Origin of the sequence: Niallia sp. FSL R7-0271 (assembly GCF_038005785.1) — a bacterium.
In the GTDB taxonomy this organism is placed as follows: Bacteria; Bacillota; Bacilli; order Bacillales; family Cytobacillaceae; genus Niallia.
Window position 1 is genome coordinate 230,687 of record NZ_JBBOTZ010000003.1, and the last position, 110,068, is coordinate 340,754.

Genomic DNA, 110,068 nt, shown 5'->3' on the forward strand with positions numbered 1-110,068 from the left:
TCAAATCATTCATATTCTGCCCATGGCTCTCAAAACAATTGTTGAGGAAATACCAGGAGTAATGCGTTTTCAACTGATTCAAACGGCACCGGATAAATTAACAGTACGTTTAGAAGTAGACGAGGGTAATCCTAGAGATCAGATTTGGGAAAATGTTAGAGAAGCCCTTTTAGATTACTTTGCTACCCAGGGACTAACTAACCTTTCAATAGAAAAATCGGAAGAATTGCCACAAAGGCACCTTAAAAGTGGAAAGTACCAGCATGTTTTGATTGATTATCTTAAATAAAACAAATATTAAATAACATTGACGTATATTCTGTACGCTAAGAGATTTCAAATTTGCTTAAAGTATTAAATTCACGTTTTTGCTCTGGACATATAAAGATAAGGCTAATTCACCTTAGTGTTGGAGAAATCAGTCTTATCTTTTCTATTTATTGTATTAGATCCCAAATAGTACATAAAATAAATATCATAAACATTATTACTTTTAATAATAAGCTTTTTTTGTACTACACGTAACAAAAACGAACATTTTTGTTACGTGTAGTGATGATCAACTTTTAGTCTAGCTAAATCGTTTAATGAGCGTAACAAAAATATGTAACAATATTATTCGTAACAATATTTATCACGAATGGATTTTGGTACAATATTTGATAGAGGAGAGGATGAACATGAAGTTTGGCTATATGCGTGTTTCTACATTTGATCAAAATTTGGATCGCCAAAAGAAACAACTTGAAGAATTTGGGTGTGATCGCATTTTCTTTGAAAAAATAACCGGTACGAAACGAGAGCGACCGGAGTTGAATCGTATGTTGGAATTTTTGCGAATGAACGATACGGTTGTTGTGACGGATCTGACTCGTCTATCCCGTTCTACGAAAGACCTTATTGAAATTACAGAACTCATCTCACAAAAGGGAGCGCATTTAAAAAGTTTAAAGGAATCCTGGCTTGATACAACAACAGCACATGGGAAAATGTTGTTTACTATCTTTGCAGGTATTGCTCAATTTGAGAGAGATTTAACTTCTGAACGGACAAAAGAAGGGATTCTGGCTGCAAGGAAACGAGGAAAATATCCTGGGAGACCGAAAACCGATGAGGAAAAGGTTAAGTATGCCTTGTATCTTATGGACCAAGGGTTGAGTCGTACTGATGCTGCCGAGAAGGCTGGTATTTCTCGCATGACTTTGTATCGTAAGATGCAAAATAACAATAAAATCGAGTAGCAACCATCGGACAAAGGAATTCTGTCGATCATTTCTCAGATTTACTTTGCCCCTGGTTGCACGAACGCTGGTACTGCCCCTAATAATAAAATACATTAAATTTTTCAAACTATATTTTTCCACTTAGCAAACCACTTTACAAATTAAATCATATATTATACAATTCAACTATTCAATCAATAAGTTGAATAGATTAGAGGTGATTATATGGAACCTAGAGAATTTAAAGATCTTGTTTACAGTCAATTTGCTCGAATTAGTAAAGCTCTATCTAGTCCTAAGCGCTTTGAGTTATTAGATTATTTATCTCAAGGACCAAAAACAGTGGAGAGGTTATCCAAAGAAGCAAAGATGTCTGTAGCAAATACATCAAAACACCTTCAGGCACTACTAGAGGCTAGATTAGTTAAATTTAGTAAGGATAAAAACTTTGTATTCTACTCTTTAACAGATGATAACGTAATTGAACTCCTGCATTCGATTAAAAATTTAGCCGAAATGCAGTTTAGTGATATTACACACGTAAGAAAAGGTTATATAGGAAGAGATGAAAGGATTAAAATGGTTCATCTTAAAGATATGTTGAAAGAGATACAAAATGGTGAGGCTGTTCTAATTGATGTTAGACCAGAAGATGAATATAAAAATCAACATATTACGGGAGCTCTATCGATACCTGTTGAAGATCTAGAGGAGCATATTTCTTCTCTTCCAAAAGATAAAAAAATAATTGCTTATTGTCGTGGACCTTATTGTGCTTTTGCAACACAAGCAGTAGAAACATTAAACTCCCTTGGATACGAAGCTTATCGCATGGAAGAAGGGGTTCATGAGTGGAAACAATCTGATTATATTCATTAATTTTAAGGAGGAATTAAAAATGTTATTTCGTCAATATTTACACACTAATCCAGTAGCAGCATCATATTTTTTTGGGTGTGGAAGTCAATCACAAGGAGTGGTGGTAGACCCACTAGAAGATCAAGTTGATTTTTATGTAGAAGAAGCTGAAAAGTTAGGCATGAATATTGTTTATGTAATTGATACACATCTTCATGCTGACCATGTATCAGGTGCAAGAAAATTAGCTGAGAAAACAGGTGCAAAATATGTCCTTCATTCTTCAGCAGAAACAAGCTTTAACTTTACTCCAGTAGAAGACGGGGATGAATTATTAGCTGGAAATACACTATTAAAGTTCTTGCATACCCCAGGTCATACACCAGAGCACATTTCTATCGTGGTTTCTGATAAACGTCGAGCTGATGAACCTTGGTTTGTCTTAACAGGTCATACGTTAATGGTTGGAGATGCAGGTAGAACTGAATTGGCTGTATCTATTGAAGAAGGGGCAAAAGATTTGTATCAAAGCTTAAAAAAGATCACTCAATTAGAAGACCATGTTGAAATTTATCCTGGAGCGTTTTCAGGATCAGTTTGTGGACGTGGTTTAAGTGGGAAACCTTCTTCAACCATTGGATTTGAAAAACGTCACAATGAAGCAATGAGATTTGATAACGAGAAGGAATTTGTTGATTTTATGACAACGAACGTATCACCACAACCAGAAGGTTTTAAAGAGATGAGAAAAACAAATCAAGGAAAATAATAAAGTGGAGAACCTCTATTTGGTTCTCCCTTTTTGGAGGTGAATGGTTTGAGTAAAGTACAAATTGGAATTAAAGAAAATTTAATAAATTTCATACTTCTAGTTGTTACGAACTTCTTTGTTGGTTCAATGGTTGGTTTAGAAAGAACCATTCTCCCGATTATTGGTGAAGAAGATTTTGGTTTGGCATCGGCTAGTGCGGCATTATCTTTTATTATTAGTTTTGGATTTTCAAAGGCTATTGTGAATTATTTTGCAGGTGCTATCGCAGACCGATTAGGAAGAAAGAAAGTCCTTCTTATCGGTTGGAGTATCGGCTTATTAGTTCCTTTGCTGGTTATATTTGCGACCTCATGGTGGATGATTGTAGTTGCAAATATTTTCTTAGGTATCAACCAAGGATTATCTTGGTCCATGACCGTAAATATGAAAATTGATTTATCGAAACCTACTCAAAGAGGTTTTGCTGTAGGGTTAAATGAATTTGCAGGGTATATAGGAGTAGCTGTAATGGCTGGTGTCTCTGGTTTTGTTGCAACAAATTTTTCTAACCGCCCCGAACCATTTTATTTAGGTATTATTATTGTGGTAATCGGTTTTATCTTATCATTACTTGTAAGAGATACAGAAGAACATATAAAGCTTCAAACAAAATCATCCAATAATGGTCCGACTTTATCTGCAAAAGAAGTGTTCAAAATAACTACGTTTAAGAATAAAAGTTTATCTAGCATCACTTTTGCAGGATTAAGCACAAACCTTAAAGATGGTATGGCTTGGGGACTCTTCCCATTATTCTTTACAGGTGTTGGCTTAACCGTATCAGAAATTGGAGTGTTAGTTGCGATTTATCCAGCTTCATGGGGATTTTTCCAACTGTTTACCGGAGCGTTAAGTGATAAGATCGGACGAAAGTGGTTCATTGTTGGTGGAATGTGGCTTCAAGCTCTTTCTCTGTGGATGATTTTATTTGTAAACGAATATAGCCTATGGTTCATAGCAGCTATTCTTCTAGGACTAGGAACCGCAATGGTATATCCAACCTTACAAGCTTCAATTAGTGATATAGCACAACCAGAATGGAGAGCCTCATCAATGGGAGTTTATCGTTTTTGGAGAGATAGTGGATATGCATTTGGAGCATTATTTGCAGGATTTATTGCAGATATGCTTAATATTAGTTGGGCAATTGGTTTAGTTGCTCTATTACCTCTAATTGCAGGAATCATAACAGCAGTTCGAATGAATGAAACATTAATAAGGTAGGAACAGAGTATTGAATCAATATAAAAGATTTATTGAAAAATCCTACTCAATGTACGACAAAGACCAAACTTAAGGCTTGTAGTATCTTATTACTCATTTTATAATTAATATATACCATTACGGGTATACGTATATAATGGAAGGGGGGATGATTCTGTCTCATCGAACTGATCCAAATAGAGCATATAGGCTCTTTGATCCAAAGAGAAAAAAGCTTATAACACCCAATAAGGCATTGGAATTATTAGAACTTGAAGAGTTTGAAAATGTCGCTGATCTAGGTGCGGGTAACGGCTATTTTACACTTTCACTAACGAAAAAATCTAAGATGGTTTATGCTGTAGATATTGAACCCAGGATGTTGAAATTATTAATGGAACGTGCAGAAAAGGAGAACATAAGTAATATCAGGTATGTTGAAAGTAATCTTGAGGATATAAAATTGGAAAAGAATATTGTAGATAGATAAAGCGTTAATAGCTTTTGTCATACATGAAGTGCCTGATATAAAAGCTGCACTCGGAGAAATTCGTAGGATTATAAAGCCAGGTGGAATGTTTGTATTGTTAGAATGGGAAGCGGTGGAATCAGAGATAGGACCTTCAATAGAACAGAAAGTACCGTCTATAACCATGAAAAAGTTATTAGAACAAAACGGCTTTCATCCAAAACTTGTGCATTTAAATCAATCAATTTATGCAATAATTGCTAAAAACATTAAATTTTAAGGAGGATAAAAAATGTTTGACTATACCGTTGAAACAAAAAAGAGTATTAATGAAGCAGTAACAAGTTTAGAAACTAATTTGAAAGAAGAGAAGTTTGGCGTTTTGTGGATGTTTGATATCAAAGACAAACTTCAAGAGAAGGGACTAGATTTTAATCAGGAATATAAGGTCTTAGAAGTCTGTAATCCACATGAAGCTCAGAGAGTTTTAAATGAAAACTTATTAGTGGGGTATTTTTTACCATGTAAAATTGTTGTTTACAGTGACAATGGGCAAACTAAGATAGGGATGCCTAGACCAACAGCACTTATTAAGCTTGTGAATAATGATGAAATCATAAAGCTTGCAAAAGATATTGAGGATCGTTTAATTAATTGTATTAATAAAAGTATATAGAAACTGTGAATTTGCCAGTCAAGAAATAAATATTTTATAACTACTTTGAAAAAAACGGGCGACGATAAAAAACTATCGCCGTCCTTTTTTTTATTTTTCGTTTACTATTTTATTTATCGTATCTATCATTTCAGGACTTTGAAATATTTCTATCATGCCATCTTGCATTTCCGGTACTGCCATCATGTCCAGCATACATATTTGGGCTTATGCCACCAGAGTACATCATATGATCGATGCCACCATATCCGGCAAGAAGGAGTAAGGCTAAAACGGCAACGACACGTTGATTTGTTTTTATTTTCATTTGTTTTCCTCCTTGTTTAGACATTCACTTTTACTGCTTTCCCGAATAAATGTCTTTTATAGCCCTAAGGTTAATCCACCTAATATTTCAAACAAAATTAAACTCCACCTAAAACTCCACCTACTATTATTATTTTTTTATTCATTTTAATCACTCCAGTTCAACTTTATACCCCTGTTAGTATTGTGATATTAACATTACTAAAATCAATTAGTGTGATAAAAGTTACAATTAGAAGCTTATTTTGGATTTATATGGACGTGGCAAATAAACATATTTAACCGATAAAAGAGAATTCTAAGTATGACTTGTATTACTTCAACATAAGGAGTGACGAAATGAATACTAAGTCAAAAGTTGCTGAGATTTTACCAAAAGAAGTATCTGAAAAAGTAAGGCAAGGAAAAGCACAAAGTATTATCGATGTTCGTGAACATGAAGAAGTTGCACAAGGGAGAATCCCAGGTGCTTACCATATTCCTTTAGGAGAGCTTGAAAATCGATTACATGAAATTGACAAAGACAAGGAGCATTTTATGGTATGCCAATCGGGGAATCGGAGTGGAATGGCTGCTGAATTTTTGCAAGATAAGGGGTATAAAGTGAAAAATATGGTTGGTGGAATGCTTAATTGGGAAGATGAAGTCGAAAAACCGTAACCCAAGAAGGAGGAATCTCAATGGAAGTTACAGTTAATAGGGTGTTAGATGCAAAGGGACTGGCTTGCCCGATGCCAATTGTAAAAACAAAAAAAGAAATGAACACCCTTGAACCAGGTGAAGTGATGGAAATTCAAGCTACCGATAAAGGTTCAACAGCTGATTTAAAGGCTTGGGCTTCTAGTACCGGTCATCAGTATTTAGGAACTGTAGAAGAGGGAGAGACCTTAAAACATTATCTTCGAAAAGTTCGTTCAGAAGAAGAAAAACCTGAAGCAAAACATCCGGATGTGGTTCATTTAGATGAATTATTAAAGAAATTAGATGGAAATGAAAAAATAACTGTTTTAGATGTGAGAGAACCGGCTGAATATGCATTCGGTCATGTACCGGGTGCTATTAATATCCCACTTGGTGAATTAGAAAATCGGTTTGAGGAACTTAACAATGTAGACAATCTACATGTCATTTGTAGAACGGGTAGTCGTAGTGATTTTGCTGCACAAAAGTTAACCGAAAAAGGCTTTAACAACGTTAAAAATGTAGTTCCTGGAATGAAAGACTGGACAGGACCTATCGATAAAAATCATTAAACAAGGAGGAATAATAATGAAAGTAGCTATCATTGCCTCAAACGGTGGGATGTTTGATGCCTATAAAGTATTCAATATTGCAACGGCTGCAGCTGCTACTGATGCTGAAGTGGGAATCTTTTTTACATTTGAAGGCTTAAATCTCATTCATAAAGAAGGTCATAAAAATTTGCCAATGCCTACAGGAACAGAACATTATCAAGAAGGATTTAAAAAAGCGAATGTTCCACCAGTTGAAGAGCTTGTTGCAATGGCGAGTGAGATGGGTGTGAAAATGATTGCGTGCCAAATGACAATGGATGTTATGAGTTTAGAAAAAGAGCATTTTGTAGAAGGGATTGATGTTGGCGGTGCAGTTACCTTTTTAGCGTTTGCTAAAGATGCTGACGTAACGCTAACGTTCTAAAGGAGTGAAGAATGATGAATAAGAATGTTACTGTCTATACCACAAACACTTGTCCCTATTGTGTAATGGTAAAAAACTTTTTAAATGAGCAAGGTGTCGCATTTAAAGAAGTAAATGTGCAAGAAGATCCTGCAGCAGGAGATAAATTGGTTGAAACAACAGGTCAGATGGGAGTCCCTCAAATTGAAATTAGTGGTGAGTGGGTTTTAGGGTATGATCCGGAAACGATTACTCAACTTTTAGAAAAGTAAAAGGAGGAGACACATGGGAACAACAACAGCTCTGAAAACAATATCTGTTAAAGATTTAGCCCAGAAAGTCATTAATCATGAAGACCTTTTCATCCTTGATACCCGTAATACCAGCGATTTTGACGATTGGAAAATAGAAGGGCGCAATATAGAGGTAATCAATTCTCCTTACGTTGAATTATTAGAAGGAGTCGATTCAATATTAGATAAACTACCAAAGAGCAAAGAAATTTATGTCATTTGTGCTAAAGGTGGTGCATCAGAATTTGTCGCCGAACAAATAATGGAACAGGGGTTTACAGATGTTTACTCAGTAGAAGGCGGAATGAAGGCTTGGAGTGAACACCTTGAGCCAATAAAGATTGGTGATTTGAAAAATGGAGGAAGCATCTTTCAATTTGTACGGATTGGAAAAGGCTGCCTTTCCTATTTAATTGAGTCTGACGGAAAAGGGGCAATAATTGATACTAACAGAATGTTGTCTCCATATGAAGAGATGATAAAGGAACATAATATTACGTTAACACACGTTTTAGATACTCATTTGCATGCTGACCATATTTCTGGTGGTAGAGAACTTGCTGAAAAACATGGTGCAACCTATTATTTACCACCAAAGGATGCTAAAGAAGTCACATTTAACTACTCACAAATTAATGACGGCGATGAATACAAGGTTGGACAGACAACCATAAAAGCCATTTACTCTCCTGGGCATACCATTGGTAGTACATCTTTTGTCGTTGATGATCAATATTTGTTAACAGGTGACATTTTATTTATTGATTCCATTGGTCGCCCTGATCTAGCTGGTAAAGCTGAAGACTGGGTAGGAGATTTAAGAAATACCCTTTATCAACGTTACAAAGAGCTAGCTGATAATCTTCTAGTCTTACCTGCCCATTACATGGGAATTAACGAAATGAATGATGATGGAAGTATTTCAGAAAAACTTGGTGTACTTTATCAACAAAATCATGGATTAAATATTAATGATGAAGCTGAATTCAGAAAAACGGTGACAGAAAATCTTCCGCCACAGCCGAATTCATACCAAGAAATTCGTGAGACAAATATGGGTAAAATCAAACCAGAAGAAGAACAACAAAGGGAAATGGAAATTGGACCAAATCGCTGTGCAGTGAGATAGGAGGAAAAGAGATGGAAGCAACAAAAGTATTAGATGCAAAAGGGCTAGCTTGTCCAATGCCAATTGTAAAAACAAAAAAGGAAATGGATTCATTAAGTTCAGGAGAGATCCTTGAGATTCATGCAACAGATAAAGGGGCAAAAAATGACTTGACTGCATGGGCACAATCGGGTGGACACGAATTGCTAAAAGATGAAGAAGAAAATGGTGTTTATAAGTTCTGGTTAAAAAAAGGATAGAATTTAGGGGAAGGTACCTTTAAACGGTTACCCTCCCCCTTTGATTGGAGGAAAAAGAAAGTGGATATTGGATTTATCGTGGTTATATTCCTTATCGGTTTTATTGGATCCTTCATATCCGGAATGGTAGGAATTGGTGGATCGATTATTAAATATCCCATGCTTTTATACATTCCACCACTGTTTGGATTAGCTGCATTTAGTGCACATGAGGTATCTGGAATTAGCGCCGTACAAGTTTTTTTCGCCACAATAGGGGGAGTATGGGCTTATAGAAAAGGAGGGTACTTGAATAAAACGTTAATTATATACATGGGTGTTGCCATATTAATTGGTAGTTTTATTGGTGGATATGGCTCAAAGCTCATGACCGAAAGTGGAATTAACATTGTATATGGAATTCTAGCTTTAATCGCCGTTGTGATGATGTTCTTACCTAAAAAAGGAATCGATGAGATCCCACATGATCAGGTGAAGTTTAATAAATGGCTCGCAGCTGTTCTTGCATTAATTGTTGGGGTGGGTGCGGGAATTGTTGGTGCTGCTGGTGCGTTCATTTTAGTTCCTATCATGCTCGTAGTGCTGAAAATTCCAACTAGAATGACGATAGCGACCTCTTTAGCTATTACGTTTATCTCGTCTATTGGTGCAACTGTTGGGAAAATTACAACAGGTCAAGTCGAATATTATCCAGCGTTAATCATGGTTGTAGCAAGCCTAATCGCTTCGCCACTTGGTGCTAATTTTGGTAAAAAAATAAATACCAAAATCCTACAATGGATTTTGGCATTACTCATATTAGCTACTTCAATTAAAATTTGGTCTGATATTTTATTTTAAGAGACCTTATTACTTTCAACGTATGTCTCAAGTGCAGGATGATATTCCTTTTGAAAATGATTATCTGGACATGATTTGATTACAATTGAGAGTAATGAGTTCGTTTTATCGCTGACTAAATTTTTATTACAAGTAGGGCATTTTTCATTGAAAAAAGATTTGAAAAAACGTTTCATATTAGGTTCCTCCTATACCCATTAATTCCTATTGTTATACTAGGTATTGTAGAAGATTTATTTAAAAAACTCAATGGGTTTATATACCAATCAACGAGAGGATGGGAATGTATGAGAGATCTATTTCCACCAACTACGACTAAAGTAAAGTTAAACACAGATGATAGAATCAATAATGATATAGAACGAAAAACTGCACATAATATCAACAATTACTACGGGAAAACTGAAAAAGAAATAGATAAACGTATTAAAGAATTAAATTATGAATGGGATACCGAAAGAGTTTTAGAACTTAACTTTGCATCAATTGTATTGATATCATCTTTACTTGGATTATTAAGCAATAAAAAATGGATGGCATTGTCAGGAATAACAAGTGTATTTATGATCCAACATTCTTTACAGGGGTGGTGTCCTCCATTACCACTGATAAGGAGACTTGGCGTTAGGACTGCAACAGAAATATTTGAAGAGAAGGAAGCATTAAAGAAGATACTAAATAAAAGCTGATATTGGGTTATTTTTTATAGAACACTCGTGACTTTATGAGTGTTCTTTTATTATGAAAACAGAATCAAAATCCTTCTTCATCACCTATTGTTTAAAAGTAATGGTTGAATGGACAAAATAATTAAATATGAACATATAGGAGGGAAATGGATGAATATTATTAAAAACTCAAAACAAAAGTTTATTTTTGCGAATCGCAATTTATTTGGTGGCTTTTTATTTGGGCTTGGTCTTGTAGCTTTTATTGATGAAACGGTTTTTCATCAACTACTACACTGGCATCACTTCTATGATAAATCAACAACTGATATTGGACTAGTTTCGGATGGTCTGTTTCATGCTTTTAGTTGGTTTGCGACCATCTTTTCAGCTTTTATGTTTGCAGACCTTCGCCGCAGAAATGCTTTTTGGCTTGCAAGATGGTGGGGAGGAATATTGCTTGGGGCTGGAGGCTTTAATTTGTATGATGGTATCATCCAACACAAGTTCATGAGAATACATCAGATTCGTTACAATGTAGAAATACTTCCTTACGACTTAGTGTGGAATTTAGTTGCTGTAGCACTCATTATTGTTGGGGTGATTCTCGTATTTCGCACAAGAAAGCAATTATCCCAAGGGGAGGAAATTCTTAGTGGATCACAATCACATTGATAGTTCCGGTTATAGTTATTTAGATTATTTCTTCATTTTGGTATTTGTGTTAATGATTATTCTTTATATAATGGGAGTTGTTTTATCCAATCGAAAGCATAAAAAATGGTCGCCATACCGAACGTTATCTTGGCTTTTAGGGGTTCTGTTTGTAGCACTTGCTGTAGTGGGACCGGTAGCTGAACAAGCCCATATGGATCTTAAAATACACATGCTAGGTCATTTATTTCTTGGGATGTTAGGACCTCTACTTATTGCGCTTTCTGCACCGATGACGCTTTTTTTAAGAACTCTGTCTGTGAAATTAGCACGACGGTTTACACAGATATTAAAAAGTTACCCGGTCCGCATTGTAAGTGATCCTTTTATCGCATCGCTTCTAAATATTGGAGGACTATGGGTACTCTATACAACGGACTTATACGCACAAATGCACGGGAATTTATATCTTTATGTCTTTATACACGTTCATGTATTCATAGCAGGATACCTTTTTACAGTATCCATGATCTATATTGATCCAGTTGCCCATAGAACAAGTTTCCTCTATCGTTCTATTGTTTTAATAATCGCCTCAGGCATCCACGGTATTCTATCAAAGTATATTTATGCCCATCCCCCAAAGAGTGTACCAATTTCCCAAGCCGAGATGGGTGGAGTGCTAATGTATTATGGTGGAGATGTGATCGATATATTTCTAATCTTCATTTTTTGTTATCAATGGTATATATCCACAAATAAAAGAAGGGTATCTGATACATCAAAATTATTCTTACAAAGTTAAAAAGAAATAAATTTAAAGGTATTGACAATATACCCTAATGGGTATAATATAAACGTTGTAAGACATTCCTTTTTTTATTAGTAAAGGAGACAGCATATGATAGTTGCTATAATAATGAGTGCCATTATTGTTGCTCTTTTTAAAAGACATTTTCCCGTTTTTAGGGTTGAAAATATAACTAATCACGTTGATATGGGAACATCAATAGTCGTAGATGTAAGAGATTATATTGAGTCTCATAACAGCCCAATAGAAAGAGCCATCAATGTTCCAGTGGCATACCTTAATAGGTTTTATTCAGAAATCCCAAAAAGTGACTTGATTGTAGTGGCATCAAACCGCCTTGAAAGGAATCTAGCGATTCGTTTCTTACGCAAAAGAGATTTTAAGGTCGTTGGCTATTTAATTACAAATCAAACACAAACAGTATTAAAGGAAAATCAATTAAATAAAGAAAGTTATTGTTAAGGGGGAAAACAGATGGAATACAACGACCAAATGAAAAACAGAGTAAAGCGCATTGAAGGACAACTTAGAGGAATTTTGAGAATGATGGAAGAAAATAAAGACTGCAAAGATGTTATTACTCAGTTGTCTGCAGCAAGAACAGCGATTGATCGGACGATTGGAGTTGTCGTCAGTTCAAATTTAGTGGAATGTGTTCGTAACGCCGAAGAAATTGGTGAGAAAAATACAGAAGAACTATTAAAAGAAGCTGTCAATCTGCTTGTAAGAAGTAGATAGAAATAAAGGGGTTGACACTCTCTTTTATTTTTAATAATATTATACCCATAGGGGTAAAGGTAAAAGGAAAATTTTTTATACAGAAAAATACCCTAATGGGTAAACAACAAGAGGAGGAACAAACATGACAGAAACAAAAAAAACAACAATCGTATTATTTAGTGGTGATTATGATAAAGCAATGGCTGCTTATATTATTGCAAACGGGGCAGCTGCCTATGATCATGAAGTAACTATTTTCCACACATTTTGGGGATTAAATGCTCTACGTAAGGATGAAGATATTGAAGTGAAAAAAGGTTTCATGGAAAAGATGTTTGGCAAAATGATGCCAAGAGGTGCTGAAAAAATGGGTCTGTCAAAAATGCACTTTGCAGGTTTCGGTCCTAAAATGATTAAAGATGTAATGAAAAAGCATAATGCAATGCCACTTTCAGACTTAATTGAAATGGCAAAAGAACAAGATGTTAAGCTCGTTGCTTGTACGATGACAATGGATTTATTAGGACTTCAAAAAGAAGAACTTTTAGATAATATCGAGTATGCAGGTGTAGCTGCATATTTAGCTGATGCAGAAGATGGAAATGTAAACCTATTTATCTAAACACGTTAGGGGGATTATCCCCTACATAAAAGGAGGGAGTAAGTTTGGAATATCTAAATTATTTAATCATTGGACTCTTTCTGTTATTTATCATTAAACGAATCATCCCGGCTAAAGGTGTTAGACAGATTTCAACAACAGATTTAAAGAATGAATTAAAAGATAGGAATAAACAATTTGTTGATGTACGTACTCCTGGGGAGTTTAAGGGAAGAAACATTAAAGGATTTAAAAATCTCCCACTCCAACAACTTGCGCAAAAAGCGGAGAAGGAACTATCAAAAGACAAAGAAGTAGTTGTTATTTGTCAAAGTGGAATGAGAAGTCAAAATGCTACTAAAATATTAAAAAAATTAGGATTTACGAACGTGACAAATGTAAAAGGTGGTATGAGTGCCTGGAGATAAAAAGGAGGAGAGAAAATGAAACAACTAACAGCAAAAGAAGTGGAAACATCGTTAGTAGAAGGTCAACCATTAAACTTGATTGATGTTCGTGAAGTGGATGAAGTTGAAACTGGGAAAATCCCAGGAGCGATCCACATTCCACTAGGGTTATTAGAATTCCGTATGCATGAATTAGATAAGTCTCAAGACTATATCATGGTTTGTCGTTCTGGTGCACGTAGTGGTCGCGCCTGTCAATTTCTTGAAAGTCATGGGTTTAAGGTAACCAACATGACAGGCGGAATGCTTGCGTGGGAAGGCGAAACAAAATAAGGTGATTTTTTTTAGAAGTCAATATACTCGTAAGGGTAATAAACAGGAGGTTTTTATATTATGAATTCATTAAAAACAGATCTTTTATTAGATGCAAAGGGCCTAGCTTGCCCAATGCCTATCGTCAAAACAAAAAAGGCAATGAATGAGTTACAATCTGGTCAAGTCTTAGAGGTTCAAGCAACAGATAAAGGGTCAAAAGCTGACCTTGAAGCATGGGCAAAAAGCGCTGGACATCAGTATCTAGGCACAATTGAACAAGGAGATGTGTTAAAGCATTACCTTAGAAAATCTTCCAATGATGGAACAATTGAAAGAAAACATCCTAACATCACAAGCAATGAAGAGTTGGAGAAAAAACTAGATGTTAACGAGAATATTGTTGTTCTCGATGTTAGAGAAGCAGCGGAGTACGCATTCAACCATATTCCAAACGCCATCTCTATTCCGTTAGGAGAGTTAGAGGATCGTCTTTCAGAGCTTAATACAGCTGATGAGATTTATGTGGTGTGTCGAACTGGAAACCGTAGTGATCTCGCAGCTCAAAAATTAGCTGAAAAAGGTTTTGCAAATGTGATTAATGTTGTGCCAGGGATGAGTGCTTGGTCAGGCAAAACCAATAGTTTAAATAAATAAGGAGGGGAAATTTGATATGAGCACAGTAACGGTATACACAACCACACGCTGTCCGTATTGTGTTATGCTAAAGAACTTTTTGGCAGATCAAACTATACCTTTTAAAGAGGTAAATGTTGAAGAAAACCCAGAGATTATGAACCAACTAGTCGCAAAGACCGGACAACTGGGTGTGCCTCAAACAGAGGTAAATGGCAAGTGGGTTGTTGGTTATGATCCAAATAATATAATGCTAGCATTAAGAAACTAGGAGGAATTAAGAATGAGTAAAGTAGCAATTATAGCAAGTAATGGTGGATTATTTGATGCATATAAAGTTTTTAATATCGCAACAGCTGCAGCAGCATCTGATCAGGAAGTTGCCATATTCTTTACATTTGAAGGATTAAACTTAATTCATAAAGAGGCATACACACAACTACCAATGCCAGAGGGGAAAGAGCATTTTGCTGAAGGGTTTGCAAAAGCAAACGTACCAGCTATACCTGAGTTAGTGGCAATGGCACAAGAAATGGGTGTCAAATTCATTGGTTGCCAAATGACAATGGATGTGATGGGATTAGAAAAGGAAGCATTTGTGGATGGAATTGAAGTGGGTGGAGCTGTAACCTTTTTAGAATTTGCAAAAGATGCAGATGTAACTCTTACGTTTTAATAAAAATTAATTATTTTTTTGAATTTAAATATACCATAGGGGGTAAAATGATATGACTGTAAAGGCTATGACTTCAAAAGAAGTAACAAAAAAAGTATTTAATAAAGAACCATTATTTATTCTAGACGTTCGTAATGAAAGTGACTTTCAAGATTGGAAAATTGAAGGAGAAAACTTCGACTATTATAATATTCCGTATTTCGAGTTACTGGATGGAGTGGAAGGAATCTTAGATAAAATCCCGGCTAATCAAGAAGTTTTAGTCGTTTGTGCAAAAGAAGGATCTTCATTAATGGTGGCAGAGATGTTATCAGAACAAGGATTAACGGCTTCTTACCTGCAAGGTGGGATGAAAGCGTGGAGTGAGTACTTAGAGCCTGTGAAGGTCGGGGACTTAAACGATGGAGGTGAAGTGTATCAGTTCGTTCGTATCGGTAAGGGCTGCCTATCTTACATGGTCGTCTCAAATGGGGAAGCAGCTATCATCGATGCAACTCGTATGACTGATATTTATCTTGATTTTGCAAAAGAAATTGGTGCAAAAATTACGCATGTATTTGATACGCATCTTCATGCTGACCACATTTCTGGTGGAAGAGTCATTGCTGAGAGAACAGGTGCTACGTATTGGTTACCACCAAAGGATGCAACAGAAGTCACATTTGAGTATAAGCCTTTAGAAGATGGAAATGTGGTAACAATCGGAAATACTGCCATCGATATTCATGCCCTGTATTCTCCAGGTCACACAATTGGTTCTACATCGTTTGTTGTGGATTCTCAGTTCTTATTATCAGGTGATATCCTATTCATCGATTCAATCGGCAGACCAGACTTAGCTGGGATGGCAGAAGACTGGGTAGCAGATTTAAGAGAAAGTTTGTACATCCGTTACAGAGAGCTTTCAGAAGAACTAGTTGTTCTACCAGCGCACTTTATGATCATTGATGAATTGAATGACGATGGTAGTGTATCAGAAAAATTAGGGACACTATTTGCAAAAAATCATGGTCTAAACATCGAGGACGAAAATGAATTCAGAAAATTAGTAACAGAAAACCTACCACCACAACCAAATGCGTATCAAGAAATTCGTGAAACTAACATGGGGAAAATTAACCCAGATGATGAAAAACAACGTGAAATGGAAATTGGACCAAACCGTTGTGCGGTTCGATAAAAACTTATTTTAGGAGGAATAACGAAATGGAAGCAACTAAAGTATTAGACGCAAAAGGATTAGCATGTCCAATGCCAATTGTAAAAACAAAAAAGGCAATCAATGAATTAGCATCAGGTGAAATTCTAGAAATTCATGCTACTGATAAAGGTGCTAAAAACGACCTAACAGCTTGGGCAAAATCTGGTGGTCATGAACTAATTAAGCATGAAGAAGAAAATGATGTATTTAAATTTTGGATTAAAAAAGGTTAAAAAATAAGGGGAGCCTATGTAGGGTTCCCTTTTTTCAAAAGGAGGTAACACCATGGATTTTGGATTCATCATTACGATTTTCTTAATAGGATTTATTGGATCATATGTTTCAGGAATGTTAGGAATCGGCGGGTCTATTATTAAATACCCAATGTTATTATATATTCCACCGTTATTTGGCTTAGCAGCATTTACTGCACATGAAGTTTCAGGCATAAGTGCGATTCAAGTATTCTTTGCAACTATTGGTGGAGTTTGGGCTTACCGAAAAGGTGGATATTTAAATAAAACGTTAATTATGTATATGGGTGCTAGTATTTTAGTGGGTAGTTTTGTTGGAGGATTTGGATCAAAGTTAATGTCTGAAGGAGGCATTAATTTAATTTATGGGATATTAGCCTTAATTGCAGCAGTGATGATGTTTATTCCGAAAAAGGGAATAGACGACATTCCATTAGATCAGGTGAAATTTAACAAATGGCTTGCAGCACTATTAGCCCTTATTGTAGGGGTGGGGGCTGGGATCGTTGGAGCAGCAGGAGCCTTTTTATTAGTGCCAATCATGTTAGTGGTATTAAAAATTCCAACAAGAATGACGATCGCTTCTTCTCTAGCGATTACGTTTATTTCATCAATCGGAGCGACAGTAGGTAAAATTACGACCGGACAAATTGACTACTTCCCAGCTTTTATTATGATCGTTGCAAGTTTAATTGCTTCCCCATTGGGTGCAATGGCTGGAAAAAAAGTAAATACCAAAGTGTTGCAAGTCATTTTAGCGTTATTAATTGGAGCTACTGCCGTTAAGATTTGGTTAGATATTTTGTAAAAACAGGGGAAAATAAAGTGTATTCATAGTAGGTTTGAAAGAAGGGGTTATAATGACGAACAAGAAATTTGTTTATTTTGTATCGTTAAGCTCAAATGTTCCCTATGTGTTGAAGAAATCAATCGAAATGGTTGAACAAAAAAATGAAGTCGCCATATTTTTTGATCTTGATGGAGCGCGTGTTTTAGATAAACGTTATTTAAAAAGAATGACGAGAACACATGGAGTAGATCTATCCTTACTTTTTAACTTGGCTTTAAATGCGGGAATTAAATTGTATGGTTGTCAAATGAATGTGTTAATTGCTGATGGTTTGGAATTAATAGAAGGGGCAGAACTCGCGGGCGTTGTTACCTTTTTAGAAACAGCCTACCAAGCTGATGCTGTTTTAAGTTTTTAAGAGGGGGACTAAACATGAATACGAAAAAAGTTGTCGTTTTAGCACTTCATGATGAATTAGAGTCTGCTTACCCACCTTTAAATGTTGCTGTTGGAGCTGCTTCATCCGGGGCTGATGTGATCTTAGCCTTCTCACGAAAAGGAGTAAACATTTTAGATCAAAAATACATTCCTATTCCATCGGATGGAATTGAATACTTGTCTAATGCTCTAGCTGATTTTAACGCACCTTCAATTAACGATTTACTTGAGATAGCTGTTGAATCTGGCGTTAAATTTTATGTGGTGGACTTAGATATAAAGGACCATACGCAATTTAAGTACCCAGCTGAGCAAGTCCCCATTAAATGGGTTTTAAATGAGGCAGTTTCAGCGGATTTGTTTGTACATTTTTAAATATTGAGGAGGAATAACGTTGATTAAAATTACAGATGCTGCGATATCAAAAATAAAACAAGAAGTTAAAGATGTAAAAAAACCATTTATTCGTCTTGCAATGGGCATTGGTTGAGGGGGACCTCAGCTTCGTCTGGCTCTGGAAGAGTCAGCTTTAGAAAATGATGAGATTATTGAACAAGATGGCATAAGTTTTTTAGTACATGAAACAAGTAAACCATATTTTAATAATGTCAAAATTGATTATACCAAGACCATATTGGGTGGCGGGCAATTTATTGTCCTTACACTATAAGTACATCTGAAAGCAGGAGTTTCCTTGAAGATTAAAACAATAGCATTATATCTACCCCTTGTCATTTTAGTATTATATTTTGGCTATACCCAGTTTGAAAATAATAGCATTAAAACAATTTCAATTAATGAGTTGGAGCAAAAATTACAGGATCCCAAATCAAGTAACATAATCTTTGTTGATGTGCGTGAACCCCATGAATATGAAGCAGGTCATATTAAAGGGATGAAAAACATTCCACTAAGCACATTAAAATCCGATTATAAAGGTCTTTCTAAAGATGCGGAAATCGTTCTATTGTGCAGAAGTGGGAAACGAAGTCTTCAAGCTGCAAACATTTTAAAAGACTATGGTTATGGTAATGTTGTAAGTGTAAGTGGCGGTATTCAAGAATGGCAGGGAGAAATTATAAAATAAGTAATGGAGTAGGCTGATAATATGAATAAAGATCATAACAACTGTGGCAAAGGTAGTTGAGGAATTCCTAACAAAAAATCACGGTCATTTTTCCCACCCATATGACCAGGGATTTTAGTCTGGCTCCTGGTAGGAGTCATCGTCTTGTTTCAAAGAATCTTTTAAGAAGAGGGGCTAAACAGCCCCTTTTTGTGTAAACATCAAGCAATTTTTTTGGAGGTACCCATGGATATCATTCAAATCGGTTCATTTACGATTCTCCTTAAATGGTTTCTTCTTGGAGTGGCAATTCTATTTGGAATAGTTTTTATAAAAGTATTGCTCCTACGCTTACCGAATAGGGAACATAATAAGGCAGTATTTGACTTATTAACTAATAGCGTGTTTTTAGGCTTTTTTATTTGGAAAGGTAGCTTACTTCTTACGGAACCTTCATTAGTAATAAAAAGTCCTTTGTCGTTGTTGTATTTTACAGGAGGAAGAAGTGGCTTAATTTTAGCTATTATTTTTTCAATCTACTACTTTATTTATAAAGCAAGGAAATTAGATATTTCAATGCTAGTTACTTTGAAATACGGCTTACTATTTAGTTTTTCAGTGCTGTCTGTCTATCACTTTTTATCCGCCACCTTTGTAGAGGATAATTTCATTTATCATGTTCTTTTTGGCATTTATTCGTTGACTAATTTGATACTCATTCTAGTTCAAAAAATTCTATCCTCATATAAATCATTTTTTTCTGTCATCGTCTTATTTTCATTCTACAAAATAATACTCTCATTGGTTCTAATCAATGAAAATACGATTTTTATTTTCTCGATGGAGCAGTGGTTTTTTGTAGGATTAATAATCTTGTCTCTTTACCTTTGGGATAGAAAACTACAGTAGAAAGATAGGTGGGTAAGAATTGGAAAATATCACAATATTTTTTGCATTAACTGCAGGGGTACTTTCATTTTTTTCACCTTGTGTGTTTCCATTAATTCCTGCATATGTTGCTCATTTAACCGATGGTTCAGTAAAAGATGGAAAAGTAAATACCCAGAAGAGTGTCCTGTTTTCTCGTTCAATAAGTTTTATCTTTGGATTTAGTATTGTATTTGTGTTACTAGGAGCTTCAGCAAGTGTTGTAGGACAAATATTTTTAGATAATAAGAAATTAATTCAAATGATAGGGGGATTCCTCATCATTATTTTTGGGTTACAGATGCTTGGTGTGTTTAAAATAAAGTTTTTAATGACTGAAAAACGGTTTGATTATAATAGGAAGTCCAAAGCTAGTTCTCTAAAATCATTTATCCTTGGTTTAGCATTTGGATCAGGATGGACACCTTGTGTAGGACTTGCTTTATCGTCCATTTTATTACTGGCTAGTTCAACTGAAACGATTTATTCTGGCATGTTTTTATTATGGATATACGCCTTAGGTCTAGGCATTCCTTTTCTCATGTTATCTTTTCTTGTGACATACTCTTTAAATGTGATTAAAAGAATCAATAAGGTTTTACCAAAGCTTTCGTTAGTTAATGGAGTAATCCTTATCATAATGGGATTGTTATTATTCACTGGTCAAATGGAAAAGATCAGTGCTTATCTCTCTACATTCACGATTTTTGAAGGAGTGGGATTATGAACAAACAAATACTCGTCTTAGTAGGTTTGATTGGTCTTTTAGGTTGGGGAGTATATGACTATGCATTTTCAGAAAAAGACAATATGGATGAAACCTCCCTTAACAATCGAATAGAAAATAATGATTTAATTAGTGGAATAAAAGAAGGAAATTTGGCACCTGAATTTCAACTCCAGACTTTAGAAGGAAGAGAAGTAAAACTGTCTGACTATAAAGGAAAGAAAGTCATTTTAAATTTTTGGGCTACTTGGTGTCCTCCTTGTAAAGCTGAAATGCCTCATATGCAAGAATTTTATCTAGATCAACAAAATGAAAATGTAGAAATTTTAGCAGTTAATTTAACTACTGCAGAAAAGAACACAAATGATATTGGAAAATTTGTAAAAGATTATGGATTAACTTTTCCAATACTGCTTGATACTAAAGGCGATACAGGAGAAACATATCAAGCTTTTACGATCCCAACAAGTTATATAATTGATTCGCAGGGGATTGTTCGAAAGAAAATTGTCGGACCGATGGATAAGGAAATGATGGAGCAATTAATAAAAAGTATTGACTAAAAAATTAAATCAAAGGAGAACAAGCTATGAATTCCTGGAATGATCGATTTAAAAATGAGAATTATGTTTATGGAACTAATCCAAACGTATTTCTTGCGGATGTCCATAAAAAATTAAACCTATCAGGAGATGCATTGGCTATTGCTGAAGGAGAAGGTAGAAATGCAGTCTACTTGGCGCAACAAGGAATGAATGTAACTGCATGGGATTATGCGCAATCCGGACTGGCTAAAACAGAAAAGCTTGCCAAGGATAGAAATGTAACAGTTCAAACAAAGCTTGTAGACTTAAATGAAGCTAACTGGGATAAAGAGCAGTGGGATGAATTGATTTGTATTTTTGGTCACTTTCCAGAGGCATTACGTACAAAAACACTTGAAGGTGTTAAAGATGCAGTTAAACCAGGTGGTTATTTTATTTCAGAGGTGTATTCGGTTTATCAGCTACCATACAAAAGTGGAGGACCACAAAACGTAGAACTACTTTATAAACCAGAAGAGTTTTTAAGCGTTTTTTTTGATTGGCGGATTGTTCACTTTTTTATGGGCGAGGTTGTAAGGAATGAAGGAGAACTTCATAATGGTTTGTCACATGTTATTCAGTTTGTGGCGCAAAAAAGAGAATAAAATAACTTTGGAGTTGCCTTCAGCAACTCTTTTGGTGGTGAATACAAGTGGAAAATACAATGGAGAATATAATGTTTTATGGTATGGGTGGATTAATTATGACCATTTTTTGGGTAGTTATTTTTGTTGGTGGAGGCTATTTTGTATACACATTCATGAAAAATAAAGAAAACGGACATGAAGATAACACAAAATAGTCGTGAAATGAGTGAATTGATAATGAAAAATCCTATTTTTATTGTTTTATTTATGAATACCGTCTTCTCAGGTGTGTTAGCTTTTTCAAACTTATATATAAACATTTTTTTATGGAATCAAGGAGCAAGTCTTTCTACTATAGGAGTATACAATGCCTCGGTTTTTGTATCTGTGTTCATAGGAACAATGATAGGGGCATATACGATGAGGTGGATGAATAGTCGAATGACGTTTGTTTTATCTTCTTCCTTTCTACTAGCGGTGTTCGGATTACTCATAAGTAAAGAAGAGAATGTAATAGGATATATTATCATTTTAGGTACTTTATATGGTACAGCTGTAGGATTGTATTATTCTGGATTTAATCTTTATTCAATATTATTAACCAACCCTGAAAATAGGCAACTTTTTATGGGGATGGAGCAAGGTATGAACCGGATCACCGCAGTCTTAACACCATTAATATTTTCTTATTTAATTCTTTATTATGATTATAATGAAACATTTCGATTAATATTTGTTATGTTGATTATTCAAGTGATTATAAGTTTATTTACACCAAAATATAAAAGCAACTTCAATATTTCATCCTTACGGTATAAAGATATATGGAAGGAGTATAAAGCTGTTCTCGTTTCTATAGTGGCTTTTGGTTTCTTTCAAAGTATAATTCAACTCGCATCCAGCATTCTCTTATTTCAATATGTTCAGAAGGAAACGATTGTTGGATGGTTAAACACATTATTTGCAATTACAGGAATCTTAACACTTGTTTTCATAAGCCGTCCACGACTTGTAAAAAGTAGAATGAAGGTAACGTATGTAGGTGCTATATTAGCGACCGTCATGACTATTTTTTTATTTTTCCCGAGTTTTTCAACATTGATTATTTTTAATGTATTGGCAGCAATTGCTTTACCTCTAATATGGATCCCGGTTAGTGTTATTCATTATACAAAGATTAAGGAGCTAGCTTGCGAGTCAGAGGTGGATTGTGATATTGGATTAACGGCTCACTATCTGTTAATTAGGGAGTTTATGCTCAATGTGGGGCGTACTTCCTTTTATTTATTCCTTATTATGGGGCTAGATTTTACACAGGGATATCATTACATACCAATCTTTTTATTTTCTTTGGTTATTCCACTAGTAATATATATATGTAATAAAGGTCTGTTTAGAGAACTAGGTTAATTGTTATGGAATTGCTAGTGTAGTAACTCTTCCTACCTTTTAGTTTTATTTTACTCCTTGGGTAAATAAAGAAAAGATGGGATAAGATAATCGTAAAATATTAAAATCAGTGGAGGATATAATCGTGGAAAAAGTCGTTATTTTAGGAACGGGTCCTGCAGGTTTAACAGCTGCTATTTATTTAGCAAGAGCAAATATGAAACCAATTGTTATAGAAGGAGATCAACCAGGCGGCCAATTAACACTAACAACTGAAGTTGAAAACTTTCCTGGTTTTATTAATGGCATTATGGGACCAGAACTCATGGATAATATGAGAAAACAAGCAGAACGTTTTGGAGCTGAGTTTAAAAGAGGATGGGTAACTAACGTTGATTTTTCGAAAAAACCGTATACCTTACAAGTAAACGGAAAAGCAGAAATTGTAACAGAGTCTCTCATCCTTTCAACAGGTGCTTCAGCTAAACTTTTAAATATTCCTGGAGAGAAGGAAAACATCGGGCGAGGAGTGAGTACCTGTGCAACCTGCGATGGATTCTTCTTTAGAGGAAAAAAGGTAATTATTGTAGGCGGTGGGGACTCTGCGATGGAGGAAGCAAGTTTTTTAACTAAATTTGCAAATGAAGTCATTATCGTGCATAGAAGGACTGAACTCCGAGCCTCAAAAATTATGCAGGACCGCGCAAGAGAAAATACAAAGATTACTTGGGAATTAAATAAAACACCTATCGAAGTTTTGGCAGGAGGGAATGGCGTTACAGGTTTAAAAGTGAAGAATAATGAGTCTGGAGAAGATGAAGTGATACAAACAGATGGGATATTTGTAGCGATTGGACATACACCTAATACCGGTTTTTTAAATGGTCAAATTGAAACCGATGAAACGGGTTATATCAATGTTAAGTCTGGAACAACAGAAACGAATATTCCTGGAGTTTTTGCATGTGGGGATGTTCAAGATAAAAAATACCGGCAAGCCATTACAGCCGCAGGTACAGGTTGTATGGCAGAATCTAGATGCAGAAAGGTACGTAGAAGGTAGTGCTGTTCACGACTGGAGTAAAACATTTAGTTGAGTGGATAGTAAAAAACATTACAAAAAGTAGAAAAAACGAGATTGAATCTCGTTTTTTTAATTAGAAGTTCGTTAAATTATGTTAAGTCCAATTTCTATTTCCTTAATCTCCATAAACATCTACTTTTTCTACACTAGTTTGTAGTAATGGTTCAGCGCCTTGGGGTGGAATTGAATCAATAGTATCCCTAATGTTTTGAATCGACTTCTCAGGTTTTTGCTTCTGTATTAACATCGGCAATAATTTTTTCCATTCAGTCCTTTCCTTTTCTTCGTTAAGGTCTTCTATTTCGATTAATCCAGCAGTATATGCTTCTTTTTATGGGCGAAGTTTTACTCCAAGAGGGGGAGCTTCATAATGGATTGTTTCACGTCATTAAATTCGTAGGGCAAAAAAGAGTATCGGTAAAAAAGAATGTATTATTGATCGAGACAAATGCAGATTAGAGACAAGCAATTTTTTCCCATGATATGGTGAATATAGTATAAAGAGGGAAAGCTCTAAATAAAAAAAGTAAAGAAAGGTCCTTTAATTATACATAGAATTTCTTTACTGCACAGTACAAAAATACTGTTCAACAAGAAAATTATATTCTACAATCAGGCGCTTTAATTGAGAAATGAAAAAAGCCTAGTTTCTTCACAGTTAATTGAGAAATTAGGCTTTTTGATATTGAAATTTCCTTAACGTTGTAAATCCGCATTTTCCTGACGCTACCCCTTTAATAACGTAACTAATGTTGAACCTGGAATGATTCAATGGAATGGAAAAACAAGTAGTATAAATAACTAAAACATGATTTAACCTTTTAAATCAATATAAATTATAAATTAAATAATACAAAAGGGGGTATCTGGGTGACTGTTAATGTATTGACTCCTAAAGATATAACAAAAAAGGTTGTTAATAGAGAGGAGTTATTTATTCTAGATGTTCGCAATGAAAGTGATTTTAATGATTGGAAGATTGAAGGAGAAAACTTTGAATATTTAAATGTTCCTTATTTTGAATTACTAGATGGTGTAGAAGAGATTACAGGGGAAATCCCCACTAACAAAGTTGTCTTAGTTGTTTGTGCAAAGGAAGGCTCATCCGTAATGGTAGCAGAAATGCTTTCTGAGGCCGGTTTAAATGTATCCTATCTTAAGGGTGGAATGAAAGCATGGAGTGAATATTTAGAACCAGTTAAAATAGGTGATCTAAATGATGGTGGTGAAATTTATCAATTTGTTCGCATTGGGAAAGGCTGTCTTTCATACATGGTGTTATCTGAAGGAGAAGCAGCAGTAATCGATTCAACACGTATAACGGATATCTATATTGATTTTGCTAAGAGTAAAGGTACAAAAATTACTCACGTATTTGATACACATCTCCACGCTGACCATATTTCCGGCGGACGCACAATTGCTGAGAAAACTGGAGCTACTTACTGGTTACCACCAAAGGATGCAACTGAAGTGACTTTTGTTTACCAACCATTGGAACACGGTAATGATGTAGCAATCGGTAACACAACTATAAATTTTGCAACATTGTACTCACCTGGTCATACGATTGGTTCTAGTTCATTTATAGTGGACAGGAAATACTTGCTTTCAGGAGATATTTTGTTCATTAATTCTATAGGAAGACCAGACCTTGCAGGTAAGGCAGAAGACTGGGTTGCTGATTTAAGGACAACTTTGTATAAACGCTATAGGGAATTGTCAGAAGACCTGATTGTCCTGCCAGCACATTTTATGATGATAGACGAGATGAATGAGGATGGTAGTGTGGCAGAAAAACTAGGGGGATTGTTTGCAAAAAACCATGGTCTCAATATCAATGATGAAAACGAGTTTAGAAAATTAGTAACAAAAAACTTGCCACCTCAACCAAATGCATATCAAGAAATACGTGAAACAAACATGGGGAAAATTAATCCGAATTTAGAGAAACAACGTGAAATGGAAATTGGACCGAATCGCTGTGCAGTTCGTTAATTGTAAAATTAAAATTGGAGGAAGAAAAATGAATTCAATAAAGGTATTAGATGCTAAGGGCTTGGCATGCCCCATGCCGATTGTAAGGACAAAAAAAGCAATGGAAGAAATCGAAATAGGTCAAATATTAGAAGTCCATACAACGGATAAAGGAGCAAAAAATGACTTAACAGCCTGGTCTAAATCAGGAGGACATGAATTATTAAAACAGGAAGACGAAAACGGAGTATTAAAATTTTGGATAAAGAAAGGTTGAAAATAAAGGGGACCAGTTAGGTTCCCTTTTTCTAAAGAGGTGAAACAGCATGGATATTACTTTTATAGTTATCGTTTTCGTCATTGGATTTGTTGGTTCCCTTATTTCTGGAATGTTAGGAATAGGTGGTGCTATAATCAATTACCCAATGTTGCTATATATACCAGTAATGTTGGGGGTAGGGCATTTTACAGCACATGAAGTTTCAGGAATTACAGCAATTCAAGTGTCTTTTGCGACATTTGGTGGCGTTATAGCATACCGTAAAGGTGGTTTTTTAAATAAATGGTTAATCATATACATGGGTATTAGCATCTTAACTGGCAGTTTTATTGGTGGATTTGGTTCTACTCACATGTCGGAAAATGGAGTAAACATCGTTTATGGTGTTTTAGCTTTAATTGCAGTTATTATAATGTTTGTTCCTAAAAAAGGGATTGACGATATGTCTTTTCAGCAAGTCAAGTTTAACAAATGGCTTGCCTCATTATTAGCTTTTATTGTAGGTATTGGAGCTGGTATTGTAGGTGCGGGAGGAGCATTCCTGTTAGTTCCTATCATGCTTGTAATTTTAAAAATACCAACAAGAATGACAATAGCATCTTCATTGGCCATTACACTTATTTCTTCAATTGGGGCAGTGTCCGGAAAGATTACAACAGGACAATTACCACTCCTTCCTGCATTTATTATGGTTGTAGCGAGTTTGATTGCTTCACCTATCGGAGTCCACATAGGTAAAAGAGCGAACATAAAAGTATTGCAGAGTACAATGGTGGTTTTAATATTAGCAACTGCATTGAAGACTTGGATGTCAATTTTATAATCTAAAAGAAGGTATATAAAAGGAGAATTATACCCTCCCTTTAAATATATAAGGCTTGCTTCTTCGTTAAACTAACGAAGACTTTTTTTAGATTCTGCAGCACACTGAAAAAGTAATTATTATTATTTGAATTATTGTAGGCCTCTCTTAACCCATTCTGCAACAGTGACAGTAGGTTTAGCCTGATGTTTAACTCCTACTTCTGCTTGAGAGGTATCGAGGTTAGTGCAATAAGGAATTCGAAAAATTTAAGTATTAAGTATTCAAAAGATATAGTCTAGAGATATAATAAACCCATTGCAAGCCAAAAAAAAATTACTCAATTAGGATGAAAGAAAATAATGACGTTACCAGATCTATATTCAAAGTTAGTCATAGCACCTTTATATATACTTGTATTAATAATGTCTATTCTTTATCTGTTATTAAATTTCAAAGACAAAGGTTTTTTTGCATTTATGTTTAAAATTTATGCAGTATTTATTATTGGTAATTATGTAATAGCACTTTACTATCGTTTCTTGCATAAATAAATAGTTTCACTGACCACCAAGTTGGTGGTTTTTTTATGGTGAAAACCTGGCAGCGTTCCTGTATAAATTAGATATAGATATTTGATCCTTCATTTAAGCTAAATAGGAGTTTACTAAATAAAAGGGTGCTCTTTTATTATGTCGCTAAAGTGGCAGCATTCCTGTAATAAAGGAAAATAACCACTCTTATGTCACAATCAGGGCGGGATAGTTTAAGTGTAATTGTTCACAAAATTTAATATGGTTTTATGTCTAACTTGTTGAAAAAATATCTATGTTTAATGGAAAATCAGAAGTATATCAAGGTAGCTTGCTCTTTACATTTATTGTAAGTGTATTTGATGGCTTAAAAGCTACAGGTATGCAGGTGGATTCACTAAGTAATATATTCACTCGGTTCTTACCTTTGTACGATATTGGGTTATGTTGGTTGTTTCCAGCTATCATAGGAGGAATATGTGATTATATTTTTGGACTAATTAGGGAAGCACGACTCGGAATGCTCAAAATGCAGAAAGCTATTTTAATCAACATTTAAAAGAAAAACTCTGTTTTCACTCTGGTTTCCAAGGAAGATCGACAAGCTTATCAGAATGATTTACAAAAATAAGAACAGTTAACTCAAGCTATTCAGACCATTGTTATGAAGATCGGGAACATTTGGAACAACATAAAATGGGAGGAGAAGAAAAAGTGTTTCAGTACTTGAAAAGGTTCAACAAGAAAATTTAAGCTTAAGCCAAAACAATGATTTGCTGTCAGCCATCCTACAAGGTGTAAAAGAAGCCCAAAATCAAGAGCAAAGACAAAATAAATATTAAAGAAAGACAAAAACAACGCATGAGAGGGCAAAAGATTGAGCTAGAACAAGAACTATAATTGGCTGTATTAAAAAAATTTAAAAAGCGTAGTAATGAATTGTTATTCATTACTACGTTTTTTTGTATGTTGAAAAATTATTAATCACAACTCACAGATAATTTTTCGCGAATTTAATACAAATTATTGTAATTATGGAAGAGTTTTTACAACAAATGGTAGAATTTATTATTTTAAAAGGATTAAAAGGGGAGTGCACAGATGAAAAAAAGCGTTATCTCAGGAGTTTTAGCTTTTGGAATTTTAAGCTTAGGATTATTTTTAATATCTCCAACTTCGGCTTCAGCTGCAGGAGCATGCTTAAGTGATAAAACTGGTTTAACAGAATTCAGCGGTCTGAGTAATACTGATTTACTAGCACGCCTAATCTATTCAGAAGCAGGAGGAGAATCTTTGAATGGAAAACGGGGTGTTACATATGTTGTAAAAAATAGGATAGCTAAAAACAGCTCAACTTTTGGTGGAAATACTTATTCAGGGGTAATATTAAAAAAGGGTGAATTTGCCGGCATGACAGAGTCAGGAGCACGTTGCCCTTCGACTAGTACAACTGCTTGGAAAGATAGTCTAAGTATAGCGACTAGTCCAGGTACTAACCCTGTAGGAAAAACTCTCTGGTTCAATGCGAATAGTACATACAATGCTAGGTCTTTCCCTTTTCCAGGTTATGAAGGATACTCTTTTGATGGTGGTTCTTCCTATATTAAAGTAGTTGAAAAATATGTAATTGGTGGTCATACATTCTTCCGTGTACAGGGATATTAATAATAAGAAAAGCGTCCTATCACTTAGTTAGGACGCTTTTCTTATTATTTATTAGGGATAAATTCAATCTTTTCAACTTGATACATCTTGTCCTTAAAAGTATATGTGATATGGAAATCACCTAAATATCCACCTGCTGGAGAAACACTTGCTCCCATATTAGCAGTCAATTTATTATCCAATATTTCAAATTCAGTTATATTTCCAATAGCTATGTCTGGAAATAAGTGTTTCGGATCAACTCCTAATTCATCTATTTTAATAACAGTTTTTTTATTTCCTAAAGTGATAATTGCTTCTGATTTTGTTAAATTTGTTTTTACATTTTTTAAAATAATAGCCATCGGGTTATCTACGAGTGTTTCTTCATATGCGTTACCAAGATCGGTTTTAATCTCATGAAATACATGAACATTTTGTTTTACAGTATCATTTCCATACCCTGTTGTTAAAACAAAAATTAATTCTTTTTTTCCATCTTGATTAATGTCTTTATAAAAAAGACTTGGCCAATAAGACCTATTCGATACATTGAACCAAAATGGTAGATACTTGTCACCACTGGATAAGTGTAATCTGAAATTTTCTAGCAAACCTGTCCTTTCAGTAGCATACAACTTAACATTTGCTTCTGGTAGACTTCCAACCAGTATTTCTTCTTTTGTATTTTCGTTTGTAACTATTTTATAAAATCCCTTTTCAGCTGCGTAGGTTTCTAATGGTATTAATATTAACATTAATAATATTGAAAAGAACAATGTGAACTTTGTGAACAATCTCATAATTTCCCCTCACTTTTTTTAAATATTATTCAAAAAAACATCATATTTTATTCAAATTAATTTTGTTCAAAATTTGGTAAATCTACGCTGTAATCGTGCAATATAAAAAAAGATACAGATATGACAGCATCTGTATCTAGGCTACTCTTTTAAGAATTAGCTCTATATTTTATAGATCAGTGAAGTGTTCTCCAAACATACATTGCCAAGCCGTAGGGTGGGCATTTTAGGAAGTTTGTGAATTTTTTATATACAGCACAATATTCTATAAAAAAGTTAAAATTGTGAAAAATTCACTAAAACAAACGGGGGCTTTGATCGAATAAGGAACAATGCCCTTTTGTTAAACTTTTTATGGCACTATAGTGGCAGCATTCCTGTAATAACTGAAAATGCGATTTGAAAGAAAAAAGACCTCTTGATAAGATAAATGTGTCCTTAGCCAGCCAGCTAAAAGGGACAAAATATCTACTCGGAGGTCTCATCATGAATTATAACCAAAATCATAAAATAGCTCAAATTAGTGATTGGAATTGATATTGCCAAACATCATCACGTAGCTAGAGCACAGGATTATCGTGGAATAGAGCTAGGTTCTACTTGTTTTTTTGATAATACTCATGAAGGATTTAGGACTTTTTTTTAATTGGATTAATCAAATAAAAGAGTCACACGAAATGGAGTCTGTCATTACTGGAATGGAGCCAACAGGCCATTATTGGCTTAATTTAGCTCATATTTTAAAGGAGGAACAGATTAAATTCGTAACAGTCAACCCTTTATACGTCAAGCACAGTAAGGAGCTAGACGATAACTCTCCAACTAAAAATGATATTAAAGATGCAAAAGTCATTGCACAACTAGTGAAAGACGGTAGATACGCCGAACCAACTATACTACAAGGGGTTTTCGCGGAACTGCGTGTGGCTAAGAAATTACGCGATCTATTAAATGTAGACTTACAAATTGTGCAGGGGCAAGTACACAACTGGATTGATCGATATTTTCCAGAGTTTTTTACCGTCTTTAAAAGTTGGGAAGGAAAGGCAGCTATTCATTTATTAAAGCTTCAAGCATTACCAGAAGAACTGGTGAGATATACAGAAGAGGAATTACTAGAATACCTAAGGCAAGCAGTGAAACGTAGTATAGGGATTAAGAAGATTCAAGCTTTAAAAGAAGCCGCCAATCGCTCGATTGGCATCCGTCAGGGTGCCATGATGGCTAAAATGGAATTAAGAACGTTAATCCAAAAGTATGAACTCATTCAAGCCAAGTTCGAAGAGCTTGAACAAACTCTGGATACACTGCTTCAAGATATTCCAGGCGTTGATCAAATGTTAGAAATAACGGGAATTGGACGCGATACAGTGGCGGGTTTTTTCGCTGAAGTAGGCGATTTTAGTGAATACAATCATCCTCGTCAGATAACCAAACTGGCAGGTCTTAGCTTAAAAGAAAATACATCAGGAAAGCATAAAGGGAGAACCAGGATTACGAAACGTGGTCGAAAGAAATTAAGGGCACTACTGTTTCGGGCATCTATGATTCTAGTAGCCAAGAATAAAGCCTTTAAAGCCCTGCATCAATATTACACAACGAGACCTGATAATCCGTTGAAAAAGATGCAGTCTTTAATTGCTTTGTGTAATAAGCTCATCCGTATACTCTTCTCTATTGGTAAGAAACAGTTTGTGTTTAAAGAGGAGAAGATGTTGAAGGACATCCCCCATATGCATGCATTTATCCAAGAACCAATAGCAGCTTAATCACTATAAAACTAAACTTTTAACAAATAGATTTTAGAAGATGAACAGACAAAATCAGCATGGGATTAGTCGGCAACGCAACTAACGTAAGGACTTAGATCCTGTGGGGCAGCATGACCGACATCCACCTTATGGAAAGGTTGAACGAAGGAATGTAGGAGCGTAGACTCTGTGAGACTTGGGAGGGTAGACCCCCGTAAGAGATGTGGACATCCATTGGTGCGTACATACCTATTTATCCAACTTTTTGAAATGAACCGAAGGTTGGCTAGTTTCTTGCGCTCATTTTCTTCGTAAACAGCTTGATTGTGTTCTTTTCTCTCTAATCAAATCTGTGAAGTAAAATAAGTTAGATTTGCAATATGGAGAAAAGCTGCATATTTAAGAGATAATTGTTTGTTTATTGACGGAGTTTAGTTTAATAAGAAAAAATATTTGACATTATCAATTAATGACGTTAACATTTAATTTGAGGCGATGATATATGAAAACACAAGATAAAATTCAAATACGTGAATTGTTACAACAGTTAGTAAGGGACTTTGGACTTCTGCAAAAAGATGGTTCTGACTGTTGTGGAATTACAGTATCACAAAGTCACATTGTCTATGAGTTAAGTAAAAGTCCGAATATATCTCTACAGACATTGGCAGAAAAATTAATGATGGATACAGGACTTTTAAGTCGTCAAGTGAATAAATTGGTTGAGCTTCACTTCATCTCAAGAGTTCCAGATCCTAATGATAGAAGATATGTCCTTCTGTCACTAACAGATGAAGGGGAATCGAAGGCAGATGAAATTTCCAATCAAATGGTGGAGTATCTCGGTAATATTTTCGAACATATACAGGAAGATAAGCATCAACAGGTTTTGGAAAGTCTAAGTTTGCTATTGGTTGCAATGAATAAAAATAATGGATTAGGTAGTTGTGCCACCAAATAAGGTGGCTTTCATTAAATATTATATTTGATAAAGTCAATTAATGAACAAGTCAATTGAGGAGGTAGAAGAAGTGATTAGGAAAGTGGAGGAAAGGGACTTATTAGAAATATTAGAGATTTATAATCAAGGCATTGAAGATGGATTAGCCACATTCGAAGAAGATTTAAAAGATGAAAATTATATAAACAATTGGTTTAGTCTTCATAGTGGAAGACATTGCGCTTTTGTTGCAACAAATGAACGAGGAGAAATTATGGGTTGGGCTTCCATAAACCCATATAATAGTAGGGCTGCTTATTATGGCGTAGGAGAACTATCCATATATATACTTAGGGGATTTAGGGGACAAGGAATAGGACAGCAACTATTACATGTCTTAGAAGAAGAAGCAAAATCACAGGATTTCTACAAACTTGTGCTCTCTACATTTCCTATAAATACTTTAGGCCAAGGTTTATACCGAAAGCTAAACTATAGGGAGGTTGGATTATTTAAAAATCAAGGAAGATTAAGAGGCAAATTTGTAGATGTAATGATAATGGAAAAGCTGCTTTTTGATCAAAATTACTATTTGTTGAATACAAAGGAGAGTAATTAATATGTCTGAATTTAATATCTTATCATCTTGCTGTCAGCCATCTGATGAAACTCAAGAAAATACGACTATCGATAAAGAACTACCTATTGCTATTGTTGGGGCAGGTCCCGTTGGTTTAGCTGCTGCAGCTCATTTGATTCAATATAAGCAAAAAGTTATTCTACTAGAAGCTGGAACCGAAGTGGGAGCAAACATTCTAACATGGAAACATATAAGGTTATTCTCACAGTGGAAATATAACATTGATAAAGCAGCATCTTCGTTATTAAAGAAATATAAATGGGAAAAGCCGAATTTAGAAGAAATACCTACTGGTAAAGAACTAGTAGAAAATTATTTAATCCCATTTTCAAAGATTCCAGAAATACAAGAAGTAATAACCTTAAATACAAAAGTCATTTCTATTGCTAAAAAAAATATCGATAAAATGAAGACTGCTAACCGAGAGAATGTTCCATTTGTTATTTATACAGAGCATGAAGGTACTATCCAAGCTATTGAAGCAAGAGCTATTATTGATGCTACTGGTACCTGGGGAAATCCTAACCCAGCAAACTCTAGTGGAGTTTGGTTAGAATCAGAAAAACACCTCAAGGAAAACATCGTTTATGGTTTACCAGATATCTTGGGAGAAAGTATAAGCCGTTACAAAAATAAGAAAGTAGCAGTTATAGGAAGTGGGCACTCTGCCATTAATGCTTTGTTAGAATTAGGGATATTAAAGGAAAAGAACCCTGCAACAGAAATTTTATGGGTTATTCGAAAAGAGCATGTAGAAGATGCATATGGTGGAGAAGAGAAGGATGCATTGAAAGCAAGAGGATTATTAGGGACCAAAATCCATGAAATGGTCGATAAAGGGATAATACAAGTGTACACTTCTTTTAAAATAGAGCAACTAAAAAAGAATAATACCTCAACCATAACCATTATTGGCGAAATAAAAGGTGTAAAATCAGAGATTGAGCCAATTGAAGAAGTAATAGTCAATACAGGGAATCGACCTAACTATTCTTTCTTGAGCGAATTACGTACAAAAGTAGATTTTGCAACGGAAAGTGTGGAGGAACTATCTTCTTTAATTGATCCTAATCTACACAGCTGTGGAACAGTTCGACCGCATGGAGAAAAGGTATTGAGACAACCGGAGAAGAACCTATATGTAGTTGGTTCTAAAAGCTATGGGAGGGCGCCAACCTTTCTAATGGCTACTGGATATGAACAGGTACGTTCGATTGCTGCATATATTGCAGGGGATATTGAAGCAGCAGAAAAAGTAGAGCTAGATTTACCTGAAACTGGGGTTTGCAGTGTGAATTTCTCAAATATTAAAAGTGATAGAAGTTGTGAAACGGATTCTTGTTGCTCATAAAATTAATAATGAGGGAGTATTATGGTTATAAATAATGGAGGTAATCTAAGTAAAGAGTACTTTAAAGCCTACTTGACACTTATCATGACAAGTATGGGAGGGTCCGTTGAAATGGCAAGAGAGAAGACCTTTACGAGGTTATTTAAGAATCAAGCAAAAACGCTTGGAAACATATCGTATAACAATTTCATCCAAGCTTATAATGAATTAGAGAAAGAATTAGCTAATTAATTAGCATTGATGCAAGGAAATAGGTGTTCAGGTAACTCCTATTTACTTGCATACTATGGTACTCAACTATATGATAAAGTTAATTCAACGGAAGTGGATGATTAATATGTCTTCAGAACAATTAGAAACTACAGCGAATATTTTAAAACTTTTAGGTGATAAGACAAGATTATCCATAATGGGAATGCTTATGATAAACGATTGCTGTGTATGTGAGTTTGTCGATGTTTTTCAAATGTCGCAACCAGCTATAAGTCAACATCTAAGAAAATTAAAGGATTCCGGTTTGGTTAAAGAACAAAGAAAAGGGCAATGGGTTATCTATTCTCTAGATCAACAAAATCAATACTTTTTTATGATAAAAGATATCTTAAAGTACGTACCGAGCCAAAAAGAAAAATTTATTTGGCTTGAAGAAAATGGATTGCGAATTTCATGTGATTAAATAAGTTAAGGGGTTAATGTTTAACGTGATTGACATTAACTTTTTTTTAAATTAATATATAAGCATATAATTATATATGCAAAGTGCTTGTTTACTACATGACTCAATAAAGGCTATTTTTTTGACTTTATATAAGTAAATAATAATATGTTTATATAAATTGTTATTAGTCTGTTAAGGGAGGTGGATAAAAATGATAAAAGAAGATAAATCTTTAAAGGTAATAGATGTAAAGGATACAGCCAATATTTTAAAACTCTTAGGAGACAAAACAAGATTATCCATGGTAAGTATGTTGGCTGAACAAGAATGCTGTGTCTGCGAATTTGTTGAAATTTTTCAGATGTCACAGCCATCTATTAGCCAGCACCTACGGAAAATGAAAGACCTTGGAATTGTTAAGGAACAAAGAAAAGGACAATGGGTGGTTTATTCTTTAAATACAACGAGTGAATACTACCTATTAGTAAGAGAATTATTAAAACATGTTCCTAGCCAACGAGAGAAGTTTGATTGGTTAGAGGAAAAAGGTTTAAGAATTACATGTTATTAATGGAGGTTAACAGCTTTGCTACAAACAATACTAGCAATAATTATCTTTTTATTAACTTTAACTTTAGTTATTTGGCAGCCGAAAAACCTATCAATCGGTTGGTCTGCATGCGGCGGTGCAATCTTAGCACTTCTTGTAGGCGTAGTTGATTTCAATGATGTAGTCGATGTAACAGGAATTGTTTGGAATGCTACATTGGCTTTCGTAGCAATCATAATCATTTCATTAATCTTAGATGAAATTGGTTTCTTTGAATGGGCAGCTCTACATATGGCAAGGGTTGCTGGTGGTAACGGTCTAAAGATGTTTGTTTATGTTTCTATATTAGGAGCAATTGTTGCTGCGTTATTTGCAAACGATGGGGCAGCCCTAATTTTAACGCCAATCGTTCTAGCGATGGTTAGAGCGTTGAAGTTAGAAGAGAAGATGGTTTTTCCCTTTATCATAGCAAGTGGTTTTATTGCTGATACTACATCTTTACCTTTAGTTGTGAGTAATTTGGTAAACATTGTTTCTGCTGATTTCTTTGATATCGGATTTGTAGAATATGCTTCCCGAATGATCGTACCGAATATATTCTCTTTAGTGGCAAGTATCCTCGTGTTGTATTTATATTTCCGTAAGAGGATTCCAAAGGTTTATGATTTAAATCAATTAAAAGTACCACAAGATGCAATCAAAGACCTGAAAATGTTTCGTTTATCTTGGGTGATATTGGCTGTATTACTTACTGGCTATTTCGTAAGCGAATTTCTTTCTATTCCAGTCTCAATCATCGCTGGTGTAATCGCAATTATTTTCCTAGTTTTTGCAAGAAGAAGCTCTGCTGTATCTATTAAGAAAGTAATTAAAGGTGCTCCATGGGCAATTGTATTCTTCTCCATTGGAATGTATGTGGTTATTTATGGACTACGTAATGTTGGTTTGACAGACTTACTTTCAAATGTTATTCAAGCAACTGCAGACCAGGGATTATTCGTTGCAACTATTGGAATGGGATTCATTGCGGCTATTATATCGTCCATTATGAATAATATGCCAACCGTACTTATTGATGCCTTAGCAATTGCAGATACAAATACTACTGGAATAATCAGAGAAGGATTGATTTATGCCAATGTTATTGGTTCTGATTTAGGTCCTAAGATAACACCAATAGGTTCATTAGCTACTTTATTATGGCTACATGTGCTATCTCAGAAGGGTGTAAAAATATCATGGGGTACGTATTTTAAAACAGGAATTATCTTAACTATTCCAACCTTATTAATTACACTGATAGGTTTATATCTGTGGCTTTCCATCCTTTCATAAGAACAAATAAAGGGGAGTTAATAATGACAAAAGTACAAATATTCGATCCGGCAATGTGCTGTTCAACAGGAGTTTGTGGCCCTTCAGTTGATCCTGAACTAACGAGAATAGCATCAGCAATTTTTCAGTTAGGTAAAAAGGGGTTTACTATCGAAAGGTATAATCTTGCTAACGATCCAGGGGCTTTTGTTGAAAATAACAAAGTAAATAAGTTGTTGCATGAAAAAGGAACAGATTGTTTACCGGTTGTTATATTAAATGGAGAAATAGTAAAGGAAGCCAGCTATCCTACTACTGAGGAATTAGCAAAATGGTATTCATTAGAGGAAACAGAATTAGTGGAAAAGAAACCTTTAACTCCATTGCAGTTCATCCAAATAGACAACAAATAAGGAGGAAAACTGGCACATGGAAAAATTTAATCCACTTGCTCTCGAAGGTACCCCATTTTTATTTTTCACTGGAAAAGGTGGGGTAGGAAAAACTTCTACCGCATCTGCCACTGCTATAGCGTTAGCTGATGGAAATAAAAAAGTCCTTCTTGTAAGCACTGATCCGGCTTCCAATCTCCAAGACGTATTCGAAATGGAGTTATCCAATGAACCTACTGAAGTTAAAGGAGTGAAAGGTCTATCAATTTGTAACATAGATCCAGAACAGGCTGCAGTAAGTTATAAAAATAATGTTATTGGTCCTTATCGTGATAAGTTACCAGAAATAGTTATAGCCCAAATGGAAGAACAATTATCGGGTGCTTGCACAGTAGAAATAGCAGCCTTTGATGAATTTACGAACTTATTATCCAATCCAAAAATTGTATCAAACTTTGACCACATTATTTTTGATACGGCGCCAACTGGTCATACCTTAAGGCTTTTGCAATTACCGACGGCTTGGACTGGATATTTAGATGAATCAACTCATGGTGCTTCGTGTCTTGGTCCACTTTCTGGATTGGATAGAAAAAAAGAAGTTTATAAAACTACAGTTCAAGTCTTATCTGACCCAGATCAAACCAAATTAATTCTTGTTTCTAGGCCAGAAAAGTTCTCACTAGATGAGGCAGAGCGAGCTTCCAAAGAGTTAAAAGTAATAGGCATTAAAAATCAAGTGATTATTATAAATGGTATATTAAAAGGCTTTACAAAAGGGGATAGAATTTCTGAAGTTTTTCACCAACGCCAATCCCAGTCATTAAAGAATATGCCAATAGGATTGAATGGGCTTTCCCAGTATTTCTTACCTTTTGTTCCATATTCATTAACAGGTATATCCAATTTCAGAAGATTATTTATTGAAACAGAAGATATTAACAAAAATGAATATACATCAATAGAGGGATTGAATTATAGTCCTATCGAGGAAATGGTTAAAGACCTTCATGAAAATAATAGTAGAGTTATTTTTACCATGGGAAAAGGTGGAGTTGGTAAGACCACTCTTGCTTCTATTATTTCAGTTGGATTAGCTGATAAAGGGAAGAGAGTTCATTTAACTACTACAGACCCTGCAGCTCATATTGGAAACATGTTTGACGGAAACTTGCACGAAAATTTAACCATTAGCCGCATTGATCCAGAGGTGGAAGTAGATAAGTATAGAAAAGAAGTTTTAGAAAAAGCCAAGACTGATATGGACCAAGATAGCCTTTCTTACCTTGAAGAAGACTTAAATTCACCATGTACGGAGGAAATAGCAGTATTTCGTGCCTTCGCTGAGGTAGTTAGCCGTTCTAATGAAGAAGTGGTTATTATTGATACAGCTCCGACAGGTCATACTCTGTTGTTATTAGATGCAGCTGAATCTTATTATAAAGAGATTAAAAAAGCGAAAGGTGATGTACCATTAAGTGTTCAACAGCTATTACCAAGGTTACGTAACCAGTATGAAACAAGTGTGATTATTACTACACTAGCAGAGGCGACGCCAGTCTTCGAAGCTCAGAGGTTACAAGAAGATCTATTAAGAGCAGATATTAAAACAAGTTGGTGGGTAATTAATCAGAGTTTATATGCAACTGAAACAACAGATCCCATCTTAGAACAAAAAGCACAAGCCGAAAAAATTTGGATGAAAAAGATAAAAGAAGCACTCAATGATAAAGTTGCATTAATTCCATGGGAACCAGAAGAAATTATTGGCTACAAGCAAATACAGAAACATTACTTTTCTGATGATGGAGGAAGATAATAATGAAAATTACGGAAGTTGCAGAAAATAAACTGTTAGAGATGATAAAAGAAAATGGAGCTCAGGGCATTCGGTTTTATTTTGCTGGTCAAGGATGCTGTGGACCACAATTAGGTGTTTCTTTAGACTCTCCAGAAACGACAGATAAAGTCTTAATGATTAATAAGATACAAGTTGCAATGGATGAGCGAGTTCAAGATATGACAGATAATGTTGTCCTTGATTTTTCAGAAGGTGGATTAGTTCTTTCTGGGCTACCAGAACAAAATTGCTAATTATATAGAAGTAATAATATAGAATTTTTAATTTGTATTTTGGAGGATATAATTCATGAAAGTAATTATTATAGGATCAGTAGCAGCAGGTACATCAGTAGCAGCGAAAGCAAGAAGAAACGATGAAAAAGCGGAAATAACACTCTATAATGCAGATTATGACATTTCATATTCTATATGTGGTATTCCTTATTTCCTAGGTGGAGAAGTAGAGGAACTGGAAACATTAACACCAAGAAGTGCAGCTTGGTTTAAGAAACGCTACAACGTAGATATTTTTACCCGTCATGAAGTAACTACGATTGATGCTGAGCAGAAAAAAGTTCAAGTTAAAAACTTAGATACAAATGAAATAAAAGAAGACACTTATGATGTATTGGTATTTGCAACAGGGGCTTCACCAATTACTCCTGACATTGCAGGAGTTGATAAAGAGAATGTTTTCCAAGTACGTACGATACAAAATACAGCAGCAATTGATCAATATATGAAGGCGAACCAACCAAAGAAAGCAACCATTATTGGAGCTGGCTATATAGGTTTAGAAATGGCGGAGCAGCTTACTCATAGAGGATTAGATGTAACAATCGTACAACGTAGTAATCACGTAATGGCACATATGGATAAAGATATTGCTTCACGTGTTGAAGATCATATAGTGAAAAAGGGAGTCAACCTAATTTTAAGTGATGAAGTAACTGCTATAAATGAGAAGAACGTACAAACAAAGTCAGGGAAAACTATTGAAACGGATATTGTCATATTAGCTACAGGTGTTCGCCCAAATACAATATTAGCTAAGGAAATAGGGGTTACTATTGGTGATACTGGAGCTATAGCAGTTAACAACAAAATGCAAACTAACCTTCCTAATGTGTATGCTGTTGGTGATGTGGCAGAAAGTTATTCTGTTATCACTGGGAAACCTATCTATCGTCCATTAGGAAGTACAGCTAACAAAATGGGAAGAATAGCTGGTGATGTAATAACGGGAGGTTCTTTAGAACACCGAGGTATTTTAGGTACTGGCATCTTAAGAGTATTTGATTTGGCTGTTGGTCAAACAGGTATGAATGAGGAGGAAGCTTTAGAAGAAGGCTATAACATTGAAATACTTCATAATATTAAGCCAGCTAGAGCAGAGTATCTTGGAGGAAAAGAGCTAGTTATAAAAGCTATTGCAGATAGAGAAACTGGCAGAATTTTGGGTGTGCAAATAGTAGGAGAAGAAGGTGTAGATAAAAGGATTGATGTTTTTGTAACAGCAATGACGTTTAAAGCAAAAGCAGAAGATTTATTCCACCTAGATCTTGCCTATGCACCTCCATTTAGCACAACAAAAGATCCAGTTATGTATACTGGTATGGCCTTACAAAATGCTATTGAAAAGAAAAATAAGCTAATTACACCGAAAGAACTAACAGAAAGAATTGAAAAAGGAGAAACGATCCAGGTAATTGATACACGTGCAACAAAACAATATAATGTATCAAAAGTGGAAAGTGCCGTTAATATTCCATTAGGTGAATTACGTGAGAAATCTAAAGAATTCGACCCTAATTTACCTACAGTAACTTACTGTAATAGTGGGGTAACTGGAAATGCTGCACAAAATGTACTACGTAACTTAGGGTTCAATGATATTTATAATCTTTCTGGTGGAAATAAAAATTACCAAAATTATATGAAAAATAGATGATGATATAAAAGACCTTTAGAAAAATCTAAAGGTCTTTTTTTATATTGTGTGTTTAATTAGATGGAGAAGTTGCATGGATACCCAACAAATAAATCAAAAGTAAATAACAATATATTAGTTGCAAATTACAAATTATTTTATATAATAATTTATAGAGGTGGATAATTTGGAAAATATTAGAGAACTATTTCAGATATTAACAAGACGGTTTGGAATGTTAAATAAAAATTGTTGCACTGCTGGAGGAATTGAAATCTCACTTATTCAAAGTCAAATACTTTATGAGATTGATATTCAACATAATCCTTCTATTCAGCAAATTGCAGATACTCTTGGAACAGACATTACGACATTTAGCCGCCAAATACAATCTTTAGTAAAAATGAATCTAGTTAAAAAAACACCTGATTCTGAAGACAGAAGGATAAGTATCCTTTCTCTAACCACAGAAGGGAAGTTTATTGCAACTACTATTAATCATCAAATAAGTTCCTATTTAGATGAGGTTTTTTCAAATATGAATGAGTTTGAAAGGGAAACTGTTATCCGTTCACTTATATTGCTTAATGAGTCTATGGCCAAATCAAGTATGTGCTGCAGGGATATCATGGAATAATTCCACTGGATATATATTTGCAAATTACAAACAATAAGAGGAGGCACTATGGGTAAAATTTATGATGCCATTGTAGTTGGTGGGGGGCAGGCTGGATTAGCTGCTGGATATTATTTAAAAAAGAATAAACTTCAATATTTAATTTTAGATTCAAGTAACCAAGCTAGGGGATCATGGCCAGATTATTATGACAGTCTCAAATTATTTTCACCTGCTTCTTTCGCATCACTGCCAGGATTGAAGTTTCCAAAACACGCAAATGAATATCCATCTAGATTTGAAGTAATAAAATACTTAGAAGACTATATTCAGTTTTTTCAATTTCCTATAGAAGGAAATCAGCAGGTTGTATCTGTTAAGAAAGAAGATGAGATTTTTACACTAATTACGGAAAAAGGTAATAGGTTTCAATCCAAAACAATTATTAATGCTACAGGCTCTTTCCGAAACCCATATATACCAGATATAAAGGGAATAGAGTTATTTAAAGGGCGTATATTTCACTCTTCTGAATACCGTAATCCAACCAGTTTTATTAATAAAAGAAATATCGTCGTAGGAAGCGGCAATTCTGCTGTTCAAATTGCAATTGAACTTTCCGAAATTAGTATCACATCTTTAGCTGTAAGAAATAAAGTTAATCTACTAAAACAAAAAGTTTTAGGGTTGGATCTTCACTATTGGATTAGAATTACAGGGTTTGATAATTTTCCATTTTGGAGATTTAGAAAAAGTGTTCCACAATCAAATTCAGTTATCGATTTGGGGAATTATAAGGAAAAAATTAAAGAAGGAAATCCAGATCAAAAGCGAATGTTTACTTCTTTTTATAGTGATGGAGTAGTTTGGGCAGATGGAAGTAAAGAGCCCGTGGACGCAATTATATTTGCAACCGGATATAAAAATTATTTGCCTCATTTAGCTGATATTGGTGCAACTGATATAAATGGGAATCCAATTCATCAAGCTGGTGTCAGTACATCCGTGAAGGGATTATATTATGTGGGACTAGATGGGCAACGAACATTTGCCTCTGCAACTTTAAGAGGAGTGGGACCTGATTCGAAGTTTGTAGTTCAAAAGCTATTACGCTTTTTAAAAAATTGAATCGATTTGTTATAGCAGCAAAAAGCTGCTTTTTTTTTGAAAGAATTGATAGTTGCTTTAATTTAATGAAGTGAGTGTTTAATTTTAATTCCTTATATTGCAAAGAAGAAAAGTTTTGCGAAGAAGTAAAAACCTGGATTCATTCTAAAATCTCCTCCTTTGAATTCTTTGCCAGTAACCCCTATATCCCTAATGCAGTATCACAGCTTCGCTTGTTATACGAGATCAAGTCTCAACCAGCCTCAAACATGTTTCTACAAGTAGGGGGTGAACGGTTTAGTTGACGGGATCTAGTCCCACGGGGGCGGACGTTCTACCCTGGCTACGATTATCATATATCGATATAAAAAAAGGTCAACCAGAAATATAAAATGTACCCTATGGAGTAGACACTTAAAAAGGTCTACCTAGGGGGTACTTTTATGTATAATAAGAAAATCTATAGGAAATTGGAGAACACTTAGGATGTCTAAAATACATTTTACTGAGAAAGAAATTGACTTACTTACTATTAATCCATATGTTAAATCTGTGAGTTCAAAAAGTATTACATATACAGATGAGTTTAAAAGAATTTTTATAGCGGAAAGTAAAAAAGGAAAGTTACCAAGATTAATTTTTGAGGAAAATGGCTTTGATATAGATATTATTGGGATAGTCAGAGTACAAAGGGCAGCTTCAAGATGGCGCACTGCTTTTAGGGAATCCTGGAGTAAAAGGACTTAGGGATACGCGTAGTGATAATTCAGGGAGACCATCTAAAAAGGAGCTTTCTCTAAAACAAAAGAATGCTAGATTAGAGGCACAAATTCAGTTGTTACGAGCTGAAAACGAATTATTAAAAAAGTTAGATTTGATAGAAAGGGGGCTAAAGATAAACGAGTAAAAGTTTCAGCTGACCAGAAATTTCTTTTAATACGTTCTGTAATAGAAAAATATAATCTAAAAAATATGGTAAGTTATTTATGTAAAATTACAGGTGTTACTCGCTCAGGTTTTTATAATTACTTTTCTTCAAAATCTCAATAAAGAAGGATGTATAAAGAAGAACGTGATTTGATACTCAAAGAAAATATTCTAAAGGCTTTTTGTTTTAAACGACGCCAAAAAGGTGCACGTCAAATTAAAATGACTTTAGAGGGGCAATTTCAAATTATTTATAATTTAAAAAGGATCCGAAGAATAATGAAAAAGTACAAAATTGTATGTACTATCAGAAAAGCTAACCCCTATAAGAAAATGTTGAAAGCTACTAAAGAGCACCCTATTTTCCCCAATTTATTAAACCGAAGGTTTAAACAAGGAATTCCCGGAAAAATTCTACTTACTGATATTACATATTTATATTACGGTAATGGACAGAAGGCTTATTTATCAACGATTATAGATAGTTCAACTAATGAAATACTTGCCTATAATGTTTCAAATACAATGACAATAGATTTATCAATAGATACATTAGTAATGTTAATTAAGAATAAACAGGTGAAATTTGCGGAGGGAGCTTATATACACTCTGATCAAGGAGCACATTATACAAGTCCAACTTTTCAAGAAATACGTTAGAAAACTAGGACTTGGACAGTCTATGTCAAGAAGAGGAAACTGTTGGGATAATGCCCCTCAAGAATCTTTCTTTGGTCACTTAAAAGATGAAGCTAGTATAAAGCCATGTACTACATTAGAGGAACTTAAAAAGGAAATTAAAAACTATATGATTTACTATAACGACTTCAGGTACCAATGGAACTTAAAGAAGATGACTCCTGTACAGTACAGAAATCACCTTCTCTATTCAGCCTGACCTTTTTTCATTATGTCCTTTACAAAGGGTACAATTTAATATTTTCTGGCTGACCTTATAATACGAAAGGGGGCGTTTGTTCATAAGAGGGCTTCCTAAACTAGTATTATAATGTCACATTTTAAACTACCTTTAGATAAGGCTCCAAGTCAAATAGTTTTATAATTGCGAATTAAATAAGTTTGTGAAATACTAATAGTGTCCTATTTAGAGGACTGATTTTAAGGAGGTACATATTATGAATAAAACAGAACTTATTAATGCAGTAGCTGAAAGCTCAGAACTATCAAAAAAAGACTCAACTAGAGTAGTTGACTCCGTAATGGAAACAATCACAACATCATTGAAAAATGGTGAAAAAGTAGAAATTTTAGGATTTGGTGCTTTCTCCGTTAGCGAACGTGCAGCTAGAAAGGGTCGTAACCCGCAAACTGGTGAAGAAATAGAAATTGCAGCAAGTAAAGCACCTACTTTCAAAGCTGGAAAAAACTTAAAAGATGCTGTTAAATCATAAGAGCTATGTATGGCAGAGGTTTTAAACTCTGCCTATTTTTTTATATGTTGTTAGATTTTTTAAAACCAAGTGTTGGGTTGCGGTTCCAAGCACTAATTACTATGAATTCAAAAAGGAAATAAAATACTAAAAAGAGATTATTTGACGTTTAACAGACAAGAGAAGAACGGATTAGCAATGAATATATAAAAAATCAAGTCTGCGTTAAATAACAATTAACGCTTAATAAAATAAGTAAAGCGACCGTCGAAACCAATGGTATATATGGGATTATACGGCTTTTTCTTTGCGAAAATTCAATCTAATAAGGATTAACGCTTGTTTTAGGAGTTAACGCACATTTACTGCGTGAAACTGTATATTTTAGTGATAAGTATTGTTGAAGGCGTATTACAAAATAAATGTGAGAAACTTTACTATGTTATAACCAGGGCAGCATTCCTGTAATAAAGAAAAGAGCCTTGCTTCAATCGTGGCAGTTTAGCAGAAAAAGAAATTTCAGTTTTATAGCTATTAGGTGACGATGTGAGTAGAATGGTCAAATTAAATTATACTAAAGGAAAAATTTATATTATATTTAGCGTTTTGGCATATAATGGATACACTTGTTGAAAGTTTAAGTAATCATACTGAAACTATTATAAAAAAATTAAAGGAAATTCAAAATACAATTTTTCCCCTAATATTGATTTATTAGATTTTGTAGTTTTTATGAATCAAACTTCATTTGACATTAGGATGTTTTCTATGGATAGGGAAAATAATGAATTATTTAAAGAATCAGAGGATTCGTCGCTATTTGCTGGTAGCCAAGGAATTATCTCAGATGTGGAATTTAGACACATACTAGATGAACAGTTTGATGAATTTTACAGCTTTTATGAGGAAAATGAAGAAGAGTTATGGCCAAAGGAAGAAAAAGCTATTACAGAATGGTTTCTAAATTGTTGAAAAGCTGGTGAAACAGTTGTTTTAAAACTACCTTCTTATTTTGTTTTCCATGACGGCTTCTGACTCATTCGATTTAATCTCCTGGAAATGGATAGATGAAAATGAGAAATACTCATGATTAAGCTCTAGATATTATATCCTTTTAAAGCAAAAGCCTACTTAGAGTAGGCTTCTTTTGTTTACCACTCAAATATGATAGTTAGTGGAGAACTTTTTCTAATGTAACAAACAGGGAATTTAGTGTAATAAGAAATAAAGTATTATTAAGAGAATTAGGATGCTATTCGAAAGTGTGTGAGTTAGAATTATGGGATATAGCTACATTGAATTTCTGAAAGATCTAAAGATGGGTCGAGAAATTCATTTTAGTTATAAGGAAGAAAATTACTACATAGGAGAACTGAATTTTTGGAGATTTAACGATGAAGCTAGCGAAATAGAAGGAGAAGATTCTAACGATTTACTTTGTGAAGATATGGATTATCATGCAAATTTTAAGTGTGATATTCATGATGATCCCTTTGAATGTCCAGATAAAGTAATCATATATGATAAACAAGACAATGATTACGGATTGGTAATTCATGATGGGGGTTCTTCTAGTATAAGCATAAATTTTTGTCCGTGGTGTAGTACAAAATTATAGTTTTTATGTTTATTAACAAAGCTGCCTAAAGGCGGTTTTGTTGTTTTTATTTCTAAGGAAGCATTTTTAAATGAAAAAACTAACTTAGGGGTACGGAAACGATTCGCAGATTGAGGGGCCACTCTAGAAAATAATGGAATTACCAGCCAGACCTATCAAATGATAGGTTTTATTTTATCCTAAAAATATGATTGTCAAAAAATTTAAACAAAGAAGGGATATAAATTGCCAAGTATTCAAGATACCATTTACCCGAGATTTAAGAGTAACCTAACGGAAAAGGACTTGGAAGAAGTATATTCCCCAAAAATGAATGAAATAGAATGGACAGAGGCTAAATCTAAAGGAACCTTACAGCAATTAGCTTTACTCGTTTTAATCAAAACCGTACAAAAGCTTGGATTTTTTGTTCAAGTTGTCGATGTTCCAGAAGCGATTGTCATACATATTGCGAGAAAAGCATACCAGCCTTTACCTGCCAAAGAAGAGTGGAAAATCTATAGTGAAAAGAGAACAGCCAAACGACATTTTCGTTTTGTTCGGGATTATCTTCAGCTTCGACCGTTTGATTATGAAGCCCAACAAAATTTGATTGATACAATGAGCAAACTGGCATTTACCAAGGATGACCCGGCCGACCTAGTCAATGCTGCAATTGAAGAATTAGTACGTCAACGATATGAATTGCCCGTTTTAATACCTTAAAAGATGCAGCCAATGACGTTCGAAACAAATCCTATCGTGCCATCTATCATCAGATTGACCATGCACTAATGATGAACAAAAAAAGAATATAGATCAGCTTTTTCAGATACCCGAAGGCACTACTTATAGTCCTTGGAATGAACTGAATGAGGACGCGAAAAGAGCCACTTTATCACACCTCAACGATTTAATTGTACGTCGGAATTGGTTAATAAACCAGCACATTCCAACCGATTTACTTGAAGACGTTTCTTACATCAAAGTGAAACAAATGGCAGCTGAAGCTAAAACGTTGGGTGCCTCTCGTATGATGGAAATTGAATCTAAAAAAAGATATGCGCTCACGCTTTCCTTTGTATCTATGCAATTGTCAAAAATATTAGATGATATTGGAGAAATGCTTATTAAAAGAATGATGAGCATCCATAAAAAAGGCCGTCAACATTTAAAGGATCATAAAGAAAAGACGCAAAAACGCACGGATTCATTAATATCAACCCTCCATGAATTACTGCTTGCTTACCAAACAGAAGGGAATCCTGAAGAAAGAATTCTGGCCATGCAAAAGGTACTTCAAGAACATGAAGCGCAAGTATTACAAGATTGCGAAAACCATTTAGCTTTTAGCGGAGACAATTACTTTTTATTCCTATGGCGATTCTATAAAAGTCACCGTGCTACATTGTTTAAAATTCTTAAATCCATTCGACTCCGTTCAACTACACAAGACAAAGAACTGGAAGAGGCGATTTCTTTTCTCCTTACTCATCAATATACGAAAAAGGAATACATACCAGCCGTTCACATCGAAAAAAAAGGAAAGAGGATTGGGAAATTACGCCTTTATTAGACTTGTCCTGGGTTCCAGATTCCTAGTGGCGTTGGATCAGTCCTAAAAAGAAGAAAGAAAAAATGCCTGATGAAATCAATCGTCGCCACTTTGAAGTATGTGTCCTGTCGCAGATAATGTTAGAACTTAAAGCCGGCGACTTATATATTGAAGGAAGCGAAAAATATGCAGATTATCGAAAGCAACTCATTTCATGGGAGGACTATGAAGAGAATTTAGCTAATTTTTGCAAGCACGTGAACTTGCCTATTTCTGGTACCGATTTCGTTAAAAAGACACAGCAAGAATTTAAACAAGTCACAAGCCAGACAGACCAATCTTTTCCTCATAATGAACAGGTACGGATTGAAAACAGCGAAGTGGTGATTGGAAAGTTAAAGAAGAAAAAAGTTCCCCCAGGCTTAAAGAAACTGGAAGAATATATAGCTGAAAGTTTGGAGCCGATTAATGTCCTGGATATGTTGGCTAATACTGAATACTGGTTAAATTGGACACGTTTTTTTGGCCCCATTTCAGGACATGAGGAATGCCGTTGAACGATACATAACCAATGCCTTTTGCTATGGATGTAATTTAGGACCCACTCAAACAGCTCGATCAGGTAGTCTAGACAGAAAACAAATTGCATGGATTAATCAACGTCATGTAACTATTGAAAACTTAGACAAAGCGATTCAATATATCATTAATGCCTATAACCAATTAAGATCTTCCAAAATATTGGGGTGATGGAAAGAGGGCCTCAGCCGACGGAACCAAATGGGATTTATATGAGCAAAATCTTCTATCCGAAAACCATATTCGTTATGGAGGATATGGCGGGATTGGCTATTATCATGTTTCCGATACCTATATTGCTTTATTCAGTAATTTTATTCCTTGTGGAGTATGGGAAGGTATCCATATTTTAGACATTTTGATTAATGATAAAGCCGAAATTCAACCTGAAATTCTCCATTCAGATACTCAAGGGCAGAGTACTACAGTCTTTGGGCTTTCTTCTTTATTAGGAATTCAGCTGATGCCTAGGATACGTAATTGGAAAGATTTAAAATTATACCGTCCCTGTAAAGAAGAGGTGTATGAGCATATTGATGAACTTTTTTCAGCAGAAATCGATTGGGAGCTCATTGAGACTCATTACCCAGACATGATTAGAGTTGCTATGTCCATCCAGTCAGGTAAAATTACTCCATCTACCATTCTCAATAAATTAGGAACATACAGCAAAAAGAATAAGCTGTATCAGGCGTTTCGTGAGCTTGGAAGAGTGATACGAACGATGTTTTTATTAAAATATATGGCTGACGAGGAACTGAGAGGAACTATTCAAGCAGCTACCAATAAAAGTGAAGCCTTTAATGGGTTTACCAAGTGGATCTTCTTTGGTGGTGAAGGGATTATCGCTGAAAATGACCGTGAAAAACAGCGCAAGGTTATTAAATATAACCACCTAGTGGCCAATTGCCTCATCTTTTATAATGTGTTCTCTTTATCTCGTATTCTCCATGACTACATGCAAGAAGGAAATGATTATGATGAAGAGTTGATTTCCTATTTAAGCCCTTATATGTTACGGCACATGTCAATCGGTTCGGCAAATATCGAATTGATCTAAACCGTAAACCACCCAAACTTCCATTTGAAGTGCCTGTTACAAGAGAAAAAAGGATGTCCTTAACATAATGAAGGAGTGTTCTAAATGTTAGGTATTGATAAGATTCGATGGATGATGAACCGAAGAGATTCAAGATGGTAGGAAAAAGACTCATGATGGGAGATTTATAACAAGCTTCGTGATGATATATACGATACGATGATTTTTTAAACACCTGCTCAACTCAAGAGTTAGAGACTATTGAATGGGAACTTCATGATTTAATGAACGATTTTAGTGATGAAAATGGAGAAGGTGAATTCATTGACTTTCTTGAAGAGTTAGGAGAAAGAAATTCAGACAGTTTGTTAGAATCAGTTAGAGAGTTCAAAGTCAATAAAAAAGAAGATGCTACTGATTAACAAAAATGTATTTTTTATTCTAACGGATTCTTCAAATTCAAATATATATTTGAATATTGACTTTTATTCTTATAAGCATTAATCTATGATATATAACATTCAAACATATATATGAATGTTATAAAAACCTTACAAATGCTGTTAAATCATCATTTTCCTTGTGTTTTTTTATATTGATTGTTCATTTATTCAAACAAATTTTTTCTTGTATTCGAGGTGATAAATAGTGTATTGGATTATTCTTATTGTAGTTGCAGTAGATCAGCTTGCAAAATACTCGGTACGGAATACTATGGATTATGGCCAATCCATTCCTTTAATTGATAAGGTTTTTTATTTAACATCTCATCGCAATTCCGGTGCTGCTTGGGGAATATTTTCTGGTCAAACAGGCTTCTTAATTGCCATTGCATTCATAGCTATAATAGGCTTTCTCGTGTATTCTCGGAAAGTTACAGATAAGTTAACTCGTATAGCGTTTGGTTTATTTATCGGAGGTGCTTTGGGTAATGTAATAGACAGGTTGATCTTTAGGGAAGTCACAGATATGTTCGATTTCAGATTAATTAATTACCCAATTTTTAATACGGCTGACATATTTTTAGTTAGTGGGGCTATATTACTTATTATTAGTACTTACAGAGAGGCTAAACTAGAATAAAAAAAGTCCTAAAGTAAGAATATTGGGGATATCGGATATATTTTTACGTGAAATTGCTATTGGGTGTTTTTATAATGGAAAATTCGTAAGGAGCAAAACTATACTTTCCATGTTAAAATAAACATCACAATATGTGGTACAGACAACATTCACCATTTATCTTTACTTAGAAGGGGTCCTGCCGGCAAAACGCATTTATACATTAATATATTTTTTGGTAGTTAAAACCCTGATTTTTCTACGCTAAGAAGAAAAATCAGGGTTATTTTTTATCCTAATGGATGTAGGAGATAATTAGTGTTGAAAGACAATATAAATAGCATGAAATTTTCGTTTTAATCAAATAATCATTTGACTATTTGTTTGTGTTGGTATAGAATAATAAAACATAATATAATAATCAAATAAACATTTGAATATTGAGGGGTGGAAATTTGACTAAAGATGTATGTGAGGTCACGTGTATCGATGAGGAGAAAGTGGTTAGAACTAAAAACAAGCTTATTGAACAAAATCCTTTAGAAGTAGCTAAAGTATTTAAGGCCCTGTCAGATGATACAAGGATTAAAATTGCTTATGCTCTGTCCTTAGAGGACGAATTATGTGTTTGCGATGTAGCGAACATTGTGGGATCTACGACTGCTACAGCATCCCATCATTTAAGATTGCTGAAAAATATTGGTCTAGCTAAATATCGCAAAGAAGGCAAGCTAGTCTTTTATTCATTAGATGATGAACATGTAAAGCAGCTAATACTAGTAGCCTTTACGCATCATAAGGAGGTAGTTGAAGTTGAGTGAATCAGCAAAACAATTAGAACAGGATAAAACCGTATACCGTGTAGATGGGTTTTCATGTGCAAATTGTGCAGGGAAGTTTGAGAAAAATGTTAAAAAACTTCCTGGAGTACAGGAAGCTAAAGTTAATTTTGGGGCTTCCAAAATTGATGTTTACGGAAATGCAACGATTGAAGAATTGGAGAAAGCCGGAGCGTTTGAAAATCTTAAAGTGGCCCCTGAAAAACCAAGAAGGCAAGCACAAGTGGTTATCGAGAACAAGAATGTATACCGAGTTGAAGGTTTTTCTTGCGCAAACTGCGCAGGGAAGTTTGAGAAAAATGTAAAACAACTTCCTGGAGTACAGGAAGCTAAAGTTAATTTTGGGGCTTCCAAAATTGATGTTTACGGAAATGCAACGATTGAAGAATTGGAGAAAGCCGGAGCGTTTGAAAATCTTAAAGTGGCCCCTGAAAAACCAAGAAGGCAAGCACAAGTGGTTATCGAGAACAAGAATGTATACCGAGTTGAAGGTTTTTCTTGCGCAAACTGCGCAGGGAAGTTTGAGAAAAATGTAAAACAACTTCCTGGAGTAGAGGAAGCTAAAGTTAATTTTGGGGCTTCCAAAATTGATGTTTACGGAAATGCAACGATTGAAGAATTAGAAAAAGCCGGTGCATTTGAGAATCTTAAAATAGCCCCTGAAAAATCTGTCCGACAAGCTTCACAAGAGGTTAAGAAAGAAGAAAAAGTGCCATTCTATAAAAAGTACAGTACCTTACTCTATGCTTCCTTATTGATTGTCTTTGGTTACCTTTCCTCGTTTGTGAATGGGGATGAGAACATTGTTACTACAATATTATTTGTAGCGTCCATGTTGATAGGAGGATTATCGCTCTTTAAAGTCGGTTTGCAAAACTTAGTTCGCTTTGAATTTGACATGAAAACCCTAATGACAGTGGCTGTTATAGGTGGTGCCATTATTGGAGAATGGGCAGAAGTTTCCATTGTTGTTATTCTCTTTGCAATCAGTGAAGCTCTTGAGCGATTCTCTATGGATAAAGCAAGACAATCGATTCGTTCATTAATGGACATCGCGCCAAAAGAAGCACTCGTTAGACGGAATGGACAAGAAATGATGATCCATGTCGATGATATTACCGTTGGGGATATCATGATCGTAAAACCTGGTCAAAAGATTGCCATGGATGGTGTAGTCGTAAGTGGCTATTCTGCCGTCAATCAAGCAGCTATTACAGGTGAGTCAGTGCCGGTTGAGAAAACGGTTGATGATGAAGTATTTGCTGGTACGCTAAATGAAGAAGGTTTACTCGAGGTGAAAATAACTAAACTGGTTGAAGATACAACCATTTCTAAAATTATTCACCTTGTAGAGGAGGCACAGGGAGAACGCGCTCCATCTCAAGCCTTTGTTGAGAAATTCGCGAAATATTATACGCCAATTATTATGATCATTGCAGCATTAGTTGCTGTAATCCCTCCTATATTCTTTGGTGGCAGTTGGGAAACATGGATTTATCAAGGCTTAGCTGTTCTTGTCGTTGGTTGCCCTTGCGCGTTAGTCATTTCTACTCCGATTTCCATTGTTTCAGCGATTGGGAATGCAGCGAAAAAAGGTGTCCTGATAAAAGGCGGAGTTTATTTAGAAGAAATGGGTTCTTTAAAGGCCATTGCATTCGATAAAACGGGTACGTTAACAAAAGGTGTCCCAGTTGTAACTGATTTTAATGTGTTGAACAAGCATGTAAATGAAAAAGAATTACTATCCATCATTACTGCGTTAGAGTATCGTTCTCAGCATCCTCTTGCATCGGCCATTATGAAAAAAGCAGAAGAGGAGAACATTACTTATTCAGACGTACTGGTAGAGGATTTCTCTTCTATTACAGGTAAGGGTATAAAAGGTATTGTAAATGGGAATACTTATTATATTGGAAGTCCAAAACTCTTTAAAGAATTAGCAACTACTAATTTCGATAAGAACTTAGAGAAAAATGTAACGACTCTTCAAAACCAAGGTAAAACTGCTATGGTAGTTGGAACTGAAAAAGAAATGCTTGCTGTTATTGCGGTAGCTGATGAAGTACGTGAATCAAGTAAGGAAGTCATTCAAAAGCTACATCAACTTGGCATCAAAAAAACAATTATGCTTACAGGTGATAACAAAGGTACTGCGAATGCAATAGGCGGCCATGTGGGAGTATCAGATATTCAGGCAGAATTGATGCCACAGGATAAATTAGACTATATTAAACAATTAAGATCCCAGTACGGTAACGTAGCAATGGTTGGAGATGGTGTCAATGATGCCCCTGCGTTGGCAGCTTCTACTGTTGGGATAGCTATGGGTGGAGCTGGTACAGATACAGCACTGGAAACAGCAGACGTTGCATTAATGGGAGACGATTTAAGAAAACTTCCATTCACTGTGAAACTTAGTCGAAAAGCGCTAAATATAATCAAGGCTAACATTACCTTTGCAATCGCTATTAAATTAATTGCCTTATTATTGGTCATCCCAGGTTGGTTAACGCTTTGGATTGCTATTCTTTCAGATATGGGGGCAACTCTACTGGTAGCACTAAATGGTATGCGACTCATGAAAGTGAAAGAATAAAGGAAAAGGGCTTTCCAGACTGATTGGAAAGCCCTTTTCTAAAAATAATTGCATTTATTATAAATTCTAAATCCATTCTAATTAAAAATGAAAAGATTGGGTATAAGTAAAACATCAGTTTTTATATTACATACAGGTCTACATATGGAACAAAAGCAATTTCATTCTTAATTAAAAATAATTCTTTTAATTCATTAGGAAAACAGGAGGAAACTGAAATGACTGCTGAAGTAAAAAAGGATCTGGATTTGTTAGTTATAGGCGCAGGCTCAGGAGGTTATGTGGCAGCCATACGCGCTGCTCAGTTGGGGAAAAAAGTGGTTTTGGTGGATAAAGCAGAATTAGGAGGGGTTTGCCTTAACCGTGGGTGTATACCTTCAAAGGCTCTTATTAGTGCTTCTGAACGAGTAAAGCACATAAAACATGCAAACTCAATGGGAATAAAGGTTTCTGGGGAAGTTGAAGTAGATATGACGGAAGTGGTGAAGTGGAAGGACGGTATAGTGAATAAACTAACGAATGGGGTCCGGACCTTACTGAAAGGAAATGGTGTGGAGGTCATCAGTGGAGAAGCTTATCTCAATAAATCCCATACTGTTAAAATCAGAATGGGTAACGAAGAACAAATGTATTCTTATAAAGATTTAATCCTTGCGATAGGGTCTTTGCCCTTCGAATTAAAAAATATGCCATTTGATAAAAAAAGAATCATCTCTTCAACGGAGGCATTGATGTTGCAGGAAGTACCAAAGCATTTAGTTGTGGTAGGTGGTGGTTATATCGGTTTGGAATTGGGTACTGCTTATGCTAAGTTCGGGGCAAAAGTGACCATCCTAGAAGGATCGGATACAATTCTTCCAGGTACAGACCCGTTGCTTACAAATGTAGTAAAACGGCATTTAAAGGAACTTGGTATCACAGTTATAACGAATGCTTTAGTCCAAAGCGGAGAAAATACAGGTGATGAAGTAAACGTTCATGTTCAGGTGAATGGAGAAGAAGAGATTATTAAAGGTGATTATTGCTTAGTTTCTATAGGAAGAAAACCGAACACAGGAAAAATTGGCTTGGAAAATATCGGAGTAGAATTAGACAAACGCGGGTTTATTAAGATAAATGACAAATGTCAAACAAATGTTGAGCATGTTTATGCAATAGGGGACTGTGCTGGTGGATACCTCCTTGCCCATAAAGCTAGTTATGAAGGAAAGATAGCTGCAGAAGTGATTAGCGGGCTAAAAAGTGTGATTGATTTTCAAGCCATGCCTTTTGTTATTTTCAGTGATCCTGAAGTAGCCTATACAGGTTTAACGGAGAAAGAAGCGAAAGAACAAGGATTCGAAACGGTTTCTAGTCGCTTTCCATTCCAAGCGAATGGCAGAGCATTATCTATTTCGGATGCAGATGGCTTTGTACAGGTTGTAGCTGAAAAGACTACGAAAAGGGTGTTAGGCGTACAGATGGTAGGGCCGGAAGTATCATCGCTTATTGCTGAAGCCGTTTTAGCGATTGAGTCTGGGGCAACAGCCGAAGATCTTAGTCTTACCATACATGCTCATCCTACATTGCCAGAGCCTTTAATGGAGGCTGCTGAAGGTGTTATGGGACATGCCATTCACATGCTGAATAAAAAACAATAATGTGAATGTAGGCGTACCTGCACTTTTCATAAGTGCAGGTTGAATTTTAAACTTAATGAAGTGGGGGGAATCAATGGACATATTGTTCTACGTTTAAGCTGCGGCTTTCGCTAATGTCTTGGATGGTCTTGTGATCTTCCTTTAAAAAATTGGTCTAGGAGAGGCTTAAATGGCTTAATGGCCATGAGCGCTGGAATGGCGATTGCTTCAATCGTATTTGCAAGCTTAAAAAGCAAGAAGAAGTCAATCGGAGAATCTTTCTTATTGGCTATATCAACGATATTGGATGCGTTTGCTGCCTTGTCTTGCACACAATTTTTCAAGGTAGATAGCAATATCCTTGCTATAGCTCTTTCCATTACATCAGGCATATTTCTATACATAGCTACGGTTGAGTTGTTACCTGTTGTAAGTGAGACTGAAGATCGACCAATTATTCTTTTCTTTTCTTTTTTGTTGGAATTTTACTGTATTTTGCTTCTCACTTGATATTGGATCAGTTATCTTTTCATGTACACTAATCAAAGGCAATATTTTGTTCAATATTAAAAACGAAAATGGGTAATTTGTTTAAGATTTAATATATTGGGTAAACTTTTAATAATATTCAAACGTATATACTAATATTTAAATGAAATGCTAGTGGAGTTGATAAAAATGGCTTTAACCTTTATATCTGCAATTGGGGCATTCATAGTAACCAATATTGATGACATTTTTGTTTTAATGCTGCTGTTTTCTCAGGCAAAGACACACGCTAAAACGAGTGACGGTAGAAAGGTTAATATGAAAACAAAAAATAATCTAATCAACCCTAGAGAAATAGTCATTGGTCAATATTTAGGTTTTTCCTTGTTAGTTTTGATCAGTCTTTTAGGGACTTTTGGCGTTATGCTAATTCCTAAGCAATGGGTTGGTTTGCTTGGTTTAATTCCAATCTTTTTAGGGATTAAGTTATTTATAAAGGGCGAAGATGAAGATGAAGGTGCTATCTTATCTAGTTTGAACTCAGGAAAATTTAATAAACTCTTTATGAGTATTGCCTTCATCACATTTGCTAATGGTGGGGATAATATTGGGATCTATGTACCTTATTTTTCAACCTTAAATATAAGTGAATTGGTTGTTACAGTTATTATCTTCCTCTTAATGGTTGCTATCTGGTGTTTCTTAGGTTATCGTTTAGCAGCTTTCAGACATGTATCTGAAATTCTAGAGAAATATGGAAGATGGATTATCCCCATTGTATTTGTTGGATTAGGTATATATATAATGGTAGAGAACGAAACTTTTAATTCCCTTTGGAATTTGTTCAATTAATGTAGATGTCAAACATAAAGTCCCTATGGATGCTCCAAAGGGACTTTTGTCTTAGAAAACGGTACCTTAATAAGATATTAGCTAGCCATCTTACGACATACATCTGCACATTTGAAACAAGCTTCTGCACATTCTTTACAATGAGCATGATCGTGTTTTTTACACTCGTTTCCACATGCTTCACATATCTCAGCACATAGTTGACAAATTTGATGAGCAAATTGACTATTTCGAGACATTGCTCCAGCAGCAAAGGCACACATATCGGCACATTCTCGATCTAACCGAATGCAATCCGCCATATGGTGGCTATCTCCCTCTTTGAGACAAGCGTCATAACAATGATTACATACCTTCATACAAGCTAAACATTCATCAATACAGGCTTGAAATTGTTCCTGTGACATTACTATCCCTCCTTTTTTGATTCAATTATATTTTTACCTTACACATATCTTTTATTCATAATTTCTCCTCCGTAATTAATAAATTTTAAACTAACGGTGTCTTTTATCATAGATATTGGAGTTAGTATAGTTTCATGGACACAATTTAATTAAGTCCTTACAATTATTTTGAGAGGATGTGTCCGAATTGGAACGTAAACCTGCAGGCAAAAAATATAACGATGATTTTAAGAAAACGATTGTGGATTTGTATCATTCCGGCAGCCCGGTTAAAGAATTAAGCAGCGAATATGGCGTATCAGAAGTAACGATTTATAAATGGGTGAAAGACTTTACCCCTATTGGTTCAGAAAAAGAGGCGCTGACACCAAAAGAGTTAGCCGAGATTCAGAAAGAAAACCTTCGGTTAAAACAGGAGGTAGAAATCCTAAAAAAGGCTATGGCCATATTCGCGAAAAAGTAACCGAATCAGAGCTCATCGATTTTATCGAGGAACACAAGGATCAATATCCCGTCCAGAAAATGTGCGAAGTACTGGCCGTGCCAAGAAGCAGCTACTATGGATCCCTTGAAAAAACGACGTCAAAACGTGAACTAGAAAACCAGGAACTCACGCAGGAAATCCAACGGATTCACCTGGAAAGTAAGGCGCGTTATGGCGCACCGAAAATCCATAAGACCTTATCAAACAACGGGGTTTGTTTAAGCCTGAAGCGTGTCCAGCGCTTAATGAGAAAGGCAGGCATCCGTTCGATTACCAGGAAAAAATACCGTCCTTTCCCCTCAAAAGAAAAGGTTGTGCAGCTGGGTAATCTTTTAAAAAGAGACTTCTCTACCTGCACAATCAATGAGAAATGGGTGGCGGATATTACGTATATTCCTACGGTAAAAGACGGCTGGTGCTATCTGGCCTCTGTATTGGATCTGCATTCGAAAAAAATTGTTGGCTATTCTTTTTCTCGTTTTATGACTTCGGAATTAGTGATCGAAGCACTTCAAAACGCCTGTTTTTCTCAAAAACCCCGAAAGGGCTTAATTCTTCATACCGATCTTGGCTCACAATATACCAGCAGTGAGTTTACTCAGCATGTCCAAAAATACGGAATCAGGCATTCTTTCAGTCAGAAAGGCTGTCCTTATGACAATGCCTGTATAGAGTCATTTCACGCCATATTAAAGAAAGAAGAAGTCTATCATACCCAGTACACAGACTACCGGGCAGCGAAGCTGGCCATGTTTCAGTTTATAGAGGGCTGGTACAACAGAAACAGAATTCACAGCAGCATCGGCTATCAAACACCTCAAGCTATGGAGGATCAGATTAGAAGAACCGCTTGATACTTAATTTTTTTGTGTCCAAATTATTGACTCAAATCCAATATTTTGAGATTTATCTGTGAATGGTTTTCATATCAATATAACCATTTTGTTTACTTATCTGATGGTTTTGCTTGACTAAAAAATAACTAAATAGGATCTATACCTATCATTAGAATAGAGTTATTCCATGGGATGTTCATCATCATCTTCCAATATGTGATTGAGAAGAACAAACAATGCATCTTGCGCATCAAACTATACTTCTATCAACAGAAACATGGGCAGCTACCTGATCCCATTCTTCTAGTGTTTTAATTTGTTCTAAAGCTGCTTTTACTACTTCATGTTGTCCTTTTCCTGCAAAAATCCCTACACGATTTTTGTCCCATTTATCACCATAAATATTTGATAAGTAGTCATAAAGATTCATTATTTGCCTCCTCTATAATTCTGAATTTTTCGTAATTTGATTAACATATTTAAACCTTAACATAGTCATATATATGTTCATAGTTGTTTCGAATAAAGTGAAGATAACAAATTTCACTAATAAATATCCTATGTAAAAACCAACTTTGCGAAGAATTACACTTAAACAATAGGGGGCTTTCCTTAAACAATAGGGAAGCTTTTTTCTTGTTTTCTTGTGTGGCTATAACGCAGGATAATTAAATAAAAATAGATAGCTCTCTATGATATATTGTTAATACAAATAATTAAATTATTGAATATCAAATACAGATATATATAATGAAATGCATAATTCATTTTATCAAAACGTAATGGATGTGTTTGTTAAACTAAAGCTAAACCATGATCAAAATTAGGTGGGATAATATTGTGATTAACTGGGAATGGTTAGAAGTTGATATATTAGAAAGGGAAGAGAAATGGGAGGAAGCAAAATTGCTTCTAATAAAGAGTTGGCGGCAAAATCCTCAAGACATAAAAGTTGCTATTCGACTTGGTTTCTTTGCCTGGAATATATTAGTAGAAGAAGGGCCTTTAGGGATTACAGATGAGGATGTAGATTTTGATGAGTTAGAGACTGTGTTAAAGGAAGTAACACATTTTGGAATGGCTAATTTTATCACAAATGAAGATTTTCTTTGGTGTTTTGGCTATATGACTTCTCTGTTCCCAGATCACTTCGGTGATTATGATTATTGGGAAGAGAAAGGTATATCGATGTTAAAACATGCGTACGAATTATTCCCAAATGAACCAGTATATAGTTATTCTTACTTTGCATCTTTCTCCAATACCCCCAAAAAAAGCCTTAAAGAAGTATGTTATAAGGTGCAAGCTGTTCTTGAAGAGAGATTTCAAGGAGAAGGTGGTGTACTATCCGAATATTTTAAAGGCGTGTGGCAAAATAGCCAAATTCATGAAAAAAGCGTAAAGCTATGGGAAGATTTTTAAGCAGAATAATAAAGAAAATTAAATGAGGCATAATGCTGTTAAAAGTGTCGTCGTTAACTATATGAATTTTTAGATCCTTTAAGGTAGGGGTCTATTTTTATTTAACATCCTTCCCAGCATTCTTATAATAAGTGAATTTTTCTTATGGAAGAAAAGTGGCAGCATTCCTGTAATAAAGGAAAGTTTGTGAAACAACGTACTTAAGCTATAGGGGGCGATAGATTAACAACAGGTTCATTACGTATGATTTGTTTATATGTTGCAACTCTTGTATTATTTCTTTATTTTATTTTCGTATGCGACGAGATACATCTAACAGGTTTCAAGTTGCCTTATTTCTGCAAAGCTACAACTGGCAGCAAGAACGTATGAAATTGACACCAATAGGGGAAAGTAAAACTATTTATCATAATGCAGTTATTCTACCGACAAGAAAAAAAGTACAAACAACGAATATATAAAATTATAAGTTTGCGTTAAATAACTATTTAACGAACAGTTGAAAATAATGATAATGTTTAGTATAATTTAGTAATACATAATATACAGATTAAACAATTTAGAAGGTGTTAATAATGGGTTTCTATGCATTAAATAAGAATGATAATAAACTATACTCTATTAAAGAATGGGAAATGAAATTTATTAATATAATCCCCTATTGTCCAGTTTGTGGAGAGAGCACAGAAATTAAAGCTAAGGGTTCGGTTTCTATGAAAACCCACTTTGCACATATTAAAGGAACAGATTGTCCATTGACTATTGAACATCAAGGTGAGTACAATTTACTACCTCCTATTATTACTGACAAATCCAACGGCCAAGAAATAAAAAAATGGACTAAAGTTAACACCTTTTTTCTTTATAACAAATGCAAAGAGTTATTAAAAGGAAAACTAAAATACCAAGAATTTGGTGATATACTTAAAAAGGCCAACGAAAAAAGAATCTGGTTCTATAATGGGTTAAATACTAACAACCTTCCTTACGTTTTATTAGTAAATTACGGAATCTTTACAAAAAAATCAGGAATACGTTCAGAAGAATTTTATTTTATATTTGATAAAGTTACCTATGGAGATGATCTTTTTTTACAGAATGGGGTTACACATATATGGAGGGTATACTCTAATTTTGCAATTGAAAAAATAGAAATAGAATCCATCTCTCACAAAGATCTTGCACCTGAGTATTTTTGGAACTATATAAAAGAATTTATACAAAAATAAAAAAACAGCTCAGCCCTGCCAATAAACGGTAGCGGGGAAAAGCTATTTTTGACGTACATATGTGTTAGCAGCTCTACAAAAACGGTAGCGGAGAAACTAACACTGATTAATTTAAATAATACACTTTAAATCGATTATAGTCAAATAAAAAACAATAGATTGTAAGGAGTACGTTAATGAATTATCTTATTTATTTTGATGAATCCAATAAGATTGATCAGTTTAGTAAAGAGTTTTCTTACTATGGTGCTTATGGTGGTTCAGATCAATCTTTAGCAGTAATAGTTAAAAAAGTAAGAGCTGTTTTTAAAAAACTAAATTCAAAGAGTGAATTACACTTTAGAGAATATAGCAAAGATACAAATATAAAAAAATACTTCCAAGCCTTACATACAGTTATAAATGAGAATATTCGTTTGAATATTCTAATAGTAAACAATAATGATGCCTTTAACTCAGCAGATAACATAGGGTTAACTACACCAGAATTACGTAATCTGTTCTATATAAAAATACCAGAACGCTTATTTTATGGATTAACAAGAGATTTGTCCCATTTAGAAACTCAAGGTGAAATAGTTAGTGTGAAAATTAAAATTGATAAAAATGGGGAATACGACAAAATTGATTTAAACGATAAAATCGTTGAGCAAATGAATGCACACTCAGCATACAGAAATAAAAACTATCGCGTGGATAAAGTTTCCCAACAGGATTCTGAGAAATCACTACCCTTGCAAATTATTGATACATTCATGGGAATAGTAGTATTTTTATTGGAGAAAACATATCTAGAAAACTCTGATACTTCAAAAATAAAAAGTGATTTAATATATCGTTTCCTAATTGAACAAGATAATCTCTTTCGTTTTCAGAATCAAGTTCGCTTATTTAAATGGACTGGTCACGAAGAATTGTTGCAGATAAATATAGCAGAACATCTATCTCCTTTTATGGTGCATAAAACAAATTTTGATATCCAAGAAATGAATAAAATTCAAAAAATGCTTCTAGAAAACCCAAGTATTTCAACCAAAGATCTACGTATACAGTTAGGATATCCAAATACTATGTTGAGACAACTCCTTGGCTATAAGGACCAATTAAATAATATTGGAAGAAACACATTTCTTTTAAATTAACAAATAAACAAGAACAAGTGTTCGTTAAAATTAAATTTAGTGCAGACTTATGAGAATTATAGATTAGGAGATGAACTGTCTTGCCCATTGAATCCAGGCAAAGAATTATACATGAAGAACGTTTAGAATTAATGCTCCCTCAAATGCCTGATTATGTTCAAGAGTATATTCGTTCTAAACGAAGAGCTAAATATTCCCCCTCCTCTCTATTAGGATATGTTCATGAATATATTAAGTTTTTTAATTGGCTACTATCTGAGGGGGTTGCTGAATATACAGATATAAAATCGATCCCTTATTCTGTTTTAGAGACTCTTTCAAAGGAAACAGTCGAAATATATAGAGAACACTTAGAGAATGAAGATATTAGAACAGAAAAGGAAAAAAACAAGTTCCCCCCTGCACCTGTTCGTCGTAGGAGCAAAGATGCAGTGGATCGTAATATAAATGCGTTGAAATCCCTCTTCGGCTACTTAACTACAGAGACGGAAAATGAAGATGGAGAATGTTATTTTTATCGAAATGTCTTTAGTAAGATTAAGCAACGTAAAGAACAAGAAACTGCAAGCCGTCGAGCTGCAAAAATCAGCTCAAAGGTAATTAAGTCTAATGAAATAAGCGACTTTATTCAATTCTTGAAATTTGATTATGAAAAAAGCTTGCAAGCTACAAGTACTAAAATGTACAAAGCTTATTTAAAGCAAAAAGAAAGAGATGTAGCAATGATTTCTCTTCTCTTAGGAAGCGGAATACGAGTATCAGAGCTTGCTAGCTTGACTTTACAGGATATTAATTTTCATACCAGAGAAATAGATATCATTCGTAAAGGTAACAAGGAAGATACAGTGCTGGTTCTCCCTGCTGCTCTAGATGAGTTAAAAGCTTATTTGAGGGTTAGGCAAGAGAAATTTAACACAAAGGAATCCGATATTTATGTGTTTGTAAGTAAATATAAAGGGATGGTACAGCCATTATCAGTAAGGTCTATACAGAGTCTAGTTAATAAATACACTAAAGATTTTTATTCCCAAGATGAATTTAGTACCGGTAAAGGGTTAAGTCCACATAAAATGAGACATTCTTTTGCAAATGATTGGATTCTTCAAGGTGGAGATATTATTACACTTAGAGACCAATTGGGACACAGTAGCATCGAAACAACTTCGAAGTATACAAACCTTTCAAAGGATGAAGGTAAAAAGGTTATTAAAAAGATGGAAGAAAATCGAAATAAATAACCTCTTATCCCTCTCTACACCTATAATTAAAAGATTGGAGTAATAAAATGAGCCAAATTTCATTCGATGATTTGTTTCAAGAGGAAAAAAAGCTGGAGCGCACAATTAGTGATACCCCCTCTCCCCTACAAAACAATATTTTAGAGTTAGTTCGTAGAGGGGAAACAAGTGCTTTATCCATCTGTGAGCATCTTATTAAACTAGGGAAATTCTCTGATGAGCGATTTTCCACTAATAAACCGAAGGCCTATGGAAAGATTTGCTTAGCCTTAGACAAAATGACTAGAGATGGTCTATTGATTTTTGTAGAAGACATTGATAAAAAGGATAGAATCTATAAACTGAATTGTTAATAAAGGAGTAAGCTTTTATGTCAAATATGTTCAAATTTATAGAGGTAACTATGAATGATGGAGAAAAAGGATTGCTTTTAAAAAACTCGGATTTAAACTTAGTAAATCGTAAAGAAGCATTAGAGTATATAGAAAAGTTAACGGCAGCCTATAACAACCCATCTGTTGATCAGTTTATTGAGTCTCAAAATAACCGGATTAATGGTGAATTAAATATCGAGTTTACAATGCGATCTACGTTGTTAGATTGGGTTTATGATGATGAAAAGAATCAATATATTATTAATCAACCAACTTTTAAAATGAAGGAATTCAGGAAGAATCTTAAGCAAAATTGGTCCTTCCATTGTGCCTCATGCAATAAAAAAGTTTCAAGCAGTACTGACCCAGGTTACTTTTTAGTTCGTGCGTATACTTCGCAAGATAGCATAACTGAAAAGGCCTGTTCTTCTGCGTGCTGCTCCGTTATTTGGAGAGATAATGTACGTGATTGGATTACTGAAAGAGGATTCCAAGATAATGTAAAAATAAAAAGTAATTCCCAGAAAACGGAGGAATGAATAATGGAATTTAAAATTGATCCGAGTTATGTGACTATTACCCCAGAGTTGGAAGAGCACTTTCATAAATACGGTAAAGTCATAAAAAGTACAGCAACCGTAAGAGATTTAAGGCAAGTTTATGGGGATGATAATTTTTTAGATTATATGGAAGAGTCTAAAGAGCTCTTGGTAATTGCCGATTATAATACATATAGCTTAAAAATTGAGGAGTTAGGACCCCTTCATTAGTAGAAAAGAGGTTTAGTTATGCCAATCAAACCGTTTAGTGTACAACGCTTTATTCTATATATCTCCTGTATTGCATTCAGTGCTCTAGTTTTGTACATTAATTCAATATTTAACCCAATTTACGATAGTAACACATTTATCGTCCTAGTTTGCTTTTATTTTTTCTTCTCGGCTGCATATTCATTCACAGATCTAATAGGTATTAATAAGAAAGTTAATACTCTGGAAGAAAATATTAGAAAAAATGAATTTAGAGAAATGATTAAAAGTGATGTACATAGAATGGCGCAAGATATTAAGCCGAGGGTAGAAGAAACAATAGAAAAGAAGGAACCGACAGAACTAGATATATATGATAAAGCATATACAGATGCAGAAACAACTTGGAAAATGAAAAAACGGGAAGAACGTAATTCGTTTGAACACTACCATAGTACCTTATATCACTTGAGGAAGAGCAATAAGTATATTACGCTTATAAATATTTTTCTAAATATGGTCTTAGGAATTGTTTTATTAAATACCTTAACCCCTATAATATATACTATTGTTATTTTTGTTTTCTTATTGCCTTATATACCAATATTACTAAGAATAAAGAAGTTAAGAAAAAGAGAAAGAGCTTTATATCAAGAGATTACTCCAAATAAGTTAAAGGAGTTTCTTGAGATGATACAGAATGGTAGATTTTGAGTAAAGGTGAGGAATTAATATTCCTCACCTTTACATAATTTAAAGTATATCTCAATTATTCTCAAATTCATCCTTATTTTCTTCCATCTTCTTCTCCATATTTTTTGATAGAATTTCCATGATTTCTTCATAAGAAAGTTCTTGGTAATTTATTTTACTTCTAAGGAAATCCGAACAAACATCAATAAATACATTTGCGATTTTCTCTGTTACCTTTCTATTAAAAGTTCCCAGAATTAAACCTACGACTGGAGAAATAATGATATTGCCTTTTCCAACTGATTTACCTAGTAATTTTGTTAAGTATGTAGGAATTTTAGTGCTAATCTTTTCACTTCCGTATTTCACAGCCGCTTTTCCGACCGTTTTTGTTCCTTCGAAAAATACAAACGGTAGAACGATTGATTTAATTAATGGTTTAGCTTGTTTAGAGAACTTTAAAAAGTTCTTATCAACAGGAATCCCCATCAAAGTCATGATATCTTTTGCAATATAAAGATAAACAGCACCTTTTCCAATAAAATCTAAACCAATAGGCAATGTATCTGCTATATGACCCAGATTTTTATAATTAAAAGGTCCTTTAGAATCTAATCTTTCTTGAATAAATTGTCTAGCAGATTTTATTTTTTCTTCAATTTTAATTTTTTGTGCTGCAGTAAACGCCCTTTGGGTGGCTTCGGGAAGTATTTTCATTGTTTCATTGATTAAAACTTTCAAACCGTGAGCAGGGATTACATGACCAATAATATTCCTGTCCTTTGCAAGCACTTGACAGATAACTACTCCAGTTAACTCATTTTCTAAGTAACCTTTAAGTTCTTCCTCAGTATCAAGAGTTTGAGTTAATACTATAATTACAGGCATATATTTTGAGAAATCTCTAATCCAAGCTATTTCCGTATCTTCTATTCTTTTGCTCTCATTTGAAATACAATACCACATTACATGCATATGCTCTTCTTCACTTGAGGATTTTGCACGTCTTTTTATCTCTTCTATAATACTATTTCTAGAAACCTCTCTTTCTGCTGAATCCAATTCTAAGCCTTTTGTGTCGAATAAATTCACATCAACTCCAGGTACACTATATTCTTTTAGTGCTTGAGATACAGGTTTACCTATTCCTGTTTCAGCATAATCAAATCCAAAAATTGCATTTATTAAGGTACTTTTCCCCACTCCAGTTTTACCAGAAAGAATTATATTGGGTTTTATAAATTTTTGTTTAAAATCATCATCAAAGTTATCAAAGTGATTTTTGTATTTGTAATAAAATTCTTCCCATTGATTATTTTCAGTCATTAGTTCATCCTCTTCCCTTATGTTTAGTTATATTGTACCTGTTATTAAACATTATTATAGATAATAATACTAAAAATGTTTTATAATTACATTGTGAATATACGATTTATATAGTTGAGTTCAATTAAATAAGGAAAAGTGACCGAAAATTAATTGTTAACTTAAAAAAAGACTTCCGTATAGAAGTCTTTTGCTAACCTTTATGCCCACCGACTAATCCTGAACGGTGTATTGCCGTCCCACCAGGTGCATATGAAACGGCACGTAATAATGCAGTTGATCCATACTTATTCCTAATTTCATCTACAACATAGCCCAACTTTTTCTTTTTCCAGCTATTTGTATCAAATAGGTCCAGTTGTACCTCTGTGTCCTTCTCTAACTTTGTAAGTGAAATAGACACTTGTCTGACGGTCTGCCCTCTATAAAATTCGTTTAACAAATCAAGACAGACTTTATATATATCCATGGTTACATTTGTAGGTGTTTCAATTGTTCTAGAACGATAAAATCCACCGCCGAACTCGTCCCTACTATATCCTAGACCAAAACTAACGGTTCTGGCAGCTTGATTGTTTGTCCTAGCCCTCTTACATACCTCTTCACAAATTTCTAATATAACTGCCTCAATTTCTTTTCTGTCCTTGTAATCTCTTAGAAGGACTTGGCTTTTACCTAAGCTAACTTGCCCTTTCATTATTGGAGCTCCTACCTCAGATAAATCAATACCCCAGGCATGGTGATATAATTGATTACCCATTATACCAAATTTCTTCTCAAGTAATTCAAGATCATACCTAGCTAATTGTCCAACAGAGAATATCCCCATACTATTTAGAGTTTTTTCTACTCTACTTCCTATCCCCCACATTTCACTTAAAGGAGAAATCGGCCATAACTTCTTTGGAACATCCTCGAATGTCCATTCAGCAATCCCTGTTAGTGAATTTTTTGCAGCTATATCCAAACAGAGCTTACTTAAAAGCATGTTTGGGCCAATACCTATTGTGCAATATAACCCAAAATCATGATAAATATCTGCTTGGATTTTTTTTGCTATTTCTTCTGCTGAACCCCATATCTTCTCTAAACCACTACAGTCTAAAAAGCTTTCATCAATGGAATAAACATGAACAGCTGAAGGTGGCACATAGCGATAAAATAACTTAGTAATCTCTGTACTCACTCTAATAAATATGGACATACTGGGGTCAACTATAACGATTCTTGGGTCATCAGGTATTTCAAATAAACGTGATCCTGTCTTTATTTTAAAATCTTTTTTCATTGCTGGAGAAGCTGCTAGAACAACGCTCCCTTGTCTATCGGTATTCCCTACAACCGCTAAATGACAAGTTAAAGGGTCAAGTCCTAGCATTACTGCAGACACACTTGCATAAAAACTTTTCATATCGACACATATTATAGGGCGGTTGGGGAACTGACTATAATCAAACATCTTGCTCACCTATTTCTATAGACTTTATTAATAGCATTAAAGGATAGATGTTGGTAAAGACCATTTAATTTCCTAACATGTAATTCATCTTTTTGATAGTCAATAAAAATGGCCGTACCTGTGATTGTTTTATTAATATCTTCTGATTTAAATTCGAAAGTTAAATGCCAGTTGTACTCCATTGCTTCGTAAATTAAGCTGTTGTTTTCAAATAAATAATGGTATATACCATCTTGCTTAGTATCTAATCTCCCCATGACTTTTACCCTCTCCTGTTCATTATATGTAATAATAGCAGAACTTATGTTCGTTATCAATGTACGATGATTCCTAAATCAACTATTATTTGTAAAATAAATACCCGCTTTTTTTAGCGGGCACTCCAATATTTTAGTTAAATCATATAATGAATTTTTGAAAGCTTGCACTGCGCATATACCCATTTTTGGAAAGGCATTGATATTTGACTTCGCACTTAATTAGCGGATCCAAATAAATAAAGTCTTTATCCTCATCTATAATCAATTGTTTAGAAATATGATAAAAAGCCTTTCTTTCATCTGGTGGAACAAATTCTAATATTCCTCTATATTTGTTATCTTCCTTCATAAGCCAGCCGAATTTTTCTTTTCTTATGCCACTAATTGAGACAGTAGAGTATTGATAATTTTTAGTTTTAAAAATGACATTATTAGGACGAGAGTCCAAGTAATACGGTTTATTGTTATCTCTTGTTACCACTCCCTCCAAATCTAAATCAACCACTCTATTATATAAAGTGTCTCCATCTGAATATACAGGGGCGACAGATAAATTGTTTTGGTTTGGGATGTAATTGTTAAGTAGAGATATACGTTTATAATATGGTTCATTTAGTAATGACTTATCATTTAAATAGATAATATCGAACGAAACAAATTGAACAGGTAACACTTGTGTTAGTTCAGCAATTTTTGTGGGGTTAGAGGCTTGGAAACGGGTCATAAGGCTATCGAAACAAGGAACAGGTATCTCTTTTTTGGTATCAAAACAAATCATTTCTCCGTCCAATATACAGTTTTGAACAGGCAACTTAATTGAATCAAATTCAATATACTTTTGTGTAACCTCATTTTTATGTCTGGTAAAAATACGGATACGTCCATCTTTATAATGTAATAACGCTCGATGCCCGTCATATTTTATCGTCCAACTATAGTTGTCTCCTGTTGGAAGTTCAGGAGCGGGTTGAAGTAGCATCGGCTTTAGTGGTGTATTTAACATTCTATAGCATACTCCTCTCCACTACTTAGCATATCACCAATAGAAAAATGACTATATAGTAGCTTGTTAGAAACATAGGAAAAAAGAGACATATTATGAGAGAATAGACATCACTGTCATTGACTAGACAGGCTAAATGTCCTATAATAAAATTACAAACAGTGTAACATATATTATGGTTATAAAATACATAAACAATATTCGAAGGAGTTGAAAAGATGAATGTGATATTAGGTGCCCTTAATGGTATGCTGCAATATAGCAGAGGAAGAGAAGTTGGAGGCTATGGGATATTAGGCATTGTAATCGCGATTGTTGCTGTCTATCAATGGGACAATTTATTACCCGTTTTAAGAAGAATTGGAGTAGTAGATTTCTTTGATAAAATAGGGTTAATATATATAAATGATCCAGGAACAACGGGGCTAGCAGTTTTCCTTTTTATATTGGAGATTTGCATTGTCCTTGCTATTGTAATGGTAGCTGTAATAATATTGGGTCTTATTGTCAGTATTTTTTGTTCTAGTAAGGTTGGTACTATAATTATATTAACATTGCTCTCTCCAATTATTGCTATCGCAATCATAACTTTTGTAATTTTCTATTTATTGTTTCAAACACTAGGTTTAAAATCTAAAAAGCAAAGGATGAGAGATGATGAAGACAAATGGTACATGGAGAATTACGGCACAAAGTCACCTCAGACTATCGCAGAAGAAGAACATAATATGACTCCTATTAATGTATTAAAAAGGTATTGTGAGGAATGGGATTATGATACAGCTATGGATTACTTAAATACAATCCCGATGTATGGTGATAAGAGGTTCCTATTAGGAGAAACTACTACAGGAGAAATTTATGTCCTTTTACCAGATCCTACAATCAAGTATTCTATAATGAACCCTGGGCTTTCTGGTGAATTGACTCTTATAGGATTGGATGTTCAAAAGCAAAAGTATATTGATGATTTTGTAGAATTGAAAAAAACAGACCATAGGTTAGGGGATAGAAAGTTAGTTATATCATTCGTCCATCAAGTAGAAGATAGCGAAAAACATTCTCCTTTCGCAGTTTCTGAACTTATTATCTATAAACCTGCAGAGGAGATAATTAGGTTTTTTATGCCTGATTATGAGCGTAAAGACTTTAAAGCTTATTTGAGTCCTCTAGGTGAAAGAAAAGAGTATACTGAACGAGCTGATAGATATCAACAATATTATTTTGAAACGAAGGAACGACTTTTAAAAGATATCTCTAATGCTAAGGAAAAATATGAATTTGAACAATTGGTTTCTTATGTAAAGACTTTGAATGCTCCGAATGAAGATGTCATTAAATTAATGAGAGACTCCTCAGTAGAGATGGAAACTAACTAAAGGAGAGGAACGGTATAAGAACGCAAAAGTATTCTAGAGAGGAATTAATAAAAATAGCTCAATTACATTTAGAACATATCGAAAAATCAACTAGCTGGAGTAAGTTTTATCGCGATAATAAACTTCCTTCTACTCAAACGTATTTGGCTATCTTTGGTACGTGGGATAATTTAAGAAAAGAATTAAATTTGGACGTAAAAAAGAAAAAGGATATTATATCTAAAAATGAGATAGAGGCTATTTTAAAAATACATGGGAAAGAGTTTAAATCACGCAAACAATGGGATGAATATGCACATGAGCATAAATTGCCGACTTATAAGACTATTTTAAAGCATTTTACTTATGAAGAAATTCTAGACTTCGCAGGGAAACCAAAGAAACGAAATTTCTCCAAAGAAGAATTGATAAGTTTGGCTCTTGAACATAGAGAGTCTTTTATCGGTTTGTCTATGACTAAATGGGATGAATATGCTAAAGAAAATCAATTACCTACTGCAAGACAATATAATTGGTTATTCGGAAGTTGGAGTATAGCCAAGCAGGAAATAAGAAAACAGGCACAAAAAAAGAGTGATAGGTAGCATTTGCTATGTATCACTCTTTTTCAATTTGTTTAATAATATCCCATGAAGAGGTGGTAATAACTAGTATTTCATCATGTGCATGATCTGAGTGCGCTTCTTCTGTAGATTCTAATGAGATTGTAATTGGGCTAGACTTGCCATCTTCATATTCGAATTCTAATTCTACTTCATTTGTTTCCCCACCAAAAGCTCCCTTCTTTTGTTTGAAATTAACACCAGATATTGTATTGTTTCTAGATATGCGATTAATGATATCTATTGCTACTTCTTGCTTATCAACTTTATCGACTTTGAATAAGTCACTGGATATGATTTCTGTTTTGAAAGTAGACATAAATAAACCTACATCTTGCTTTAGAATACCGGTAATAAAGTAGTTAACAACGTCTCTTTGAGGAGAAACGTCGTTAACTTTTTCTGTATGTGGCTCAATGAATCCTACATCTATATCTTCTTTTTGTTCTGTAGCCCATTCTAATGTCTTTTCTGTATATTCTTTATCGGACTCGATTTGGGCAGCTACTTGTTCTTGAGTCTGCTTTAAATCCATCGGTGCTAATTTATTTGAAGGAAGGAAAATAAGGTAGAGGACACATAAGAGTGCTAATGTGCCCCCAATCATCATTAGAATTTTTTTTATTGTCATTGTTGGACTTCCTTATTAGCTTGAGCTGCTAACTCTTCCCTTAGTATTTTCCACTGATTTGCGATATTGGCTTGCTCCTGTTTTATAGCTAAGTATTCTTGTCGTAAACTATCCTTATCAATGGTAGTTTCATCAGCTTTGTTAGCTGCATCTACTGATGTTAAGAGTAATTGATGAGAACGGTTGACTAGTGCTATAAGTGTTTGATGAGTTTCAAAAAGGTCAGGTTCTATATCTAAGGCCTCTACTTTTGTGACAAGCTCATTTGACTTACCAATACTCTCAGTCATAATCTTTGCAAATTGGCTATTGCTAGTACTATTTGTATAGAGCCCATCTAAAGCATTATTATAGTTTAATAGAATATCGGTCATTTCTGTTATATAACCTTGTAAAGATTCATCATATTTAACCAGATAATCTACATTCTCTTCTGTTACTTTAACATTTGCTTTACTGTTAGAAGAACATCCCGTTAGGATGCTAACAAAGCATATAAGTAAAACCAAAAGTTTTTTCATAATTCACGAATCTCCTTATCATAAATTACACATACACCAATAGGGTTTATTTAAAGTTTATTAGTAGGGCTGGATCTACACTGTTTGTTTTCGAGATGTTCCAACTCGGTTGGTGTACCTCGAAATGCAAATGGGGACCAGTTACATTCCCTGTACCACCCATATAGCCGAGGAATTGTCCTTGTTTTACTTTAGCACCTGCTGCTACAGCTCTATTTTGCATATGTGCATAAACTGTTTCATATTCTTTCCCATCAATTTTATGTTTAATGAAAACAACGTTCCCATAGGATGATGATAGGTAGGATCTTGAAACTGTACCGTCAGCAGCTGCGTATATTTTTACATTGCTTCTGCCTCCAAGACCAATATCAATCCCTTGGTGCTTCGTACCCCATCGAGCACCATAACCAGAAGTTACGGTACCAGTAGTTGGTTTAATAAAACTACCAGGTTTTAATGTAGGAGAACCTTCACTTCCACCTTCATATGTAGCTGATGTTTTGAATTTTTCAGATAAAGCTAAAATATCGTTAATATACCATTCTGCATGGTTATAATGCCAAATAGCATTTCTTTTATCTGTAGAATATCCATTGCTTGCTAAGTAATTTGCAGCAGTATAAACTGCATCCGTTACATTATAAGGATCAGCTTTTCCGTCACCATCACCATCGACACCAAGTCCACCGCCTGTTTTAATTACACTAAGGCTAGTAATATCTAAGCTGGAAGATACTAATCCACCACCGATATCATAGCTCCATCCTACCCATGTTGCTGGGAGGAACTGCATCTGACCAACTGCCCCGGCGTAAGATACCATGGGTTTGATTGTTCCAAACATACTTTCTTTGGAATGTATGGCTGCTAGCGTATACCAATGAACCCCATACTTCTTTTCAGCTGCTAAATAAATTGGCATATATTGAGCGGGAACTCCGGCACCTGGTATAACCGTTCCGTCATAGCTAATATCATCATATCCATAAACCCCACCATTTTGACTTAGCCAATCCGTATAATTAATAGAACCACCCATAAAACTATAGTTTGCTTCTATTAATTTCTTATCATCTAATCCTAACCCCAAAGAATTTAAAATCGCATCAAAGTTAGCGTAATCTTGCGTAACATTTTGGGTAGAAGTAAAGTATTGATTTCTCGTTTTGGTAATGGTCTTCACTTCAATTACTTTGTCGACCATAATGGTTTTCTTCTTTTTAAGGTAAACAGTTACGTAACCTGCAGTATCTACTTTTTGATTTTGCTGTCTTACCTGTTCTTTTAGAAGGTCCTTCCAACTTTTACTTTTTGAATTAAAGTAAGGATAATTTTTGTCCGTAATATCTGCTATTGAAGGGGGAACCTTCAGTGTTTCCATATACTCTACTTCTTTTGGTACTTGGATGGTTTTGTGAGTAATGACTTCTTTTGATTTCCAATCCGAAGTATGAGCTTTATAATTAAAGATAGTGGACCCGTTCCAATATTGAACAGACTCTAATTTGCTGACTTCATTTTTCGTGTGCTCTACCTCGCCTTCTTTTACCTTCTTTCCATCTTCATAGACGATAACTTGTTTTTCTTTCCATTCATCATAATTTCCATATTCAAACTCTGGAGCTAATTCGGTTGCTATTTTTTTAATAATTTCTTTAATGCTCTCTAAATCTGAATCTTTATCATCGAACACATCGAGCATAATAGTGGATGCTATCAATCCTTCTGGAACTCGATAAGGTTTTTCAATAGGATTATTCATATCAACCGTAGCCTCTGATTGTTCCACAATATATTCGTGAATGGCTTTATCGTCACCTTCTAAGTCATCACCACTTGCCCAAAAGAAAGACATAGCTAAAGAAACAAGGAGCGCTAAGATTACGGAAATACCGACTACGAGTAGAGTAGGAACTCCCACTGTACCTATGAGCCAAGCTAACATTTTTGCTAAAACCTTTTTTAATACTTTTAATGCGAGTTTAATAGCCTTTTTCGCTATTTTACCAGCTTGTTTTTTAAACTTATTTTTGAAAGGTTTAGCGATTTTACCCGCTAAACCTTTCAAATTATCGGTCATTTTCTCACTAATGGAATCAGTAGTATTTTTTTGATGCCCTTGATTTTGTGCCATACTACTAACCCCTTAATGAGCCAGTAAATGCTTTATTTCGATACTGCTCAGCTTGTTTTCTCATCATGTTACGTTTATTTGGTGGCTCAAAGTTCATAAGATCATTTGGTTTAAGTGAAGTGGTAAAAGAAATTGATTGATTATCTACATTTTTATAAGTTGTCGGTACTAACTTTCTATTTTTCACTTCACAATTTGCAGTTACTACCTCATTTACTGTTAAACGAGCATCTCCACTACCATATGGACTGATTCGATAGTCTTGTCCATTTTTTTGGCCAACCATATAGCTTCTATTTCTATCAATCACCATTCGAATGTGGTCCATTTCAGCCACAGCATTTTTAACGAAATACTGACCACTATCAACTTGTTGGTTGTAACTTTGAACTTCTTTTATTACTCTCGGATTTTTTGGAGTATTTCTGTTTGCTACTAATTTATTTGGATTAACATTTATAGGTGGTGCAGAAACCTTTGAACCGCCACTATCATATTGATAAGAGTTGGAGGTCGGCATTAATTTACCGTTCTGTACAGTAAGGTCTTGATAAACAGTTTGTCCTTTCCTTAACCCAGAATGACCTGAAGCCAATCTAGAAACAGCTTGTGTTTGCCCAGTTTTGTCTCTAACTTGAAGTACAGTCTCCCCGTTTGTTGTTACCATTTGAATAGCTCCATCTGCAATGGTTTGTTGCCCATCTGGACCCAGCACCGTTTGAGCTAAATGTGAGATATCAGATATTTCACTAGTTTGTTTTTGGACTGCGTTATTATAGGGATTGAAACCTTGTAAGCCGAATGCCTTCATATTACGATTATTAGAAGCTGCGTAATTTGCACCTTTTTGATAACCAGCAACGCCTCCTACCATTCCAGAGGCGTAGGCAATGACATTTTTGAAACCTGCTTGTTTTCCTTCTACATTGTCAGCAATATGATTCTTCGCCACGTTAAAACCAGTTTTTGCTCCTTGAGTAACAGCTTGTACAGTAGCAGAACTAACTCTCTGAACAGGATTTGATCCTGATACGCTTTGTAAATTAGTTAGTTCTGTTTTTAAAGTGTTACCAAATTTAACCCCACCTGCCTTAATACCTTGTCCAAACTTAGTATCTGCGATGAAGTCACTAACACCTTTAATTGCAGTAACACCGGAGAGATTAGCAGCGCCTACAATTGCTCCAGTACCAGCTCCAACACCAACGGCTGTGGCCATTCTACCTATTTTATTTTGTATTATTTTGTTATCAAGCGGTATACTTCTTGGTAAAGCCTGTCTTGCATTTTCATAAACTGACTGTGCTTTGCCACTATTAAATTTGGCTACTGCCTGTTCTTTAGGAAGACTACTATTGTTAACATAAGCATTTCTAGCCTCATTAACCTTTACGCCAGCTAGTTGATCTCGTAAGTAAGGAGTATTTACCTCTTTTCCAGAATATAAGGAAGTACCTTTGACTGCAGATGTAGCATTGTTGACAGAACCAACGGAACTAATACTATTATTGGATAAAGATTTTTCCTTATTAGGAGTTATTCCACTCATCGATTCTACTATTTGATTAGATAACTTTTGCATATCAGGACTTTCTTGTGATAAGCCTAATTCACTTCCGACTTCAACTGCTATCTGCTGCCCAATACTAGAAGAACTTCCTGCACCCGAAGCAACTGATTTACTACCTCTTTTTAATATTTTTGCTATCTTTTTCTGCTGTAGGCCTTTGTAGTTCTTCCATGCAGATTGTTTATTGTCCTCATGCGCTTGCTTTTGTTCAACAGTAGCATTAGTTGGAAGTGGAGTGTTTTTATCATATTGTTTCATGAAACTATCTCTAGATATCGGAGACCACTCTTTGGCTAGCTTACTGCTAACTTCATTGGCTTTGTCAGAAGAAAATCCGCCAGATAATTTATCAGCAAGGTTTTCATTAAAGCCTGCTATACTTATATATGAAAGCCCGTGTGATGCACCATTTCCCATATCGCTAGCTACTTCTTGAGCAGCAGATTCAATCTCCATTTGTTTTGCGTTGACTGCTTGATTCCAAGCAGAGGCTCGCTTGTTATTATGGTCTTGTTTCTGCTTAGCAGTTGCATTAGTAGGTAATTTATTCTGTTTATCAAATTTATTGTCAAAGTCTTTCTTGTTATCCTTAGCCCACTTTTTCGTTAAGTTGGCGGAGGATTGTTTAATTAAATCAGAAGCTTTTGCGTTTTTCCCTTCATTACCTTTGATACCAGCAATGTTATTGCGTGCTTCATTAAGGAAATAGTCTTTTTTTGCAGCTTTGGCATCATTCCAGGCAGCTTCTACACTAGATTCATGAGCGTCAGGAAATCTTTCTTTAAAATCTGCTTTAAAGTCTTCTTCATTATCCTTAGCCCAATCAGAAGTGAGGCTGTCAGCGACAGAATTTGCTGTTTTTTCATCTGCTTTAGACTCGGCTTTCATGATGCCTTTCCCTTTATTCCAGCCTGCTTTAGCACCCTTCTTCACTTGGTTTCCTAATAATTGAGCGGCTCCAGTCCCTGCTCGTCCAGCCAGTCCGCCAATAACTCCACCAGCATTAAAACCTACCGTAGAACCTACCATTGCACCCATTGGTCCCATAGGAGAACCAATTAAAGTTCCAGCGGCACCAAAGACTGCCTTTCCTCCTCTTGAAAGAATCTCTCCACCTTTTAACATTTTCTCTGCTTTAGGCGTAGTACCAGTATCTGTACCTGTATTGCCTCCAAGGGTACTCTTTATATCACTCGTTCCAGTTCCTTCATCCTCTTTTTCTGAATCGGATTTATCTCCGGATTTCTGTGAATTTCCTTTACCACCGCGAAGCTTTTTCAAGGCATCACCAACAGATACTCCATCCATGGCACCTTTCGCAGCACCATACATTCCCATTAAGGCAGATCCACCCATCATGGCTGCTGTTTTTGATAACCTATCATTCATTTGTCCGCCAAGCCCTAGGAGAGCACGAACTGATTCTGTGACAGGGATAAATACCATCATCAAAATGACTCCCTCTACCCCATTTGTTGTAGTCGTCATTTTACTCATAATGTAATAACAAGCCGCATGAACAGATTGAACAAAAACAGTTCCAATTAATTCTTTGGCCCAACCAATCGTCATACCTCGTGTCTTAGGTATTAAGTAAAGTGCTAACATTAATGGACCTAAAATCAATAACAACATAAGCGTAAATTTTCTCATGGTATAGTAAAAATATGCCCATACTCCAAGACCAATCTTGATTAACTGAATTGCCAGCATACCAAGTACCCCATTGCTAGCTGTGATTTCTACAGTATCCTTTAGATTCAATAAATCACTTTCACTATTAAATAGATTGACAATACTTTGGTTAGTTAAAAATAATAAGCTGTAAATGGTATAGATATTAGCAAATAACAAAGCAACTATTGTTAATTCCTTAAAGTAATCTAGTATAAAGTTTCTATTTGCTGGATTAATTCCAGAAGTGGAAATTTTCATACCTGCAATGACAATACTAATTAATATGACGCACACAGCGACGGCAATGAACATGTTCATTCCTGGTACGTATACATTTGTAATCTCTTTTTCGGTAAAGGTTAAGAACGCTAAGTCCTCGTCCCCGCCATAAATAAGGTTATGTAATGTCGGTATCTTCTTAAATGGTTCAGCGAACATATCACCCATTTTTGCAAACAGGTCGGCCATTATTTCGGAAAGTTTATTCATCATAATAATTCATCCCTCCCGACCTAATATGTTTGCAGGTGCTTTTTATTCATATTCTCTTCATATACAGCTTGGTTAGATTCAATAAAGAATAACTCTTGTTCACTAGGGTTCGTTTGCAACCATACAGATGATTTACCAACCCGTAAAATGCCTTCCCCTTTATCAGGGTTTCCAAAGAGGATATCACGTTCACCTGCAGATAAATCAAAGTTTTCTTTAATATGCTTAAGATCGAGTTTACTTTGTTTTAAGAAAAGATAAGCATATGTGTTTTGCAGTATCCCTCTTGCTTTATCATTGATAACAAAGCGGACAAAGTCCTGACTAGCTAAGCGTAAGCCAGCATTCCGCTTTCTCGAACGTCTAGCCATTTTCTCTAAGAAATCAACTGTTTGCTCGGAACTTAAAAGTGTCCATGCTTCATCGGCATATACAAATTTCTTTTTCGTGGCATTATCCAAGTTTTTAACAAAATGTTCCCATAAGTAATTCAAGATAACGTGATAAGCTATTGGGCGTAAAAAGCCTTCTTCCATAGAACTAATATTGAAGTTAACTAGTCTTGCGGAATCAAGCGTTTGTGTTACCCCTCTGCCAAGAAAAGTTTGCCCATCAAATATCGGTTTAGATCCTGTTCTTAAAAATGGTTTGATAGCAGCAATTAACCGCTGTACTCTAGGTTCATCTATATACTTCTCTAACAAATAGTTATTAATATCAGAAATAGTTGGTTCAGGTTTTCTGACTTTTGATTGAATTAATTGATTTTCTACTTTCACTACTTCGTCTTTAAACAAAGAGCTAGGGTGGGAAGTATATTCAAATTGCTCTAGTAAAACATATTGAATGGCTTCTTCCAGAAAGTTACGTTCAAAGACATTAAGACCTTCATCTTCTGAGTTTTTTCCACGACAGATAATATCAAAGAAATCAATGATGTCATTAGTTTTCTCTCGTAATGGAACGAAGCGAATGTATTTTTTACCTTCTTTTTCAACAAGCTCTTTTTCATCTGACTCTTCTAGGTATTCAAGTTCTTCATCCCCATCTTCTAGCGGAATATCAGTAAAGTTAATAGCTAGTGGATTGATACAGATATCTTCTTCTTCACTAATGTTTAAATTAATACCACCAAGACGCTTAGTTAATTTTACAAATTCACCTTCAGGGTCTATCAATCTACTATAAATATTTGCTCCAGTTAATTCCCTTGCAATTAAGAGTTTAAGAGATACGGATTTACCTGAACCAGATGTACCAACAATAAACATGTTGTAGTTATCCGGTCTGAACTCTTCATTTCCGAAGCTATTGATAAACTCTAATTGGCCCGTTATTTTATTGATTCCAAGTGGAACGCCACCTACGTATTTGCCGCTTCCGCTAATAAATGGAGCAAATGTCGATAATGCTCGGCGATCAATGTTCCGTAATGAATCAGGAATTTCATTTTTTCCAAAAGGTAAGACACTTCTAAAGCCTTTTTTAACTCTTCCCCAAGTAGATGTTAGAGAAAAGAAGCTACTGCTCATTTCATCTTCTAAAGTTTCACTAAAATAGTTAAGTTCTTTTTCACTTTGACCATATAAGATACCAAGTGTCCCGACATTAAAGATGTCATTTTCACTAAATTGAATTTCAGACATGAGTGTATCGGTATCTTGAATTTTTGAGGTCAAGTCGTTGATTTGGTCAATGTTTCCCCTTTTGGTTTGGAACGATAAGTTAGACTCTAACATGGTAATTTGTCTCTGTAACATTCTAATCGCATCAGACTTACCAACTTTATTGATGTCCAAAAAGAGATCCATCTCTCCACTAGAAGCAAGATTATTTAACCAGTTTGTTTGCATTTTGCGCGGATATCCATCTCTTGGGATATAAACCGGTCTAAAATAAGTTTGAGTACCTAGAGAAGTTTTTATAATTCCATAATCCTCTGCATTTATTTTAAAACCATCAGGAGATATGATTTCCCACATTGTTGGTTTAGTGTCCATTTGAAAATCTATTTCCTCATTTAACTGCTGTTTTGTCTTTGAACTCTTTTTCTTAGGCAGTTTCTCTTTCGGTAGTTGTTTCTCTTTTTCTTTCCATTTCAGCTTCATGTTGCTCAATTGCCTCCTTTACCAGTTCAATTCGGTCATCCGACTGCTCGGCTGTTATATATAGGGCGTTTTTTTCTTGGTCTACAAGGTCTTTAAAACGATGTTTTAATGCTTTTCTTCTATTAAATGTGTAATAGAGTAATTCGTATATTCCTTCTGTTGGAAGTAGGTTTACTGTGATATCTGCTTTTCTAAGCTGATTCCTAGCAGAGGATAATCTTCTCATTAACTCCGCAAAAGCCTTTTCCATTATTTTTTTATCTAACTCTTCTTCCGAGTCAGCTGTAATATCAGCCGCCTTAATTTTATGAGTGAATATTAGATATCTCTTTGTTTCGTATCGTGGTGTATCTCTTTGCCAAGTTAAAATGTCATCAATCATCGCTTGTCCATAACTTAAAGCAGCTTCATTTAAATCATCAGAATCCTTCATAGCTTTTGCCATTAATTCAATGGGTTCGGATACATCAATGAATCGATTTTGCAGATAAATTCCTACTGGGAAGTTTAATGTTGCTGTCCAACTTTCCACCGTAATGTCGATTGCTTCCTGTTCATCTTGGCTTCTTAAAAAGTAGTTAACAGGGTCAACTTCTGCAATCATGGTAAAGGAATTATCGTGATACCTAATCATGTGAGTTGTTATATCCCTTACATCACTGAACAGTTCTTCAAAAATGTTAGGTTCCTGTTCAATTTCCACCTCATGTTTCTTTTTTTTCTTGTTATTATTTTTACTATTTGTATTTAGTTGAACGTTGGTATGCTTTTTTTCTTTCCATGGTAGAATGGGTTGCTTTTCTGCAATTCGAAAGAATATCCAACCACCAACAACGATAGCTGCCATAAGTAGCAGTGTGCTCATTATTTATTCACCATCCAATCTTTCGGCTTTGTACCTCTTCTCCAAATTCCAATTTGGTTTTTATAACCTAACTTAATAAGGAAATATTGATCATAATTGAGGTGTAGTTTGCTTTTCTTTAGAAATCCAAAAATGAAGATAATTACTGCTAGAGGAACGACGGAAATTACACAAGCTATGACCCCTGCAATAATACTTGGAAACAATTTGAAAACGGAGGGGATATAGGCGTACGCAACAGCCCCGCCAGAAATTAGATATATAAGTTGTCTAGTCGAAATTATTCCTAGAATAGATTTTTGTTCGCTACTCATATCAATTGGCACAGTCACTTTTCTCAATTTCTATTCTCCTTTATAAAGGCACCCCTCTATACCGTTCATAGAGGGGTTAAAATTTTTGCTTAATATGTATGTTATTAAGCTCCGAATCCTGCAAAATAACCCGCGATTGTTTTAGCTTTAACAATTACGAATACACCGACACCAGCCATTACTAGTCCAATAATTCCTTGTGTACGTGCTTGTGGGTTACCACCTTGAGCTGCAGACAACTTCATACCTGAAAAGATTAGGCAACCTAATGCCCAGAATCCACCAACAGCTGTAATTAGATAAATGACATTGTTTAAATCATCAAAGATCTTTGAGTTTTGAGCATTTCCTTGAGGACTAATCCCCGCTTTTTTCCAAGCTGCTAAAGCATTTTCTGGGACGGCAGTAAATAAATAAACCATGAATGCTGCGGTTAAATAATATGGAATATCCTTAACCATTTTTGCTTTCTTAATTGCTAAATTCATATTTTTCCTCCTAGAAGATTTAATATAAAAAACAAACAAAAAAAACCCCGAAAATCTATGGGTATATACATACGTGAATATGTACTACTCATAGATTCTCGGGGTTTTCCCGTTAGTTCTTTATTTGTATCTTTATCATAATAAAAAAGGATTAGGTGGTCAAGCCATTTTTTAGGACAATAACCTATATACCATTATTAGATAAAAAAGGGCTCAATATTGAGTCCCTTTAAAAACATTTTATCCTATTATTTGTTCCATGCTTCATTAATGATTTCACATGCCTTATATGGAGATAAGGAATCTTTACTAGGTTTCCAATCTATACTTGAAACAACTCTATCTAAATATAAAAGAGTTTCAATCCTGCTAGTTTCATATTCACCAGAACTATGAGCATTAACACATTCAAATTCTTCTGTAACTTTATTCTTCATGATATCCACCCCTCTACAAAACTGTAACTGATAAATAAACCACCATATTATAGTGGCATTAAAATATATTGTACTTTAGAAGCTAAATTGTAAAAATCATTTAACATGCTAAGGAAATCTTCATCTGCATGAATTGCCTTATGTATATCTTTTGGTATACGAATATAATCATTGGTTTTTAAATTTAATAGGGAATCTTGATTATACTCAAAAAGTAAAGGATAAATAGTGAAATCCTTTACATTTGCAGTGACTAACACACTTTCAAGCAAATACGCTGTTAAAAGTATACGTGCATCTGAAGTACCCGGGTAATTTGCTTTGAAGTCTTGTTTTAAATCGTACTTTGCCTTAATATATGAAGACATTTTTCGAATTAAATGCTCAATTTCAACTAAATGATTTGATTCAAGTTCTATTGTTTCACATAAAGTTAATAGTTTTTGAATTCTTCTGTTTTGGCTTGGTGACAAATTAAAAGATTGTACCTCCAGTTCCCTTACTACTTCTGCAGGTACATATATACTTACATCATCATTTTCAACTGCCATTTTCATGTGTTTCCAAAATAGCCGAGCTGCTTTTTCTAATTCTTGGTCACCTGGATTACTTTCATGTCGAAGCACGTTTGTATCAACTGTAAACTCTTTTTCTTGCTCAACAAATTTAATTTCCGTTAAATCTTTTTCTGACATTAGCTCCCCACTTTCCCCAGCCTTTTCTACAATGATCCGTTATTTTCATTCATAAACTCTGCTAGTTCTTTTGTTTTTTCTCTTGTAGATTTTTTCCGTTCAATATAATCATTCCAACCTGGGTAATGCATCAGTTCAGAAGCTTTTATTTTCCATCTACCACTACCTGGCATGGATTGTTGTGCATTAAGCTTTCCTTCCGCACAATATTTACGAATCATTTGAGGACTAACCCCAATTATTCTTGCGGCGTCTGCAACTTTTATATACTCAGGAACTTTTACTTGTTTTTGTTGAATTGCAGCATAAACCATTTCTCTCTCTTCCTCAGACATACCGTTGAAGATTGATTCTTTTTTTCGTTCCAATTCTTCATGTAGTTTATGCAGTTTTAGATATGCTCTAGAATCAGCTGTTTTCACATGTTCTTCTTCAAAAGGACTAAGTTCTACATCATCGAATAGCATAGACATTTTGTATTCCTCCATTCTAACCATCACCTTACTTTCCTCTATTATAACACCAATTTTAGCAAAAAACGAAAGAAACGAAAGAAACGAAAGAAACGAAACTAATGTGTTATTATTATATTCCTTTATACAAAATAAGATACATATGACAAATATAATTTTGCTAGAAATAGGTTTTCTAAGGAAGTAGACGTAAATGGCGAGAAATAACTCACAGAATAAAAAGGAGCTTACAATAATACTTAAGCTCCATCTCTCCATATTTAAAACATTTTCTTAATATGAGGTAAACGATGGGATAAAAATAAATCATCTATCCCTTTTCCCTCATCAGCATTCCATATTATTAAATTTGCTCTAAATCCATCAATTTTTAATTGCTTAGCACATTCCATTAAATGTTGTCTTACTTGGGGGTTAGATACAGCATCCGCATCAAAACAGATATTAACAGTATCTACACCCATTTTTTTTAATACAGGAATAGCTAATCTCCATGCTCCAACTCCAGGTAATGCAACAAAAGTTGTTCCAATATCCTTTAATTCCAATGGGTCATACAGTCTTTCCATACAATCTACTGCAATGTCACATTTTAATGGTCCTTCTCCTAACCAAACTGTCTTTGCTTTATGAAGAGTGCCTGGCTCCCAATTCATGAGTTGCGATGTTGGCACAGCAATATGTAGTGGTGCCGGATTTCCTGAACCAGTACCATTTTCCTTGTTTGCTGAGCTTAGCCAGAAGTAACGATTTCCTTTCACTACTCTAACCCAACCAAGTATTTCATTATTATGAGAAATGGAAGTCCATTCTTTCGAAACTGGAATTTCAAGTTCAGAAATAATTTCACCTTGATTAGTTACTTGCACAGTATTTGGTTGAGAAAGAACCTTTGCCTTTAAATTAGTACCATTTGCTTTTACTTCAACCACATTAGGAGGATTATCAATTCTATATTGAAAACCGACAATTTGGTTATAGTGATTTCGAAAAGGAATTAATATTCCCTTCATTCCAGCTATAGTCCAAAAGTTTTTATATTGATAAAATCCGGGAATACCCGCAAAGTTCTCAGTACCAGTAAGTTCTGTTATTTGTTTTACCACATTCCATGGTTTTTCAGGAAAGCTGCGATAATTTCTAATGATTACTTGTTTATCGGAAAGTTGTCTTTCTTCAGATATTAAATGATCATAATGATTATCGTCTAGTTCTAAGGATTCTAAGAAAGCTTGATAAACTGTATCTAATATTACAGCTTCTTTCTTTTCGTTTCCTTGTATAAACTCAGCTACCTCATCGTTATTAATTTTTCTTCTTGCTTTACCTTTTAAGAAGTGTAAATAACTAGGTAAAGCAGAGTTTTTGGAGAAATACTTTTCACTAGCAACTCTTATACAAGCTACTACCTCTCCATTTTTATGCCCCATACATCCACCTGTATGTCCACAGATAGGACACGGAGTACGGTAGTACTCATACCAATCTTGTAATCTTGTTTTCCTCATTAATTTAACCAATTAGGCACACTCCTCATTTAGTAGTTTTATTTAAATACAGTCTCTAAATCTACTTTGATCAATAGGCGGCATCACTGTCACTATTTTGTAGTGATAGGGCATCGTTTTAGCTATAACTACTACTATAGGATTATTGTCTCTATCCTTGCCTAGTATAGAAATTTTGTTGTAACTTTGAATTTCGTTTATGCTACCTGTAAAAATACCACTCACTATATCACCCTTTGAGTACCCTCTTTTTACTAAACGTTGTTTCGTATGATTTCCTATCTTTATAACGCCTTTTCCTGTCATTAACACCTTTTTGATTTCTTTTAAGTTCATTACTTTCACCCCCGTTTTAGTCATAAAAAAAACGGACTTTGGGTAGTTATGTTGGTCAAAAAACCTCACAAAAACTACGAACCAAAGTCCGTTCTATTCTTAGTTAGCCTGCTTATCTATCAAGATAGCTAAAAAATGAAAAATTCAATAAAAATTGTACTATCATGATAGCATCATCAGGGAACCAGAATCAACCTTTCAAGGGGATTAATTTCCTTAGGTAGTTCATCATCATTAATTTTCTAGATTGTGAGATTTCGAGCCCTAATTCCTTTGTGATAATGCGGAAAGGATCAAGTAATTTATTGAAAACCATAGTATTTTCAATGAGTGCGTGTGTTTCTAATTGATTTTTAAAATGTTCCTCGGTTAGATCCGGTAATGTTGTAATTAATGGGAAATCCAACTCTTTAGCAAGACACTCAGCTTTACTAAATGACATTTTACGATTAAATAAGAGCTTGATGGGTCTATCGAAGTCTTTCTGAATATTTTGTATGTAACTTTTCCAAAGTAAAATATCAATCGAGTTATCTATTACTATCCATAATTCATCCATATGTTTTAAAGTGGCCAAAGTTTCTTGCTGCATTTCACCATTAGGTAAATCCACAAGTACTACATCGTGATATCGAAAAAAATGAAAATAGACATTTAAAAAGTTTTCATCCCAAATATAATTTTTATCATTATCTCCTATTGGTAACCACAAAACGCCCTTATAGTACCAATGTATTTGGCTTATATCCATATTAAGAATGTCTTTATCCTCAAGATGAAAGACTTCCATAAAAGACTTATAATTAATAGGTTTCTCTTCATATCTTTCAATGATATGTTGAAGGTATTTTCCTTTCATACCTTCTATGACAGCTGTTTGAATTTTATTTTCCTGTAAGAATATAGCGTAGTTGATGATAAAGGTGGTCACGCCTATTCGAGAAAGTGGAGACCAGACTCCAATAGTCTGGTTGTTTGGATATGCCTTCCCTTTAAATACATAAGAATTACGCATAATATTTACCTTGTTTTTAGCTTCTTCATAATCAGCAGGCAATTCATTAGACGGATATTCTTCTTCAATGATTAATGGAGGAGAACTATTAACTTCTTCTAAATTTATACTTTCCTCCATCATTTTATCTACTTCATTTCTTGAATCCTCAAGAATGGGTGTATTTGTTTCTTGTAAAGTCACACTACTATCAGTTTTAATTTTATTTTGATTAACAGCAGTATCATTTATTAAATGCTCAGAAGCTATTTCCTTGCTCTTTTTTATATTCTTATTCGTTAAAGTCCATAATAAAATGTCTTTTTTTAAAGCACTCATGTCTGGAAACACTTTAATGTTTGAGTTGGGCAGCTCTTGTTTTACTAATTTGTTCTCGTCTAAAACAAAAATGTCGCATTTAACTCTATCAACATCTGGTAAATTAATACTTGGTGTCATTAATACAACTATTAAATCATAATCCTCTAAATGCTCGATTTGAAAATCTTTCTCTACATAGTTAATGTCGAAGGTTTTATTATCCAGCGCCGCAAATAGATCTGCATTATTAATCGATGTATATATTCTTTTCATACAACAGCTTCTCCCGTTTCAAATAGTCGTTTAATTTTTCTATAAAAGCAGATGACAACGGCAATGATCTATTTTCAATTTTAGTTAAGTAACTCTTACTTATCTTTAATTCTTTAGCTAATTGAAATTGATTCAAATTAAAACGTTTACGTAAGATGATTAGTCTTTCTACATCATCTTCAATAGTGATTTGATTAAATTTCATATTGTTACCCCTCTGTTTACTATTTAAAAACATAAAAAAAACCGCTAAAACAACTCCTATTATTTAAGGAGTATGCTCTAGCGGTTTTCGCTTTTTTTATTTTTTAAGTAATTATAACATAATATAGGTTATATATATATTTTTACCTGCAAGTATAGCGGCACCTGCTTATTTATTTAAAAAGCAAAAGGATTCCCTTCCAAGTTACTTATCCACTTTAATATTAAATTTTTCTCTTATTTCCCCTAATAACTCTTCTACACGACTACGGTCTTTAGGATACTTTTCCAAATACAGATCGCAATCTTCTACTAGATACTTATAAAATGTATCGTAATCTAAAACAAATTGTACATCTTCGTCCACTGCAGGTTCATCGAAATAATAGCAGACTCCTTCTTCTCCGAAATAGTCCTCTTCCCATTCCTCCCAATTACTTGCAAAGACAAAACGGGCATATTCGTCTCCATAACCCATTTCCTTTGGTATGTTCTCTAATATATACATGAATGCTCCATCTCCCATTAAATAGTAGAAGATGCGAATTAATTCTCTTTGTTTTTCCATATCCATTTTAAACCCACCTTTTATTCAATTTTAGGGAAGAAGTTTTTAATTTCGCCTGTTTCCGTGTCGATGAACCCTCTAAAACCTAATCCATTAGAAGCAATTCCATCAACGAATCTACCATTAGAAATCTCGCCACTTTGCATTGCCTCTCTACCCCATTCAAGCAACGTTTCATCCGAAATAACACTTGGGTCATAGACAGTTTTTGGCTGATTAATATTCTTCATTTCACCTGGTATGACATTTCCTTCTCTATCTTCTGCGGGAATTTTATATTTAATTTCATATATCCCCTCAATAAAAGGATGCTTTTTGGTATATACGATGCACTCATCAATATCCCATCCTTTGTCTTTGAACATCTGCATGAAATTATCCAGATTGTGACCTCCCACAATCCCTTTATTACCCTTTCTTACTAGTTTCTCCACTTCTATTATATGCTTTTCATATCCTTCTCTAAAAGCGAAATCATGACCGGAACCTCCGCCCCCTCTTCCAGAAAGCATACTTAGCATTTCTTCTTTCTCTTTGCTAATAGGTTCATGCTTCACTGTAGTACGGGCCTCTAGGTAATCATCTAAGTTGTCTACGCCATTCGCAAACACATAGTTGTCAGATTTTCTAATATTTCTTTTAAAGTTATCCAACCAGGTTTTACTCACATCTAACCCTTGCTTTCCAACCTTCACTGTTTGATTATACGCATTTTGGCCAATCGATTTTGCTTCTTTAGCCATCGCTGGAGCAAGTGGCACAAATGGAATTCCTGCAAATATACCCTGCGATAAACTAGCATACCTTTGTTCATCTGTTAGCTCATTACCAAACATATCCTTGCCGGTTAGATAATCAGATAACCCGTTTGCTGTAACTAGCCCGTAAATGCCCATTTCTGTTTTTTCCAGAGCAGTGAAAGCACCCACTCCTTTATAAGCACCCAATGCATGGTCAGCAGCACCTATTGCTTTAGAAGCGGAATAAATACCTTTACCGCCTTTGACCGCTCTTCCTGCCCATCCTACAACCGGTATAAAACCAGCTATAGCCATAACCCCAGCTACATATTTCTGGCCTTCTGTCAGTTTTTCGCCTGTTACTGGGTCCACACCTTCAGTAGCCCGTTTATAGTCATAATATCCCGTGAATTCACCAGCAAATGTTTTGACTCCATCTAGGAATTTCTCATGCCACGGGCGGTTTTCAAGCTCCCTTGCTTCATCTTCCGCTTTTCTAAAAGTAAGATATTCATCCGTTGCCTTTATCGCATCGCCCTGTACTTGATAAGCATTGCTAGAATGATAGAATTCAGCGTTAAAATGAATCGGAGAGATAGAGGAACCACTTGTTGTGGCCTGTAACAAAGCACTAAACAACGCCCCTACATATCCTTCTTCACCTTCGGAGGATAGATATTCATCCTTCAACTCAGCATCCAATTCCTCTAAAGCATCTAATGTCTTCGTACGCTTTTTATGTTGACTCGTCATTTCATCGTCGAACTTAGAACGAGAAAAAGCTTCTAAATCAATGATATCATCTACTTCTCGAAAAATACTTTCTAATGCTTTTCTTTGCTCAGAGACCATTTCATCTGCTTGCCTTTCCTTTTGAGCCAAATCCTCTTCTAAAAAGGCTACATCAACCCTTGTGTCGCCACCCAGGTCCTTATCCTCTAATCTTCCAACAATCCCTTCATGAAAAGCGATTTGTCGGTCTATTAATCTCTCGAATGCTGCTACAACGTCCAAGTGTCCTTGATAGAATCCTTTGATTGCTTTGGCACCTTGCCCTTCAAAATCTTCCAAATCCACTATCTCTTGGAAAGTAGAACGTATGTCGGTCATTTGTTGTCTTATATTTTTATAATGATGAACTCTTTCATCCATCGCATCCCGTAAACCGGAAGCATCTAATCGTTTCACATTATCTCCTCACCTTGCTAAGGATTTGGTTATGTTTATGTTTATTCCTGTCCTTGTCCTAATTAATCAAGACCAATGAACAATACTACAAAAATGACAAATTAACCCATATCCTATTATTGTAGAAAAGATAAAAGGTCTTTTAAATGAGGAAATAGTTGTGAATTTAAATTTTAGAAATTTAATTTTATTTCTATTAATAATAATAATAAAAGATCATGAGCACATCTAGAAGTATAGGGAAAATAGAATAGAAGTTTACGACAAAGATAGATAGTAAAACATATTTAAGTTGTCACATATACCGATGAATAGTATAATTCCTATATAACTTTTTTATAATTTTTCGTTTTTTTGCAATCCACTCTTTTGGATATGCGGTAACCTAATACACATTGCAGCCTTTGAGGTTGATAGATTTTTTGAATTTCAGCATATTTTTATGCTGTTTTTCTCTATCAAAACCTCAAAGGCTTTTTTGCGTTAAAAAACAAACGAGGATTAGGAGTTATTAATAAACAATTAGAGGAGTGTGTCAATATGACAAATCAAAAAGATTGTACGGACTTAAATGAACTGATGAACAAATTACAAGCACCATTTCCTGCTGAAGATATTGAGTGGCGTGTCCAACAAAGCGGAAAAGGTAACAAAGGTCCATGGGCATTAGTATTAGCCTACGTAAACAATAGAGCTATTCAGAATAGATTGGATGATGTTTTTGGTATAGGTGGTTGGAAAAACAACTATAAAGAATTTCTCCAAGGTATCATCTGTGAAATTAGTTGTAAAATCGGTGATGAATGGGTAACAAAATCGGATGGTAGTGAACAAACTCAGATTGAAGCTCTTAAAGGTGGATTGTCTGCTTCTATGAAGCGAGCAGCTGTTCAATGGGGAATTGGCCGTTATTTAGTGTGAACTGTTCTCGCTCAAAAAGTGTGGAAACACACTATATAAAAGCGAGGGAACATTTATGTTCTAACTGCATGTTTGACTATCGAGACTTGGAAGTGAGTCTTGCAAGAGTATCGTAAACTCTTGAAAAGGTCTAATACTACGGATAGCGATAATAGAAAACCCTATTATTGTTATAAGCCCGTTGAAGTCGGTGAAAATCGAGCCTAAATTCCTTGGAACATGGTTAGAGAAGTAATCGGGATGCCATAAAATAGCTATGGATAGAATGAACCTTAGGTTCTGGCGAATCACTGAATGTACGTGTCGATACGATCCGTTCCATAGAAATATGGAAGAGGTAAACCCATACCTTTTCAGTTGCAGAAATAATAATTAAATATATTAAATCTGCGTATAGGGAATCTCCCCTATTCAACTAATAAGCCAAATTACGATTATCTTATTAGTAACTGACGGCATAAAGGTGAGTCCTAAGGCTATATGCCAAGGCTAGAACATGCGGAACAGTTGAAGTTGGTGAGAATGCAGTACGATGGTTAATTATCGATTCGTGGATATAAGGTATTTATACTGAAATTCCTTTACACCAATGGCAGCAGGGTCATAGTACCGATGAAGGTCATGTAATGTGACTAGAGGAAAGGGCCCAAGTCTAATAATCTAACAAAAGCTAAAATATTCTAGGAATGTGTAACAGTAACCGACTAAACCTTAGAGCAAATTCTCATTAGAGGTGATGCGATTTGGTGCGAGAACTAGAATACAATCTTGAATCAGAAAGAAAACTTAGAGGTACATTAGATGAGCTGTACTCAAAAACAAAACAACAAATGGACAATCAGTTTAGAATTAAACACACATCGCTTCTTGAAATTGTGTTGTCAAAGCCTAACATTATTACTGCGATTCACTCTCTAAAGAGCAATAAAGGATCTCTGACACCAGGTATAGATGGAGTTACAATTCGAGATTACCTTCTACTATCGGAGGAAGAACTCGTTGAGTTGCTTCAGGATAGAATCCAAAATTTCAAGGCACAAAAAATCAAGCGTGTGTTTATACCAAAGGCAAACGGTGGACAACGACCTCTTGGTATCCCAACAATTGAGGATAGAATTATCCAACAGATGATTAAACAGGTATTGGAACCTATACTTGAAGCACAATTCTTTAAATATAGTTTCGGATTTCGACCTGCTAGAACTACTTATCATGCGTTGGAGAGAGTTAAAGTCCTTGTCCATCAAACTGGGTATCATTGGATTGTGGAAGGTGATATTCGTCAATTTTTTGATAAAGTAAACCACAGAATTCTAATTAAGAAGCTATGGAATATGGGTATCAGAGATAGACGAATATTATGCATAATAACGGAATTTCTCAAAGCTGATATCTTCAAATACATCTCGAAAAATGAAATAGGCACTCCACAGGGTGGTATTTTAAGTCCCCTTTTAGCAAATGTATATTTACATTACTTTGACAAATGGGTTACCAAACAATTTGAAGATTTTACACCGAGAAACCAATATTCCAGACACGACCACAAAATACGAGCACTCAAATCTTCAAACCTTAAACCAGGTTATCTAATCAGATACGCTGATGATTGGGTTTTAGTCACTAACAACAAAACAAATGCTTATAAGTGGAAAAACGTTTTTAGAAATTTTCTTTGGAAAGAACTTAAACTTGAGCTATCTGAAGAAAAGACTAAAATCACCAACATTAGAAAAAGGCCTATAGAGTTCCTTGGTTTTGAATACAAGGTTGCTCTAAAAGGTGTGAAAGGTAAGAAGAAGAAGGCTAAAAAGACAAGATATATTAGTCACGTAGCCCCTTCAAAAAAGAAGATTGTGAGCAAAACAAAAGAACTCAGAGCCGTACTTACCTCTCTTGGTAAGAAACTAAACCACAACAAGTTGAGTAATGCACAGCTTTTATTAACTTATAACTCTAAGGTTAGAGGATTAATAAATTATTATTCATATGCTACCGACCTCTCCATCATGGATAAAGAAGGTTTTAAACTAAAAATCAAAACCTATAATATCCTAACTAAACGTGGAGGAGTCGAAAAACCAATTAACGAATGTATCAACCTTGCTGACAAATATCCTGAACGAAGACAGAAAACTTTAGCTATTGCAACCGAAGTTGGTTTCGTTGGGGTAATGCCGTTAAATCTAGCAAAAATGAATGAAAACTTATTTAAGCAAAAGGTTCAAAATGAAACGCCTTACTCCCCTTCTGGTCGATTATTAATCGAAAAAAGAAAAGGAACAAAGGACTTCAGTATCAGACATGATGAGATAACAAGTTTAAACTTCCTAGACAAAATCAGAAAAAATCTAGTTACCTCGCCAAGATACAATTTTGAATATTTTATGAATCGAGCTTATGCATTCAACAGGGATAAAGGTAAATGTCGTGTTACAGGAATCCCACTTGGGAAACATAACCTGCATATTCATCACATTAACCCTAATCTACCGCTAGAAGTAGTCAACAAATTGCCAAACTTGGCTTGTGTTGATAAGAAAATACACATTGCTATACACAATATGGTTGATATGAGTAACATTTTGAATAATAAAGAATTAAAGAAACTGGAACGATTCAGAGAGAAAATACGCGCTTAGCTGGATATTAGATGGAACGCCGTATGAGGTGAAAGTCTCACGTACGGTGTGAACCGGGGGAAAAATCAGTCTTAGCAGGTAACGCTGAAGAATTGATTTACCTATCGGTATTATAAATTAGAAGCCCAGTTTGTGAAGATTGTTGAATGTTCTAATGCTCCCGGAGCAACTTATATTAATGATAAAAAAAATAACGTAAAAGGCTATTGGAATCCACCGCAATTACCTGCATGGGCTTTACCTACGGGTAATAACAATAATAATCCGCCTATTAACAATAACTTTAATAAACAAAAAACAGATGCCTTTACAACTGCTACTAATAAAAAAAGTAACAACGGGGAATTCAATCGTGAGGAAACTTGTAAAAAAATAAACAGTCATCTTACTAGAACAGGACTTCCTGAAAAGTGGTGGTTTAATTTATTTCAACAAGTTAGCCCTAATACAAAATGTCAGAACTACAATGACCTTGTAAGGCTTGCGAACGAAGAGGAACTTAAACGTTTCTATTTTGTAATTAAGCCGGTACACGACCTATTGAATATATCAGATATGTACAAAGTTAGCTTAGAACATGTTCTAGAACAAGTTCAAATTCTTTTACCAAAAGTTAATGTTACGGATCTCACTTCTTGTTTTACTCATGTAGACAAAGATATAGTCAGAGACGTGTTAGAAATGGTAAGAGGTAATATAAGCAATAACCTGGTACAGACAGCTTAATAAAACAATTGGAGACTAAATGAGCACATAGGGATACTTCTCTGATGTGCTTTTTATATGAAAACGATAATAACGGAGGATTTTAAAAATGAAATTTACAATTGCAAAAGAGTTATTAGTAGAGGCATTTTCAAAAGTGGAGAAACCAGTTAAAAAAACTAGTTCTAATCCTATATTACATGGGTTCTATTTCGAAATCACAAAAGAAAAATTAACGGTCATTGGCTCTGATAATGATGTGACTCTACGGTATGAGATACCTGTTGATAATGATCAAATTATTGTAGAAGAGACAGGAAAAACCGTTGTCCCTCCTTCCATTAAGGAAATGATTAAAAAAGTAAAAACAGAATTACTTTTTTCTTTAGAAGGCCACAATCTCATTATAACGCATGGTAAAAAGAGAAAAAATGAATTTAAACTGATTACGTTTAATGCTGATGAGTATCCAAAGCTACCAATTTTGGAAGAGGAAAAACCAACTCTACAATTGAAAGGAAATGAGTTTTTGTCCTTTTTATCTAAGACTGGTTATGCAGCGAGCACTTCAGAAACAAGACCTGTTTTACAAGGTATTTGTCTTGATGTAAAGGAAGATTGTATTAACTTAGTTGCTACAGACTCCCATCGATTAGGACAGATTAAATTGGTAGGAAAAAATGCAGCGAATTTACGTTTAATCATTCCAGCAAAAGTAATAGAGGAAAATAAAAAAGCCTTCGATTTGAAAATGGACGTATTTATCTATTGTCTTAACGATAGACAAGTTGTTTTCAAAAATGGTGATTTATTATTCTATTGTCGCTTATTAGAAGGAACTTATCCGGATACCTCTCGTTTAATCCCTTCTGAATTTACAGCAGAAGTGAAATTAGACAGGAAAGAATTCCTTGATAGCTTTGAATTAGTTAAAGGAGTTTCGGATCAAGCCGACTCTAATAGCCAAGGAATAGTGAAAATAGATATTAAGGATTCTGTTATTCTTTCTACATTTCAAGCTCAAACTGGAAGTGGAAAAGTAGAAATGGAATATGAGTCTTTAGAAGGTGACAATGAGATAAATATTGCTCTCTCTGCTAAGTACATGGTACAAGCTTTGAAAGCGATGGATGATGACTACATTAATTTTAAATATCAAGGTAATATGCGCCCGCTAATTTTAGAACCATGCGAGTCACAACATGATGAAGTGCAGCTCATATTACCAGTGAGATCACAGTGAGAAGAGAGGTAACCCCCCTCTTCTTTTCCTTTAGGAGGATATATGAAATTAGACTTTGCTCAATTAACAAACGCATTTAAGAAAAGTCAAAAAAAAGCAGATGAGTTAAAGAAGTCAGATGCTGGTGTCTCAAGAGCTATCAACTACTTTTGGAACCAATATCCAATAAAGCAGATTGATTTTAGCTCCTTTACTTTAGAAGATGCTAAGAGGGCATTTGACGAATGGTATTATATACCACACAGTGATGAAGATATTGAAGAAATAGAATATAGAAGGCTTGAAAGTAATATGTGGGTCTTATTTACAGATAATGAGTCTGTTGTTGCCCAACTATTTCACGCTAATAAAAATTATGAATATGAAGATGATTTCATATAAAAAGAGGTGTTAGATAAGTGGATATTATTATGGATGGACAAACAAAAGCGGATTATGATTCTTCTCTAACCAATTTTCTAATGGTAAAGATTTTTCATGATGCTGGTGTAGATGTTCGGAGGTTATCTCATTACTTTTTTCATGCAGGTTATACGTATGACCCCTGTGTAGACATTTTGGTACAAGGTTCAAGTCAACTCTTTTCTAATGTAGCGCATTATTCTTGCTACTCTGATGATAAAGAGGATATTGCTCATTGTTCCAAATTACAACAAATATTAGGCTCTCATGCGGAATTTTATATTTGTCTGTCTGATAATCGGATAAATAGAGTAATGAAAAGCGAGGCTGTTTATAGGTTGAAAAGCAGAACAGATTTCCTAATGAAAAAATTGGAACATTCTGAAGCGGAAATTGTATTCGACGAGGAATACGGACTAATAGTCGGATTTCATTGGGAAGGATTTTTGCATGAAATAACAGAGATTATCACAACGGTTCATAAGGAATTAGAACAAATATAGAAAGATAGAGGAATAGAGATGGATTTCATTATACGTATATCTGATGAAATAAATTCATTTGATGGACCTGTTGAGGTCGTTCAATTAAGTACTAGTTTTTCTGGGGAAGTTGCTACTTTACAAGAAATGATAAACATAAATAATCGCATGGTAGAAGGCGCATATAGTATGTCACTCCAGGATGTTTTAGCTTGTTTTAATGAAGCTGCTTCATCTCGAATTGAATCAGAAACACCTATCCTACCTAAAAATTGCGTAAAACATAAATGGATAAGTAAAACCAAAAACCATCAGCTAGTTTATATTGAAGTACCTAAACAACGTTTTGACATGGTATATCAAGAAACTAAAATCAACCAAGTGGGATTTCCAAGACTAATATTTAAATACGAAATAAATAGACAGCGAGTGACACTTTCCAATGTTTATGCTGTTAAAGATCATGAAATGTTAAAGAATGATTCAAAAATTTACTACTTCCCCTTTTCTCATGTTTCTACTAGTGGGCATGTTTGTATGGGAATGAATTCATTCCCCGAAATAAGTGACATTTATAAACTATCAACCTTTCACTTATTATTCTTACAGGCTTCTTTTGGAGAAGATTATGGGGCTAAAACAACATTAGGGCTTAATGTAAGAGACCTATTTAATAAACTCAGCAACCAAGATTTCAACGATGATTGGTTGTTACCTAATAAAGAGGAAACTTTAGAGACTATTTAATAAAAAATTACTGGAGGAATTACTTATGACTAACCAATTTAAACAAGAGGATATCTTTTCAATGTTCGAAATTGAAGATGTAAAGCCGGAGAAAGTGGAATTAGATAAAGCAGGAGAAAAAATGAAGGCTTTTCAGGCAAGAGTAAAAGAGACTAAAACAGAGGCTGCTACAAGTGTTAAAAAGCCAGAAAAGAAAGATACCTTTAAATTAACTGCTAATACCGTGATTCGATATGCTAATAGTGAAATACCAATAACACAGTATTTCTCTTTTGAGGAGATTGAATCAGGCATAGCAAAGAAGAAAAAAGGTGACGAGGAAGTTACGTACAAACCAATTACGGAAGAAGACCTGCGCAAAAAATTAGAAGTCGATTTTCCAATCTTGGTACCAAAATATACAACAATGGTATATGTAGAAAAGCAAGATGTAGTTATTCCCATCATGCAAGCAAAGAAAAATGGCAATACAGATTGTAGTCAAGAGACCTCTTTAAATGAGGTCTCTTCTTTTAGGAAAATACCCTATAATCTCCTATCCGACTTCATTAGAATAGCCCTAAACTATTCAAACCTATATGGGACGGAGGTTTATGCCAATATTTATTACGATTATGATACCAGCGATTTTTTTATGGATTTTCCTAAACAAAGAGTAAATCGAGTATTAGTGACAATTACAGAAGAGGCACATGAAACAGTAATGAAGTTTATTGACCGTCGCTATATGAAAGTGATGGAAATACACTCTCATCATGTTTTCAGTGCTACACCTTCACAAATAGATGATGAAAATCAACAATCCCCTATCCTTTACGCAATAGTCGGTAAAATAAATAACCTGTTTCCTGAAGTGATCGTAAGGACCTTTAATTTGGAGAAACAATCATTTATTAATATTGACCCTGCAAAGGTATTTAGGATACCTGATTATAGACTTGTAGGTAATTATGATACCTCTTTCATAGAGGTGGAGTAATTAATTTAAAAAAATATAAACTAAGAGGAGAATATAAATGAAACAAATTACTATTGAATTTAAGGGTAAAGAGCAGATAAATATTTATTATCATATCGTTATTATTGGAGCGGGTGGTACAGGAGGGTTAGTTATTCAACAACTTGCTCAGATGTTCAGCATGTTTGGCATTTTGGGGAAAATAGTAATAGCTGAACCAGACCTCTTTGAAGAAAAAAATCTTCGCAACCAACTATGCTTACCAAAAGATATTAATAAAAACAAAGCAGATGTTTTAGCACAAAGATACCGGGCAGCTTATCAAATGGATATTGCTACATATACCTCTGGATATGTAGAGGATGTTAAGACAATAGAAAAGTTATATGAAACTACTTATGAACGTTGTAATGGCTATAATACTAAGTATGTGCCAGTCTTAATCTCTTGTGTAGACAATAATTACAGCAGAAAGGTATTCCATCAATTTTTTGAACAAGCGGATGATTTACTATACCTTGATGTAGGCAATGAAACAATTGATCTACCTGAAGATTATCAAACGAGGCCGAAGGAACAATGGTCTGAAGAGGAATTAGATAGATATCATAATTCGGGTTTTACTGGACAACTAGTTTGTGGCTTGAAATTGAGAGGACAAGTTATTACAGAGCCAATAGCATCTATATTCCCTGATATATTAGAGGATAATGATGAAATTGCTCCTCCTTCTAAGCTAAGCTGTCAGGAACTTGCTACAAGCTTACCACAACGATTAATAGTGAACCGTTATTCAGCTATGTCGGTCATTACAATTCTTAATGAAATATTTGAAACTGGTAGCTTATCCACTCATAAGGTGTTTTATCATGCTAAGAAAGCCTTTATGAAAAGTGAACTAATTCACTAATTATTTTAGATGAAAATTTTAAAGCATTAGGTATTTTACTACTTAATGCTTTAAAATTTTTGTGATAATAATAATTCCTTTAATTTATATTTTTTACAGTTTCTTCTATTTCTTCAAGAATCATTTGAATGCTCGGATCATTATCATTTTTAAGTTCATCAATAACTTTCTGTATTAAAGATTTATCTAATACGAATTGTGCAGTTACTACTCTCCATACCGCTTCTGCTGCACGATCCTTTAAATTTTCATTTCCACTTTTTATAAAATTTAATAAATAACCAAAATACTCCTCATGAATACTTTTATCATCTATTAATGAATTGAATGTTTCAATTCCATTTATAATATCATCCATATCCTTACTATTAATTAACTTTCTAGCATCCTCAACTGTAGGAGGTGGAGTTGTTATTAAGTCTTCCTCTTCCTCATGCTCATGTATGTATAAGTGGTCTAGCATTTCTTTAAATGAATTATATATCGGAGTGATTTTATCCTCATCTGACTCTATATATATAACCTTTGGATTATCGCCATGATTATAGTCGAGGGCAATCCAAGTATGACCATCCCCGCTGATTAAAATAATATTACTTTTACTAATTCCCCACTCCTGTTTAAAATAATCTGTTTGCATTATCCCTTTGTCCTTTTTTATTCCACGAAGATTATCTATTTCTAAGAAGTCATCTCCATCCCACCTATTAAAAGCTATTGGCAGTGCATTATAAATAAGTGTTCCACCGTTTTGTTTTTTTAATAGTTTTATGTAATCATCAGGTAATTTAACTCCGAAATAATCTTCTGCCAATTGTATATCATCATCTAACAAATCTTCCAATCTGTATTGTCTTGATTCCACGTCCCAAATATCCATTATTACCATAACCTCCCAAAAAAATGTTGTTTTTTTACATTTTTTATATTAAATTGTAATTCTAGTATTTTTATAATACTACAATCAATTAAAAAGGAGAATATATTTACAAATGAAAAAGATAATTACAGTATTTATGGCAATTGCACTATTTTTTAGTTTGCTTACACCAGCTGGTATAGGTAAAGTTTTTGCTCAAGAAACCAGTACTTCAGATGTAAAAGCTCAAAATGAGGTAAGCATTGATCCACCAGAGGATAATACATATGAAATGACCAGGTATGGATGGATTAAACCTGCAGTAGAAGTTGTAGTAAAAGTGATTAAAGGGAAAAAAAATGTTCAGGTAACACTAAAAAACTCTAAAGCTTGGAAAGTAATTAAAAATGAACATTTGGCAGGAAAGAGACATCCAGTAACTGGTGTACCTTTTGATAAAAATGGTTTCCCTAGATTTAGTGGTCCGAGATTTAATTTAGAACTAAGATATTGGAAGTCTGCAAATTCAACTCAATGGAATAGTATAAAAGGTACAGTTAAGAATAAACTAGTTACTGATGTTATGTTTAGGAAACAATTTTCTAAAAGTGAAATTGATCAAATTAATGCAGGAAAATTACCAAGTACCTTCAGATTACATCACCATCAAGAGGCTGGTTTTCTCCAGATAATTCACAAGGATCTGCATGAGGGAACAGGCCATACTGGCGGAAGAGCTATCTGGGGTACAAAATAAAGAATGAACCCCTTAAATAACTTAAGTATTTAAAATAGTTAAAACTTTCTTAAGTGTTTTAACATACTTGTAGCCAAGTGAACTTATTTATGAATAAGAAAATGTGAATACGGTGAAATAAAAAATAAATATATAGAAATCAAAAGCAAAGGGAGATGCGCTCTCTTTGCTTTTTGTATTACTAATTAAAAGCTTCCTTTTCACTATTTTTATTCAAAATCATCTTTTACTTTATCAATTAACTCAAAGTACTCATTTACAGATGTTATTGTTATCGTTAGTTTAGTGTCTTGGATTAAATTGCTATCTGTTACTTTTTGAATTACTCGATCAATAATAATATTTCTTTCTGCTTCAGCTATATTAGCTTTTATAGAGATATTTAACCTTACTTCATTGAGAACTGTTTTGATAATGGTGATTTCACCTAACTTATCAAATCCATTCCATCTTGTTTTTGTAATCGTCCATAACTCTGCATTCTCATTTATAATATCTGCAGTTATATATGTCTCAGGATTTAGATAGGTCACATTCATCGGATCAGCAAATAAAGTCATTTCCATTTGAGTTTCTTCAACTAAACCTCTTTTATCTCTCTCGTCCAAAAAAGCCCACTTGGAGCCCACAACAGCTGTATTTAGTGCCAAATCCATCAAAAGAGGGTAAATACCTTCATATTCTGTAATAAGCCAACTAGATAGCTTTCTGAATGGTTCATGAGTTATAGTTGATTCGTAATTTTCACCAGTTACTGACCTTAACAAGTCTGGTATTTGCTGTGTAAGAATACCAACAGGTTGTTTAAGGTTGTCATCTGGTATTTCTTCTTTAGCCAAATTTAAAATTTCTACAACAATAAAGTATCCGTTAAAAATTTGCTGAGTTATTGTTTGAAACAATTCATCTTTTAAACGTTCTTTATCTTCGTCCTTCACTCTTTCAACAAGCGTTAAATTATAGTAACTAAGTAAGTTAGATAATTCTTCATTTATACTACTATCGTTTTGATAATGTGCTTTCAATCTATTTTCAGTGTAGTTATAGATTTCTTCCGTAGTTAAATTTGTCATTTTTTCATCCCTCTATTTTTTATTCTTTTACTTCAAAAGGTGGAGATAGATCATCACTACTGTACTTCCAAGAACCGTTCTCTTTTACAATGGTGGTTATGAAATACTCTTCGCCTTTAGTACTTAATACTTCTCTATAAAAATATCCATTTCTACCTAATCGGTCTAATACTGGCTGTGTAACTTGATAAGATTCTCCATGGGTGTTCTCCTTTAGATATGCATCTTGGATAGATTTATAAATTGCTACTGCATCTTCTTCTTGTGGTAAGTTCTTTTTTAATTCCTCCGTTCCGTATGTAGTCATAAATTGATAATATGTCTTAGAATCAAGCTGTAGGGTTTGAAACTTATATAAAATGTCTGCAGTATATTGTGCAAATTCCTCTACATCTGTAAATTGTTCTTTTGCTTCTATTTCCTTATTGGTCGTAAGCAAAGTTACTTCTTCTTTATCCATCTCATCTATAACTTCTTCCATAGGTTTGGCCTGTTCTTCGTAAAACTCTTGTAGTTCCTTTTCGGATTGCTTGTTTTCTTCTCGGTTCTCTTCTTTTTGCTGACTTTCTTTAATTTTTTTCGCTTCTTTGACTAGCGGATCACTATTCGAACAACCAGTAAGAATTAAACCTGAAGCTATAATGCTGCTTATCAATAACGGAGTTACTTTCATATCGATATCTCCTCTCTAATACGTTTTTTCTCACTTTCTGTAAGAAAAGTTATTAACTCAGCTATGTGATATGCTGGTAACTTCCCGGCAACGTTTTTAAAGTAATCTTGCACATTCAAGATATTTATTTGATTTGATTTAAAAATGACTGGAACATCAATATGTCTAGATATACATATTGAAATAGATTTTAAAAAGGCTTTATCTATTGTAGTAGGGATTGAGATATAAAACTCTTCTCTTGTTCCAAAGAGTATATTGGCCAATATTATGGCTTCCATGTTTATAAGATTGTAATCCAAAACAAAACTAAATATCTTTCTTTCATCTTTATACCATTGCTTTGTCATGGAAACTAACTCCTCGCAATGATGAATAATAAATACCCTCTTCTTCGCCAAAATTGTGATGTCTTCTTCAAGACTATAATCCCTTATTAAACTCAACAGATAAGGAGTTCTCCTTATATCATATGGAACTCTTAATTCCACCTTTGAAGCAAAAGGGTCTATATAACCTTCACTCATTAAAGCAGCGAGGACTAAATTCTTAAGAAATCCCCTTCTTTTGCTAACCATTTGACTTATCTTCTCCCAACAAAAAAACCCAGAATAAGCCCTGGTCTGTTAATCTTAATAGACCATGCTGCTTATTCTGGGTTTTTCCCATTAAAGTATTTTATTAATTTAAAGTATACACTACAAGGTAAATTACCATCAATATGTTTTTTCACACAGTACTTTCTGTGATGAATTTTAAATAAGAAGATGCAGTATTTTCTTCAATACCTAATCTTTTTGCAATTGTTTGCAAAGATTCTCTTTCTTTTGTATACATATAAAGAGCTAAGGATTTTCTAAAGATAGTCAGATTTAAATTTTCTCCAAAATTGAAATCAGAAGAAATAACCTTTAAATGATTAAGAATGGTCATTAACTGAATTGGACCAAACTCCTCGTGGTTATTACTATCTTCCCTTTTTGTATAAATTTTTGATGTAAATACAAAGTCCGAACTATTAAATAATGTTTGGTTATAAAATTCAATAAAAATACTCGCTTCGTTTTCTGTAAGAAGAATGGTTTTATGTTTCAATGTAATTTCAACTTGATCATCTAAATGACTAATTAAAACATCTTCTTTTTTAAATAAAAAGTCTGAATATTTAAGTCCCTTAAGTGCTAGTAAAAAAATTGTTTTTCTAACCATTGGATACTCTTTATGAGATAGTATTGGTTCCAATTTATTAGTAAGTTCTTCGTAGAAGGTTTTGACTTCAACTCGTTTTTTAATCTTTAAACTCTTTATTTTCACAGCAGGATCTACAGGTACCTTATCTATTTCCCATAAGTAATTAAAGAATGATTTAATTATTGTCAGTTCCTTATTAATTGTCGAAGAACTTTTTTCTTTTTCCTCTTGAGCTACCATATAGTCTTTAATATCTTTTGAACTAATTTGAAAGGGCTCCTTATTTTCTGGATAAAGAATAGTTAAATAAGAAAAGAATTGTCCAATAACTTTTTCATAACTTATAAGTGTTTCCCGACTATATCCTTTATTCTCCAAATGTTTAATAAATCCATATGGCATTTAACTCTCACCCCTTTTGTCCATCGTTTTATTAAAAACCATATCAACAAAAGGATTGAGCTATATACTCTCATCCTTTTATTCTCATTTTTTTAAAGATTATCTAAACCTTCTTTGATGATATCTACCAAATATTCTTCGAAAGAAGGATATTCATCAGTGTACACTGGTTTGCCATAAGGAGTATAGCAAACCACTGGACATTCTGAATCGCCATTCATTTCATTAGTATTTAGGCAATATATAAATTCATGTACATCCTCTATTACAATAAATCCTTTAGGTAAACCATTTTTTAGAAGCCTCTCCGTATATCCAACAACGGTAGTCTCATCTGGTGGTTCGTATCCAAAAATCGACCTACCTAACATTTCAACAAATCCATATCTGACTAAATATTGCTTATAACTTTTGGGTAATGTTACGTTCAACATGTTTTCCAAACTTAGTACAGTTTCTTCTTTTATGCCTTTTCCTATAGTATACTCCTCTGGATAATTAAGAAAAAAGGCATTAATTATATCATTCAAGGATTTTCACCAACTATATTTTAATACTAGTTATTTTGGATAAAGCCGTAAAACTATTGGGGGAATTATCTTTAAGCATAAGGAAAACTACCTCCTTTTGCAAGTTCAGCAAATGTTCAATTCTTTGCTTAGGAATTTGTTAGGCTTTTATGTTGATTAAATACATAAGAATGCCCCAGGATCCAGGATTCCCCTCGGTCTTTTTGTGTTTCTTGTTAGCTTAAGTGTAATAATTCACATACTCAATATCTGTTGGAACAAAAAATGCTGCCATTGGCAGCTGTTATTGAAATTTAATTTACTTCTAACCAATCTTTAAAAACTGAATTATCCTCTAGTTTAAAGTAATATTTAGTAAATCGAATAAATTCTTCTGAATCTATCTCTTTAAACTTATAATTATCATAGTATGTCTTTAAGAATTTTTCGGCCTCTTTGATTCCACCCCTTTCTTCAAACAGTTTCCATAGCATTGCATTGGATTTCCCATAGATATATGAACTTTGATTACTCTGATCGTACTGCTCCAAAGATAAGTTAACTGGTAAAGGTTTTAGCCGTTTTATCATTTCATATAAATCGCTATAAGGTACATCTTCATTAGATTTCGAATAAAAATATAGGCCCGTAGCAAACTCAGCAAATCCTTCATCCAGCCATGCTTCGTGGTATGGATCATTGCTAATTACTCCATAAAACCACTGGTGAGCTATTTCGTGGACGACTGTCGATTTTAATAAAGTAGGGCTCAACTTATCAAAATCACCAATTGTGTATGCTGTAACAACCCCAGGATATTCCATACTCTTCCCATCCAACACGATATCTAATTGATTGTGGGGATAAGGCCCAATTGTTTTTCCAAAATATGCAAACGCATCTGAAGCTATGTCAGATATCTCCTGAGAGAGTTCTTTATCATCACCATATCCAAAAACTCTAATATCCGTGTTTTCTACTTCTTTTTCGATTAGAAAATGTTCCTTCAAAATTGCTATAAAAAAGTCTTTAACATTATTTGCTTGTAATGTTCCAACTTTTTTAACTTCTTTGGGGTCGTTTGGACTTGAAGAAACTAGCGTATAATCTATTGGCAACTTGTAGGTAACATTAAAGTCACTAAAATTAGTATGATACGTCTCTCCTTTAAACCTATAATCTTCTTTATTCCATGCCTTATTCCTATAGGTAGCAAGCATAGGGTAAAACTGAGCCAAGTAATAGTTCCCATTATTCTTTGTATATCTCAAGCCTTTGTCTGGAAGAGTAAGATTGTATGTAAAGCTGACATTCACTTCACTATTTGGAGATAATTCATTATTTAAATCTATTTTCAATGTATCTTGTTCTAATGAAAAATCTACTGTTTCTCCATCTGTTTCAACTGTATGAATTTTAACTATTCCTGGATAAGCAGAAGATTGACCTAAACTATCTAAGGTCTGTTTGGTAAAGATATTAGGAATAAAATAAAAAACCAAATTATTCCAAATATCCTCAGATTTATTTTGTACATTTACTTTTGCTTTTACTTCAAATTCTTCCTTTTCACTCATTACAATGTTTAAATCATATGAAGCCTGATTACCTGCGGGTACTGTTTTTGGAGTAAATGACTTTTCAACTACTTCAGTATTGTTGCTAAGCTCTACCTTATTTACTTTTAATAGCTGTAAGCAAAAAAATAAAATTAATACTGAAAAGAAACTTAAATATACGTATTTAATAGCTTACTTCCCCCCTCGAATTCAATTACATAATATATGCATTCTCTTCTCGAGTTGGAAATTCCTGTATAATCTAATTCAAAAAATATTTCACTATTCTGCCCTGTTTCTCCCCTAAGAGTTTTTTCATTTCTTACAGGAATGCTGCTCCGATAGCTACATTAGAAAAAGGCCTCCTTTTATTAAAGGAGAGCACCCGTTATAATTAAACTTTTTTTACCATTCGTACTTGTTTTAAGGTATGTCCATCGAACTCTACATCAGATTCTTTAATAATTTCGAACCCTTTAGCTCCATAAAAGTTCTTGCCAATCTTATTATCTCTTTCGACGTTTATATAAATTTCTTTTATACCTATTAATTCTTTGACTGCTTGTTGTATCAAAGCAGTACCTATCCCTTTACCTTGGAATTCTGGATAAAGATAAATAGCCGCCAATTCGACCTTTCCACCATCCCTTACTATGGAATAGTTTGCAAAACCAACAACTTTCCCTTCAACTTCAGCAACATAAACAATAGAACGTTCTATACGTAGTTTCATACTTTCATCACTGTAATTTAATTTTAGGAAGTTTTTTTGTACTTCTAAGGGAATTATGCCCTCATAAGTGGCATTCCAAGTTGTTTTAGCTATGCTTTGCACTTGTTTTGTATCTTCGTAGCGCATCTTACGAATGGTAATATTCATCTAAATCCCCCTTTAAAATCTGTATTAGACTAAAAAGTATAAATTCCCATTTCAACTCCCTCAGATTGATATATAAGGAAGGTACTCTACATTTATTACAGGAATGCTGCTAATTTAGTGCCAGATTATAAAATAAGCATTAACCCCTTCTTGAAATTAATGTTTTTCACTCTTTATAATATTTCTCTTATAATCCTCTATAAGATTATCTTATTAATAGCTTTTTCTAAATCATTACGGGTTAGCAAGAGTTTATTTTTAAGATCTTCATTTTCAAATGAACTATCCAAATAAAACTCTGCAAAAGATTGATCCCTGTACCTTGGTACAACATGCATATGAAAGTGAGATAATTCGCTAAATATTCCCCCATTTTGGCAAATGGTTATTCCATCTGGCTTATACAGATTCTTAATAGCTTTTGAAATTATCCTTGATGCTTGTATGACATAGTTTCCTGTAGTCTCATCAAGTTCATCTACATCTTCATAGTGCAATTTTGGTAAGATCAGAACGTGTCCTTCATTATATGGATCATGGTCTAAAATACAACAAACATATTCATTCTCATAAACAACATTTACTGGCAGTTGCTTATTTGCCAAACTACACCCTAAACAACCCATCTCAAATCACCTACTATTTGTTAATCACCATTTAAAATAGATATATTTTTTAAAAATTAATCAAGAGCTAATAGAAATATTCCATAAATGATGGAGAGTTTCCTTCTTAAGCTAAACTGCCCTTATAGTTCCACAAGTACATACGTAAAAGAAACTCCTTGGATGAATAAAAAAATGACACTATTATAAATAGCATCACTATTGTATACAAAAAAATTATCTGCTTAATAATATTAGTCTGTACTTTAACTGTCTGATGTCATATGCATATCTGATTTGTGACATAAGCCAAATAATAAATAATATCCCACTGAAAGTGAATAAAGTTATTGGATAAGCATAATACCAATCAGGGATATAACGATGAACAATAAAATAGTTTCCTACCTCGTAACCTTCACTAACAGTGAACAATTCCTTATTATCTCTAGAATCTATTGAATTGCTAGGAAACAAATACTCAGCATCTTTTAAATCTAAGTCATAGTATGAAATGTCAGTGTTTTCATTTCTTTTTGGGTATATGGCGACATTTTCAAAAGTATGAAACTCTTTATTAACTCCTTTAATAGAAGTTTCAATCTCTATAAGTTCTTTTTGAGAAAGCTCTTTATAATTATCTAACTTGCCAACAAATTGATCACGAAATTTTCCATATTCAACTTTTTTTGAATCAGCTATATGTAAGCTTATTAATCCCCCAATAAGAAACAAAAAACAAGTATAGATTGTAGCTCTAACTATTTTATTTGAACCTAGATAGTGCATTTCTTTCCCCTCCTACATCAATCGTCATGGAATAATATATTCTCCTTATACACACGAAAACCTTCTCGGATGGAAAATTAATACCAAATTAAACTGTTCGAAAAATTCATCAAAACTATTACCCAATGTCGCACTTTTTTTCTAATAAGATGCAACATCAATTAGAATTTCTTCTTGAGCTAATGCTGCCACGATAGTTCCAAATGAGATATAAGAAATAATGGCATTAATCCTTATTGGATTAACGCCACGTTAGTAGTTCGATAACAACTTTAATTAATAAATATATCTAAAAGTCTCATTTTTTCCATACTTAATAACTGTTTGAAATTCCTCTCCACCATTTTTATCCTTTAATAAAGCATCCATCTTAACATCTTTAATATTGTAATGTCTCTTATTCAGAAAGCCCACACTTCGAATAGTTGGATGGTCTAAAATTGGTGTTAAGTCACCATCTAAGACATTAGTATTAACAAATCTAAAGTCAATTAGGTTAGGAAATTGATGTAAAAAATTCAGATTCTCAAGATTACCACAAGAAGTAAGACATAAAACACGAAGATTCTTCAGAGATAATAATTCTTCGCTTGGTGCAAATTTCTTTGATTGATTAATATGTAAATGTTCTAGCGTATCGACTAATCCAGACAGACCAGAATCATTTTGTAATTTAGTACAATAATGTAACTCTAAACGCTTTAATTTATTCATTTTTACTATACC

Annotated in this window: 129 protein-coding genes and 4 pseudogenes (1 of these 133 only partly in view); 95 read left to right on the forward strand and 38 right to left on the reverse strand. The window is 34.3% G+C overall.

The window, feature by feature from the left end; translation table 11 throughout:
- From MKX82_RS28470 to MKX82_RS28505, 8 genes are all read left to right on the forward strand, one after another.
- On the forward strand, window positions 1-289 hold the end of the coding sequence (locus MKX82_RS28470) for a phenylacetate--CoA ligase family protein (protein WP_275009325.1). It extends 437 nt beyond the left edge of the window; only the last 289 of its 726 coding nucleotides appear in the window; its start codon lies off the left edge, out of view; it ends in the stop codon at window positions 287-289.
- A 391-nt stretch (window positions 290-680) separates the two neighbouring features.
- Entirely contained in the window at window positions 681-1,241 is a 561-nt protein-coding gene (locus MKX82_RS28475; protein WP_275009326.1) for a recombinase family protein, read from the forward strand.
- A gap of 207 nt (window positions 1,242-1,448) precedes the next feature.
- Window positions 1,449-2,102 carry an ArsR/SmtB family transcription factor gene (locus MKX82_RS28480; RefSeq protein ID WP_016204421.1) on the forward strand — a complete coding sequence of 218 codons (654 nt, stop codon included), beginning with the start codon at window positions 1,449-1,451 and terminating at the stop codon, window positions 2,100-2,102.
- Between the two features lie 19 nt (window positions 2,103-2,121).
- Window positions 2,122-2,850, forward strand: coding sequence for an MBL fold metallo-hydrolase (locus tag MKX82_RS28485; RefSeq protein WP_275009327.1), 729 nt, complete (start codon window positions 2,122-2,124; stop codon window positions 2,848-2,850).
- 48 nt (window positions 2,851-2,898) lie between these two features.
- On the forward strand, window positions 2,899-4,116 hold the full coding sequence (locus MKX82_RS28490; RefSeq protein ID WP_016204419.1) for an MFS transporter: 1,218 nt from the start codon (window positions 2,899-2,901) through the stop codon (window positions 4,114-4,116).
- A 235-nt stretch (window positions 4,117-4,351) separates the two neighbouring features.
- Entirely contained in the window at window positions 4,352-4,585 is a 234-nt protein-coding gene (locus MKX82_RS28495) for a class I SAM-dependent methyltransferase (RefSeq protein ID WP_251628545.1), read from the forward strand.
- 28 nt (window positions 4,586-4,613) lie between these two features.
- Entirely contained in the window at window positions 4,614-4,844 is a 231-nt protein-coding gene (locus MKX82_RS28500) for a class I SAM-dependent methyltransferase (RefSeq protein ID WP_157888625.1), read from the forward strand.
- 12 nt (window positions 4,845-4,856) lie between these two features.
- The gene (locus MKX82_RS28505; protein WP_019380820.1) at window positions 4,857-5,240 is read left to right on the forward strand and encodes a DUF302 domain-containing protein; all 384 of its coding nucleotides are present in this window, start codon (window positions 4,857-4,859) and stop codon (window positions 5,238-5,240) included.
- Window positions 5,241-5,370: 130 nt separating this feature from the next.
- Here MKX82_RS28505 and MKX82_RS28510 read toward each other — a convergent pair whose 3' ends face one another.
- Window positions 5,371-5,547 carry a hypothetical protein gene (locus MKX82_RS28510; RefSeq protein WP_019380821.1) on the reverse strand — a complete coding sequence of 59 codons (177 nt, stop codon included), beginning with the start codon at window positions 5,545-5,547 and terminating at the stop codon, window positions 5,371-5,373.
- Window positions 5,548-5,885: 338 nt separating this feature from the next.
- On the opposite strand from MKX82_RS28510, the gene MKX82_RS28515 reads away from it, so the two are divergent.
- From MKX82_RS28515 to MKX82_RS28545, 7 genes are read left to right on the forward strand one after another with little or no spacing between them, the layout of a single operon-like run.
- Entirely contained in the window at window positions 5,886-6,206 is a 321-nt protein-coding gene (locus MKX82_RS28515) for a rhodanese-like domain-containing protein (RefSeq protein WP_016204414.1), read from the forward strand.
- Window positions 6,207-6,226: 20 nt separating this feature from the next.
- Complete coding sequence (locus MKX82_RS28520) at window positions 6,227-6,799, forward strand: sulfurtransferase TusA family protein (RefSeq protein WP_016204413.1); 573 nt, start codon at window positions 6,227-6,229, stop codon at window positions 6,797-6,799.
- A gap of 16 nt (window positions 6,800-6,815) precedes the next feature.
- Window positions 6,816-7,205 carry a DsrE/DsrF/DrsH-like family protein gene (locus MKX82_RS28525; RefSeq protein WP_016204412.1) on the forward strand — a complete coding sequence of 130 codons (390 nt, stop codon included), beginning with the start codon at window positions 6,816-6,818 and terminating at the stop codon, window positions 7,203-7,205.
- A 14-nt stretch (window positions 7,206-7,219) separates the two neighbouring features.
- Window positions 7,220-7,456 (forward strand): glutaredoxin family protein, encoded by a 237-nt coding sequence (locus MKX82_RS28530; RefSeq protein WP_016204411.1) that lies wholly within the window; start codon window positions 7,220-7,222, stop codon window positions 7,454-7,456.
- 13 nt (window positions 7,457-7,469) lie between these two features.
- On the forward strand, window positions 7,470-8,606 hold the full coding sequence (locus MKX82_RS28535; protein WP_016204410.1) for an MBL fold metallo-hydrolase: 1,137 nt from the start codon (window positions 7,470-7,472) through the stop codon (window positions 8,604-8,606).
- An 11-nt stretch (window positions 8,607-8,617) separates the two neighbouring features.
- On the forward strand, window positions 8,618-8,845 hold the full coding sequence (locus MKX82_RS28540; protein ID WP_016204409.1) for a sulfurtransferase TusA family protein: 228 nt from the start codon (window positions 8,618-8,620) through the stop codon (window positions 8,843-8,845).
- 60 nt (window positions 8,846-8,905) lie between these two features.
- Window positions 8,906-9,685: a sulfite exporter TauE/SafE family protein gene (locus tag MKX82_RS28545; RefSeq protein WP_019380822.1), complete on the forward strand. Its 780-nt coding sequence runs from the start codon at window positions 8,906-8,908 to the stop codon at window positions 9,683-9,685.
- Here the strand turns inward: MKX82_RS28545 and MKX82_RS28550 are convergent.
- Complete coding sequence (locus MKX82_RS28550; protein WP_016204406.1) at window positions 9,682-9,861, reverse strand: hypothetical protein; 180 nt, start codon at window positions 9,859-9,861, stop codon at window positions 9,682-9,684. The two genes, MKX82_RS28545 and MKX82_RS28550, sit on opposite strands and share 4 nt — an antisense overlap.
- A gap of 111 nt (window positions 9,862-9,972) precedes the next feature.
- Between MKX82_RS28550 and MKX82_RS28555 the strand changes: the two genes are divergently transcribed.
- The 29 genes and pseudogenes from MKX82_RS28555 to MKX82_RS28695 all read left to right on the forward strand — a co-directional run bounded on the left by MKX82_RS28555 (window position 9,973) and on the right by MKX82_RS28695 (window position 29,474).
- A complete protein-coding gene (locus MKX82_RS28555; protein ID WP_016204405.1) occupies window positions 9,973-10,374 on the forward strand; it encodes a DUF2892 domain-containing protein in 402 nt (133 codons plus the stop codon).
- Between the two features lie 150 nt (window positions 10,375-10,524).
- On the forward strand, window positions 10,525-11,028 hold the full coding sequence (locus MKX82_RS28560; RefSeq protein WP_016204404.1) for a DUF2243 domain-containing protein: 504 nt from the start codon (window positions 10,525-10,527) through the stop codon (window positions 11,026-11,028).
- The gene (locus MKX82_RS28565) at window positions 11,009-11,812 is read left to right on the forward strand and encodes a cytochrome c oxidase assembly protein (RefSeq protein ID WP_019380825.1); all 804 of its coding nucleotides are present in this window, start codon (window positions 11,009-11,011) and stop codon (window positions 11,810-11,812) included. The genes MKX82_RS28560 and MKX82_RS28565 overlap by 20 nt, the downstream gene beginning before the upstream one ends.
- A 96-nt stretch (window positions 11,813-11,908) precedes the next feature.
- Window positions 11,909-12,280, forward strand: coding sequence for a rhodanese-like domain-containing protein (locus tag MKX82_RS28570; RefSeq protein ID WP_016204402.1), 372 nt, complete (start codon window positions 11,909-11,911; stop codon window positions 12,278-12,280).
- A gap of 12 nt (window positions 12,281-12,292) precedes the next feature.
- Entirely contained in the window at window positions 12,293-12,556 is a 264-nt protein-coding gene (locus tag MKX82_RS28575; RefSeq protein ID WP_016204401.1) for a metal-sensitive transcriptional regulator, read from the forward strand.
- Between the two features lie 124 nt (window positions 12,557-12,680).
- On the forward strand, window positions 12,681-13,160 hold the full coding sequence (locus tag MKX82_RS28580; RefSeq protein ID WP_016204400.1) for a DsrE/DsrF/DrsH-like family protein: 480 nt from the start codon (window positions 12,681-12,683) through the stop codon (window positions 13,158-13,160).
- 44 nt (window positions 13,161-13,204) lie between these two features.
- Window positions 13,205-13,567 (forward strand): rhodanese-like domain-containing protein, encoded by a 363-nt coding sequence (locus MKX82_RS28585; RefSeq protein WP_016204399.1) that lies wholly within the window; start codon window positions 13,205-13,207, stop codon window positions 13,565-13,567.
- 15 nt (window positions 13,568-13,582) lie between these two features.
- A complete protein-coding gene (locus MKX82_RS28590) occupies window positions 13,583-13,879 on the forward strand; it encodes a rhodanese-like domain-containing protein (RefSeq protein WP_016204398.1) in 297 nt (98 codons plus the stop codon).
- A gap of 60 nt (window positions 13,880-13,939) precedes the next feature.
- Window positions 13,940-14,515: a sulfurtransferase TusA family protein gene (locus tag MKX82_RS28595; RefSeq protein WP_016204397.1), complete on the forward strand. Its 576-nt coding sequence runs from the start codon at window positions 13,940-13,942 to the stop codon at window positions 14,513-14,515.
- Between the two features lie 16 nt (window positions 14,516-14,531).
- Complete coding sequence (locus MKX82_RS28600) at window positions 14,532-14,765, forward strand: glutaredoxin family protein (protein WP_016204396.1); 234 nt, start codon at window positions 14,532-14,534, stop codon at window positions 14,763-14,765.
- Between the two features lie 12 nt (window positions 14,766-14,777).
- On the forward strand, window positions 14,778-15,170 hold the full coding sequence (locus MKX82_RS28605) for a DsrE/DsrF/DrsH-like family protein (protein WP_016204395.1): 393 nt from the start codon (window positions 14,778-14,780) through the stop codon (window positions 15,168-15,170).
- A 52-nt stretch (window positions 15,171-15,222) separates the two neighbouring features.
- Window positions 15,223-16,350, forward strand: a complete 1,128-nt coding sequence (locus MKX82_RS28610; RefSeq protein WP_016204394.1) for an MBL fold metallo-hydrolase — start codon at window positions 15,223-15,225, stop codon at window positions 16,348-16,350.
- A 26-nt stretch (window positions 16,351-16,376) separates the two neighbouring features.
- Complete coding sequence (locus tag MKX82_RS28615) at window positions 16,377-16,604, forward strand: sulfurtransferase TusA family protein (protein ID WP_016204393.1); 228 nt, start codon at window positions 16,377-16,379, stop codon at window positions 16,602-16,604.
- A 52-nt stretch (window positions 16,605-16,656) separates the two neighbouring features.
- Window positions 16,657-17,433: a sulfite exporter TauE/SafE family protein gene (locus tag MKX82_RS28620; RefSeq protein ID WP_016204392.1), complete on the forward strand. Its 777-nt coding sequence runs from the start codon at window positions 16,657-16,659 to the stop codon at window positions 17,431-17,433.
- A 52-nt stretch (window positions 17,434-17,485) separates the two neighbouring features.
- Window positions 17,486-17,833 (forward strand): DsrE/DsrF/DrsH-like family protein, encoded by a 348-nt coding sequence (locus MKX82_RS28625; protein WP_016204391.1) that lies wholly within the window; start codon window positions 17,486-17,488, stop codon window positions 17,831-17,833.
- Between the two features lie 14 nt (window positions 17,834-17,847).
- A complete protein-coding gene (locus MKX82_RS28630; RefSeq protein ID WP_016204390.1) occupies window positions 17,848-18,228 on the forward strand; it encodes a peroxiredoxin family protein in 381 nt (126 codons plus the stop codon).
- Between the two features lie 319 nt (window positions 18,229-18,547).
- Entirely contained in the window at window positions 18,548-18,940 is a 393-nt protein-coding gene (locus MKX82_RS28635) for a rhodanese-like domain-containing protein (protein WP_019380827.1), read from the forward strand.
- Between the two features lie 225 nt (window positions 18,941-19,165).
- On the forward strand, window positions 19,166-19,828 hold the full coding sequence (locus MKX82_RS28640; RefSeq protein ID WP_016204387.1) for a hypothetical protein: 663 nt from the start codon (window positions 19,166-19,168) through the stop codon (window positions 19,826-19,828).
- 19 nt (window positions 19,829-19,847) lie between these two features.
- Window positions 19,848-20,573 (forward strand): cytochrome c biogenesis CcdA family protein, encoded by a 726-nt coding sequence (locus MKX82_RS28645; protein WP_019380828.1) that lies wholly within the window; start codon window positions 19,848-19,850, stop codon window positions 20,571-20,573.
- Window positions 20,570-21,136, forward strand: coding sequence for a peroxiredoxin family protein (locus MKX82_RS28650; protein ID WP_016204386.1), 567 nt, complete (start codon window positions 20,570-20,572; stop codon window positions 21,134-21,136). Before MKX82_RS28645 ends, MKX82_RS28650 begins: the two co-directional genes overlap by 4 nt.
- A 26-nt stretch (window positions 21,137-21,162) precedes the next feature.
- Window positions 21,163-21,762, forward strand: a complete 600-nt coding sequence (locus MKX82_RS28655) for a class I SAM-dependent methyltransferase (protein WP_016204385.1) — start codon at window positions 21,163-21,165, stop codon at window positions 21,760-21,762.
- 59 nt (window positions 21,763-21,821) lie between these two features.
- On the forward strand, window positions 21,822-21,959 hold the full coding sequence (locus MKX82_RS28660) for a hypothetical protein (RefSeq protein ID WP_275009329.1): 138 nt from the start codon (window positions 21,822-21,824) through the stop codon (window positions 21,957-21,959).
- Window positions 21,960-21,966: 7 nt separating this feature from the next.
- The gene (locus MKX82_RS28665) at window positions 21,967-23,154 is read left to right on the forward strand and encodes an MFS transporter (RefSeq protein ID WP_236888094.1); all 1,188 of its coding nucleotides are present in this window, start codon (window positions 21,967-21,969) and stop codon (window positions 23,152-23,154) included.
- Window positions 23,155-23,278: 124 nt separating this feature from the next.
- A pseudogene (gene trxB, locus MKX82_RS28670) lies at window positions 23,279-24,230 on the forward strand (thioredoxin-disulfide reductase).
- Window positions 24,231-25,087: 857 nt separating this feature from the next.
- Window positions 25,088-26,215: an MBL fold metallo-hydrolase gene (locus MKX82_RS28675; protein WP_341082086.1), complete on the forward strand. Its 1,128-nt coding sequence runs from the start codon at window positions 25,088-25,090 to the stop codon at window positions 26,213-26,215.
- 28 nt (window positions 26,216-26,243) lie between these two features.
- On the forward strand, window positions 26,244-26,471 hold the full coding sequence (locus tag MKX82_RS28680; RefSeq protein WP_341082087.1) for a sulfurtransferase TusA family protein: 228 nt from the start codon (window positions 26,244-26,246) through the stop codon (window positions 26,469-26,471).
- 49 nt (window positions 26,472-26,520) lie between these two features.
- Window positions 26,521-27,297: a sulfite exporter TauE/SafE family protein gene (locus MKX82_RS28685; protein WP_341082089.1), complete on the forward strand. Its 777-nt coding sequence runs from the start codon at window positions 26,521-26,523 to the stop codon at window positions 27,295-27,297.
- Window positions 27,298-28,104: 807 nt separating this feature from the next.
- Window positions 28,105-28,368, forward strand: coding sequence for a branched-chain amino acid transport system II carrier protein (locus tag MKX82_RS28690; RefSeq protein ID WP_341082090.1), 264 nt, complete (start codon window positions 28,105-28,107; stop codon window positions 28,366-28,368).
- Between the two features lie 542 nt (window positions 28,369-28,910).
- Window positions 28,911-29,474: a cell wall hydrolase gene (locus MKX82_RS28695; RefSeq protein WP_341082092.1), complete on the forward strand. Its 564-nt coding sequence runs from the start codon at window positions 28,911-28,913 to the stop codon at window positions 29,472-29,474.
- Between the two features lie 44 nt (window positions 29,475-29,518).
- Here the strand turns inward: MKX82_RS28695 and MKX82_RS28700 are convergent, their stop codons facing one another.
- Window positions 29,519-30,256 (reverse strand): hypothetical protein, encoded by a 738-nt coding sequence (locus MKX82_RS28700; RefSeq protein WP_341082093.1) that lies wholly within the window; start codon window positions 30,254-30,256, stop codon window positions 29,519-29,521.
- A 486-nt stretch (window positions 30,257-30,742) separates the two neighbouring features.
- Here MKX82_RS28700 and MKX82_RS28705 point away from each other — a divergent pair.
- The 28 genes and pseudogenes from MKX82_RS28705 (at window position 30,743) to lpdA (ending at window position 56,572) form a co-directional block, all read left to right on the forward strand.
- Window positions 30,743-32,025: pseudogene (locus tag MKX82_RS28705) on the forward strand (IS110 family transposase).
- Between the two features lie 484 nt (window positions 32,026-32,509).
- Entirely contained in the window at window positions 32,510-32,968 is a 459-nt protein-coding gene (locus MKX82_RS28710) for a MarR family winged helix-turn-helix transcriptional regulator (RefSeq protein ID WP_127739789.1), read from the forward strand.
- Window positions 32,969-33,038: 70 nt separating this feature from the next.
- Entirely contained in the window at window positions 33,039-33,566 is a 528-nt protein-coding gene (locus MKX82_RS28715; protein ID WP_341082095.1) for an arsinothricin resistance N-acetyltransferase ArsN1 family A, read from the forward strand.
- 1 nt (window position 33,567) lies between these two features.
- Window positions 33,568-34,938 (forward strand): NAD(P)-binding domain-containing protein, encoded by a 1,371-nt coding sequence (locus tag MKX82_RS28720; RefSeq protein ID WP_341082096.1) that lies wholly within the window; start codon window positions 33,568-33,570, stop codon window positions 34,936-34,938.
- A gap of 21 nt (window positions 34,939-34,959) precedes the next feature.
- On the forward strand, window positions 34,960-35,169 hold the full coding sequence (locus tag MKX82_RS28725; protein WP_127739786.1) for a hypothetical protein: 210 nt from the start codon (window positions 34,960-34,962) through the stop codon (window positions 35,167-35,169).
- Between the two features lie 106 nt (window positions 35,170-35,275).
- Window positions 35,276-35,614 carry an ArsR/SmtB family transcription factor gene (locus MKX82_RS28730; RefSeq protein WP_127739785.1) on the forward strand — a complete coding sequence of 113 codons (339 nt, stop codon included), beginning with the start codon at window positions 35,276-35,278 and terminating at the stop codon, window positions 35,612-35,614.
- Between the two features lie 193 nt (window positions 35,615-35,807).
- A complete protein-coding gene (locus MKX82_RS28735) occupies window positions 35,808-36,167 on the forward strand; it encodes an ArsR/SmtB family transcription factor (RefSeq protein WP_341082100.1) in 360 nt (119 codons plus the stop codon).
- A 15-nt stretch (window positions 36,168-36,182) separates the two neighbouring features.
- On the forward strand, window positions 36,183-37,481 hold the full coding sequence (locus MKX82_RS28740) for an arsenic transporter (protein WP_341082102.1): 1,299 nt from the start codon (window positions 36,183-36,185) through the stop codon (window positions 37,479-37,481).
- Window positions 37,482-37,504: 23 nt separating this feature from the next.
- The gene (gene arsD, locus MKX82_RS28745) at window positions 37,505-37,873 is read left to right on the forward strand and encodes an arsenite efflux transporter metallochaperone ArsD (RefSeq protein WP_341082103.1); all 369 of its coding nucleotides are present in this window, start codon (window positions 37,505-37,507) and stop codon (window positions 37,871-37,873) included.
- A 16-nt stretch (window positions 37,874-37,889) separates the two neighbouring features.
- On the forward strand, window positions 37,890-39,671 hold the full coding sequence (arsA, locus tag MKX82_RS28750; RefSeq protein ID WP_341082105.1) for an arsenical pump-driving ATPase: 1,782 nt from the start codon (window positions 37,890-37,892) through the stop codon (window positions 39,669-39,671).
- Window positions 39,672-39,673: 2 nt separating this feature from the next.
- Window positions 39,674-39,946 (forward strand): iron-sulfur cluster biosynthesis family protein, encoded by a 273-nt coding sequence (locus MKX82_RS28755; RefSeq protein ID WP_182103613.1) that lies wholly within the window; start codon window positions 39,674-39,676, stop codon window positions 39,944-39,946.
- 55 nt (window positions 39,947-40,001) lie between these two features.
- On the forward strand, window positions 40,002-41,645 hold the full coding sequence (locus tag MKX82_RS28760; protein ID WP_341082108.1) for an FAD-dependent oxidoreductase: 1,644 nt from the start codon (window positions 40,002-40,004) through the stop codon (window positions 41,643-41,645).
- A gap of 166 nt (window positions 41,646-41,811) precedes the next feature.
- A complete protein-coding gene (locus MKX82_RS28765) occupies window positions 41,812-42,261 on the forward strand; it encodes a MarR family winged helix-turn-helix transcriptional regulator (RefSeq protein ID WP_127742923.1) in 450 nt (149 codons plus the stop codon).
- A 48-nt stretch (window positions 42,262-42,309) separates the two neighbouring features.
- Window positions 42,310-43,368 (forward strand): flavin-containing monooxygenase, encoded by a 1,059-nt coding sequence (locus MKX82_RS28770; protein ID WP_341082109.1) that lies wholly within the window; start codon window positions 42,310-42,312, stop codon window positions 43,366-43,368.
- Window positions 43,369-43,833: 465 nt separating this feature from the next.
- Window positions 43,834-45,172: pseudogene (locus MKX82_RS28775) on the forward strand (IS3 family transposase).
- Between the two features lie 238 nt (window positions 45,173-45,410).
- Window positions 45,411-45,686 (forward strand): HU family DNA-binding protein, encoded by a 276-nt coding sequence (locus MKX82_RS28780; protein ID WP_127742919.1) that lies wholly within the window; start codon window positions 45,411-45,413, stop codon window positions 45,684-45,686.
- A gap of 747 nt (window positions 45,687-46,433) precedes the next feature.
- Window positions 46,434-46,637, forward strand: a complete 204-nt coding sequence (locus tag MKX82_RS28785; protein WP_127742917.1) for a hypothetical protein — start codon at window positions 46,434-46,436, stop codon at window positions 46,635-46,637.
- Window positions 46,638-46,983: 346 nt separating this feature from the next.
- On the forward strand, window positions 46,984-47,283 hold the full coding sequence (locus tag MKX82_RS28790; protein ID WP_341082113.1) for a DUF6980 family protein: 300 nt from the start codon (window positions 46,984-46,986) through the stop codon (window positions 47,281-47,283).
- A gap of 225 nt (window positions 47,284-47,508) precedes the next feature.
- The gene (locus MKX82_RS28795; RefSeq protein WP_341082114.1) at window positions 47,509-47,988 is read left to right on the forward strand and encodes a DUF4158 domain-containing protein; all 480 of its coding nucleotides are present in this window, start codon (window positions 47,509-47,511) and stop codon (window positions 47,986-47,988) included.
- A 262-nt stretch (window positions 47,989-48,250) separates the two neighbouring features.
- Window positions 48,251-48,838 (forward strand): hypothetical protein, encoded by a 588-nt coding sequence (locus MKX82_RS28800; RefSeq protein WP_235856739.1) that lies wholly within the window; start codon window positions 48,251-48,253, stop codon window positions 48,836-48,838.
- A 62-nt stretch (window positions 48,839-48,900) separates the two neighbouring features.
- Window positions 48,901-49,374 carry a hypothetical protein gene (locus tag MKX82_RS28805; protein WP_341082119.1) on the forward strand — a complete coding sequence of 158 codons (474 nt, stop codon included), beginning with the start codon at window positions 48,901-48,903 and terminating at the stop codon, window positions 49,372-49,374.
- On the forward strand, window positions 49,358-49,567 hold the full coding sequence (locus MKX82_RS28810; RefSeq protein ID WP_235856741.1) for a transposase: 210 nt from the start codon (window positions 49,358-49,360) through the stop codon (window positions 49,565-49,567). Before MKX82_RS28805 ends, MKX82_RS28810 begins: the two co-directional genes overlap by 17 nt.
- A gap of 40 nt (window positions 49,568-49,607) precedes the next feature.
- Window positions 49,608-50,456 (forward strand): annotated as a pseudogene (locus tag MKX82_RS28815) (Tn3 family transposase); the annotation flags it as partial.
- 263 nt (window positions 50,457-50,719) lie between these two features.
- Window positions 50,720-50,857, forward strand: coding sequence for a hypothetical protein (locus MKX82_RS28820; protein WP_164849819.1), 138 nt, complete (start codon window positions 50,720-50,722; stop codon window positions 50,855-50,857).
- Window positions 50,858-51,083: 226 nt separating this feature from the next.
- Window positions 51,084-51,518: a signal peptidase II gene (gene lspA / locus MKX82_RS28825; RefSeq protein WP_127742913.1), complete on the forward strand. Its 435-nt coding sequence runs from the start codon at window positions 51,084-51,086 to the stop codon at window positions 51,516-51,518.
- Between the two features lie 434 nt (window positions 51,519-51,952).
- Window positions 51,953-52,318 (forward strand): ArsR/SmtB family transcription factor, encoded by a 366-nt coding sequence (locus MKX82_RS28830; RefSeq protein ID WP_127742911.1) that lies wholly within the window; start codon window positions 51,953-51,955, stop codon window positions 52,316-52,318.
- Window positions 52,311-54,932 (forward strand): heavy metal translocating P-type ATPase, encoded by a 2,622-nt coding sequence (locus tag MKX82_RS28835; RefSeq protein WP_127742925.1) that lies wholly within the window; start codon window positions 52,311-52,313, stop codon window positions 54,930-54,932. Before MKX82_RS28830 ends, MKX82_RS28835 begins: the two co-directional genes overlap by 8 nt.
- A gap of 218 nt (window positions 54,933-55,150) precedes the next feature.
- Window positions 55,151-56,572, forward strand: coding sequence for a dihydrolipoyl dehydrogenase (gene lpdA / locus MKX82_RS28840; protein ID WP_127742909.1), 1,422 nt, complete (start codon window positions 55,151-55,153; stop codon window positions 56,570-56,572).
- Window positions 56,573-56,682: 110 nt separating this feature from the next.
- Here the strand turns inward: lpdA and MKX82_RS28845 are convergent, their stop codons facing one another.
- Window positions 56,683-56,955 carry a hypothetical protein gene (locus MKX82_RS28845; protein WP_341082125.1) on the reverse strand — a complete coding sequence of 91 codons (273 nt, stop codon included), beginning with the start codon at window positions 56,953-56,955 and terminating at the stop codon, window positions 56,683-56,685.
- 274 nt (window positions 56,956-57,229) lie between these two features.
- Here MKX82_RS28845 and MKX82_RS28850 point away from each other — a divergent pair, with 274 nt between their 5' ends.
- Window positions 57,230-57,892, forward strand: a complete 663-nt coding sequence (locus MKX82_RS28850; protein ID WP_127742907.1) for a CadD family cadmium resistance transporter — start codon at window positions 57,230-57,232, stop codon at window positions 57,890-57,892.
- Between the two features lie 77 nt (window positions 57,893-57,969).
- Here MKX82_RS28850 and MKX82_RS28855 read toward each other — a convergent pair whose 3' ends face one another.
- The gene (locus MKX82_RS28855) at window positions 57,970-58,299 is read right to left on the reverse strand and encodes a four-helix bundle copper-binding protein (protein WP_127742905.1); all 330 of its coding nucleotides are present in this window, start codon (window positions 58,297-58,299) and stop codon (window positions 57,970-57,972) included.
- Between the two features lie 187 nt (window positions 58,300-58,486).
- Between MKX82_RS28855 and MKX82_RS28860 the strand changes: the two genes are divergently transcribed.
- A protein-coding gene (locus MKX82_RS28860) for an IS3 family transposase (RefSeq protein ID WP_341082129.1) occupies window positions 58,487-59,637 on the forward strand; the annotation gives its coding sequence in 2 pieces (ribosomal slippage) (window positions 58,487-58,736 and window positions 58,736-59,637; 1,152 coding nt in all).
- Window positions 59,638-59,869: 232 nt separating this feature from the next.
- Here the strand turns inward: MKX82_RS28860 and MKX82_RS28865 are convergent.
- The gene (locus MKX82_RS28865; protein ID WP_127743096.1) at window positions 59,870-60,049 is read right to left on the reverse strand and encodes a hypothetical protein; all 180 of its coding nucleotides are present in this window, start codon (window positions 60,047-60,049) and stop codon (window positions 59,870-59,872) included.
- Between the two features lie 410 nt (window positions 60,050-60,459).
- Between MKX82_RS28865 and MKX82_RS28870 the strand changes: the two genes are divergently transcribed.
- From MKX82_RS28870 to MKX82_RS28910, 9 genes are all read left to right on the forward strand, one after another.
- Complete coding sequence (locus MKX82_RS28870) at window positions 60,460-61,041, forward strand: hypothetical protein (protein ID WP_127743098.1); 582 nt, start codon at window positions 60,460-60,462, stop codon at window positions 61,039-61,041.
- A 296-nt stretch (window positions 61,042-61,337) separates the two neighbouring features.
- Window positions 61,338-61,502: a hypothetical protein gene (locus MKX82_RS28875; protein WP_341082132.1), complete on the forward strand. Its 165-nt coding sequence runs from the start codon at window positions 61,338-61,340 to the stop codon at window positions 61,500-61,502.
- A 114-nt stretch (window positions 61,503-61,616) separates the two neighbouring features.
- A complete protein-coding gene (locus MKX82_RS28880; protein WP_341082133.1) occupies window positions 61,617-62,270 on the forward strand; it encodes a competence protein CoiA family protein in 654 nt (217 codons plus the stop codon).
- Between the two features lie 176 nt (window positions 62,271-62,446).
- Entirely contained in the window at window positions 62,447-63,412 is a 966-nt protein-coding gene (locus tag MKX82_RS28885; protein WP_341082135.1) for a DUF3800 domain-containing protein, read from the forward strand.
- A gap of 80 nt (window positions 63,413-63,492) precedes the next feature.
- Window positions 63,493-64,650: a tyrosine recombinase XerS gene (gene xerS, locus MKX82_RS28890; RefSeq protein ID WP_341082137.1), complete on the forward strand. Its 1,158-nt coding sequence runs from the start codon at window positions 63,493-63,495 to the stop codon at window positions 64,648-64,650.
- Between the two features lie 47 nt (window positions 64,651-64,697).
- Window positions 64,698-65,003, forward strand: coding sequence for a DUF3895 domain-containing protein (locus tag MKX82_RS28895; protein ID WP_341082139.1), 306 nt, complete (start codon window positions 64,698-64,700; stop codon window positions 65,001-65,003).
- Window positions 65,004-65,020: 17 nt separating this feature from the next.
- On the forward strand, window positions 65,021-65,563 hold the full coding sequence (locus tag MKX82_RS28900; RefSeq protein ID WP_341082140.1) for a hypothetical protein: 543 nt from the start codon (window positions 65,021-65,023) through the stop codon (window positions 65,561-65,563).
- Between the two features lie 3 nt (window positions 65,564-65,566).
- A complete protein-coding gene (locus MKX82_RS28905) occupies window positions 65,567-65,794 on the forward strand; it encodes a hypothetical protein (RefSeq protein ID WP_341082142.1) in 228 nt (75 codons plus the stop codon).
- 18 nt (window positions 65,795-65,812) lie between these two features.
- The gene (locus MKX82_RS28910; RefSeq protein ID WP_341082145.1) at window positions 65,813-66,487 is read left to right on the forward strand and encodes a hypothetical protein; all 675 of its coding nucleotides are present in this window, start codon (window positions 65,813-65,815) and stop codon (window positions 66,485-66,487) included.
- 51 nt (window positions 66,488-66,538) lie between these two features.
- Here the strand turns inward: MKX82_RS28910 and MKX82_RS28915 are convergent, their stop codons facing one another.
- The 4 genes from MKX82_RS28915 to MKX82_RS28930 all read right to left on the reverse strand — a co-directional run bounded on the left by MKX82_RS28915 (window position 66,539) and on the right by MKX82_RS28930 (window position 70,514).
- Entirely contained in the window at window positions 66,539-67,792 is a 1,254-nt protein-coding gene (locus MKX82_RS28915; RefSeq protein WP_341082147.1) for a GTPase, read from the reverse strand.
- Between the two features lie 193 nt (window positions 67,793-67,985).
- Window positions 67,986-69,251 carry a Y-family DNA polymerase gene (locus MKX82_RS28920; protein WP_341082149.1) on the reverse strand — a complete coding sequence of 422 codons (1,266 nt, stop codon included), beginning with the start codon at window positions 69,249-69,251 and terminating at the stop codon, window positions 67,986-67,988.
- A 5-nt stretch (window positions 69,252-69,256) separates the two neighbouring features.
- Window positions 69,257-69,508: a hypothetical protein gene (locus tag MKX82_RS28925; RefSeq protein ID WP_341082150.1), complete on the reverse strand. Its 252-nt coding sequence runs from the start codon at window positions 69,506-69,508 to the stop codon at window positions 69,257-69,259.
- A gap of 142 nt (window positions 69,509-69,650) precedes the next feature.
- Window positions 69,651-70,514: an ATP-dependent DNA ligase gene (locus MKX82_RS28930; protein ID WP_341082152.1), complete on the reverse strand. Its 864-nt coding sequence runs from the start codon at window positions 70,512-70,514 to the stop codon at window positions 69,651-69,653.
- A 218-nt stretch (window positions 70,515-70,732) separates the two neighbouring features.
- On the opposite strand from MKX82_RS28930, the gene MKX82_RS28935 reads away from it, so the two are divergent.
- Both MKX82_RS28935 and MKX82_RS28940 read left to right on the forward strand, forming a co-directional pair.
- On the forward strand, window positions 70,733-71,893 hold the full coding sequence (locus tag MKX82_RS28935) for a hypothetical protein (RefSeq protein ID WP_341082154.1): 1,161 nt from the start codon (window positions 70,733-70,735) through the stop codon (window positions 71,891-71,893).
- A 143-nt stretch (window positions 71,894-72,036) separates the two neighbouring features.
- Window positions 72,037-72,477 carry a hypothetical protein gene (locus MKX82_RS28940; RefSeq protein ID WP_341082156.1) on the forward strand — a complete coding sequence of 147 codons (441 nt, stop codon included), beginning with the start codon at window positions 72,037-72,039 and terminating at the stop codon, window positions 72,475-72,477.
- A gap of 13 nt (window positions 72,478-72,490) precedes the next feature.
- Here the strand turns inward: MKX82_RS28940 and MKX82_RS28945 are convergent, their stop codons facing one another.
- From MKX82_RS28945 to MKX82_RS29025, 17 genes are all read right to left on the reverse strand, one after another.
- A complete protein-coding gene (locus MKX82_RS28945) occupies window positions 72,491-73,126 on the reverse strand; it encodes a hypothetical protein (protein ID WP_341082158.1) in 636 nt (211 codons plus the stop codon).
- Window positions 73,123-73,647: a hypothetical protein gene (locus tag MKX82_RS28950; RefSeq protein ID WP_341082160.1), complete on the reverse strand. Its 525-nt coding sequence runs from the start codon at window positions 73,645-73,647 to the stop codon at window positions 73,123-73,125. Before MKX82_RS28950 ends, MKX82_RS28945 begins: the two co-directional genes overlap by 4 nt.
- 46 nt (window positions 73,648-73,693) lie before the next feature.
- Window positions 73,694-75,784 carry a peptidoglycan DD-metalloendopeptidase family protein gene (locus MKX82_RS28955; protein WP_341082161.1) on the reverse strand — a complete coding sequence of 697 codons (2,091 nt, stop codon included), beginning with the start codon at window positions 75,782-75,784 and terminating at the stop codon, window positions 73,694-73,696.
- 4 nt (window positions 75,785-75,788) lie between these two features.
- On the reverse strand, window positions 75,789-79,523 hold the full coding sequence (locus tag MKX82_RS28960; protein ID WP_341082163.1) for a type IV secretion system protein: 3,735 nt from the start codon (window positions 79,521-79,523) through the stop codon (window positions 75,789-75,791).
- 20 nt (window positions 79,524-79,543) lie between these two features.
- Entirely contained in the window at window positions 79,544-81,631 is a 2,088-nt protein-coding gene (locus tag MKX82_RS28965) for a VirB4 family type IV secretion system protein (protein ID WP_341082165.1), read from the reverse strand.
- Window positions 81,576-82,478, reverse strand: coding sequence for a hypothetical protein (locus MKX82_RS28970; protein ID WP_341082167.1), 903 nt, complete (start codon window positions 82,476-82,478; stop codon window positions 81,576-81,578). The genes MKX82_RS28965 and MKX82_RS28970 overlap by 56 nt, the downstream gene beginning before the upstream one ends.
- A gap of 17 nt (window positions 82,479-82,495) precedes the next feature.
- Window positions 82,496-82,828, reverse strand: coding sequence for a PrgI family mobile element protein (locus MKX82_RS28975; protein WP_242458203.1), 333 nt, complete (start codon window positions 82,826-82,828; stop codon window positions 82,496-82,498).
- 86 nt (window positions 82,829-82,914) lie between these two features.
- A complete protein-coding gene (locus MKX82_RS28980; RefSeq protein WP_192486560.1) occupies window positions 82,915-83,298 on the reverse strand; it encodes a pilin in 384 nt (127 codons plus the stop codon).
- A gap of 248 nt (window positions 83,299-83,546) precedes the next feature.
- Window positions 83,547-83,735, reverse strand: coding sequence for a hypothetical protein (locus tag MKX82_RS28985; RefSeq protein ID WP_192486561.1), 189 nt, complete (start codon window positions 83,733-83,735; stop codon window positions 83,547-83,549).
- A gap of 47 nt (window positions 83,736-83,782) precedes the next feature.
- Window positions 83,783-84,430, reverse strand: a complete 648-nt coding sequence (locus MKX82_RS28990; RefSeq protein ID WP_341082172.1) for a DUF4411 domain-containing protein — start codon at window positions 84,428-84,430, stop codon at window positions 83,783-83,785.
- A 26-nt stretch (window positions 84,431-84,456) separates the two neighbouring features.
- Entirely contained in the window at window positions 84,457-84,918 is a 462-nt protein-coding gene (locus MKX82_RS28995) for a helix-turn-helix domain-containing protein (RefSeq protein WP_341082174.1), read from the reverse strand.
- Between the two features lie 245 nt (window positions 84,919-85,163).
- Window positions 85,164-86,423: a DUF3854 domain-containing protein gene (locus MKX82_RS29000; protein ID WP_275009365.1), complete on the reverse strand. Its 1,260-nt coding sequence runs from the start codon at window positions 86,421-86,423 to the stop codon at window positions 85,164-85,166.
- 30 nt (window positions 86,424-86,453) lie between these two features.
- Complete coding sequence (locus tag MKX82_RS29005) at window positions 86,454-86,747, reverse strand: DUF4258 domain-containing protein (protein WP_275009366.1); 294 nt, start codon at window positions 86,745-86,747, stop codon at window positions 86,454-86,456.
- A gap of 190 nt (window positions 86,748-86,937) precedes the next feature.
- The gene (locus MKX82_RS29010) at window positions 86,938-88,335 is read right to left on the reverse strand and encodes a hypothetical protein (RefSeq protein ID WP_341082182.1); all 1,398 of its coding nucleotides are present in this window, start codon (window positions 88,333-88,335) and stop codon (window positions 86,938-86,940) included.
- A complete protein-coding gene (locus MKX82_RS29015) occupies window positions 88,310-88,540 on the reverse strand; it encodes a helix-turn-helix domain-containing protein (protein WP_192486567.1) in 231 nt (76 codons plus the stop codon). Before MKX82_RS29015 ends, MKX82_RS29010 begins: the two co-directional genes overlap by 26 nt.
- A 204-nt stretch (window positions 88,541-88,744) precedes the next feature.
- On the reverse strand, window positions 88,745-89,113 hold the full coding sequence (gene cdiI, locus MKX82_RS29020; RefSeq protein WP_192486568.1) for a ribonuclease toxin immunity protein CdiI: 369 nt from the start codon (window positions 89,111-89,113) through the stop codon (window positions 88,745-88,747).
- 14 nt (window positions 89,114-89,127) lie between these two features.
- Window positions 89,128-91,035, reverse strand: a complete 1,908-nt coding sequence (locus tag MKX82_RS29025; RefSeq protein WP_341082187.1) for a T7SS effector LXG polymorphic toxin — start codon at window positions 91,033-91,035, stop codon at window positions 89,128-89,130.
- Window positions 91,036-91,575: 540 nt separating this feature from the next.
- On the opposite strand from MKX82_RS29025, the gene MKX82_RS29030 reads away from it, so the two are divergent.
- From MKX82_RS29030 to MKX82_RS29070, 9 genes are all read left to right on the forward strand, one after another.
- The gene (locus MKX82_RS29030) at window positions 91,576-91,956 is read left to right on the forward strand and encodes a Rad52/Rad22 family DNA repair protein (RefSeq protein ID WP_341082189.1); all 381 of its coding nucleotides are present in this window, start codon (window positions 91,576-91,578) and stop codon (window positions 91,954-91,956) included.
- Between the two features lie 746 nt (window positions 91,957-92,702).
- The gene (gene ltrA / locus MKX82_RS29035) at window positions 92,703-94,598 is read left to right on the forward strand and encodes a group II intron reverse transcriptase/maturase (protein ID WP_341082190.1); all 1,896 of its coding nucleotides are present in this window, start codon (window positions 92,703-92,705) and stop codon (window positions 94,596-94,598) included.
- Window positions 94,599-94,730: 132 nt separating this feature from the next.
- Complete coding sequence (locus tag MKX82_RS29040) at window positions 94,731-95,324, forward strand: hypothetical protein (protein ID WP_341082191.1); 594 nt, start codon at window positions 94,731-94,733, stop codon at window positions 95,322-95,324.
- Between the two features lie 88 nt (window positions 95,325-95,412).
- Window positions 95,413-96,546, forward strand: coding sequence for a DNA polymerase III subunit beta (dnaN, locus tag MKX82_RS29045; protein ID WP_341082193.1), 1,134 nt, complete (start codon window positions 95,413-95,415; stop codon window positions 96,544-96,546).
- A 42-nt stretch (window positions 96,547-96,588) separates the two neighbouring features.
- Window positions 96,589-96,927, forward strand: coding sequence for a hypothetical protein (locus tag MKX82_RS29050; RefSeq protein ID WP_341082194.1), 339 nt, complete (start codon window positions 96,589-96,591; stop codon window positions 96,925-96,927).
- 17 nt (window positions 96,928-96,944) lie between these two features.
- Window positions 96,945-97,451 (forward strand): hypothetical protein, encoded by a 507-nt coding sequence (locus MKX82_RS29055; RefSeq protein WP_341082196.1) that lies wholly within the window; start codon window positions 96,945-96,947, stop codon window positions 97,449-97,451.
- Between the two features lie 18 nt (window positions 97,452-97,469).
- On the forward strand, window positions 97,470-98,177 hold the full coding sequence (locus MKX82_RS29060) for a hypothetical protein (protein WP_341082198.1): 708 nt from the start codon (window positions 97,470-97,472) through the stop codon (window positions 98,175-98,177).
- 25 nt (window positions 98,178-98,202) lie between these two features.
- Window positions 98,203-99,156: a hypothetical protein gene (locus MKX82_RS29065; protein WP_341082200.1), complete on the forward strand. Its 954-nt coding sequence runs from the start codon at window positions 98,203-98,205 to the stop codon at window positions 99,154-99,156.
- 37 nt (window positions 99,157-99,193) lie between these two features.
- The gene (locus MKX82_RS29070) at window positions 99,194-100,045 is read left to right on the forward strand and encodes a ThiF family adenylyltransferase (RefSeq protein ID WP_341082201.1); all 852 of its coding nucleotides are present in this window, start codon (window positions 99,194-99,196) and stop codon (window positions 100,043-100,045) included.
- A gap of 79 nt (window positions 100,046-100,124) precedes the next feature.
- Here MKX82_RS29070 and MKX82_RS29075 read toward each other — a convergent pair whose 3' ends face one another.
- Window positions 100,125-100,925 (reverse strand): SMI1/KNR4 family protein, encoded by an 801-nt coding sequence (locus MKX82_RS29075; protein ID WP_341082203.1) that lies wholly within the window; start codon window positions 100,923-100,925, stop codon window positions 100,125-100,127.
- Window positions 100,926-101,037: 112 nt separating this feature from the next.
- Between MKX82_RS29075 and MKX82_RS29080 the strand changes: the two genes are divergently transcribed.
- Entirely contained in the window at window positions 101,038-101,661 is a 624-nt protein-coding gene (locus MKX82_RS29080) for an HNH endonuclease (RefSeq protein ID WP_341082205.1), read from the forward strand.
- 209 nt (window positions 101,662-101,870) lie between these two features.
- On the opposite strand, the gene MKX82_RS29085 is transcribed toward MKX82_RS29080, so the two are convergent.
- The 10 genes from MKX82_RS29085 to MKX82_RS29130 form a co-directional block, all read right to left on the reverse strand.
- Window positions 101,871-102,734, reverse strand: a complete 864-nt coding sequence (locus tag MKX82_RS29085; protein WP_341082206.1) for a hypothetical protein — start codon at window positions 102,732-102,734, stop codon at window positions 101,871-101,873.
- Between the two features lie 19 nt (window positions 102,735-102,753).
- Window positions 102,754-103,407, reverse strand: coding sequence for a hypothetical protein (locus tag MKX82_RS29090; protein ID WP_341082209.1), 654 nt, complete (start codon window positions 103,405-103,407; stop codon window positions 102,754-102,756).
- Window positions 103,404-103,985 (reverse strand): hypothetical protein, encoded by a 582-nt coding sequence (locus MKX82_RS29095; protein WP_341082211.1) that lies wholly within the window; start codon window positions 103,983-103,985, stop codon window positions 103,404-103,406. Before MKX82_RS29095 ends, MKX82_RS29090 begins: the two co-directional genes overlap by 4 nt.
- A 151-nt stretch (window positions 103,986-104,136) precedes the next feature.
- The gene (locus tag MKX82_RS29100) at window positions 104,137-105,000 is read right to left on the reverse strand and encodes a tyrosine-type recombinase/integrase (RefSeq protein ID WP_341082213.1); all 864 of its coding nucleotides are present in this window, start codon (window positions 104,998-105,000) and stop codon (window positions 104,137-104,139) included.
- Between the two features lie 92 nt (window positions 105,001-105,092).
- Complete coding sequence (locus MKX82_RS29105; RefSeq protein WP_341082215.1) at window positions 105,093-105,530, reverse strand: SMI1/KNR4 family protein; 438 nt, start codon at window positions 105,528-105,530, stop codon at window positions 105,093-105,095.
- 293 nt (window positions 105,531-105,823) lie between these two features.
- Window positions 105,824-107,086: a M1 family metallopeptidase gene (locus tag MKX82_RS29110; protein WP_341082216.1), complete on the reverse strand. Its 1,263-nt coding sequence runs from the start codon at window positions 107,084-107,086 to the stop codon at window positions 105,824-105,826.
- Between the two features lie 376 nt (window positions 107,087-107,462).
- Entirely contained in the window at window positions 107,463-107,948 is a 486-nt protein-coding gene (locus MKX82_RS29115) for a GNAT family N-acetyltransferase (RefSeq protein ID WP_341082218.1), read from the reverse strand.
- A 197-nt stretch (window positions 107,949-108,145) separates the two neighbouring features.
- Complete coding sequence (locus MKX82_RS29120) at window positions 108,146-108,574, reverse strand: HIT family protein (RefSeq protein ID WP_341082221.1); 429 nt, start codon at window positions 108,572-108,574, stop codon at window positions 108,146-108,148.
- A 216-nt stretch (window positions 108,575-108,790) separates the two neighbouring features.
- Window positions 108,791-109,342, reverse strand: coding sequence for a hypothetical protein (locus MKX82_RS29125; RefSeq protein ID WP_341082226.1), 552 nt, complete (start codon window positions 109,340-109,342; stop codon window positions 108,791-108,793).
- Window positions 109,343-109,618: 276 nt separating this feature from the next.
- Window positions 109,619-110,068: hypothetical protein (locus tag MKX82_RS29130; protein WP_341082229.1), on the reverse strand; the 450-nt coding region annotated here is incomplete at its 5' end.

What these genes read in the sequence shown, in the direction of transcription:
- MKX82_RS28475 (WP_275009326.1), top strand. Translation starts at nt 681, where the DNA reads ATGAAGTTTGGCTATATGCGTGTTTCTACATTTGATCAAAATTTGGAT.
- MKX82_RS28480 (WP_016204421.1), top strand. Translation starts at nt 1,449, where the DNA reads ATGGAACCTAGAGAATTTAAAGATCTTGTTTACAGTCAATTTGCTCGA.
- MKX82_RS28485 (WP_275009327.1), top strand. Translation starts at nt 2,122, where the DNA reads ATGTTATTTCGTCAATATTTACACACTAATCCAGTAGCAGCATCATAT.
- MKX82_RS28505 (WP_019380820.1), top strand. Translation starts at nt 4,857, where the DNA reads ATGTTTGACTATACCGTTGAAACAAAAAAGAGTATTAATGAAGCAGTA.
- MKX82_RS28510 (WP_019380821.1), bottom strand. Translation starts at nt 5,547, where the DNA reads ATGAAAATAAAAACAAATCAACGTGTCGTTGCCGTTTTAGCCTTACTC.
- MKX82_RS28515 (WP_016204414.1), top strand. Translation starts at nt 5,886, where the DNA reads ATGAATACTAAGTCAAAAGTTGCTGAGATTTTACCAAAAGAAGTATCT.
- MKX82_RS28520 (WP_016204413.1), top strand. Translation starts at nt 6,227, where the DNA reads ATGGAAGTTACAGTTAATAGGGTGTTAGATGCAAAGGGACTGGCTTGC.
- MKX82_RS28525 (WP_016204412.1), top strand. Translation starts at nt 6,816, where the DNA reads ATGAAAGTAGCTATCATTGCCTCAAACGGTGGGATGTTTGATGCCTAT.
- MKX82_RS28530 (WP_016204411.1), top strand. Translation starts at nt 7,220, where the DNA reads ATGAATAAGAATGTTACTGTCTATACCACAAACACTTGTCCCTATTGT.
- MKX82_RS28535 (WP_016204410.1), top strand. Translation starts at nt 7,470, where the DNA reads ATGGGAACAACAACAGCTCTGAAAACAATATCTGTTAAAGATTTAGCC.
- MKX82_RS28540 (WP_016204409.1), top strand. Translation starts at nt 8,618, where the DNA reads ATGGAAGCAACAAAAGTATTAGATGCAAAAGGGCTAGCTTGTCCAATG.
- MKX82_RS28550 (WP_016204406.1), bottom strand. Translation starts at nt 9,861, where the DNA reads ATGAAACGTTTTTTCAAATCTTTTTTCAATGAAAAATGCCCTACTTGT.
- MKX82_RS28555 (WP_016204405.1), top strand. Translation starts at nt 9,973, where the DNA reads ATGAGAGATCTATTTCCACCAACTACGACTAAAGTAAAGTTAAACACA.
- MKX82_RS28560 (WP_016204404.1), top strand. Translation starts at nt 10,525, where the DNA reads ATGAATATTATTAAAAACTCAAAACAAAAGTTTATTTTTGCGAATCGC.
- MKX82_RS28570 (WP_016204402.1), top strand. Translation starts at nt 11,909, where the DNA reads ATGATAGTTGCTATAATAATGAGTGCCATTATTGTTGCTCTTTTTAAA.
- MKX82_RS28575 (WP_016204401.1), top strand. Translation starts at nt 12,293, where the DNA reads ATGGAATACAACGACCAAATGAAAAACAGAGTAAAGCGCATTGAAGGA.
- MKX82_RS28580 (WP_016204400.1), top strand. Translation starts at nt 12,681, where the DNA reads ATGACAGAAACAAAAAAAACAACAATCGTATTATTTAGTGGTGATTAT.
- MKX82_RS28590 (WP_016204398.1), top strand. Translation starts at nt 13,583, where the DNA reads ATGAAACAACTAACAGCAAAAGAAGTGGAAACATCGTTAGTAGAAGGT.
- MKX82_RS28595 (WP_016204397.1), top strand. Translation starts at nt 13,940, where the DNA reads ATGAATTCATTAAAAACAGATCTTTTATTAGATGCAAAGGGCCTAGCT.
- MKX82_RS28600 (WP_016204396.1), top strand. Translation starts at nt 14,532, where the DNA reads ATGAGCACAGTAACGGTATACACAACCACACGCTGTCCGTATTGTGTT.
- MKX82_RS28605 (WP_016204395.1), top strand. Translation starts at nt 14,778, where the DNA reads ATGAGTAAAGTAGCAATTATAGCAAGTAATGGTGGATTATTTGATGCA.
- MKX82_RS28610 (WP_016204394.1), top strand. Translation starts at nt 15,223, where the DNA reads ATGACTGTAAAGGCTATGACTTCAAAAGAAGTAACAAAAAAAGTATTT.
- MKX82_RS28615 (WP_016204393.1), top strand. Translation starts at nt 16,377, where the DNA reads ATGGAAGCAACTAAAGTATTAGACGCAAAAGGATTAGCATGTCCAATG.
- MKX82_RS28620 (WP_016204392.1), top strand. Translation starts at nt 16,657, where the DNA reads ATGGATTTTGGATTCATCATTACGATTTTCTTAATAGGATTTATTGGA.
- MKX82_RS28625 (WP_016204391.1), top strand. Translation starts at nt 17,486, where the DNA reads ATGACGAACAAGAAATTTGTTTATTTTGTATCGTTAAGCTCAAATGTT.
- MKX82_RS28630 (WP_016204390.1), top strand. Translation starts at nt 17,848, where the DNA reads ATGAATACGAAAAAAGTTGTCGTTTTAGCACTTCATGATGAATTAGAG.
- MKX82_RS28640 (WP_016204387.1), top strand. Translation starts at nt 19,166, where the DNA reads ATGGATATCATTCAAATCGGTTCATTTACGATTCTCCTTAAATGGTTT.
- MKX82_RS28650 (WP_016204386.1), top strand. Translation starts at nt 20,570, where the DNA reads ATGAACAAACAAATACTCGTCTTAGTAGGTTTGATTGGTCTTTTAGGT.
- MKX82_RS28655 (WP_016204385.1), top strand. Translation starts at nt 21,163, where the DNA reads ATGAATTCCTGGAATGATCGATTTAAAAATGAGAATTATGTTTATGGA.
- MKX82_RS28660 (WP_275009329.1), top strand. Translation starts at nt 21,822, where the DNA reads ATGGAGAATATAATGTTTTATGGTATGGGTGGATTAATTATGACCATT.
- MKX82_RS28665 (WP_236888094.1), top strand. Translation starts at nt 21,967, where the DNA reads ATGAGTGAATTGATAATGAAAAATCCTATTTTTATTGTTTTATTTATG.
- MKX82_RS28680 (WP_341082087.1), top strand. Translation starts at nt 26,244, where the DNA reads ATGAATTCAATAAAGGTATTAGATGCTAAGGGCTTGGCATGCCCCATG.
- MKX82_RS28685 (WP_341082089.1), top strand. Translation starts at nt 26,521, where the DNA reads ATGGATATTACTTTTATAGTTATCGTTTTCGTCATTGGATTTGTTGGT.
- MKX82_RS28690 (WP_341082090.1), top strand. Translation starts at nt 28,105, where the DNA reads ATGTTTAATGGAAAATCAGAAGTATATCAAGGTAGCTTGCTCTTTACA.
- MKX82_RS28695 (WP_341082092.1), top strand. Translation starts at nt 28,911, where the DNA reads ATGAAAAAAAGCGTTATCTCAGGAGTTTTAGCTTTTGGAATTTTAAGC.
- MKX82_RS28700 (WP_341082093.1), bottom strand. Translation starts at nt 30,256, where the DNA reads ATGAGATTGTTCACAAAGTTCACATTGTTCTTTTCAATATTATTAATG.
- MKX82_RS28710 (WP_127739789.1), top strand. Translation starts at nt 32,510, where the DNA reads ATGAAAACACAAGATAAAATTCAAATACGTGAATTGTTACAACAGTTA.
- MKX82_RS28720 (WP_341082096.1), top strand. Translation starts at nt 33,568, where the DNA reads ATGTCTGAATTTAATATCTTATCATCTTGCTGTCAGCCATCTGATGAA.
- MKX82_RS28725 (WP_127739786.1), top strand. Translation starts at nt 34,960, where the DNA reads ATGGTTATAAATAATGGAGGTAATCTAAGTAAAGAGTACTTTAAAGCC.
- MKX82_RS28730 (WP_127739785.1), top strand. Translation starts at nt 35,276, where the DNA reads ATGTCTTCAGAACAATTAGAAACTACAGCGAATATTTTAAAACTTTTA.
- MKX82_RS28735 (WP_341082100.1), top strand. Translation starts at nt 35,808, where the DNA reads ATGATAAAAGAAGATAAATCTTTAAAGGTAATAGATGTAAAGGATACA.
- arsD (WP_341082103.1), top strand. Translation starts at nt 37,505, where the DNA reads ATGACAAAAGTACAAATATTCGATCCGGCAATGTGCTGTTCAACAGGA.
- arsA (WP_341082105.1), top strand. Translation starts at nt 37,890, where the DNA reads ATGGAAAAATTTAATCCACTTGCTCTCGAAGGTACCCCATTTTTATTT.
- MKX82_RS28755 (WP_182103613.1), top strand. Translation starts at nt 39,674, where the DNA reads ATGAAAATTACGGAAGTTGCAGAAAATAAACTGTTAGAGATGATAAAA.
- MKX82_RS28760 (WP_341082108.1), top strand. Translation starts at nt 40,002, where the DNA reads ATGAAAGTAATTATTATAGGATCAGTAGCAGCAGGTACATCAGTAGCA.
- MKX82_RS28770 (WP_341082109.1), top strand. Translation starts at nt 42,310, where the DNA reads ATGGGTAAAATTTATGATGCCATTGTAGTTGGTGGGGGGCAGGCTGGA.
- MKX82_RS28780 (WP_127742919.1), top strand. Translation starts at nt 45,411, where the DNA reads ATGAATAAAACAGAACTTATTAATGCAGTAGCTGAAAGCTCAGAACTA.
- MKX82_RS28785 (WP_127742917.1), top strand. Translation starts at nt 46,434, where the DNA reads ATGGATAGGGAAAATAATGAATTATTTAAAGAATCAGAGGATTCGTCG.
- MKX82_RS28790 (WP_341082113.1), top strand. Translation starts at nt 46,984, where the DNA reads ATGGGTCGAGAAATTCATTTTAGTTATAAGGAAGAAAATTACTACATA.
- MKX82_RS28805 (WP_341082119.1), top strand. Translation starts at nt 48,901, where the DNA reads ATGCCTGATGAAATCAATCGTCGCCACTTTGAAGTATGTGTCCTGTCG.
- MKX82_RS28810 (WP_235856741.1), top strand. Translation starts at nt 49,358, where the DNA reads ATGAGGAATGCCGTTGAACGATACATAACCAATGCCTTTTGCTATGGA.
- MKX82_RS28820 (WP_164849819.1), top strand. Translation starts at nt 50,720, where the DNA reads ATGAACGATTTTAGTGATGAAAATGGAGAAGGTGAATTCATTGACTTT.
- lpdA (WP_127742909.1), top strand. Translation starts at nt 55,151, where the DNA reads ATGACTGCTGAAGTAAAAAAGGATCTGGATTTGTTAGTTATAGGCGCA.
- MKX82_RS28845 (WP_341082125.1), bottom strand. Translation starts at nt 56,955, where the DNA reads ATGTATAGAAATATGCCTGATGTAATGGAAAGAGCTATAGCAAGGATA.
- MKX82_RS28850 (WP_127742907.1), top strand. Translation starts at nt 57,230, where the DNA reads ATGGCTTTAACCTTTATATCTGCAATTGGGGCATTCATAGTAACCAAT.
- MKX82_RS28855 (WP_127742905.1), bottom strand. Translation starts at nt 58,299, where the DNA reads ATGTCACAGGAACAATTTCAAGCCTGTATTGATGAATGTTTAGCTTGT.
- MKX82_RS28865 (WP_127743096.1), bottom strand. Translation starts at nt 60,049, where the DNA reads ATGAATCTTTATGACTACTTATCAAATATTTATGGTGATAAATGGGAC.
- MKX82_RS28875 (WP_341082132.1), top strand. Translation starts at nt 61,338, where the DNA reads ATGCGACGAGATACATCTAACAGGTTTCAAGTTGCCTTATTTCTGCAA.
- MKX82_RS28880 (WP_341082133.1), top strand. Translation starts at nt 61,617, where the DNA reads ATGGGTTTCTATGCATTAAATAAGAATGATAATAAACTATACTCTATT.
- MKX82_RS28885 (WP_341082135.1), top strand. Translation starts at nt 62,447, where the DNA reads ATGAATTATCTTATTTATTTTGATGAATCCAATAAGATTGATCAGTTT.
- MKX82_RS28895 (WP_341082139.1), top strand. Translation starts at nt 64,698, where the DNA reads ATGAGCCAAATTTCATTCGATGATTTGTTTCAAGAGGAAAAAAAGCTG.
- MKX82_RS28900 (WP_341082140.1), top strand. Translation starts at nt 65,021, where the DNA reads ATGTCAAATATGTTCAAATTTATAGAGGTAACTATGAATGATGGAGAA.
- MKX82_RS28905 (WP_341082142.1), top strand. Translation starts at nt 65,567, where the DNA reads ATGGAATTTAAAATTGATCCGAGTTATGTGACTATTACCCCAGAGTTG.
- MKX82_RS28910 (WP_341082145.1), top strand. Translation starts at nt 65,813, where the DNA reads ATGCCAATCAAACCGTTTAGTGTACAACGCTTTATTCTATATATCTCC.
- MKX82_RS28915 (WP_341082147.1), bottom strand. Translation starts at nt 67,792, where the DNA reads ATGACTGAAAATAATCAATGGGAAGAATTTTATTACAAATACAAAAAT.
- MKX82_RS28920 (WP_341082149.1), bottom strand. Translation starts at nt 69,251, where the DNA reads ATGTTTGATTATAGTCAGTTCCCCAACCGCCCTATAATATGTGTCGAT.
- MKX82_RS28925 (WP_341082150.1), bottom strand. Translation starts at nt 69,508, where the DNA reads ATGGGGAGATTAGATACTAAGCAAGATGGTATATACCATTATTTATTT.
- MKX82_RS28930 (WP_341082152.1), bottom strand. Translation starts at nt 70,514, where the DNA reads ATGTTAAATACACCACTAAAGCCGATGCTACTTCAACCCGCTCCTGAA.
- MKX82_RS28935 (WP_341082154.1), top strand. Translation starts at nt 70,733, where the DNA reads ATGAATGTGATATTAGGTGCCCTTAATGGTATGCTGCAATATAGCAGA.
- MKX82_RS28945 (WP_341082158.1), bottom strand. Translation starts at nt 73,126, where the DNA reads ATGACAATAAAAAAAATTCTAATGATGATTGGGGGCACATTAGCACTC.
- MKX82_RS28950 (WP_341082160.1), bottom strand. Translation starts at nt 73,647, where the DNA reads ATGAAAAAACTTTTGGTTTTACTTATATGCTTTGTTAGCATCCTAACG.
- MKX82_RS28955 (WP_341082161.1), bottom strand. Translation starts at nt 75,784, where the DNA reads ATGGCACAAAATCAAGGGCATCAAAAAAATACTACTGATTCCATTAGT.
- MKX82_RS28960 (WP_341082163.1), bottom strand. Translation starts at nt 79,523, where the DNA reads ATGATGAATAAACTTTCCGAAATAATGGCCGACCTGTTTGCAAAAATG.
- MKX82_RS28965 (WP_341082165.1), bottom strand. Translation starts at nt 81,631, where the DNA reads ATGAAGCTGAAATGGAAAGAAAAAGAGAAACAACTACCGAAAGAGAAA.
- MKX82_RS28970 (WP_341082167.1), bottom strand. Translation starts at nt 82,478, where the DNA reads ATGGCAGCTATCGTTGTTGGTGGTTGGATATTCTTTCGAATTGCAGAA.
- MKX82_RS28980 (WP_192486560.1), bottom strand. Translation starts at nt 83,298, where the DNA reads ATGAATTTAGCAATTAAGAAAGCAAAAATGGTTAAGGATATTCCATAT.
- MKX82_RS28985 (WP_192486561.1), bottom strand. Translation starts at nt 83,735, where the DNA reads ATGAAGAATAAAGTTACAGAAGAATTTGAATGTGTTAATGCTCATAGT.
- MKX82_RS28990 (WP_341082172.1), bottom strand. Translation starts at nt 84,430, where the DNA reads ATGTCAGAAAAAGATTTAACGGAAATTAAATTTGTTGAGCAAGAAAAA.
- MKX82_RS28995 (WP_341082174.1), bottom strand. Translation starts at nt 84,918, where the DNA reads ATGGAGGAATACAAAATGTCTATGCTATTCGATGATGTAGAACTTAGT.
- MKX82_RS29005 (WP_275009366.1), bottom strand. Translation starts at nt 86,747, where the DNA reads ATGAACTTAAAAGAAATCAAAAAGGTGTTAATGACAGGAAAAGGCGTT.
- MKX82_RS29010 (WP_341082182.1), bottom strand. Translation starts at nt 88,335, where the DNA reads ATGAAAAGAATATATACATCGATTAATAATGCAGATCTATTTGCGGCG.
- MKX82_RS29015 (WP_192486567.1), bottom strand. Translation starts at nt 88,540, where the DNA reads ATGAAATTTAATCAAATCACTATTGAAGATGATGTAGAAAGACTAATC.
- cdiI (WP_192486568.1), bottom strand. Translation starts at nt 89,113, where the DNA reads ATGGATATGGAAAAACAAAGAGAATTAATTCGCATCTTCTACTATTTA.
- MKX82_RS29030 (WP_341082189.1), top strand. Translation starts at nt 91,576, where the DNA reads ATGACAAATCAAAAAGATTGTACGGACTTAAATGAACTGATGAACAAA.
- dnaN (WP_341082193.1), top strand. Translation starts at nt 95,413, where the DNA reads ATGAAATTTACAATTGCAAAAGAGTTATTAGTAGAGGCATTTTCAAAA.
- MKX82_RS29050 (WP_341082194.1), top strand. Translation starts at nt 96,589, where the DNA reads ATGAAATTAGACTTTGCTCAATTAACAAACGCATTTAAGAAAAGTCAA.
- MKX82_RS29060 (WP_341082198.1), top strand. Translation starts at nt 97,470, where the DNA reads ATGGATTTCATTATACGTATATCTGATGAAATAAATTCATTTGATGGA.
- MKX82_RS29065 (WP_341082200.1), top strand. Translation starts at nt 98,203, where the DNA reads ATGACTAACCAATTTAAACAAGAGGATATCTTTTCAATGTTCGAAATT.
- MKX82_RS29070 (WP_341082201.1), top strand. Translation starts at nt 99,194, where the DNA reads ATGAAACAAATTACTATTGAATTTAAGGGTAAAGAGCAGATAAATATT.
- MKX82_RS29075 (WP_341082203.1), bottom strand. Translation starts at nt 100,925, where the DNA reads ATGGATATTTGGGACGTGGAATCAAGACAATACAGATTGGAAGATTTG.
- MKX82_RS29080 (WP_341082205.1), top strand. Translation starts at nt 101,038, where the DNA reads ATGAAAAAGATAATTACAGTATTTATGGCAATTGCACTATTTTTTAGT.
- MKX82_RS29085 (WP_341082206.1), bottom strand. Translation starts at nt 102,734, where the DNA reads ATGACAAATTTAACTACGGAAGAAATCTATAACTACACTGAAAATAGA.
- MKX82_RS29090 (WP_341082209.1), bottom strand. Translation starts at nt 103,407, where the DNA reads ATGAAAGTAACTCCGTTATTGATAAGCAGCATTATAGCTTCAGGTTTA.
- MKX82_RS29095 (WP_341082211.1), bottom strand. Translation starts at nt 103,985, where the DNA reads ATGGTTAGCAAAAGAAGGGGATTTCTTAAGAATTTAGTCCTCGCTGCT.
- MKX82_RS29100 (WP_341082213.1), bottom strand. Translation starts at nt 105,000, where the DNA reads ATGCCATATGGATTTATTAAACATTTGGAGAATAAAGGATATAGTCGG.
- MKX82_RS29110 (WP_341082216.1), bottom strand. Translation starts at nt 107,086, where the DNA reads ATGAGTGAAAAGGAAGAATTTGAAGTAAAAGCAAAAGTAAATGTACAA.
- MKX82_RS29115 (WP_341082218.1), bottom strand. Translation starts at nt 107,948, where the DNA reads ATGAATATTACCATTCGTAAGATGCGCTACGAAGATACAAAACAAGTG.
- MKX82_RS29120 (WP_341082221.1), bottom strand. Translation starts at nt 108,574, where the DNA reads ATGGGTTGTTTAGGGTGTAGTTTGGCAAATAAGCAACTGCCAGTAAAT.
- MKX82_RS29125 (WP_341082226.1), bottom strand. Translation starts at nt 109,342, where the DNA reads ATGCACTATCTAGGTTCAAATAAAATAGTTAGAGCTACAATCTATACT.